99 protein-coding genes, 1 tRNA gene and 2 pseudogenes (2 of these 102 only partly in view) are annotated in these 115343 nt (G+C 34.9%); 50 read left to right on the forward strand and 52 right to left on the reverse strand.

The features are described 5' to 3' along the window. The 5 genes from cas6 to ctpA all read right to left on the reverse strand — a co-directional run. Positions 1-75: the beginning of a type I-MYXAN CRISPR-associated protein Cas6/Cmx6 gene (cas6, locus tag STA7437_RS13235; RefSeq protein ID WP_015193897.1), read on the reverse strand. 588 nt of this gene lie to the left of the window's left edge; only the first 75 of its 663 coding nucleotides appear in the window; it begins with the start codon at positions 73-75; its stop codon lies off the left edge, out of view. Positions 76-78: 3 nt separating this feature from the next. Continuing rightward, positions 79-429 carry a HepT-like ribonuclease domain-containing protein gene (locus tag STA7437_RS13240; protein ID WP_015193898.1) on the reverse strand — a complete coding sequence of 117 codons (351 nt, stop codon included), beginning with the start codon at positions 427-429 and terminating at the stop codon, positions 79-81. Next, positions 416-721 carry a nucleotidyltransferase family protein gene (locus STA7437_RS13245; protein WP_015193899.1) on the reverse strand — a complete coding sequence of 102 codons (306 nt, stop codon included), beginning with the start codon at positions 719-721 and terminating at the stop codon, positions 416-418. The genes STA7437_RS13240 and STA7437_RS13245 overlap by 14 nt, the downstream gene beginning before the upstream one ends. 17 nt (positions 722-738) lie before the next feature. Then, positions 739-1713 (reverse strand): helix-turn-helix transcriptional regulator, encoded by a 975-nt coding sequence (locus STA7437_RS13250; protein WP_015193900.1) that lies wholly within the window; start codon positions 1711-1713, stop codon positions 739-741. 143 nt (positions 1714-1856) lie between these two features. Then, positions 1857-3092 carry a carboxyl-terminal processing protease CtpA gene (ctpA, locus tag STA7437_RS13255; protein WP_015193901.1) on the reverse strand — a complete coding sequence of 412 codons (1236 nt, stop codon included), beginning with the start codon at positions 3090-3092 and terminating at the stop codon, positions 1857-1859. Positions 3093-3500: 408 nt separating this feature from the next. Between ctpA and petB the strand changes: the two genes are divergently transcribed. The 7 genes from petB (at position 3501) to STA7437_RS13290 (ending at position 10325) form a co-directional block, all read left to right on the forward strand. After that, the gene (gene petB, locus STA7437_RS13260; RefSeq protein WP_015193902.1) at positions 3501-4169 is read left to right on the forward strand and encodes a cytochrome b6; all 669 of its coding nucleotides are present in this window, start codon (positions 3501-3503) and stop codon (positions 4167-4169) included. Positions 4170-4330: 161 nt separating this feature from the next. Then, on the forward strand, positions 4331-4813 hold the full coding sequence (gene petD / locus STA7437_RS13265; protein ID WP_015193903.1) for a cytochrome b6-f complex subunit IV: 483 nt from the start codon (positions 4331-4333) through the stop codon (positions 4811-4813). A 219-nt stretch (positions 4814-5032) separates the two neighbouring features. Continuing rightward, complete coding sequence (prfC, locus tag STA7437_RS13270; RefSeq protein WP_015193904.1) at positions 5033-6655, forward strand: peptide chain release factor 3; 1623 nt, start codon at positions 5033-5035, stop codon at positions 6653-6655. Positions 6656-6868: 213 nt separating this feature from the next. Further along, on the forward strand, positions 6869-8008 hold the full coding sequence (locus STA7437_RS13275; protein ID WP_015193905.1) for a geranylgeranyl reductase family protein: 1140 nt from the start codon (positions 6869-6871) through the stop codon (positions 8006-8008). A 324-nt stretch (positions 8009-8332) separates the two neighbouring features. Next, positions 8333-9013, forward strand: coding sequence for a uracil-DNA glycosylase family protein (locus STA7437_RS13280; protein ID WP_015193906.1), 681 nt, complete (start codon positions 8333-8335; stop codon positions 9011-9013). A 173-nt stretch (positions 9014-9186) separates the two neighbouring features. After that, complete coding sequence (rpe, locus tag STA7437_RS13285) at positions 9187-9882, forward strand: ribulose-phosphate 3-epimerase (RefSeq protein WP_015193907.1); 696 nt, start codon at positions 9187-9189, stop codon at positions 9880-9882. Positions 9883-9974: 92 nt separating this feature from the next. After that, positions 9975-10325 carry a translation initiation factor gene (locus STA7437_RS13290; protein WP_015193908.1) on the forward strand — a complete coding sequence of 117 codons (351 nt, stop codon included), beginning with the start codon at positions 9975-9977 and terminating at the stop codon, positions 10323-10325. A 32-nt stretch (positions 10326-10357) separates the two neighbouring features. On the opposite strand, the gene STA7437_RS13295 is transcribed toward STA7437_RS13290, so the two are convergent. From STA7437_RS13295 to STA7437_RS13305, 3 genes are all read right to left on the reverse strand, one after another. After that, on the reverse strand, positions 10358-11137 hold the full coding sequence (locus STA7437_RS13295) for an ABC transporter permease (protein ID WP_015193909.1): 780 nt from the start codon (positions 11135-11137) through the stop codon (positions 10358-10360). Positions 11138-11148: 11 nt separating this feature from the next. Then, positions 11149-12012: a carbohydrate ABC transporter permease gene (locus STA7437_RS13300; RefSeq protein WP_015193910.1), complete on the reverse strand. Its 864-nt coding sequence runs from the start codon at positions 12010-12012 to the stop codon at positions 11149-11151. 181 nt (positions 12013-12193) lie between these two features. Further along, complete coding sequence (locus tag STA7437_RS13305) at positions 12194-13078, reverse strand: carbohydrate ABC transporter permease (protein WP_015193911.1); 885 nt, start codon at positions 13076-13078, stop codon at positions 12194-12196. Positions 13079-13792: 714 nt separating this feature from the next. Between STA7437_RS13305 and STA7437_RS13310 the strand changes: the two genes are divergently transcribed. The 4 genes from STA7437_RS13310 (at position 13793) to STA7437_RS13325 (ending at position 16022) form a co-directional block, all read left to right on the forward strand. Beyond that, complete coding sequence (locus STA7437_RS13310; RefSeq protein ID WP_041619420.1) at positions 13793-14140, forward strand: STAS domain-containing protein; 348 nt, start codon at positions 13793-13795, stop codon at positions 14138-14140. A gap of 14 nt (positions 14141-14154) precedes the next feature. Next, positions 14155-14637: a Mini-ribonuclease 3 gene (locus STA7437_RS13315; protein ID WP_015193912.1), complete on the forward strand. Its 483-nt coding sequence runs from the start codon at positions 14155-14157 to the stop codon at positions 14635-14637. Positions 14638-14699: 62 nt separating this feature from the next. Beyond that, positions 14700-15584 carry a 23S rRNA (guanosine(2251)-2'-O)-methyltransferase RlmB gene (gene rlmB, locus STA7437_RS13320; protein ID WP_015193913.1) on the forward strand — a complete coding sequence of 295 codons (885 nt, stop codon included), beginning with the start codon at positions 14700-14702 and terminating at the stop codon, positions 15582-15584. Between the two features lie 153 nt (positions 15585-15737). Continuing rightward, positions 15738-16022 (forward strand): DUF1816 domain-containing protein, encoded by a 285-nt coding sequence (locus tag STA7437_RS13325; protein ID WP_015193914.1) that lies wholly within the window; start codon positions 15738-15740, stop codon positions 16020-16022. Between the two features lie 14 nt (positions 16023-16036). On the opposite strand, the gene STA7437_RS13330 is transcribed toward STA7437_RS13325, so the two are convergent. From STA7437_RS13330 to STA7437_RS13380, 11 genes are all read right to left on the reverse strand, one after another. Next, on the reverse strand, positions 16037-16861 hold the full coding sequence (locus STA7437_RS13330) for an alpha/beta fold hydrolase (RefSeq protein WP_015193915.1): 825 nt from the start codon (positions 16859-16861) through the stop codon (positions 16037-16039). A gap of 97 nt (positions 16862-16958) precedes the next feature. Beyond that, positions 16959-17480 carry a GspH/FimT family protein gene (locus STA7437_RS13335; RefSeq protein ID WP_051036058.1) on the reverse strand — a complete coding sequence of 174 codons (522 nt, stop codon included), beginning with the start codon at positions 17478-17480 and terminating at the stop codon, positions 16959-16961. Positions 17481-17720: 240 nt separating this feature from the next. Continuing rightward, positions 17721-18956: a PulJ/GspJ family protein gene (locus STA7437_RS13340; protein WP_015193917.1), complete on the reverse strand. Its 1236-nt coding sequence runs from the start codon at positions 18954-18956 to the stop codon at positions 17721-17723. A 434-nt stretch (positions 18957-19390) separates the two neighbouring features. Continuing rightward, positions 19391-19897 (reverse strand): type II secretion system protein, encoded by a 507-nt coding sequence (locus STA7437_RS13345; RefSeq protein WP_015193918.1) that lies wholly within the window; start codon positions 19895-19897, stop codon positions 19391-19393. Beyond that, entirely contained in the window at positions 19872-20450 is a 579-nt protein-coding gene (locus STA7437_RS13350) for a type IV pilus modification PilV family protein (RefSeq protein ID WP_015193919.1), read from the reverse strand. The genes STA7437_RS13345 and STA7437_RS13350 overlap by 26 nt, the downstream gene beginning before the upstream one ends. 2 nt (positions 20451-20452) lie before the next feature. After that, complete coding sequence (locus tag STA7437_RS13355; RefSeq protein WP_015193920.1) at positions 20453-21976, reverse strand: DUF7305 domain-containing protein; 1524 nt, start codon at positions 21974-21976, stop codon at positions 20453-20455. 301 nt (positions 21977-22277) lie between these two features. Further along, the gene (gene rpmB / locus STA7437_RS13360) at positions 22278-22514 is read right to left on the reverse strand and encodes a 50S ribosomal protein L28 (RefSeq protein WP_015193921.1); all 237 of its coding nucleotides are present in this window, start codon (positions 22512-22514) and stop codon (positions 22278-22280) included. Positions 22515-22630: 116 nt separating this feature from the next. Next, positions 22631-23098: a DNA phosphorothioation-associated protein 4 gene (locus STA7437_RS13365; protein WP_015193922.1), complete on the reverse strand. Its 468-nt coding sequence runs from the start codon at positions 23096-23098 to the stop codon at positions 22631-22633. Between the two features lie 26 nt (positions 23099-23124). After that, complete coding sequence (locus tag STA7437_RS13370; protein ID WP_015193923.1) at positions 23125-25287, reverse strand: tetratricopeptide repeat protein; 2163 nt, start codon at positions 25285-25287, stop codon at positions 23125-23127. A 110-nt stretch (positions 25288-25397) separates the two neighbouring features. Then, positions 25398-26867, reverse strand: coding sequence for a tetratricopeptide repeat-containing sulfotransferase family protein (locus tag STA7437_RS13375; RefSeq protein ID WP_015193924.1), 1470 nt, complete (start codon positions 26865-26867; stop codon positions 25398-25400). A 60-nt stretch (positions 26868-26927) separates the two neighbouring features. After that, positions 26928-31157 carry a tetratricopeptide repeat protein gene (locus STA7437_RS13380; RefSeq protein WP_015193925.1) on the reverse strand — a complete coding sequence of 1410 codons (4230 nt, stop codon included), beginning with the start codon at positions 31155-31157 and terminating at the stop codon, positions 26928-26930. Positions 31158-31641: 484 nt separating this feature from the next. Here STA7437_RS13380 and STA7437_RS13385 point away from each other — a divergent pair, with 484 nt between their 5' ends. Then, positions 31642-32385 (forward strand): hypothetical protein, encoded by a 744-nt coding sequence (locus STA7437_RS13385; RefSeq protein ID WP_015193926.1) that lies wholly within the window; start codon positions 31642-31644, stop codon positions 32383-32385. A 123-nt stretch (positions 32386-32508) separates the two neighbouring features. Next, entirely contained in the window at positions 32509-32988 is a 480-nt protein-coding gene (locus STA7437_RS13390) for a DUF29 family protein (protein WP_015193927.1), read from the forward strand. Between the two features lie 16 nt (positions 32989-33004). On the opposite strand, the gene STA7437_RS13395 is transcribed toward STA7437_RS13390, so the two are convergent. The 9 genes from STA7437_RS13395 to rfbC all read right to left on the reverse strand — a co-directional run bounded on the left by STA7437_RS13395 (position 33005) and on the right by rfbC (position 46611). Then, complete coding sequence (locus STA7437_RS13395) at positions 33005-33313, reverse strand: hypothetical protein (protein ID WP_015193928.1); 309 nt, start codon at positions 33311-33313, stop codon at positions 33005-33007. Between the two features lie 182 nt (positions 33314-33495). Then, positions 33496-34338, reverse strand: coding sequence for a tetratricopeptide repeat protein (locus tag STA7437_RS13400; RefSeq protein ID WP_015193929.1), 843 nt, complete (start codon positions 34336-34338; stop codon positions 33496-33498). 37 nt (positions 34339-34375) lie between these two features. Then, positions 34376-35434, reverse strand: coding sequence for a hypothetical protein (locus tag STA7437_RS13405; RefSeq protein ID WP_015193930.1), 1059 nt, complete (start codon positions 35432-35434; stop codon positions 34376-34378). Between the two features lie 36 nt (positions 35435-35470). After that, on the reverse strand, positions 35471-38149 hold the full coding sequence (locus STA7437_RS13410) for a tetratricopeptide repeat protein (RefSeq protein ID WP_015193931.1): 2679 nt from the start codon (positions 38147-38149) through the stop codon (positions 35471-35473). 51 nt (positions 38150-38200) lie between these two features. Next, positions 38201-42262 carry a tetratricopeptide repeat protein gene (locus STA7437_RS13415; RefSeq protein ID WP_015193932.1) on the reverse strand — a complete coding sequence of 1354 codons (4062 nt, stop codon included), beginning with the start codon at positions 42260-42262 and terminating at the stop codon, positions 38201-38203. Positions 42263-42913: 651 nt separating this feature from the next. Next, the gene (rfbB, locus tag STA7437_RS13420; protein ID WP_015193933.1) at positions 42914-43981 is read right to left on the reverse strand and encodes a dTDP-glucose 4,6-dehydratase; all 1068 of its coding nucleotides are present in this window, start codon (positions 43979-43981) and stop codon (positions 42914-42916) included. An 86-nt stretch (positions 43982-44067) separates the two neighbouring features. Continuing rightward, complete coding sequence (locus tag STA7437_RS13425) at positions 44068-45141, reverse strand: glucose-1-phosphate thymidylyltransferase (RefSeq protein ID WP_015193934.1); 1074 nt, start codon at positions 45139-45141, stop codon at positions 44068-44070. A gap of 34 nt (positions 45142-45175) precedes the next feature. Beyond that, positions 45176-46069 carry a dTDP-4-dehydrorhamnose reductase gene (rfbD, locus tag STA7437_RS13430; protein WP_015193935.1) on the reverse strand — a complete coding sequence of 298 codons (894 nt, stop codon included), beginning with the start codon at positions 46067-46069 and terminating at the stop codon, positions 45176-45178. Further along, entirely contained in the window at positions 46066-46611 is a 546-nt protein-coding gene (gene rfbC, locus STA7437_RS13435) for a dTDP-4-dehydrorhamnose 3,5-epimerase (protein ID WP_015193936.1), read from the reverse strand. The genes rfbD and rfbC overlap by 4 nt, the downstream gene beginning before the upstream one ends. Positions 46612-46807: 196 nt before the next feature. On the opposite strand from rfbC, the gene hpnA reads away from it, so the two are divergent. Next, the gene (gene hpnA / locus STA7437_RS13440; protein ID WP_015193937.1) at positions 46808-47788 is read left to right on the forward strand and encodes a hopanoid-associated sugar epimerase; all 981 of its coding nucleotides are present in this window, start codon (positions 46808-46810) and stop codon (positions 47786-47788) included. Here hpnA and STA7437_RS13445 read toward each other — a convergent pair. Continuing rightward, positions 47785-49773, reverse strand: coding sequence for a right-handed parallel beta-helix repeat-containing protein (locus STA7437_RS13445; protein ID WP_051036059.1), 1989 nt, complete (start codon positions 49771-49773; stop codon positions 47785-47787). The two genes, hpnA and STA7437_RS13445, sit on opposite strands and share 4 nt — an antisense overlap. Before the next feature lie 473 nt (positions 49774-50246). Here STA7437_RS13445 and STA7437_RS13450 point away from each other — a divergent pair, with 473 nt between their 5' ends. Next, a complete protein-coding gene (locus tag STA7437_RS13450; protein WP_015193939.1) occupies positions 50247-50927 on the forward strand; it encodes a hypothetical protein in 681 nt (226 codons plus the stop codon). A gap of 19 nt (positions 50928-50946) precedes the next feature. On the opposite strand, the gene STA7437_RS13455 is transcribed toward STA7437_RS13450, so the two are convergent. Then, complete coding sequence (locus STA7437_RS13455) at positions 50947-51450, reverse strand: hypothetical protein (RefSeq protein ID WP_015193940.1); 504 nt, start codon at positions 51448-51450, stop codon at positions 50947-50949. A 79-nt stretch (positions 51451-51529) separates the two neighbouring features. Beyond that, entirely contained in the window at positions 51530-52120 is a 591-nt protein-coding gene (gene pyrE, locus STA7437_RS13460; RefSeq protein ID WP_015193941.1) for an orotate phosphoribosyltransferase, read from the reverse strand. 86 nt (positions 52121-52206) lie between these two features. Here pyrE and STA7437_RS13465 point away from each other — a divergent pair, with 86 nt between their 5' ends. Further along, on the forward strand, positions 52207-52563 hold the full coding sequence (locus STA7437_RS13465; protein WP_015193942.1) for a hypothetical protein: 357 nt from the start codon (positions 52207-52209) through the stop codon (positions 52561-52563). Positions 52564-52633: 70 nt separating this feature from the next. On the opposite strand, the gene STA7437_RS13470 is transcribed toward STA7437_RS13465, so the two are convergent. Then, positions 52634-52706 (reverse strand) — tRNA-Ile (locus STA7437_RS13470). An 89-nt stretch (positions 52707-52795) separates the two neighbouring features. Here STA7437_RS13470 and STA7437_RS13475 point away from each other — a divergent pair. Beyond that, on the forward strand, positions 52796-53479 hold the full coding sequence (locus tag STA7437_RS13475; protein ID WP_015193943.1) for a hypothetical protein: 684 nt from the start codon (positions 52796-52798) through the stop codon (positions 53477-53479). Positions 53480-53564: 85 nt separating this feature from the next. Continuing rightward, positions 53565-54971 carry a hemolysin family protein gene (locus STA7437_RS13480; RefSeq protein ID WP_015193944.1) on the forward strand — a complete coding sequence of 469 codons (1407 nt, stop codon included), beginning with the start codon at positions 53565-53567 and terminating at the stop codon, positions 54969-54971. A 549-nt stretch (positions 54972-55520) separates the two neighbouring features. On the opposite strand, the gene STA7437_RS13485 is transcribed toward STA7437_RS13480, so the two are convergent. The 3 genes from STA7437_RS13485 to STA7437_RS13495 all read right to left on the reverse strand — a co-directional run bounded on the left by STA7437_RS13485 (position 55521) and on the right by STA7437_RS13495 (position 57716). Continuing rightward, complete coding sequence (locus STA7437_RS13485) at positions 55521-56096, reverse strand: hypothetical protein (protein WP_150109071.1); 576 nt, start codon at positions 56094-56096, stop codon at positions 55521-55523. Positions 56097-56221: 125 nt separating this feature from the next. Further along, the gene (locus STA7437_RS13490; protein WP_015193946.1) at positions 56222-56629 is read right to left on the reverse strand and encodes a hypothetical protein; all 408 of its coding nucleotides are present in this window, start codon (positions 56627-56629) and stop codon (positions 56222-56224) included. 25 nt (positions 56630-56654) lie between these two features. Beyond that, positions 56655-57716 (reverse strand): hypothetical protein, encoded by a 1062-nt coding sequence (locus STA7437_RS13495; RefSeq protein ID WP_015193947.1) that lies wholly within the window; start codon positions 57714-57716, stop codon positions 56655-56657. 441 nt (positions 57717-58157) lie between these two features. On the opposite strand from STA7437_RS13495, the gene STA7437_RS13500 reads away from it, so the two are divergent. The 6 genes from STA7437_RS13500 to hpsJ-A all read left to right on the forward strand — a co-directional run bounded on the left by STA7437_RS13500 (position 58158) and on the right by hpsJ-A (position 62595). Continuing rightward, positions 58158-59087 (forward strand): trypsin-like serine peptidase, encoded by a 930-nt coding sequence (locus tag STA7437_RS13500; RefSeq protein ID WP_015193948.1) that lies wholly within the window; start codon positions 58158-58160, stop codon positions 59085-59087. 423 nt (positions 59088-59510) lie between these two features. Beyond that, entirely contained in the window at positions 59511-59852 is a 342-nt protein-coding gene (locus tag STA7437_RS13505) for a hypothetical protein (protein ID WP_015193949.1), read from the forward strand. Beyond that, positions 59852-60043: a hypothetical protein gene (locus STA7437_RS13510; RefSeq protein ID WP_015193950.1), complete on the forward strand. Its 192-nt coding sequence runs from the start codon at positions 59852-59854 to the stop codon at positions 60041-60043. Before STA7437_RS13505 ends, STA7437_RS13510 begins: the two co-directional genes overlap by 1 nt. A gap of 188 nt (positions 60044-60231) precedes the next feature. Next, the gene (gene crtA / locus STA7437_RS13515; protein WP_015193951.1) at positions 60232-61098 is read left to right on the forward strand and encodes a cyanoexosortase A; all 867 of its coding nucleotides are present in this window, start codon (positions 60232-60234) and stop codon (positions 61096-61098) included. Positions 61099-61156: 58 nt separating this feature from the next. Continuing rightward, complete coding sequence (locus tag STA7437_RS13520; protein ID WP_015193952.1) at positions 61157-61840, forward strand: cyanoexosortase A system-associated protein; 684 nt, start codon at positions 61157-61159, stop codon at positions 61838-61840. Between the two features lie 56 nt (positions 61841-61896). Next, positions 61897-62595 carry an HpsJ-like protein, cyanoexosortase A-associated gene (hpsJ-A, locus tag STA7437_RS13525; RefSeq protein WP_015193953.1) on the forward strand — a complete coding sequence of 233 codons (699 nt, stop codon included), beginning with the start codon at positions 61897-61899 and terminating at the stop codon, positions 62593-62595. Between the two features lie 27 nt (positions 62596-62622). Here the strand turns inward: hpsJ-A and STA7437_RS13530 are convergent, their stop codons facing one another. After that, the gene (locus STA7437_RS13530) at positions 62623-63177 is read right to left on the reverse strand and encodes a YdcF family protein (protein ID WP_041620019.1); all 555 of its coding nucleotides are present in this window, start codon (positions 63175-63177) and stop codon (positions 62623-62625) included. A 135-nt stretch (positions 63178-63312) separates the two neighbouring features. Continuing rightward, entirely contained in the window at positions 63313-64884 is a 1572-nt protein-coding gene (locus tag STA7437_RS13535; RefSeq protein ID WP_015193955.1) for an iron uptake porin, read from the reverse strand. Between STA7437_RS13535 and STA7437_RS13540 the strand changes: the two are divergent. Then, positions 64844-66200 (forward strand): annotated as a pseudogene (locus STA7437_RS13540) (sugar porter family MFS transporter). The gene STA7437_RS13535 and the pseudogene STA7437_RS13540 overlap by 41 nt on opposite strands. Before the next feature lie 60 nt (positions 66201-66260). Here STA7437_RS13540 and STA7437_RS13545 read toward each other — a convergent pair. Next, positions 66261-67037 (reverse strand): circadian clock KaiB family protein, encoded by a 777-nt coding sequence (locus STA7437_RS13545; protein ID WP_015193956.1) that lies wholly within the window; start codon positions 67035-67037, stop codon positions 66261-66263. Positions 67038-67107: 70 nt separating this feature from the next. Then, a complete protein-coding gene (locus STA7437_RS13550; protein WP_015193957.1) occupies positions 67108-68355 on the reverse strand; it encodes a type IV pilus twitching motility protein PilT in 1248 nt (415 codons plus the stop codon). A gap of 502 nt (positions 68356-68857) precedes the next feature. On the opposite strand from STA7437_RS13550, the gene STA7437_RS13555 reads away from it, so the two are divergent. Together STA7437_RS13555 and wecB are read left to right on the forward strand one after the other, a co-directional pair. Continuing rightward, complete coding sequence (locus tag STA7437_RS13555) at positions 68858-69241, forward strand: hypothetical protein (protein ID WP_015193958.1); 384 nt, start codon at positions 68858-68860, stop codon at positions 69239-69241. 539 nt (positions 69242-69780) lie between these two features. Further along, entirely contained in the window at positions 69781-70911 is a 1131-nt protein-coding gene (gene wecB / locus STA7437_RS13560; protein WP_015193959.1) for a non-hydrolyzing UDP-N-acetylglucosamine 2-epimerase, read from the forward strand. Between the two features lie 133 nt (positions 70912-71044). Here the strand turns inward: wecB and STA7437_RS13565 are convergent, their stop codons facing one another. Further along, positions 71045-71320, reverse strand: coding sequence for a chromosome segregation SMC protein (locus tag STA7437_RS13565; protein ID WP_015193960.1), 276 nt, complete (start codon positions 71318-71320; stop codon positions 71045-71047). Between the two features lie 473 nt (positions 71321-71793). Between STA7437_RS13565 and murG the strand changes: the two genes are divergently transcribed. Continuing rightward, positions 71794-72867 (forward strand): undecaprenyldiphospho-muramoylpentapeptide beta-N-acetylglucosaminyltransferase, encoded by a 1074-nt coding sequence (gene murG / locus STA7437_RS13570; protein ID WP_015193961.1) that lies wholly within the window; start codon positions 71794-71796, stop codon positions 72865-72867. Between the two features lie 20 nt (positions 72868-72887). On the opposite strand, the gene rsmI is transcribed toward murG, so the two are convergent. After that, complete coding sequence (rsmI, locus tag STA7437_RS13575; protein ID WP_015193962.1) at positions 72888-73757, reverse strand: 16S rRNA (cytidine(1402)-2'-O)-methyltransferase; 870 nt, start codon at positions 73755-73757, stop codon at positions 72888-72890. 127 nt (positions 73758-73884) lie between these two features. On the opposite strand from rsmI, the gene STA7437_RS13580 reads away from it, so the two are divergent. The 8 genes from STA7437_RS13580 to STA7437_RS13615 all read left to right on the forward strand — a co-directional run bounded on the left by STA7437_RS13580 (position 73885) and on the right by STA7437_RS13615 (position 87597). Next, positions 73885-74685 (forward strand): DUF4388 domain-containing protein, encoded by an 801-nt coding sequence (locus STA7437_RS13580; protein ID WP_015193963.1) that lies wholly within the window; start codon positions 73885-73887, stop codon positions 74683-74685. After that, entirely contained in the window at positions 74682-75545 is an 864-nt protein-coding gene (locus STA7437_RS13585) for a sugar kinase (RefSeq protein ID WP_015193964.1), read from the forward strand. The genes STA7437_RS13580 and STA7437_RS13585 overlap by 4 nt, the downstream gene beginning before the upstream one ends. Positions 75546-75668: 123 nt before the next feature. Beyond that, positions 75669-76859 carry a response regulator gene (locus tag STA7437_RS13590; protein ID WP_015193965.1) on the forward strand — a complete coding sequence of 397 codons (1191 nt, stop codon included), beginning with the start codon at positions 75669-75671 and terminating at the stop codon, positions 76857-76859. Positions 76860-77073: 214 nt separating this feature from the next. Further along, on the forward strand, positions 77074-77439 hold the full coding sequence (locus STA7437_RS13595) for a response regulator transcription factor (RefSeq protein WP_015193966.1): 366 nt from the start codon (positions 77074-77076) through the stop codon (positions 77437-77439). Between the two features lie 14 nt (positions 77440-77453). Further along, a complete protein-coding gene (locus STA7437_RS13600) occupies positions 77454-77999 on the forward strand; it encodes a chemotaxis protein CheW (protein ID WP_015193967.1) in 546 nt (181 codons plus the stop codon). A 99-nt stretch (positions 78000-78098) separates the two neighbouring features. Continuing rightward, complete coding sequence (locus tag STA7437_RS13605) at positions 78099-82604, forward strand: GAF domain-containing protein (protein WP_015193968.1); 4506 nt, start codon at positions 78099-78101, stop codon at positions 82602-82604. Positions 82605-82696: 92 nt separating this feature from the next. Next, positions 82697-85933 carry a hybrid sensor histidine kinase/response regulator gene (locus STA7437_RS13610; RefSeq protein WP_015193969.1) on the forward strand — a complete coding sequence of 1079 codons (3237 nt, stop codon included), beginning with the start codon at positions 82697-82699 and terminating at the stop codon, positions 85931-85933. 209 nt (positions 85934-86142) lie between these two features. Next, the gene (locus STA7437_RS13615; protein WP_015193970.1) at positions 86143-87597 is read left to right on the forward strand and encodes a GAF domain-containing protein; all 1455 of its coding nucleotides are present in this window, start codon (positions 86143-86145) and stop codon (positions 87595-87597) included. 13 nt (positions 87598-87610) lie between these two features. On the opposite strand, the gene STA7437_RS13620 is transcribed toward STA7437_RS13615, so the two are convergent. The 3 genes from STA7437_RS13620 to STA7437_RS13630 all read right to left on the reverse strand — a co-directional run bounded on the left by STA7437_RS13620 (position 87611) and on the right by STA7437_RS13630 (position 92766). Further along, positions 87611-89431: a bifunctional serine/threonine-protein kinase/formylglycine-generating enzyme family protein gene (locus STA7437_RS13620; RefSeq protein WP_015193971.1), complete on the reverse strand. Its 1821-nt coding sequence runs from the start codon at positions 89429-89431 to the stop codon at positions 87611-87613. 238 nt (positions 89432-89669) lie between these two features. After that, a complete protein-coding gene (locus STA7437_RS13625; RefSeq protein WP_015193972.1) occupies positions 89670-92165 on the reverse strand; it encodes a cation:proton antiporter domain-containing protein in 2496 nt (831 codons plus the stop codon). Between the two features lie 10 nt (positions 92166-92175). Then, complete coding sequence (locus tag STA7437_RS13630) at positions 92176-92766, reverse strand: universal stress protein (protein WP_015193973.1); 591 nt, start codon at positions 92764-92766, stop codon at positions 92176-92178. Between the two features lie 618 nt (positions 92767-93384). On the opposite strand from STA7437_RS13630, the gene STA7437_RS13635 reads away from it, so the two are divergent. Then, a complete protein-coding gene (locus tag STA7437_RS13635) occupies positions 93385-94206 on the forward strand; it encodes a DUF2092 domain-containing protein (protein WP_015193974.1) in 822 nt (273 codons plus the stop codon). A 121-nt stretch (positions 94207-94327) separates the two neighbouring features. Further along, on the forward strand, positions 94328-94753 hold the full coding sequence (locus tag STA7437_RS13640; protein ID WP_015193975.1) for a glycine zipper family protein: 426 nt from the start codon (positions 94328-94330) through the stop codon (positions 94751-94753). 39 nt (positions 94754-94792) lie between these two features. On the opposite strand, the gene STA7437_RS13645 is transcribed toward STA7437_RS13640, so the two are convergent. Continuing rightward, positions 94793-95377, reverse strand: a complete 585-nt coding sequence (locus tag STA7437_RS13645; protein ID WP_015193976.1) for a hypothetical protein — start codon at positions 95375-95377, stop codon at positions 94793-94795. 45 nt (positions 95378-95422) lie between these two features. Next, positions 95423-98035, reverse strand: a complete 2613-nt coding sequence (locus tag STA7437_RS13650) for an alpha/beta hydrolase (protein ID WP_015193977.1) — start codon at positions 98033-98035, stop codon at positions 95423-95425. Positions 98036-98188: 153 nt separating this feature from the next. Between STA7437_RS13650 and STA7437_RS13655 the strand changes: the two genes are divergently transcribed. Beyond that, on the forward strand, positions 98189-98368 hold the full coding sequence (locus tag STA7437_RS13655) for a hypothetical protein (protein WP_015193978.1): 180 nt from the start codon (positions 98189-98191) through the stop codon (positions 98366-98368). A 2-nt stretch (positions 98369-98370) separates the two neighbouring features. On the opposite strand, the gene STA7437_RS13660 is transcribed toward STA7437_RS13655, so the two are convergent. After that, positions 98371-99855, reverse strand: coding sequence for a site-2 protease family protein (locus STA7437_RS13660; RefSeq protein ID WP_015193979.1), 1485 nt, complete (start codon positions 99853-99855; stop codon positions 98371-98373). A 106-nt stretch (positions 99856-99961) separates the two neighbouring features. On the opposite strand from STA7437_RS13660, the gene STA7437_RS13665 reads away from it, so the two are divergent. The 6 genes from STA7437_RS13665 (at position 99962) to secG (ending at position 105388) form a co-directional block, all read left to right on the forward strand. Next, on the forward strand, positions 99962-100669 hold the full coding sequence (locus tag STA7437_RS13665; protein WP_015193980.1) for an MBL fold metallo-hydrolase: 708 nt from the start codon (positions 99962-99964) through the stop codon (positions 100667-100669). Positions 100670-100768: 99 nt separating this feature from the next. Next, positions 100769-101536, forward strand: coding sequence for a twin-arginine translocase subunit TatC (tatC, locus tag STA7437_RS13670; protein WP_015193981.1), 768 nt, complete (start codon positions 100769-100771; stop codon positions 101534-101536). Between the two features lies 1 nt (position 101537). Then, the gene (gene folP, locus STA7437_RS13675) at positions 101538-102386 is read left to right on the forward strand and encodes a dihydropteroate synthase (RefSeq protein ID WP_015193982.1); all 849 of its coding nucleotides are present in this window, start codon (positions 101538-101540) and stop codon (positions 102384-102386) included. A 245-nt stretch (positions 102387-102631) separates the two neighbouring features. Continuing rightward, positions 102632-103084 carry a cupin domain-containing protein gene (locus STA7437_RS13680; protein ID WP_015193983.1) on the forward strand — a complete coding sequence of 151 codons (453 nt, stop codon included), beginning with the start codon at positions 102632-102634 and terminating at the stop codon, positions 103082-103084. Positions 103085-103393: 309 nt separating this feature from the next. Next, positions 103394-104995 carry a 2,3-bisphosphoglycerate-independent phosphoglycerate mutase gene (gene gpmI / locus STA7437_RS13685; protein WP_041620027.1) on the forward strand — a complete coding sequence of 534 codons (1602 nt, stop codon included), beginning with the start codon at positions 103394-103396 and terminating at the stop codon, positions 104993-104995. Between the two features lie 162 nt (positions 104996-105157). After that, the gene (gene secG / locus STA7437_RS13690; protein WP_015193985.1) at positions 105158-105388 is read left to right on the forward strand and encodes a preprotein translocase subunit SecG; all 231 of its coding nucleotides are present in this window, start codon (positions 105158-105160) and stop codon (positions 105386-105388) included. Between the two features lie 176 nt (positions 105389-105564). Here the strand turns inward: secG and STA7437_RS24930 are convergent, their stop codons facing one another. Next, on the reverse strand, positions 105565-107760 hold the full coding sequence (locus tag STA7437_RS24930) for a methyl-accepting chemotaxis protein (RefSeq protein ID WP_015193986.1): 2196 nt from the start codon (positions 107758-107760) through the stop codon (positions 105565-105567). A gap of 312 nt (positions 107761-108072) precedes the next feature. Between STA7437_RS24930 and STA7437_RS13700 the strand changes: the two genes are divergently transcribed. The 3 genes from STA7437_RS13700 to STA7437_RS13710 all read left to right on the forward strand — a co-directional run bounded on the left by STA7437_RS13700 (position 108073) and on the right by STA7437_RS13710 (position 109682). Beyond that, positions 108073-108771: a response regulator gene (locus STA7437_RS13700; protein ID WP_015193987.1), complete on the forward strand. Its 699-nt coding sequence runs from the start codon at positions 108073-108075 to the stop codon at positions 108769-108771. A 163-nt stretch (positions 108772-108934) separates the two neighbouring features. Further along, positions 108935-109177 (forward strand): DUF4327 family protein, encoded by a 243-nt coding sequence (locus tag STA7437_RS13705; protein WP_015193988.1) that lies wholly within the window; start codon positions 108935-108937, stop codon positions 109175-109177. 256 nt (positions 109178-109433) lie between these two features. Further along, on the forward strand, positions 109434-109682 hold the full coding sequence (locus tag STA7437_RS13710; RefSeq protein WP_015193989.1) for a DUF4327 family protein: 249 nt from the start codon (positions 109434-109436) through the stop codon (positions 109680-109682). A 152-nt stretch (positions 109683-109834) separates the two neighbouring features. Here the strand turns inward: STA7437_RS13710 and STA7437_RS13715 are convergent, their stop codons facing one another. Further along, positions 109835-110221 (reverse strand): restriction endonuclease subunit S domain-containing protein, encoded by a 387-nt coding sequence (locus tag STA7437_RS13715; protein WP_015193990.1) that lies wholly within the window; start codon positions 110219-110221, stop codon positions 109835-109837. 50 nt (positions 110222-110271) lie between these two features. Next, positions 110272-110622 (reverse strand): hypothetical protein, encoded by a 351-nt coding sequence (locus STA7437_RS13720; RefSeq protein ID WP_015193991.1) that lies wholly within the window; start codon positions 110620-110622, stop codon positions 110272-110274. Between the two features lie 222 nt (positions 110623-110844). Here STA7437_RS13720 and STA7437_RS13725 point away from each other — a divergent pair, with 222 nt between their 5' ends. After that, on the forward strand, positions 110845-111771 hold the full coding sequence (locus STA7437_RS13725; RefSeq protein ID WP_015193992.1) for a cation diffusion facilitator family transporter: 927 nt from the start codon (positions 110845-110847) through the stop codon (positions 111769-111771). A gap of 121 nt (positions 111772-111892) precedes the next feature. On the opposite strand, the gene STA7437_RS13730 is transcribed toward STA7437_RS13725, so the two are convergent. Further along, a complete protein-coding gene (locus STA7437_RS13730) occupies positions 111893-112828 on the reverse strand; it encodes a LysR family transcriptional regulator (protein WP_015193993.1) in 936 nt (311 codons plus the stop codon). 417 nt (positions 112829-113245) lie between these two features. Here STA7437_RS13730 and STA7437_RS13735 point away from each other — a divergent pair, with 417 nt between their 5' ends. Then, on the forward strand, positions 113246-113704 hold the full coding sequence (locus tag STA7437_RS13735) for a phosphate-starvation-inducible PsiE family protein (RefSeq protein WP_015193994.1): 459 nt from the start codon (positions 113246-113248) through the stop codon (positions 113702-113704). A 515-nt stretch (positions 113705-114219) separates the two neighbouring features. On the opposite strand, the pseudogene STA7437_RS13740 reads toward STA7437_RS13735, so the two are convergent. Beyond that, positions 114220-115343: pseudogene (locus tag STA7437_RS13740) on the reverse strand (RNA-guided endonuclease InsQ/TnpB family protein) (it continues 106 nt past the right edge of the window).

The following is a 115343-nucleotide window of genomic DNA, read 5'->3' on the forward strand; positions in this document are numbered from 1 at the left end:
AGAATAAAGAGAATAACCATGATCTGCTGGTAATGTTTTACCTTTTAAAGCAAATTGAATTTCCAAAAAATTCATTGTTTAACTCCTTTTCAAATTATTAATAATTACTTTTAACTGCTCAATTAAAGTAGGTAAATTGTCTTGGACAACTTGCCAAACAATATCTAGATCGATATCTCCATAAGCATGAATTAAACGATTTCGCATACTTACAATTGCACTCCAGGGAATCTCTGGATATTTTTGACATTCTTCTCTGGGAATTTTATTAGCAGCTTCTCCAATAATTTCCAGAAGACGCACCACTGCAAGATTTAACAAACGCTCATTATCCAAATCCTGACGAGTTTTCCCCTTAGTGATGTCAACTGCTTCTTGGGCATAGCGCAGCATATCCTCTAATCTGGCTAGAGTTCTAGGATTTGACATATTGAACTGCTGCTTCCTGCTGTACTTTTTCGCGAATTTTGGGGCTCAAAAATCCTGGGGTATTCAAATCCACTTTTCGCCCGAAAATCTGAGTTAATTCCGCCTCCATCTCGAAAAAAGCTAATCCAGGAATTCGATCTGGTTCAAATTCGACTAAAACATCAATATCACTTTCTGCTTTAAAGTCATCCCTTAAAACAGAACCAAACAATGCCAACTTGACAATGTGATTACGTTGGCAAAATTCATCTAACTGCTTTTGAGGAATATTAATTTTTACTTGTTGACTCATGTTTAAAAACACCTTAATCAATCGTTTGCTAAATAATTACAATTCATCGCTTCTATTTCTCTCTGCACCATCTCCACCAATTCAGGGGGATTTTTAACAACTGCACCTTTGCCGTAACCCAACACCCATCGCTTGATATCGTTCAAACCGCTAACATACATCTGCAAAGTCAACGAACCGTCACCGTGTTCTGATAATTCTTGAGATGGATGCCAGCGTCGTTCGCGAATAAAGGGAGCAGTAACCCTATCGAACCAAATTTCTACAAGTTGGGGAACTCCACCAACCTCGTGCTGAAAGATCATGGATAGATGACCCCTAGCATCAAAATTTGGGTCTTGAATAAACTTTTCGTCTAATACCTTTAGACTCCGAATTCGGTCAATGCGAAACCAGCGCATCTCGTGTCTTTTATGGCAGTAGCCAATTACATAGGGATTAGTTCCTCGATAGATATGCAGTAAATAGGGATCGAGTTTACGCTCGCTCGGTGCATTACGACTGGCAGTAAAATATTCCATCCAAACCGATTTTGACTTCTTGCAAGCTCGTTCTAAATCGTGCCAGATTTCAGGGTCGAGGTTAATGGATGCTCCAGCGCGAAATAATATTCTTTCGTCGGCTACTTGTTGTAAATCTATCCAAGTTGCTTCAGGTAAACGCTCACTCAAACGAGCGATCGCTGAACGCAATTCTTCGACATAAGCACTGCCAGCATAGGCTTCTAGCATCCTCGCTCCTAAAGTCAGGGCAAATAATTCTCCCTGAGATAGAGAAATACTGGGTAATCGCCAGTTCTGGTCGCTATAGTGCCATCCCCTTTCTTTTTGATATTCGAGTGGAGCTAATAAACGATCGCGTAAAAAAGCCAGATCGTTACGAATAGTGCGATCGCTAACTTCTGTGGCGACTGCCAGACTGCGATGGGTCTGACGAATGCCAGAACGAAGCAAAGCATCAATTTGAAGTAACCTTTCTAGATGACGGGACACAGGGCAAAGAAGCAAGATGACAAAGTTCGTCCATCATAAACAAACTACCTGGCAAAAACGCTTCCACCCTGAAATCAAAATTTATTTATCTTACTCTTTTTTTTAAAATCATTAACTTTATTCTTCATACTCAAAATAAAAATTTAGCTAGCATTAGCAATTACTGTCTCACTAGTCAATAATTTAACTGCGGTTTGATATTGCACATCCACATCTGTACCAATTTGACTATAATTAATTGGTTCTTGATTAACTGTTTGGTCTGGTGTAATACCTAATTTATTAATATCTCTATGACTAGGAGTTTCGTACTTAGCTACAGTTACTGCCAAACCAGCACCATCAGGTAATTCAAACAAAGATTGAATTAATCCTTTACCAAAAGTTTTTTCTCCTACCAATAAAGCTCTACCATTATCTTGTAATGCACCTGCTAAAATTTCACTAGCACTAGCTGTGCCTTGATTAACTAAAACAATTAGCGGATCTTCAGTAAGAGCTTTGCCATTAGATTCAAAACTTCCTAGAGTGCCTTGACGATTAACAGTGTAAACAATCGTCTGATTTTCTAGCCACAAACGAGCAATTTCAACTCCAGCTTGTAATAAACCGCCAGGATTGTTTCTTAAATCTAAAATATAAGCTTGCGCTCCTTGTTGCTCTAATTGATTGATACCACGAGCAATTTCTTGAGCAGCATTGGCACTAAATTGATTGAGACGAACGTAACCAATAGGCAACTCGTGAGTAGTATCAAGAGTATAATATACAGGATTAAGAGCAATGCGATCGCGAATTAAATTAATAATTTTATGCTCGTCAGTATCTGGTGATTGAATTTTGAGAGAAACTTGAGTCCCAATTTTTCCCCGCATTTTTGCTGCTGCTTCATCTAAACTCAGAGTAGTAGTACTCACTCCATCAATTTCTAAAATATGATCTTTGGGTTTGATTCCTGCTGCTTCGGCAGGAGAACCTGCTAAAGGTGTAACTACCTCAATTAATCCTGTTTCTGAGTCTACATTGATTTGTAATCCTACTCCAGATAACTCTCCAGAAGTATTTACCTGTAAACTATGATATTGTTCTGGTCTAAGTAGACGAGTAAAAGGATCGTCTAAGCTGGCTAGCATTTCGTCAATCGCATTATAAGTTTGCTCGCGGTTTTGAAGCGGTTTTTTAATCAACTTTTGCCTTAAATACCACCAATTTTGATGATTGAAAGTTTCATCAACATAAGATTGATTGACAATTCGCCACGATTGCAGTAACAATTTTTGTTCTTCGGTAAAAGCTGCTGCTTCAGGAGTAAACCAAACTAAAGAAGATGCTGTCCACAGGACACTCAAAAGAGTAACCCAAAAAAATTTCTTGAGCATGAGATAGTTCGTAAATTCTTTTTTTGTTTGTTATTAGTTTAATTTAGACTTTATTTTACTAATTGTTACAAATGATCGTAGAAGTAAAAATAAATACGATTTAAATAAAACAAGGTTTTGCTTGGCAAGTGATAAGTTGTACCAGCAAAGATAGTAAAATCTACACTTAGCTAGCAACACCATAGCTTAAAGCTATGTTACATTTTTTAAAGGAATCATCCCCACCAGTATCTTTTACTAGGCGGGTAAGCACCAAAAAAATCCAATCTAGTGCGCCTAAATTAACCACTCAACTCTGACACTTGTCTAGCTGAAGGTTAAGAAAAAAGGACAAGACATTGCTCTCTATGAAATGTCCTTAAATAAGGTAAACCTATCCATAACTATTTTTAGCTAATTTTTGGCTTCATGTTTTCTAAACAAGTAACTGATTCAAAAGTTTATCAATGGTTTGACGAACGTCTCGAAGTTCAGGCACTTTCGGACGACGTTACCAGTAAATACGTTCCTCCTCATGTCAACATTTTTTATTGCTTAGGTGGAATTACTTTAGTTTGTTTCTTAATCCAGTTTGCGACTGGATTTTGCATGACTTTTTATTATAAACCTACTGTTACTGACGCTTTTGCTTCAGTTGAATACATCATGAACGAAGTTAACTTTGGTTGGCTCATTCGTTCTGTCCATCGCTGGTCGGCTAGCATGATGGTATTAATGATGATTCTTCATGTTTTCCGCGTCTATCTAACTGGTGGGTTTAAAAAACCCCGCGAATTAACTTGGATTGCTGGCGTAATTATGGCAGTAATTACTGTTACTTTTGGCGTTACTGGTTACTCTCTTCCTTGGGACCAAGTAGGTTACTGGGCAGTCAAAATCGTTTCTGGTGTACCTGCTGCTATTCCCGTTGTGGGAGATCAAATGGTTGAACTGTTACGCGGTGGTGCAAGCGTTGGTCAAGCAACTTTAACTCGTTTCTACAGCTTGCATACTTTTGTTTTGCCTTGGTTGATGGCAGTGTTTATGTTGCTACACTTCTTAATGATCCGTAAACAAGGTATTTCTGGTCCTTTGTAAATTAATTCTTAACTCGACGACGGGCGTTTCTGCTTGTCGTCTTAAATTATTGAAGGACAATTAACAACAATTGAGATAAGCAGTTCACAATTTCTAATCAGCAACAGCAATTATTCTGGTAATATCACCTGCTGATTCTAGTTAGATTGAAGGAGAAAATAATGTCGACATTAAAAAAACCAGACTTGAGCGATCCCGTATTACGCGCTAAGTTGGCTAAAGGCATGGGTCACAACTATTATGGTGAACCTGCTTGGCCTAACGATTTGTTATACATCTTCCCTGTAGTTATTTTGGGTACAGGAGCATTAATAGTAGGTTTGTCTGTACTCGATCCTGCTTTGATCGGTGAACCAGCAGATCCTTTTGCGACTCCTTTAGAAATTTTACCTGAATGGTATCTTTATCCCGTTTTCCAAATTCTACGCATTCTGCCTAACAAACTTTTGGGTATCGCTTGTCAAGCAGCAGTACCTTTAGGTTTAATCTTAATTCCTTTCATTGAAAACGTTAACAAGTTCCAAAATCCTTTTCGTCGTCCTGTAGCTACTACTGTATTCTTGTTTGGTACTATAGTAACTCTTTGGCTCGGAATTGGTGCTACTTTCCCAATCGACAAGTCTTTAACTTTAGGCTTGTTCTAATTTTTTTATCAGCAAATTTCATTTGAATTGGGAACGCTTGCGAATACTTTTATTTTGTTTCTTGGAATTGGAATGAGATAAAAGCGATCGCAGGCGTTTTTTGTTTTTTTATGAGAAGATTGACAAAAACAAAATCAACCAAATATTTTCTTTTTACAAACAGTCTCTTAAGCAAGCAAGATATAATAATTTTGCAAACTTCCGTAAACCAAACTTTGAATGTCCGTAGAAATTCAAACTGAAATAGAACAAGCTGTAAATAGCCGTCGTAACTTTGCTATTATTTCTCACCCAGACGCGGGCAAAACAACCCTGACAGAAAAATTGTTGCTTTACGGAGGTGCAATTCATGAAGCAGGGGCTGTTAAAGCACGACGGGCGCAGCGTAAGGCTACTTCAGACTGGATGGAAATGGAACAACAAAGAGGTATTTCGATTACCTCGACAGTGTTGCAGTTTCTCTACAAAGACTTTCAAATTAACCTCCTTGATACTCCCGGACACCAGGATTTTAGTGAAGATACCTATCGCACTTTAGCTGCTGCCGATAATGCAGTGATGTTGATTGATGCTGCTAAAGGGTTAGAACCGCAAACACGCAAATTATTTGAAGTTTGTCAAATGCGATCGCTTCCTATTTTCACTTTTGTGAATAAGTTAGACCGTCCTGGACGAGAAGGTTTAGAATTACTCGATGAAATTGAACAAGAATTAGGATTACAAACTTACCCAGTCAATTGGCCTATCGGTATGGGCGATCGCTTTAAAGGAGTGTTTGATCGTCGTCAACAACAAATCCATTTATTTGAACGGCGCGCTCATGGTTCTCAAACAGCAGGAGAGACAGTAATCGATCTAGGCGATCCTAAAATTGAAGAATTTTTAGAACAGGATTTATACTATCAACTCAAAGAAGAATTAGAAATTCTCAACGAAATTGGTTCTGAGTTTGACCTCGAAAAAGTTCATGCAGGGAAAATGACTCCCGTTTTCTTTGGTAGTGCCATGACTAATTTTGGCGTGCAATTATTCCTCAACTCTTTTTTAGAATACGCTCTCAAACCAGAAGGAAGAAAATCTTCAGTCGGAACAATCGAACCAACTTATTCAGAATTTACAGGATTTGTCTTTAAGTTACAAGCCAACATGGATCCCAAACATCGTGATCGAGTAGCTTTTATTCGAGTGTGTACGGGAAAATTTGAGAAAGACATGACAGTCAAACACGCTCGTACAGGAAAAATTGTTCGTCTATCTCGTCCCCAAAAACTTTTTGCTCAAGGCAGAGAATCCCTTGAAGTAGCTTATCCAGGAGATGTAATTGGCTTAAATAATCCTGGAGTATTCGCGATCGGTGATACCATTTATAATGGTCAAAAGCTCGAATACGAAGGCATACCTTATTTTTCTCCTGAAATCTTCGCCTATCTCAAAAATCCTAATCCTTCCAAGTTCAAACAATTTCAAAAAGGCATTACCGAATTACAAGAAGAAGGAGCAATTCAGGTAATGTATTCTACCGATGACTTTAAACGTGACCCTATTCTTGCTGCTGTAGGTCAACTTCAATTTGAAGTAGTTCAATTCCGCTTACAAAACGAATACAATGTTGAAACTACTCTAGAACCTTTACCCTATAGTGTTGCTCGTTGGGTAGCTGCCGGTTGGACAGCTTTAGAAAAAGCAGGCAGATTATTTAATACTCTAGTAGTTAAAGACAGTTTTGGCAGACCTGTACTGTTATTTAAAAACGAATGGAACTTACAACAAATTAAAGAAGACCATCCAGAATTAAAACTTAATTCTACTGCTCCTGTAGGTTCAGGAATTCAACCAGATTAAATCTTAAAAATTTACTAGTAATTCTTAAGCATCTTACGCCTAGAAACTAGTTATCGCTAGGCGTTAATTACTTTAATTTTATAACTGTAAAAACCAAAAATTGTAATTTGTTTAACACAAATAACTCATTTTTAATTTAAAGTTTACAAAAAATTAACTTGTTTTAAAGTATGCTGAAGTTCGAGCTTTTTTGTTTTTGAATTTCTAAAATCTATGTTTGACTGCATTATCGTTGGTGCTGGACCTGCCGGAGCTACAGCAGCTTATCACTTGGCAAAAAAAGGGCATTCGGTATTAGTCCTAGAAAAATCTTCTTTTCCTCGTTACAAACCTTGTGGCGGAGGTGTATCTCCCGCAGTTGCTAATTGGTTTGATTTCGATTTTGCACCCGTTATTAAAAATACTGTCTCTAAAGTCAAATATACCTGGCAATTAGACGATCCGATGGAAGTAGAACTCAAAGATGTTACTCCCATGTGGATGGTAAGACGAGATGAATTTGATAACTTTTTAATGCAAAAAGCAATTGAACAAGGAGTTCAGTTAAAAGATAATACTGAAGTCAATGGCATAAAATCTCAAGGTGATAACTGGCAAGTAAGTACTAATAATGGTGTTTTTGAAAGTACTTATCTAATTGCAGCCGATGGAGTTAATGGACCAATGACTAGTTGGTTAGGTTTTGGCGAGCAACAAAAAGTCTTGGCAGCTAGTTTAGAAGTAGAAGCAGAAGTATCAGAACGTCGTCAGGATTTAGCTTATTTTGACTTTGGTTCGCTTAAAAACGGTTTTATGTGGTGTTTTCCCAAAGATAATGGTTACTCCTTTAGCGGAGCTTATGTGCGCAACAATAAAGGAAAACCAGATGAACTCAAAAAACAACTAACTAATTACGCTAGTAAGTTTGGTTTAGATTTAAACAATAGTAAGTATACCGAATACAATTTAAACGTGTGGAAAGAAAATCAACCTCTCCACACCAATCGCGCCGTTATTACAGGAGAAGCAGCAGGAATTGTCGATCCTTTAATTGGAGAAGGTATTCGCCCTGCTATCTTTACAGGTATGAAAGCAGCCGAAGCAGTTGCTAATGCTCTGGCGGGAAATTCGGATGCTTTGGCGAGGTATACTGAAACCATTAACAAAGAATGGGGTACAGATCTGGTTTTGGCTCAACGCCTTGCTGGTCTATTTTATCAGTTCCCCAAAATTGCTTATAAAGTAGGAGTCAAACGTCCCTCTGCTGCTCAATTAATGGGTAAAATTCTTTGTGGTGAATTGCGTTATTCTGACGTAACTGAACAGGCTACTAAAAAACTAAAAGCTAGTTTTATTCCTGGATTTCGTGGTTAATTAATTGTAATAATTCCCAGAATCATGACAATTGTTTCCTCGAAAGATGAGTATTAGACTCCGTCAAAACAATATATTATGAGTGAAGTTATTCGTAATTATCTCAAAACCCTGCCCAGCAATTCATAAGGGGAGGACAAGACAGGTAGAATTAGTTTACCTGCGTGCTTCCTGGAGGGCGACGTTTCGTCGGATGTCCGTGCTGTCGCTTGGAGGTAACCCCAAGTGTTTGTACCCCCTAAACCTTCAGTAAAACTGAGGGTTTTCTTGCTGGAATACAGATCAATTTAAAATATTCCTACTTCCTCATCTTGACGAGAAATAATGTCTGATATTCAAACTTTAATTAGCCAAGTTCAACAAGAAGCTCAAAAAGAAGAATTTCCCATTGATATCCCAGTTTATAAATCTGCTCGTTTAGAACCTACCTATCCTGTGCTTTATGCAGGGAATTTACAAAGTCCTTTGTGTTTTTTTGGGCGTGATCTTGGTAGAGATGAAGTTCATGCCCGTCAACCTCTGATTGGTGCAGCAGGAAAACTAGTCAGGCAAGGTTTCTATCAAGCAATTCATCAGCAGTCGGCAGCTTCAGATCAAGAGTTACAAACAGTTTGCGATCGCATTTTACTAACTAATACTGTTCCCTATAAACCGCCTGAAAATAAGGCTTATTCAACTAAGGTTAAAGAAAGATTTCGTCCTTTTATTGAACGTCTGTTAGTAATTCATTGGCAAGGACATCAAATTATCACACTTGGTACAGAGGCTTTTAAATGGTTTGCTCCCTACGGTGAAAAAGGGGAAGTTAATAATTTTTTTCTGGATAAAGAACGACGTTATGAAACTAAATTAGCCGTTAATCTGAAGGCAACGGATGATTTGGGCATGGAATATCAAAAAATCATTCATTTACTGCCTTTACCTCATCCTTCTCCTTTAAATAAAACCTATTACGCTAAGTTTCCGCAAATGCTTCAGCAGAGGCTGACTCAAATTGATTTTTAAATTAAACATTCTGATTATGTGAGCAAATATCAATATTAATTAATTCTGATGATTAAATATTGAATTTTGTTGTTAAAATCAACCAAATAAAAGCTGGATATGTTAACCAGAAAAATCTAAAATTTTTGTTAAAATTGATACAAAAGAGGACCTTGCAGAGAGGGAATGAAATTATGACCAATAACAAAATAGTAGTAGCACCATCGATTTTATCGGCTGATTTTAGTCGTTTAGGAGAAGAGATTACTAAAGTAGACGAAGCTGGTGCTGATTGGATTCACGTTGATGTTATGGATGGTAGATTTGTTCCTAACATTACCATTGGTCCTCTGATTGTTGATGCCATTCGCCCCTATACTAAAAAACCTCTCGATGTTCACTTAATGATTGTTGAACCAGAAAAGTACGTCGAAGATTTTGCTAAAGCTGGGGCTGATCTTATTTCTGTTCACGCAGAACATAATGCTTCTCCTCATTTACACCGTACTTTGTGTCAAATTCGTGAATTAGGTAAGCAAGCGGGAGTAGTACTTAACCCCTCTACACCTTTAGAATTAATTGAATACGTTCTTCCCGTCTGCGATCTAATTCTGATCATGAGTGTTAACCCTGGTTTTGGTGGTCAAAGTTTTATCCCCGAAGTAGTTCCCAAAATCAGCAAATTGCGTCAAATGTGTGATGAAAGAGGATTAAATCCTTGGATCGAAGTCGATGGTGGACTTAAACCTAGTAATACTTGGCAAGTATTAGAAGCTGGTGCTAATGCGATCGTAGCAGGTTCTGCGGTATTTAAAGCTCCTAGTTATGCTGAAGCAATTGAAGGTATTCGCAACAGTAAGCGTCCTGAACCAGAATTAGCTACTGTATAGCTAGTGTTTTAAAGCTAAAAATATTTACAATAAGATTAAGACCGTGGTCTACTTAGACTTCGGTTTTTTTTATTTAATCATGGGATAAATTGATGTCTTCTAAACGTAAATCTACTAGCAAGGATACTACTGTGTATCGTGAGTTTGGTAATCAAACTAACAGTGATGCTTTGGAAAAAGGTGTTCCTAATTTACCTCCTCAGCAACAAAATATCAGAATTCAGGTAACAAGGGCAGGAAAAAAGGGTAAAACTGTTAGCGTAATCTCTGGTTTTCAACACAATCAAGAGTCTTTAACTCAATTACTCAAAAAATTAAAAACTCAATGTGGTACTGGCGGAACAATCAAAGATAATACAATTGAGATTCAAGGCGACCACAAACAAAAGCTATTACAAATTCTTAGTCAGTTGGGATATAAAGCTAAAGTTAGTGGTGGTTAAATAAGTTATTTAATTTACTTTTCTAATTAAAATTAACTTGAAGCACTGGTGTAATAACGTAAAGCGAATTGCCAGAAAAAGATGGAAATTATTACTAAGATAATGGCAAGAATACCAGCACCAAAAAACCAAGTCAACTCGCTACGGCCAAGCATAGCTTCAGCAGGAACGGTGGTTAAAAAAGCTACGGGTACAATAAAGGTAAAAAAGAAACGATAAATAGCAGGATAAGCAACCATTGGATACCTTCCTGCTTCTAATAAACCTCTCAAAACTTCAGTTACATTATAAATTTTGACAAACCAAATACTAGTTGCTCCCAAAATAAACCAAAGGCTATATAAAATAATTACACCAAATAAAATGGGTATCAAACTAATAAAATAATCTTGCCAATTTAAATTAATTTGTATCCCTGCATAAACAATTAAAATAACTCCAAAAAATAAATCAGGAAATCCCCAAGGAGAAACCATTCTAGTCGATAACCAGAATTGACTACTAATAGGTTTTAGTAGTACGAAGTCTAATGTTCCTTGTTCAATTTGTTCGACAATTCGATTGAGATTGGGAACTAAAAAAGTATTAGAAAAACCTTGTAATAAAGTAAACACTCCTAAAACAATTAGTGCTTCTTGCCAACTCCAGCCTTGAAAAGTATAGCCAGTCCGATAGAATAAAAATAATCCAAAAATACTACCGATTAGATTAGCAATACTAGTAAAAGTTGCGATCGCGAAATTAAGCCGATATTCTAATTCTGTGGCAATTGAGGTAGTCCAAAACAACCATAAAACTCGCCAATATCTCATAACAAATACTTCTATCCTTTAACTGCACCAGCCGTCAAACCTTGAACAATACGACGTTGGAAAAATAAAACCAGTAAAACTAATGGCAGCGTACCTAATACTGTAGCAGACGCGATCGGTCCATAAGGAATCTCAAATAAAGTTGTTCCTCCTAATTGTGCTGTAGCTACTGGAATTGTTTTCATAGTTTCTTTGGTAATAAAAGTCAACGCAAAAATATATTCATTCCAAGCAAAAATAAACGTTAATATTCCAGTAGTAACCAAAGCAGGAATCGTCATTGGTAAAACAATTTTGAACAACATGGGAATGGTTTTATAGCCATCAATTTTGGCTGCATCTTCTAAATCTTTAGGTAATTGCTGAAAAAAGCTACGCATCACCAAAATAGTCAAGGGTAAGTTTATAGCTGTATAAGGAATAATTAGAGCTAAATAATTATTTCCTAAACCAATTGCTTTGACTATTTCTAATAGTCCTAAAAATAGTAGTACATAGGGAAATAAAGTAACAATTAAAATACCTGCTAAAATAATTTGTTCTCCTGGAAGTTTTAATCTAGCTAAAGCATAAGCAGCAGGCGAACCTAATATCAGACATAAAACAGTGGAAACAATTGAAACAAAAGCACTATTCAGGATATATAAGAAAAAAGGACGACGATTAAATAATTCTAGATAATGAGTTAAAGTAATTCTTCTAGGTAAGTAAATGTTGGGAATTGCCGAGATATCTTCATTCAATTTCAAAGAAGTCAATACTTGCCAAACAATCGGTGCAAGAAAAAAAACAATTACCAAGATAACTATCAAACTAAAAACAAATTTGCCTAAATTAAAAGTAGGATTGTTATTCTCAGATTTTACACTTGTCATTTTTAAAACAAAATTAATTAAAAGTTTTTTTATTCTTATTTACAAAAAAAATATATCGATTAACCGATTTTATAGCAATTTTCTAAATCATAAGGTATACCATTATCCGTTACCAATCAACTATCAACAAAAACCAGAATGCTAATGTACTGCACGAGAATAAGAAATGCTATCAATCAACTTAAATAGTTCTTAATTTGCGGAAAAAATAACTAGTAGCTATCACAACCAAAACTAACAACAAAAAAGTTACTACAACTAAAGCTGCTCCGTAGCCAAAGTCAAGATAACGCATTACCATTGAATAAATATAAATAGAAACAGTTTCTGTCGCTCCTGCGGGACCACCACCAGTCATAACTTGAACTAAGTCAAAAATACCAAAAGCTTGAGCAAATCTAAACAATAAAGCAATTAAAATTTGTGGCATTAATAAAGGCAAAGTAATTTGATAAAAACTCTGCCAGTAATTAGCACCATCTATAGCATGAGCTTCGTATAAATCCTGAGAAATTGATTGTAATCCTGCAAGTAGAATAATACTAATAAAAGGTGTAGTTTTCCAAACATCAGCAATGATTAAAGCAACCATTGCTAAACTTGGTTCTCCTAACCAATTAATACCTGTATCAATCAATCCTAATCTTTGCAAAATATCATTAACAACGCCAAATTGATCGTTAAAAATCCATGCCCAAGCTAGTCCCATAACTGCTGTTGGCAATGCCCAAGGAATAATTGCAATAGTTCTGACAATACCTCTACCTCGAAAAGATTGATTTAGAACCAGAGCAATAGCTAGACCTAATAATAATTCTAAAATTACACTGACAACTGTAAACAGTGTAGTATTACCCATCGTTTGCCAAAATCTACCGTCTCCAAGCATTCTTTGATAATTACCAATGCCTGAAAAAACTGGATTTAATTGTGTACCAAGATTTTCGGTAAAAAAACTTAACCAAAAAGCTCTTCCGATTGGGTAAATGAATACCAATAATAAAACCAATAAAGCTGGTATTAATAAAAACCATCCTGTTAGTTTTTCTTGTGAATTAATAGACATGGTGATGTTTTATTTATTAAGCAATTTTAACAATTCGTATTTTTAGTAATAATCAAAAAAATCAGTATATTTAACAGTATTAATCAGTAAATTCTAGGACTTAGTAATTCTGACTTAAAAATAATCTTTAAAGATAAAAAACTTTTTATAAATAGAACAAAGAGTAATTTTAATCCAGAAAAATAGTTTAGCGATCGCTTTTTTTTTCGGTTAATTAAAGCAAACATTATGACTGGGTTGTAAATCTTTGAAATATTTTAATATTTTTTGAAAAAAACATGAAGAATTATAATTATTGTCTCCGTATAAACAACTAAATTAATAGAATTAAAGCTCAAAAATCAGTGTTTATACCAATGTACTCGTTAGTGATGAATAGTAACATTCAATATTAAGAAAAGCCAAATAAAGTTTTGACTATTCTTTAATTTCTATTTTATTTAATTCCTCTTGCTCCACATACCCCGCTCTTGGCAATAGTGAGTGGGGTTTTTTATTGAAGATTGCTCAACATTTTGCTGGAAACCAAAGCTTTTTGACGAAGTGCCAACAGGTTCTACGGTTGCTTCTATGTCTCGGTGGTGTACCGATGACATCAGAAATTTTTGAGTCTGGCTAGAAAAGATAAACATTACTAGTAAGAAATGGGCTATACTGTACCATTGACCAGATTCAGCTAGAGTTGAGGAGGAAACTATTCCTGAGCAACTAAACCTGACAGTTAGCTTAAGAGGCACTCGCGAAGTCAGGAAAAACTATCAAATATTTCGTCTGGCTGGATTACTTGATGCCTTTTCTGAGCCTACTTTCCGTAAGGTAATCGGTAATTTTATCGACGAAGGACCTTATCATGCAATTCTCGTTCTCTCTCAAATTGATTTTATTGACAGTTCGGGATTGGGAGCTTTGGTACAGCTAGTCAAGAAGGCACAAACTGCGGGCGGAAGTTTACAAATAGTTACCAACGCGAGGGTAACTCAAACAGTTAAACTAGTTCGTCTAGAGAAATTTCTTTCTCTTCAGCCTTCTGTTGAAGCTGCTATTGAAAATATAGAAAAATAGCGTCAGTAATAGGCGTGAGTTTACCAAAACCAGATCGAGATCAACCAGAATTAACAACTTCGGCTTCTGTTCAAGCAGAAGCTAGTTTATTGTTTAATCAAATGACAACTTCTCTTGTTTCTCAAGTAGAAAGTTTGTCACCTATTGCTTTAGCCTATATTGGGGATGCAGTTTATGAACTATACGTTCGTACTTGCTACCTCATACCGCCGAAACGGCTTGCAGACTATCATAATCAAGTTGTTGCTCAAGTAAGAGCCGAAAGTCAGGCGGATTATCTCCAATTGCTTCAACCTTATCTGACTTTCTCAGAACAGGAAATTGTACGTCGTGGCAGAAATGCAGTTGACAAGAAACCACGACGTATATCTGCCCAAATATATCAACAAGCTACCAGTTTTGAAACTTTGCTGGGCTATCTCTATCTAACCAATCCTCAACGTTTAGATGAACTATTAGCCAAATTGAAGATTAATTCTTCAAAATTGCTAACTTAAACAAAATTAATTAAGTTATTGTAATTTTTAATTAAAATTAATACTTTTCAACTTTATGATTCATGAGCGAGAAACCTTTTACTAAACGCGATAGAATTCCCAAGCATTTGAACCAAACGAAATCTCAGCCTCAAGAGCGAAAACTTAAGCCTCAATCATCTCGTAAAAGCGACCAAATTGAATTTAGCCCAAAACCAGAACAAGAAGATTCTGAGTTAGTTTATGGTCGTCATTCAGTTTTAGCAATCTTGAAAAGTGAGCGTGATATTGCTCGGATTTGGGTTACTGCTAAATTAAGACAAATTCCTCAATTTTATTCTCTTCTTCAAGAAGCTAAAGCTAATGGAGCAGTCATTGACGAAGTAGAAATGCGTCGTTTAGATTTATTAACTCAGGGAGGCAATCACCAAGGGATAGCAGTTCAAATTGCTCCTTATTCTTATTGGGAGTTAGAAGATTTACTTCAACACGCAAAAACTACCACTACAGAACCAGTAATTATTATTGCAGATGGCATAAATGATCCCCATAATTTAGGTGCAATTATTCGTACTGCTGAAGCAATGGGTGTACAAGGTTTAGTTATACCTCAAAGACGAGCGGTAGGAGTTACCTCTACAGTGATGAAGGTAGCAGCAGGTGCTTTGGCAAATTTTCCTGTTGCTAGAGTAGTCAATTTAAATCAAGCTTTAGACAAATTAAAAGAAGCGGGGTTTTGGCTTTATGGCACTACCTCTGAAAGTAGTAAACTGTTACACACAATTAATTTTCGAGGAGCGATAGGATTAGTAGTAGGTTCAGAAGGGAAAGGATTAAGTCCTTTGATTCAACGTAATTGTGATGAATTGGTAGCTATTCCTTTATCAGGAGAAACTCCTAGTCTTAATGCTTCGGTTGCAGCAGCTATTGCTATTTACGAAATTTGTCGTCAGAGATTTTCTAATTAGACTTAATTATTCTTACTACCAATCAACAGTGATCAGAGTTACAATCGGGCTGTTATAAATAAACAAAAAGTTTTGTAACTTAATATAAAGATTTAAGACACATCTGTAACAATCAACCAATTAAATTACGGTAATAGATAGAGGAAATTTAAAATGCTCAAAGAAATTTTAACTAAAGTTCTCGATAGCGTAGGTAAAGCTTATTGGGTTGAAATAACCACTGATACTCCTGCTTGCATTTATTATTTTGGTCCTTTTTTGACTGCTAGGGAAGCTCAAATTGCCCAAGGTGGTTATGTAGAAGATTTAAAAGGAGAAGGCGCACAAGGAATTTCTTTGACTATCAAACGCTGTCAACCAAGTGAATTGACAATTTTTGATGAGTTGGATGAACCTGTGGATTTTAAGCCTGTTCCTGCTTTCGGTAAATCTTACTGATATTTAACTAATAGCTAGTTTTTTTCCATAACTGTTTCGGGATAATCATTTAACCATTGCTCGATCTCTGCTTGGACTAAGTTAGGAATTTCCCAAGGAAATAAATGAGCGGTATTAGGAAAACATCGCCATTGACAACAACTTAGTGTGTTAGCAGTTTCTTGGCTAGAAATAGCGGTAATATGCCGATCTTCTGCGCCAGCTAAAGCTAAACAAGAGAGATCGAGTAATGGAAGCTCTTGAAGTCGATTGTATCCTTGATTAATCGCTTGAGATAATGATTGATGAGCAGCAGTGGAAGTTTTAAAATAAGCAGGAACACCTTCTTTAGCTAAATATTGATAAGCTTGAGCAGTGTGTTGAGCTAGAAGATAACGAAACAAAGAGTGTTTACCAAAAGTATCTATATTCCATTGCCATCCAGGTTTTAAGTAATTAACGATCCCCGCAACTCCTGTATACAATAAATCTTGCCAAGTAATAGGAGGATGATTACTACGAGGGCGGGCAGCCGAAGCAATTAAAATTAATCCTGTAAATTTTTGTGGTAATCTGAGGGCTAATTCTAACGCTAAAATACCTCCTAACGACCAGCCTAAAAGCAAACAACGTTCAATTTTTAACCTTTCTAAAAGCTCTTCAAGATCGTCAAGATGATCTTCCATTTTAAATTTATTGGTTGCTCTACTGTTTCCGTATCCTCGTAGATCTGGGGCAATGGTTTGGTATTTTTGCGAGAGAAATTTAGTAAATACCGACATACTTTGACCTGAACCAGGATGACCATGTAAACATAGAATTGGAAATCCTGTTCCTTGAATTTCAACGTGTAATTTCATTTTATTTTTAGTTTAATTAAAAGCGGTCTCAGCAAAGCTGAGGCACTACGCGATCGCCTTAGACTTCTTAGACTTTTGAAAATAGGGTAATCAGTAACTAATTAGTTTCACAATTAGTCCAACTAACTGAACTAGAGACATCTCCTGTATAATTTCCACTTCTAATAATTCCTAGTCCCAGAGAAATAGCCAAACATTGTTTAGTAGAATTATTTTGATTATGATAAACAACAATTGTACCAGCACTATTAGTATTACCTCGAGGCGAAAAAGTAATTACTGGTGTGGTGTAATTGGTTTTAATTTCTACTCCAGTTGGTAAAGAGCGATCGCTCAATAAACAGCCTTCATAACTACCATAAACATCAGGAGTTTTAACTTTGATTGTACGATTTGTTGTATCAATTTGAATTCGGCAACGTTTGCCTCGACGAATAGCTTGTCTTTGTGCCTCTTTAATTGCACCTTTAACTGTTTCAAAACCTTCTTTAACCTGAGATTGATAATATAAACCGACAAAATTAGGAATTGCGATCGCAGCTAAAATACCAATTATAATTACTACTACCAAAATTTCAATCAAACTATAACCGCGATCACGCAAAGCAGGTGTAAACACAATACGCAGTATCTCAACAAAGCTGAGATTGCTTCTGTTTGTATTGTATGATCTCATAAAAAATTAGGTAAACTTGCTTTGATTCTCTTAACAGTTCCAATAGTTTAGCCGTACAAAGAACTTACGACCACCTATTTTAAAATTAAATCAATGTATAAAAACAGTAGGAGGAGGTAAAAAGACACAGAAATGAACAAATTATAAATTATATAGCGAGGCAAAACGCCTAAGTCAGAATAATTATTCAACAGTAACTACCAATACTTGATCTTGCCAGTCAAACCCAGGATGAGTTGTATCAGTTTGCCCGATTTCAAAAGCTATAATATATTGGTTTTTAGGCAAAGTAATTTTGTTATTTTGAATATAGTTGTTAGTTTGTAGTATATTTCCAATATTTTGATATCGGTTGGGATTGGCAGTCGGATTCCAAGCAGTATTAGAAGGAGCATTGCTACCATCTCCTAGGGTTAATACTCTGGTAGAATCATTTGAAAGTACAGGATTGCTATTATTTTGTTGTTCTGGTAAAAATTTGTCTGATAAAGTTGTAGAAGGAGTAACCTCTATATAAAACTCTTCGCTAGTTGTAAAAACCAAGTTACCATTTGTATCTGGAGTTGTAGTTATTTCTGGGTTACCAGTGCTTGTCTGTCTAAATTTTATTGTCATGTTACAAGGATCACCAGCAGGATTACAACCCATAGCACTTGCCAGATTTCTAACTTTATATGTTTTCGAGGTACCGCCGGGATTGAGAGGATTAGTAGTAAGAGAACCAAAAGAGTTGTTAGAACTTGCACCAGTTAAATTTTCTGCTTGCGCTCTAGCATAAACTTGAGTATTAGCTTGATATTGTTCGTCACTGTCTCCAAATACACCACTAAGATAAACCTGAGCAGTTTTCTTATTATTATTAACGCAAGCAGCAAAACCAGTACCACTAATAGCTGTACCCGTACAAGGTGAAGGAGTGATAGTTTGATCGTCAACACGATCAACCAAAGGTTGATTTACCCAAGTACCATTAGTATAATTACCATTATTGTCTAGTGGTGGCCCGTAGCGATAGATGACTTTAGGACCGAGCCATTTATCATCAGGTTTCGATCTGACATAATAAATTACTCTATTATCTGTATTGGCTTGTCCCATATTAGGTAAATCCAATGCTAATATAGCTTGACCACTAGTAGGTATAGTTAAACCAGCAGGAACATTTGTTGTTGGATTTGTTTCAATTGCTTCAGCTTTTTTGACTTCATCAGAAATGAATTCAAGAGCGCGGTTAACTTCCGTTCTGCTTCCTGCCTGGGCTGAAGAGGTTTTATTTCCTTGTAGCATATTTATTAAACCCCAGCCAGCAGCACCTATAACCACAAAAGAAATGGATGCACCAAGAAGTATTTCTGGCAAAGTATAACCAGTAGATTTTTTATGTTTATTTTTTAGTTTAATAGGTAAGTTAACGTGCATAGTACTAATTAGATTGATTTGATTTTATTTTTAGTAAGATGATTATTTTAATTAGCCAATAAAATGTTTTAGTTTAGTTTTATGATTAATTATTATGATATTTTAATGAAATTAGTTTTACTAATAATCAAACAATGACTATAAAGATATTTCTTTTATAACAATTATTTTGTTTTACGTTAACTAGAGTAAATACGGATAATAATTAGATAAAAAATAAAAATTTAATAAATAAAATTTAATTAGTTCGATTGAAATTAGTGAGATTTTACGAATTATTCATAATAATTATTTTTTTTATTTTTGACAGTCAAAATTTAGATATTTACCGCAGTTAAATTTAATAAAATATACTAAGTTTGATAAATTTAATTGTTAGCTCAGACTTTAGTTATAGATAATTAGTATATTTTTTTATTATCGTTATTAGTTAATTAGTCAGATGTAGTGCATGAATTGGCATTAAGTGTCGTACTGATATCGCCTGTATAATCGCCAGTTCTAAGCGAACCTAACCCATCACTTACTACGACACATTTTTTTTCATTACTCGAAGAATTATAAACTACTATTGTTTTGCCAGGACTAACAATACCTTTGTGGGTAAAAGAAATAATATTAGTATTGCCATCATTAGCTGTTATTAAAACTTGATTGTTTAAAGTACGAGTACTGAGTAAACAGTTATTAGTAGAAGAAAAAGTTTTTGCAGTAGTATCAATCGTGACTGTACAATTTTTTCCTCTTCTAATTGCTTGTCTTTGAGCCTCTTTTAATGCTCCTTCTACTAGTCGTTGAGCTTCTTTAACTCGATTTTGATTGAGTAACCCTAAAAAATTAGGAGCCATAATTGCAGCTAAAATACCGACAAGAATTATTGCAACGAGCATTTCTGTCAGTGTAAAACCTTGTTCTTTATTTTGGACATTGTACCGCTGCATTAGGAATTACCTCAATATAATCTGTTGCTATAGCATCTCCAACTAATTTAGTTCCATTCCACTCCTTGACTTCATACTTAATTCTCAAAACTTTATAAGGAGAAGAAGAACTTGGAGTAGGTGTACGAGTTAATCTATAGGTTTTACCTTCATCGCCTAATAATTTTTTATCAGCAGGGACACTTGGCAGACTATCTTCCAACGCTTTAGCATAACCATCTGCAGAACCAGTTGCACTACATTTGCTATAATCAACCGTTAAATTTTTAGCTGTTAATTGAATTTGTTCAGTATCTTCTTGGATTAATTGATTAGCTCTTTGTTGTTCTTGTGCTTTAACTCGCAGCATGGTTGCTAATACTAAAGCTTGCATTGATCCTACGACAAAAAATGTAGCAATCAGCATTGCAACTAATACTTCGATTAGAGAAAAACCTGCCTCTGATTTTGATTTTTTCTTAGAAATTGTCTTGTTGATTCTGAATGAAGCAGAATAAAAAGAAGAACTTAAGAATCCAAAGGTAGTTTGAGGTGATTTTTTAAGTATTAACATAATTAATTTACCTGCTGAGTTTCCCAACGCGAAGGAATATCAATTATGGGATCGACTACTCTGGCATTAGCACTAACTAAATCATCTTTAATATAGGTGTAGCTGTAATATTGTGCTGAAACTAGTGCTTTATCTGTAGGGTCATCTGGACTAATATTGACAGCAGTGGTCAAACCAAAATCACCATCCCAATCTTTGACCCAAACAGCACCTTTAATAGTTACAGTAGGGTTGTTTCCACTTGGTATCGTTACTGTGGCATTAGGCGCATGAATTAAAGCTGCAATATTAATCGGATCATTACCTTCAAATCTGATACTAGTCGTAGCAGCAGTGCCATAAATTTCTAAGTTATAAGATTTATTATTATTTCCTGATCGAACATTTAAATCGGCATTTCTTTCTTGTGGTCCTGTACCATCAGGATCAGGTTGTCCTCTAAGAGTTATATTGCCATTAACATATAGTAAAACCTTACTACCTGCAACAATATTTATATCTTCACCATCAAGATCGATATTGCCATTGATTACATAATTATAGTAGACACTACCGTCTGGCCGAGTTTCTGGATTATCTCCAGGACGAGGTAAAGTAATATCACTATCAAGATTGCTACTAATATTATTAACAACACCAGGAAGTGGTTTATATTGTGGTTGTAAAGGAGTCAAATTTACTGATTTTTCTTTATTAGTTGCCCAATCTTGAAGATTTGCTGTAGTTGGGATTGTGTTTGTGCTGGCACAGTTTGCATCAGTTAAAATAATATTTCCATTAACTGTGAGCTTGCTTACATCTGTTACTGAAGCATCTACTGTACCACCAGGAGTGCCAGTGATCCACAAAGCGGGGTTAAAGCGATTAAAATTACCTTCTAATTGAACTATTTCTCCATTAGGAGTAGGAATTCCTGGCTGAATCGGTAAATCTACTCTAATTTGAGTAACTGCTGCTAGTGCGTCGTTGATTAAACTAGTATTACTTTGATTAACTCTGCCTTCTACTATTAATGTGCCAAATGGTTGAGCAGTGTATGCACCTCCAGAGTAGTTACTAGTATAGGTATAACTAATTAACCTATATTGATATTCATTAAAGTCGACATTGTTATTTCCATTCGCATCAACATATTGCCAACCTCTAGTAGCCATTGCTGCTACGGTTGTATCTCCATCAGTAGGACAAGAAGCTGTAATATTAGGAATATTAGCTGCTTGTTTCCAGCTTATACCAGCAGTATCACTGCAATTTTCATCTGTCCATGTGCCATTACAAGCGTTATAAACAGCAATAACTTTATATTTATCAATTAACTCTCTATATCTAGCAACGCCCAATTCTGCTGCTGCTAAGGCTTTTGATGTCGCTCTTTGACTAACAGCAGTTATTTGTTCATCACTCGACTGGAAAATACTAATTGTCCCTACCAAAGTCATAATTAATCCCAAAGCGATGACGGCAGGAATAACAAAACCCTGATGTTTAGACTGACGTAATACAAGAGTTTTGAATAAAAGATTCATATATATATAGTCAAAATAAGCACAGTCTTTGTTGATAACAATATGATGTAGTCTTGCTTAATTGACTTTAATTCAGTGTGATCTCGATCACTAATTATAATAATTTTTGTTATTAATTTTTAATTAAATAAATTTAAGTTATCTTAGAGCTTGATTAATGAGTTAAAAAATAAACAATCTTAACATTCGCATTTTTCTTAGGATGCGGTCTTTTTTTTTAGTTCAAGGTAGAAATCTTAAAGCGATCGCTCATTAATCTAACTTCAAAAGCGATCGCTCTAAAATAAATAATCTTTTCAATTTAAAATTTATTAAGATTAATGCCTGCTTCTTTTGCCATTGCATCGATGCCTTTTTTCTCAAGGGTTTTGATTGCCTTGGTAGACATACGTAATTTCACCCAACGATTACCTTCTGGCCACCATACTCTTTTGGTTTGTAGATTAGCGTGCTGTAATCTTTTAGTACGACGATGAGAGTGAGATACAGCAAAAGCATTGTTGGCTTTTTTATCTGTTAATTGACATCTGCGAGACACAGTTTTCCTCCTATTTTATCACACAATCTCTTATTATATCTTATAAAAGACTAAATTTATCATAAAAACTGTTTGTAATTACAAATAAATTGTCTTGGTGAGCAACAGGAAAATTTTTATAAAAATCTACTTAAATCGAATTCTTCTTCAATTAATTCTTCTTGAAATCTTTCAGCACTTAAAATTAATAATAATCTTTCTGTATAATCTACTGCTCCACGCAATTCGTCTTTTAATTTTTCCAAACCACCGTTAGCATATTCTTCAAAAATTTGAATTCTTTCTGCTTCTATATCACGATCGCAATTAGCTAAGGTTTGTAGTTGTTGAGTTTCAGAAATAGCAATTAATTTGATTGCCCAATCATAACCACGAGAAATAAATACTTCTAAACTAATAGGTGCTGGTTCACTATTAGAGATTTCTTGTAATGGTACTCGCTTTTGATATTTGAATCCTAAACTAGCAGCAAAAGCAACAACATCTGCATAAGTTTGAAAAGGACCAGTTCCGCTTTTATGATCTATAAGTTTTTGAATTAATTCTGCTTTGTCTTTAGCAATTTTAATTCTAGGGAGAGCCATAATAACAATTTTAATTTGCTGTTATTTTATACCCAATTGAATTTCATGCCTAGGTATTCTTCTAACTGAGTATTATGACTGATAAAAAATTGACTTAAATTTTCTCGAAGCTGCTCATCTTGATGATTGTAAGAGCCAACATTATGTTTTTTAAATTGTAAATTATGATTATCAGCTAAATTGAGAAAAATGTAAATTTGTTTCATAGTTTGTTCTGGTTCTGACAATAACTGTTCATTAGTTAAAATTAAAAGTTGTTCTTTAGCAAATATTTTTAACCATCTTTTAATAGTATGAACATATAAACCACCTAATAAATAAACTGAATTTTTTTCTCGACAGAACTGTTCAATTTGTTCTTGATGCTCTAATTGTTTAAGCATTGCCAATTCAGAATTAATTGCTATTTCTAAAGAATTGCTTTCCCAACCATGTTTAAGACGATGATAATAGTGAGAAATAGCTCTTTCTACAGGATTTCTTAAAACAAGAATTAACTTAATCTGAGGAAATAAAGCAAAAACTTGTTCTTGAACATCACTAATTAAATAAGAAGGGGTAGCTTCTCCTGTAATAAAATTTGTTTCTTCAGGAATTGTAGGAAAATGAGATAAATACCAATTGAGATTTGGTTGTAAATTATCGCTGCGATTAAAATATCCTACTTCTTTCTTTACGGCTGGTAAAATTTGAGGATGTTGCGATAAATAATGATAAAGAGAAGTTGTGCCAGCTTTTGCTGCTCCAATAATTAAAAAATTAGGTCCTTGAGACTGTTGAAAACTCCAATGTTTCTCAACAAAATTTGGTCGACTTTGACTGGTTATAGTATAACAAGCATGACGATAATAATGGGCTGCCTCATCAAACTTTTCTTGTCTAGTTAGTAAATCTCCTATCGTAATATAATATTCTGAAGGAAAAATGTTTTCTTTTTGTTGTGCTTGTTGGTAACAATTAATAATTTGATTTATTTGATTGGGATTAATTTTTTGAATATTTCTAATTTTAGTATAAATAGATTTAATGCTTGGTTGGATTGCAATTGCCTGTAAGTAAAATTCAATTGCTTTATTCCATTTTTTTTGTTTTTCAAAACTTGTACCTAAGTGATTATAAAATTGACCAATTTTATAACTTCTATTTTGTTCATAGCCTAGCCAAGTACATTGTGGATCAATTTCCAAAGCTTTTTGGTAATTCTGCTGAGCTAAAGACCAACTTTTTTGCTGAAGATAAATTTGTCCTAATTGTTCAAAAAAGAAAGCATTATCTGTACTAAAATCAATAGCTTGTTGATAAATAGCTATGGCTTGTTCCCATTTTTTTTGTTGAAGATAAAGTTGTCCTAATCGATGATAAGATTCCAGATAATTAGGTTCAATTTCAATAGCGCGAAGATAGGAATAAATTGCTTTGTCTAGATAATTTCGTTTGGTATAAGCTAATCCTTGTTCGTAATATAATTGGGCTGACTCTGGATATAATTGTGTTAGAAGAAGAGGTTTGAGGATACCAATATTTCTGAGAGTTTTAACTATATTATGCTCGTTACCATCATAGGCTTGAAGTGTTACATTGTGGCATCCTTGAAGACGGGCTGCATGAACTGTGTCTAGATGGTTTTCTCGACAAAAATAAATATAAAATTGAGTTTTAATTGTATTTTTATTTTGCCAAAGCTTCAGTAAATCAAAATATTGATTGGAAGTTTCAGGATTAAAAGATTGATATAATTTATTTAACTGAGATTGCCAACGATGATCACCAAAAATAGAGCGATTTTTAGGATCAATAAAAGTTTGGGGAGAAAAAGCGATCGCAGTATCTGCTTCTAATAAATAGCCAAATAAAATTGCTGCATATCCTCCTGCAGAGTTACCAGTAACTACTACTTTTTGAATGTCTTGTTTTTGAATAAAAGATTTTAGATAATCAACAATTTGATCGATATTATTGCCTACTAATTTGATGCCGTTTTGATACCAATTTTGCAAACAATCTTTTAAAAATATTTTTTTGACTTTAAAATCTGAAGTAATTCTAGAAAATTCGTAAGGAAGAATTCCCATTCCTTGAGAAATACCACCACAAGCTATCAATAAAATATCACTATTATACTGACAATCTATTTGGATACCCTCTGTTTGTTGTCTTGATTCGTTTTCGGCAAAACTTGCAGTAGTCATCTACAAACTTTTTCCTTTATATATATTGAATTAATAAATTATTCAGAGGAAGATTATTATTACTACTCTTCCTCTACACACTCAACAAAGATTTAAATAAATAAAATTTACTAGTCCCAGTCAAACTTCATTCCTAAAAATTCTTCTAATCGTTGATTGTGAGGTTGGAAACATTTAGCTAGAAGCTGACGCATTTCTGGATCAATATCAGAATAAGAACCAGCATTATAAGTTTTATAATCTTTAAGTTGATAATTTGGTAAGTCAATAAAATTAAAAACTTGATTGAGAGTAGCAGGTGTATTTTGATAAAAATCTTCGCTTTTTAAAATTAAAAACTTATCTTTAGGAATAATTGACATCCATTTTTCTAAAAAGTAGATATAAACACTTTCTAATAAACAACCTGAACCACCTTTGCGGTTAATTTTGCCATCAAATGAAGCCTGTGCCATTTCATTAATTAATTCAATTTCATCCGCGATCGCATCTTTGAGAGAACGAAATTCTGCTCCAACTTTACGCCAGTGATAGTATTGAGAAATAGAGCGGTCGATTGGATTTCTCAACATCACAATTAATTTTAAATCAGGAAATAATTCTAGAATTTTAGAGGCTACTTCTGGATAATAAAGATGATCGGGACTACCTTCACCAGTTACATAATTTTTGCCTTCAGCAATGGCAGGAAAATGAGCTAAATACCATTCTTTACCAGCCTCAAAATTAAAATTAAAGAATTTGACTTCTTTTTTAAGTGCAGGAACAAACTGAGGATGAAAAGTTAAATATTCATAGAGCGAAGTTGTACCACAACGCATCGAACCAATAATAACAAATTTTGGTTCTTGTCCTCTTTTTCCTGCATCCCAAGCTTGTTCAATAAATTTTGGTTTGAGTTTTAGATTCTGTCGATAACTAGCATTTTGATAACAACTAATTGCTTGATCTAAACGACCCAATTTAGTTAAAATATCTCCCAAATTAGAATAACCAAGTAGATAATCAGGACGTTTCCGAATTACTTCCTGATAAGGTTCAATCATCCTTTCTAGTAATTCAGGAGCAAGTTTTTCTCGTTGAACTTTAATCAATAAACGATCATGGGGTTGCCAAAATTCAGGAGCGATCTCAATTGCTTTTAAATATGCGTCAATAGCTGCTAAAGAATTGCCTTGGCGATTATATATATCTCCGATATAAAGATAAAACCATTTTTGATCTAAATCTAATTCTACTGCTTGCTCATAAATCGCGATCGCATCTTGAAAAAGATTTTTTTTAGCTAAGGTTTCACCAATTTTTTGATATAAATTAATTGCTTTTTCTTGATGATTTAATTTGATTAAGTATTTACCTAATTCTTGACAAGAAGGAAATAATTTTGGCTCTAATTCTACAGTCTTATGATAATAATTAATGGCTTCTTGCCAATAACCTTTTTTAGTCAAAGCTTTAGCCAAAAGATGATGTGCTTGGGCAGATTTTGGTTCAGTTTTAACAGCACGACGATAAGCAAAAACTGCTTCTTCCAAATTACCTTGTTGTTCTAAAGTAGTGCCTAATTGTAAATCTTTCATGAGTTAAATACCTTGGTTAAAATTAAATAAATTGTGAACAAATATTTGAGAACAAACTAATTATTTTGGTCTGGTTTCAATTAAAGTTAAAATTTCCTGTTCATAACGAGCAAAAATATTTTGCCAATCATAGGTTTGCTCAACTAATCGACGACCATTAACACTTAATTTAGTCTTCAATTGAAAATCGTTACTAACCTGTATCACCGCTTCGGCAAATTCTTTAGGAGTATCACGAATTAAAATGTTTTCTCCATCAGTTACTTCTAATCCTTCGCAACCAAGACTCGTAGAAATCACTGGTAAACCCATTGCCATAGCATGAAGAATTTTGATTCTTGTCCCACTACCCAAACGAATTGGTACAATTGCAATTGAGCAATTCTGAGCTACATCGCTCATATTTTTGGGACTAGCGATGATTTCAAGATCTGAATAACGAGTAGCTAAGGCTTGAATTTCAGCAGAAGGTTCGCGTCCGGCAATACAGAAAGGAAGCTTAGGATTTTGTTGACGAATTAGTGGTAAAATTTCTTCAGTAAAGTATAGTACAGCGTCAATGTTGGGATAATAGGTCATCGTTCCCATATACAACATTTTTTGTGCCTGACTATTGTTGACAGGAGTAATGTTGTGGGTGTCTATCCCATTCTTAACTACGATCGCTTTACTGTTGGGACAACGACTAAGTAATTCTTGTCGATCATCTTCACTAACTAAAGTAGTTAAAGCAAATTTTGACCAAGTTTTGTTTTCGTAGGTTTCAAGTAATTTAGATTCTCGTTCAGAATCCAAAAACACTTTTACTGCTTCTACATCTGATGCAGCCGTCGTAATATCGGACTCGGTAATCGTAGCGCATTGTTTGAGAATTCTTGACTCAATATTATGTTCATTTAAGATTGTCAGATGATTCTTAAACAGTTCATGATAAGGAGTAGCAAAAATAAAATCGAATAAAACTGCATCAAATTTAATTTGACTCAATTGTTGAAGAACTTTCCACATATTCCAAGTTCCCCATTGATATAGTTGTTTTTGTTGATCGACTCGACGTGGTGCTAAAGGTACGCCTAGTTTGACCATCATGGCGCAGTTACAATACTCTTGTAAATCTTCTTCAATTTGATAATCAGCCTCGTCAAAAATAAAAGAAACCACTGTCAGATGATGACGACTTCCTAAATACTTAATTTCTTCAAACATCCGAATTGCTCCCCCTGTATTAGGAGGATAAGCAGGATAGGGAGTAATTAGCAAAATTTTTAGCTGATCCTGACACTCAGTTTGCTTTAACTGCTCACAATAATCGATTACTTGCTGCCAACGGTGTAGTAATTGCTGAGATTGCTCTTTATTTTCGTAAAATCCTGCAAAATCGGGATTAAGTTCAATTGCTCGACTATAAGCTGAAATTGCCTCAGCTAAATCGTATCTACCTTTGAGTGCATCACCATAACCATTGTAATACCAACAGTTATTTGGTTCTAATTGTAAAGCCTGACGATAACATTTAATCGCGCGGTCAAGATCAGCTTGTTTTGTTAAGGCATTACCTAATTGAAAATAAGCTTCTGGATAATTAGGATGAAATTCCAAAGCTGCATTTAAAGCCACAATTGCCAGATCGATCTGATTTTCTCCCAAATAAGTTTTAGCTTTAGCTAGTAAAGCTTCTGCTTTTTCTGGTTGTTCTTTTAAAGATGCGGAAGGACTACTAAGTAAAAGTTTTTGATTAAAATGTGTTTGTCCTGGTAATAATTTGGCTAATTGAGTCGATATTTCTCGATTTTGAGGCTGATACTGAAGAGCTATTTGATAATAAACGACCGCTCTTTCTAACTGATTCTGTTTAACTAAAGCATTTCCTAGCTGTAAATAAAGTTTGCCATTATCAGGTTGTAGTGCGATCGCTTTATAATAATTATGGAGATTATCAGGATTCAGTTGAATCTCGCGCTGATAATAACTAAAGGCTCGATCCGAATCTATTTTCGAGCGATGTCCCAAAGCATCAGCTAATTTAATTTCTACTGTTGGTAAATCGGGTTTTAGTTCAATTGCTCGACGGTAAGCTGCCACTGCTTCATCCCATCTAGCCAAATTGCTAAAAATTTCGCCTAAATTATAATAAGACCAAGGAAAATCAGGATTTAACTCACTTGCCTTCTTAAAAGCTACTTCAGCCTCTTGCCATCGTCTTAATTGAACTAAGGCATCTCCCAAATTATTATGTGTCCAACAAAAATCATCTTTAACTTTAATTGCTGCTTGATAAGCTGCAACTGCTTCTTCCCATCGATATACTTTACTAAATGCATCACCAAGATGATGACAAGCTTCCCAATAATCAGATTCTAGTTTGATCGCTTGTTGATAACAGACAATTGCTTCTTGCCATTGTTTCTGTTGAGTAAAAACAAAGCCAAGACGATAATGATGTAAAGCAATTTGAGGATTAGATTGAACCGCTTTGCGATAATATTGAATCGCTTCTTCTAGCTTTCCTTTACTATGTAAAATTTCTCCTAAATGTAAATAAGCTTCGGCTAAATTGGGAGAAAGTTCTAAGGCACGACTGTAACAAGTTACCGCTTCCTTGAGTCGATTGTGCTTTAAGCAGGCGTTACCCAGTTGTAAATGTTCTTCCGCTTTAACACTGCCAGGTTCTAAACTATAAGCGTGATACCAATATGTAATTGCCTCAGCAGATTGATCCGCTTTTTCTAAAGCTCTAGCTAAATTACGATAAACACCTGCTAAGTGAGGATTTAACTTAATTGCTTGTTGATAGCAGTTAATTGCTTCTTGCCAATGTTGTTTTTGAGCGTATAGACTACCCAAATTTGAGTAAATAGCTGCGGAATTAGGATTATTTTGAGCTTTTTGTCGATATTTGGCAATATTTAAATCAAGAGCTTCAGTAGAAACAGAATTGGTTGATGTAGTTATTTTCTCTTGAACTTGGTTAGGAGAAGGTAAAACAATCTCACTAGTTGATAGCAATTTTTGCTCAAGAGGATGATCTCCTTCTAATCTATTTTGATAATGCGAAGTTTGCTCATAGCTAGCAGCTTCTTGCCATCGTCCTAATTGCTTCAAAACTTGAATCAATTTTTGATATTCTTCTTGTAATTTAGGCTCTAATTTAATTCCATAACGATAGTGAATTACTGCTTCTTCTAACTGATTGTTTTCTCTCAGCCAATCTGCCAGAAAAATATGATCTTTACCCTTCGCTCGCTCTGGCTCTAAACTTAAAGCTTGATGATGATAATGCCAAAATTTATTCGTTTCTCCTAACTGTTGGCAAACTTTAGCTAAATTTTCATAAGCACCTGCAAATTTGGGATTAATAATGATCGCTTTTTGATAATATTCAATTGCCTGTTGCCATTGCTTTTGCCCAGCATATAAACTACCTAAATTTGCATATACTTCAGCTAAATCTGGTTGAATAGCGATCGCTTTAGCATAATAACCCATTGCTTCAGCGGTTTTACCACTTCTTTGCAGGGCATTACCCCAAATTTTATAAGCCTCTGCCGAATGGGGTTCAATTTCTATTGCTTGCTGACAAGCAACTATTGCTTGTTGCCATTCTTGGCGATCGCAATAAGCTAAAGCCTGCTGTAGATAGATTCGGGCAGCTTCTAAGCCTGAGTGATGATTAGTTTCAGATTGAGCAGAAACTCGCTCTTGATTAGCAGACGGTTTTTCAATTAATTTAAAAGAAAAAGAAGACTTATCTGAAGAATATACCGCTGATAGCTGTCTATATTGTGTTGAATGGGAATCAAAGTCAGGAAGTTGTAATTTAGTTGAGAAGTTACGATGAGAATCTTCTCCTGTTTCACCAACGTGGAGAGCAACTGCTTCTTGCCAAGGCTCAGATAACTGTGACTGTGAAGTCTCTCCTTCCTCAGTCCAAGAGTTGTTGAGCATAATCGCCTTGCGATAGTGAATCATTGCCTCGGGAATTTTGCCAATTTTTTGCAAACCTACTGCCAATTTTTGATGAGCCAATCCTGCATTTGGTTCGATTTCTACTGCCTGACGATAAAGCTTAATTGCCTCAGTAAACTTACCCTGTTCCCAAAGTCTATCTCCTTGATAAATTTTGGTGCTGGCTAGATCTGGTAATTTTAGGTAAGAGTTAACATCTGGAGACTTTGAACTAACATTGTCATCATTTTTAACGTTAGGAGATGCTCTGTCTTCTCGAGCCTGCCCAACTATAGTGTTGACAAAAGCAGCAGAATTCAACAAATTTTTCAGACGATCAAACATAATTAAGCTGAGATAGCGAAGAGAAATGAATAAAATTCAGCTTGAAACAACAATAATGTTATTAAAACTACACTAGATTATTAGTGATCAGTACCCTGACGAGATTCTTTAGTTCCTTAGTTTTACTTAGAACTTAAAACCAGAGCTTGCGTCACTTCGTTAATAATTCGGATTAATTTCAGCTAAATATTTCCATGATCTCTGTAAAAACTTTTAAGAAGCAAAATTCAGCCCAAAATTAACAACAGATTCCCAGTCTCGTCGATAAAAAAAAATATTTCTTGAAAGAATTAAATATTAATTAATATATACTCCATGACCGCAAAGTAAAAGCTGCGTCTGTTTTTTTTCGGCAAGGTACTTTTCACTACTCAAATGCAGTCGAGGCGCGTGCGCGATCGCTATCAGACAAATCAACTAAGCTATAAGATAAAATTAGACCGACTTAACACCATTGAATGCGAGTTAAAGAAGGAGCAAAATTTTGAGTTGGCGAATAAAATTATCTAATTGGCTTTCAAATGGTATTTTAGATAAATATCAGCGAAAAATAGAATTAGCAAAAACTAAATTAAATCAAACTGAATCTGAACTAGAAAGTTTAAAAATCCAATTACAACAATCTCAGCTAGAACAAAAACAGACTCTAGCACAACTCCAAATCAATCAAGGTTTTCAAATAGAATTAGCAGAAAAACAAATTCAACTACAACAAATCAAAGCTCAACTTCACCAATGTCAATCTCAACTTCAACAGAAGCAAGAACAATTAGAAAACTCCCAAACTCAACTGCAACAAACACAAACAAAATTAGTTAATTCTCAAGATTGGCTACAACAAATTCAAACTCCCATTAAAATATTAGAAGTTAAACGTTTACCGCAAAAAGATTTTGAAGCATTATGGGGTTTTGGAATCGGTTCTCCTGTTCCACAAAGTCAAGCTATTGCAGGTTCTATTTTATTTAAAGGGTGGGTATTAGGTAAAAAATCACCAGCTAAAAAAGTTAGAATTACTTATCAAGGGCAAATGTTGATTGAAACTCCAGTTGAACAATCTCGCCCGACAATTACTGAGTATTATCCAGATATACCAGCAGCAGCAAATAGTGGTTTTGAAACACCTTTTTCAATTACAGCAATGGGTTCGGAAGCCGAATTAGAGTTACAAGCTGTTTTGGAAGATGCAAGTGTTATTCCTATAAGTATAATTAGTTTAAAAAGATAGTGTTTCCGTCATAAATTTGGGGTCATAAATTATTGCTTATTTAAATTGCCTACTCAACTTCTATTTCTGCTTTTTCTCAATCAGTAAGTATTTAGTCAATCTTAAAAAGATTGTTTAATAATTATGGAAGAAATGCTTGAGCTTAAACAATGTCTTCTCAATCACAAATATGAGCAAGCTTTGTTAATAGTAGAAGAATTAGAAGAGATGGGAAGACAAGACAAGATTAATAATTTAGAATCTTTTTTCGTAATTTTACTAATTGATTTAATTAAAATTCAAGTAGAAAACAAAGTTACTAGAAGTTGGAAGGCTTCTATTGCTAATAGTTTAATCGCAATCCAAAAGAGAAATAAACTAGGAAAAAAATCTAACTACATTAACCAAGACGAATGGTTGCAACATATATTAGACTGTCAAGTTGAAGCATTGTTAGCAGCTTCTAAAGAAATTTTTGAAGGAATTGATTATCAACAACTAAAAAAAATAATCAACTTTGAAGAAATCACAAAAATCTGTAATGAATTATTAGCTTATACCTATACACTAGATAAGCAAGAAATAATTGAAATTATTAATCAGAAGTTTCCATTTGAATATTAAGTAAAGCGATCGCTTTTTACTCTAGATTATCTTCATTCAAAAGGCGGTCTAAAATACGACGGTTTTCTACTTGTAGTCCTCTGATTTCGCTCTGCATTGTTTCAATATTAGTTTGCATGGTTCGTATTACACCCATTGAGTCAATAAATATTTCTGTAGCTCTTTCCATTTGCTCAGTAAGGCGGTCTACTCTGTTAGTTAAAGCATCAATAGCTTCAGCATTAGCATCAATTTTAGCTGTATTACTATGACTTAGTTTGATGGCTGATTGTAAAATTTTTTCGATTTGATTTAGTCTTTGTTTTGGAGTTAGTTCTTGACTCATTTTAGCTAAAGATTTTTATTTAATAATTGATTATACAGCGATCGCGCACGCGCCAGGCTTCGCCGAGACCGAATAATAAATAATAATTTTTGACTTAATCAAACTGTCTAAATTATAAAAAAAAGCGTGTTTAAATAAAATAAACACACTCTAAAAAACTTTATTTAAGATTAGATTAAAAATTATTGAGCAGCACGAGCATAATATTGTTCTGCCTCTTGTTCCCTACCTTGTTTCTTCAAAATATCGCTGAGTAAGCGTAAAATATAGGTAGCATCTGGTTTAAGTTCTATAGCTTTTTGATAACAACGAATTGCTGTATCTAAGTTATCTTTTTCCTGAAAAATATCTCCTAGTTTTTTATATGCTACTACAAAATCGGGTTGAAGCTGAATTGCTTTTTGATAGTTAGCCATTGCTTCATCAAGTTGTCCTTTTTCTAACAATGCATCACCTAAAAATAGATAAGGTTTAGCTGAGTCTGGTTTAAGTTCAATTACTTTTTGATAGTATGCGATCGCGTCATCAAAATGTTCTTTTTTCAGCAATATATTGGCATATTTAAGATAAAAACCACTATTCCATTCAGAATTAATTTTTAGTGCTTTTTGATAATAATTAATTGCAGATTCAATTTCATCTTTTTCTTGTAGAAGTAAGTCTCCTAATTGTTTGTAAATACGCGCAGGAAGCTCTGGTTTTAATTCAATTGCTTCTTGATAAGCTGCGATCGCGCCATGAATTTTGTTTTGTTTTTGTAAAACTTTAGCTAATTTTAGATAAGGAGCATAATTTGATGGATTTAAACCAATCATACGTTGATAACATTTTACTGCTTCTGACCAATTTTGCTGAGATTCATAAATTTCAGCTAACTTGGGTAAAGGTTGAGTATAGTTAGGTTTAATTTTGATTGCTTGCTGATAGCTTTGAATCGATTCTTCAAAGTTGCCTTGTTCTTTTAATGCATTACCTTTTTCAAAATTTGCTTTTGCTTTTTCTTTGAATTTATTAGTAGCGGTCATTTTTTTGTACCTCATTGTTATTAAGACTCAATAATTTTTATTTTGATTCAGCCAATTTAACCATTACAAAAGCCATTGCTTCATTTAATAATGACGGAGATAAATCCGTAATTATATTTTTTAGATCCATATAATTTTTTGAGTCTGTAGGGGCTTTTAAGAAAAGTTTAAATTTATCTCGCGAGGCAAATCTATCTATTAATTCTAGATTAGAGCCATAATAATAATCAAATACAAGTTTTTTCTGTTCCAAAGACATAAAATCAATTTTTTCTTGATTGAATCCTCTATTTTGAGCAAATTCTTGGAGATATTTAGATATTATTTCTCGTATTCTAATGTTTTCTTCTTGTTGAAATAACCATGACAACTCTTCAGTTTCTTTGATATAAGAAAATATTTGTTGACATAAAAGAATTGTTTTATAAGAAGGCGATATATTGTAGTTTTTAGATTCTTGAAATAGATCAGAAGGTATATATTCAATTCCAATCAAATCAAAAAAATTACTTAATAAACCACTACTTGAATAAACTAAATCTTCAAAAGATAAAACACGTAAATAGGAAGGTTGAAAATATTGATCCCAGAAATCGCAGATTTCATTGTATTTTAAAGCACGTAAAGACTGAGAAAACTTCTCAAACCAAGTATCAAAGCTATCAAAAGTAGTACCATTTTTTGCTAATTGAGCCCACTGAGAAGATAACCATTGATATTGATTTCTATAAATAAAAACTAAATTTAATTCTAAATTATCAGGAAGGCAATCACGTAACTGTAGTAATTGTTTTTTTTCTGTTATTTGAATAAAATTTTCTGCACTGATGATAAAATGTTCTGCATCAGAGTTATTTATTTCTTGTTTAAGGTTATCAAATACATTATTTTTTCCATTTTTAAAATTATTTGTTAATACTTCTAATGCAAGTTCATGATGAACATAGGAGTTTCCCAATTCACCTCTACCAGCTTTTAGGTATTTTATTCCCATTGTTTCTAAGTTTTTTTCATGTTTTTTTAACCAATACTGGATAGTTGTAGAACCACATTTTTGATGACCAACATGAATATAAAGTTTTTTAGTTGCAGTCATAGTTTTTATTTTTTCAAATTACAAAATTAACAATAACTAAATAGAAGCCTGAAGCACTTCAAAAAGTTTATAAAGATATTTTGCTGGTAAAAATCTTGACATATCCTCTAATAATTGAAACCATAAAATAGAGCCTTGATGTTTATTAAGAGAATCCCAAGGTTTAGGTCGGTCTAGTAAATGAATAATTAGACTTTGATCGCTTAAAAGCAATTCATCAAATGTTCTTTGGTCATAAGGAGGATAAAAATCATTAAATCGAGGAGATAAATCGGCAATTTGACCATCAAATGCTATGTTCAAAGCACACTGATCGTGATAAAGAAGTTTATGTCCTTCTTCCACAGCAATTCTCACGGCTTTATTTAATAAATCAGTTAATTGAGGATGAGTTGAATCAAAAGCAATTACTCCTGAGTTATAGTATTTTCCACTTTTTAAGTTATTAGTTTTGATTGCCTCTTCTATTTCTGATTTTGGTCTTTCTCTACGTGCTGCAATAGGATAACCATTAAAATCTAAATAATCGATTTCTTCAAGTGAATCAAGAATAATAGTATCTGAATCAATATAAAGCCACCGAGAGTTAGGAGAAATATCATTTAATACTTGACCAAAAAATAGTCTATAATAAGCTGTTCTAGAAAGAGAATCTCCTCCAGTAAAAACGCCATAACCAGTAGTGAGTTTATAATCACTAAGTCCTTTGAATAATGATTCAATATCTATAAATTCAATAATTAAATTTAAGTTGTGAGCTAAAACTTGATAAGCTTCTTTGATTAATTCTAAAGTAGGGTGATCGGCTACCACATAAATCGGATTATTTTTTAGTTTATGTTTATTATGTTTATGTAGTGAAAATATAGATACTAAAGTTGGTAGGCTATAAGCTTTGTCTGTACAATAAAATATTTTTGTTTTAATTGATTCTACTTGAGAGAGTTGCTCAGAAAAAATATTTTCTTTTAATCTTAATCTGTTTTCACAAATAACTAAATCTCGTGACAATGAATTTTCTTTTTTCATTAAAGATACGCATTGTCTGGCTTCGTTGATTGGTTCTATTAATTGTTCAAGTATGGCAGTTTTGATTAATAAAAAACTAGTTTTGATTTCTTGATTGTCAAACTCTTGTTCTATAACATTTAAAGCTTCCTTAAATTTTTTACTCTTACGAACAACTTTAATAAATAAACTGTGATTGTGTATGTTTGTAGGTTCTTTTAGAATTGCTTCTGCTGCAAAATCAAAAGCTTTTTCCCATTCTCCCAATTCACAAAATAATTTAGCTACAGCTTGATAATAAGAATGAGGAGGGGTAGTAGTTATTTTTAAGCTATTAAAATAACCTAAAGCTTTATCTAAATTTCCAGAATAACAATATAATTCTAGTAACCTCACTTTAACTTCTTCGTTATCAGGACAAATCAATAAAGCTTTTTCAAGCATTTGAGCAGATTGAGTCCAATCTCGTTTTGCCAAATATGCGTGTGCTGCTGCAAAGATGACATCAAAATCTTTTTCAAAAAGACTTATAGCTTGATTAAAAACTTCTTCTGCTTGTTCAATTTTTTTATCTTCAATGTAAGAATATCCTAGACTAATGTAAGACCATTTATTTTGTGGTTGAATTTCAATGGCTTTACACCAATAAACTTGTGCCTCTGATTTATTTCCTTGTTCTTTTGCTAATTCGGCTAAACCCAGATAACCGAGAGCATTATGAGGGTCAATTTCAACAACTTTATTAAAACAAATGTTAGCTTGTTGATATTCATTAATAGTTTGATAAGACTTTCCTAATAAATGCCAGCACCATAAATTTTTATTATCTAAATTGATTGCTTTTTCAAAAGATAAAATTGCTTCTTTAGTTTTCGATTGGTGAAAATAAACTTCTCCAAGACAAATTAAAAGCCAAAATTGATCGCCGAATTGTTGATTGACTATTAGTAATGTTTGTTCTGCCTCAGAATATTTTTTTAATCTAAATAAACATTCTCCTTTACGCAACATGGAATGATAGTGCTGAGAATGGAAAGCTAATGACACTTCATACATTGTCAAAGCTTGTTGATAATTTTGCTCATTAAAACTACTATCAGCTTTTGTAATAACCTCTTCAAATGATTCTGAGGTTAAATGTTTTTTGGCAAGTTGAAAATCTGGTTCTATTTCTATTGCTTTGAGAAAAGAATTCTTTGCTTCATCTAGTTTTAATAACCTTTCATAAACTTGACCAAGGCGATAATAAGCCCAATGAAATTTTTCATTTAATCTAATTACATTGAATAAATGTTGTTCAGCTAAATCTAGCTGATTTTGATCTAAAAAAATTTCGCCAAGCTTTTGATGAATTAAATAATCATCTGGGTTCAGAGTTAATGCTTGTTGATAAGCATCGACTGCTTCAGATAATTTACCCTGTTGTGCAAAAAAAAGTCCTAATCCATAATGACCCCAGTGAAAATCAGCTTCAAGTGCGACTGATTTATAAAAATTGTCATAAGCTTCTGATAAATTTCCTTGTTCTAAAAAAGCTATTCCTAGTTTAAAATAAATACTCGCGGAGTTAGTATGATACTGCAAACCTTGCTGGTAAATTTCAATAGCTTGTTGTATATTTCCTTCTTTTAGTAATGATGCTCCTCGATCTAAGCATTCTTGTACTGATAATTCTCGGGAATATTGACTAAGATTTTGTACGCTCATAAAAACAATTTGAATTTTAATTAATGGTTGAATTGAAATATGTATATATATTTAATTGATTAAAAACTTTTTCAACGAAGCTTTTACTACTTCACAACTATAGGGAATAAGTGCTTCTTGAGATTTTGTTGCTAGATAATTCCAAATCTTTTCATCTTGATAAAGTCTTAAAACTTGATCAGCAAATTCCTCAGTATTGTTTGCTTCTAAAATATTTTCTTCGTGAATTAAATTCATTCCTTCTATGCCAACAGAAGTAGAGATAACTGGTAAAGCATATTCCAAACTTTGTCCGATTTTTCCTTTCATTCCTGCGCCGTATCTTAACGGAGAAACAAACACTCGATGACTTAAAAAATATGAACTTACATCAGATATATAACCAGTTACAATAATGCGATCGCATTCTAATTGTTTGACTTCTGGAGTGGGATTACTTCCGAGTAAAGTTACTTTAACGTTCGGTATTTTTGCCCATACTAATGGCATGATTTCTTCACACAACCATAACACAGCATCTACGTTAGGAGGATGGGTGTAACTACCGATAAATAAAATATTTTCTCTACTATGAAAATCTTTAGTTTCACCTAAATAAGGAGTATGAAGATTAGGAATAACTGCTACATTAGAAACCCCTTGTTGTTGTAGTATGTTTTTTTCTACAGAGGTAACTGTAATAGTCACATCTGCTTGATGAGAAATTGTTAGTTCTCTAGCTTGCATATTGATCCATTCAGTTGCTGCTTGCGGATCTTTTTCTGGAAATAATTCCCAAGCGCGTTTCATTCTCAAATAATGTAAGTCGATAGTGTCGTAGATAATTTTGAGATTTGGTTGTTGTCGAATGATTGGAATGTATTTTTCGTTCAGTTCTGGTCGACAAATCCAGGCAAAATTGATTAAAGGCAATCTAGCTTTGATCTGTTCTTCAGGAATTATTCCGTAACCATCTTGAGTGTAGAGGACTTCAATTTGAAGGTTTTGTAGAATCGAGGTGTAGGGTTCGTCTTTAACGCCATTATCGGCTGCAAAGATAACGTGATAGTTAAGTTCTTTAAAGATTGCTAAAAGATGGAATAGGCGTTTTGAGCCTGATTCTTTGTCATAACAGGGCATATAAGTATCTATGACTAAAATAGTTTTTTGCCCTGAGTATTTTCTTGCCGTTTGAGGAACATTTTCAGCACCTTGATTGGGTTGATACAGTTCCGTTGCTAAAACTGATTGCCATTTTTGTTTAAATTTAGCTGCATTGATGACTTGATATTTTTTAGTACCGCTATTGGTAGAAGTTCCTGAAGTGATGCCTTCATAATGAACTACTTCTGATTTGGGCTGATACATGACTTTTAAACCTAAACGATGGCGAATGGCAAAGCATAAATCAGTATCTTCGTAATAAGCAGGAGCAAAATCTCTTTCAAAACCTTTTAAAGCTTCAAAAGTGGCTTTTTTGACCATTAAACTTGCTCCAGAACAATAATCTACCTCGCGCAAGTAATTGTATTGAGGGTCATGAGGATTATCGTTTCTGCCATAATTCCAACCAGAAGCATCTTGCCAAATAATCCCACCAGCTTCTTGAAGAGAGCCTTGAGGATAAACTAGTTTTGATCCTACTGCGCCTACGTGTTCGTCTTGAAGGAAAACATCAATCAGACTTTCAATACAGTTGGGGCGGATTTCTGTATCATTATTGAGGAAGTAAAGATATTCACCGTTAGCTACTGCTGCACCTTTGTTACAAGAATGAATAAAACCCAAATTCTGGTTATTATCAACCAAAGTTAATCCTTCAATTGAACTTAATGTTTCTTGAGTATTGTCTTGAGAACAATCGTTAATGACGATAATTTCAACTAATGTTGTTGCTTGGATATTTTGGACTAGAGCTTGTAAACACTGAAGAGTGTATTGAAGTTGGTTGTAAACAGGAATAATAATTGAAACTGTAGGACAATTACTTTTGGGTAAAACGACAACTGATTTAGTGGTAGTAGGTTGAGCAACAACGTTTACCAGAGATTCAAGAACCTTCTTAACATCAGTTTGGGGATTTTTTTTAAGTAAAGTATTGTCTAAACGAATTGAAGCTTCTAAATTACGTGGTTGAATTTGCATTGCCATTTGATAGGCGATAATTGCTTCATCTAATTTTTCTTGCTTGACTAAGGCAGTCCCAAGACTAATGTAAAGTTCCGAATTATATTTATCAATTGCTATTGCTTGATGATAGTTATGAGGTTCGTCTGGATTTTGAGCGATCGCTTGACGATAACATTGAAGTGCTAATTCGCGATCGCTTTGCATTCTTTGATAAAGAGCATTACCTAATTTATTTTGAATGTTCGGTAAATCTGAGTTGAGTGCTACTACAGACTGATAAGCAGTAATTGCTTCATTCCAGAGTTTGAGTTTACTACAAGCTTCTCCAAGGTTATAATGCGACCAAGCAAATTCAGGATTAAGTTTAACTGCCTGACGAAGAGCATCTCCTGCTGCTTGCCATTGTTCGATTTGAATTAAAGCGTAGCCTAAATTATTATGTGACCAAGAAAAATCTGAATTAATTTCAGTGGCATGACGATAAGCAGAAATTGCTTCATGCCATTTTTGTTGTTTGGTTAAAGCTTCACCCCAATAATGATAAGCTTCCCAGTAATTAGGCTCTAGTTGAATAGCTGCTTGATAGTGAGCGTTGGCTTTTTGCCATTGTTGTTGTTCGGCGTAAGTTTGAGCAATTTGATAATGTAAAGGAGCATAATTGGGACTGTTTTTCAGTCCTTGTTGATAACAATTAAGTGCTTGTTGTTTTTGTCCCGCTGAATTGAGTAACTCTCCAAGACGTAAATAAGGCTCTCCTAAAGATGGTTGCAATTGAATTGCTTGACGATAAAGTGCGAGTGCTTGATCCGATTTTCTTTGTTTTAAGAATTGATTACCTAATTGTAAATATTCTTCTGCTTTAATTTTTTGAGGTTCTAACTGAATTGCTCGCAACCAAAAGGAAATGGCTTTGTCTTCTTTTCCTGACTGAGTTAAAGCTCTAGCTAAATTACGATAAGCTCCAGCAAAATTAGGATTTAGTTGAATTGCTTTTTGATAATGCGCGACCGCTTTTTGCCATTGTTTTTCTTTTGCATAGATACTAGCTACATTAGCTTGGGCTTCAGCCGAATTAGGATTTTGAGCAGCTTTTTGTAAATATTGTTGTAATTTTGAATCTGGGTTATTTGCTGGAGAAATTTGTAATTGTTCTGGACTATGGTGAGGAGTTAAAAATTTTTGTTCAATAGGATTATTTTTAAGTTCTAAAACTCGCTGATAATATTTGCTAGCTTGTTGCCATTCTCCCATTTGTTCTAAGGTAATAGCTAATTTTTGATGAGCTTCAATAGAAGTAGGAACTAACTCAATCGCACGGAAATACTGGTGAAGAGCCTCTTGAAATTTACCTATTTTAAGTAATTGTTCACCCAACTGAAAATGTTGTTGAAAAGCTAAGTCGGGTTTAGCCTGTAATTGAATTGCTAATTGATTATATTCTTTAACTTTATCTGGATTACCTAAATTTTGCCAAACTTTAGCTAAATGCTTATAAACTCCAGGAAAGTCTGGTTTAAAAACTAAAGCTTTTTGATAATAATTAAGTGCTGATTCCCATTGTTGTGTACCCGCATAAAGAGTACCCAAATTCGCATAAATTTCCGCTAAATCAGGACGTAGTTCTAGAGCTTTAGCATAACAACCAATTGCCTCAGTTATATTGCCAATTCTTTGATAAGCATTACCTAAAAGTTTATAAGCTTCAACTATAGTTGGATTAATTTTAAGTGCATTTTCGCAAGCTTTAATTACTTGATCCCATTGCTGATTTTCCCAGTAAATTATTGCTTGTTCTAGATAAATCTGTGCTACTTCCAATTTAGGCATCAAAATCTGTGTATTAGCAGTTATAGCTAGTTGAGCCAAAGCAGTTTGAGAAGATTGATAGGCAGCTATTTGCTGATATGGAGGAGTAAAATGTTGCCAACTAAAACTAGGCGTAGGTAACTGAATAAATTCAGGTTGTTTATCTTCGTTTGGGGATTCTATTTGTTGAGATTTCATTGCAGAAAATATTTGTATAAACGTAAACTTAGCTGGATTTACTTTAAATTAATAGCATTTATATCAAGGGGCGATCGCTTCAGTAAAATTACCTTTTTGTCTGAAATTTATGGCTAATTTTTCATGATTTTCGAGCAAATTTAGTCAAGATTTCTAACTTAGTAGATAATCATCAAATACTAATTTTAGATAAAGTCATGAACTGTTTTAAACTTGCTCCTAGGTAATTCAAATTTGAAAATTTAAAAAAGTATTGAGCGAATCTTCATAAAAGAAACGATTAAATAATTAAAGATTAATAAAATTTATTTATTCAAAGTCTTAACAATACTAAAATATCAAGTGTTTCAATAATATTCAAGTATTTTTTTTTTGTGTTTTTTATTTAATTAATTTCACGTAAATAGTGTTTATACTAATAATTTAAAATTACTGAACAAATTTTAATAATGAAGCTTAACTTTAATAAAATTTTTGATTATCAATGGTTATTAAAACTAAAGAAGCTTAATTTAATTACGTTTTAACCTTCTAGTTAACCAAAATAATTAACTGAATATAAAATAAGCTAGCTTGGAATTTAGCTAGCTGACTTAAGTAAAAATATTTAATTTTAGTTGTTAACTAATCACAACTTAATTTAGTTATAAATTAGGAATAAACTTGTTGATAATAACTTTGATATTCTGGAGACAGTAAAGGTTGCCACCAAGAACGATTGTTTAAATACCAAATTACTGTTTGACGTAATCCTTCTTGTACAGTGACTTGAGGAGTCCAACCTAATTCAGTTTTAATTTTAGTAGCATTGATCGCATATCTACGGTCGTGTCCTGGTCGGTCTTTAACAAAACTTATTAATTGTCGCGCAGGAATAACGGGTAATTCAGAAGCAAGTTCATCCATCAAATCGCAAATTTGCTGAACTAGTTCAATATTTTTGACTTCGTTGTTTCCACCAATATTGTAGGTTTCTCCTGGTGTACCACGATTGATGACAACATCTAAAGCACGACAATGATCTTCAACATACAACCAATCTCGAATATTTTGACCATCTCCGTACACTGGTAGAGGTTTACCAAGTAAGATATTAATGCACATTAAAGGAATAAGTTTTTCAGGAAAGTGATAGGGTCCATAATTATTTGAGCAATTGGTAATTATGGTAGGCAGATTATAAGTATGATAGTAAGCACGGGCAAGATGATCGCTACCTGCTTTCGATGCCGAATAAGGACTGTTTGGTGCATAGGGAGTAGTTTCAGAAAAAGCGGGGTCTTTTGGTGCAAGACTTCCATAAACTTCATCTGTAGAAACATGAAGAAAACGATAATCTAAGGGTTTGTCCTGATTTTCCCATCTCTGCCGAAAAGATTCGAGTAAAGTAAATGTACCAACTACATTGGTTTCTATAAAAGCACCAGGTCCTAAAATTGAACGATCTACATGAGATTCCGCAGCAAAATGGGCAATCGTATCAATTTGTTCTTCTTGAAGTAGTCGGTCAATTAAATCGCGATCGCAGATATTACCATGAACAAAACGTAGGTTAGCTTTACCTTCTAGAGTAGCAAGGTTTTGGCGATTTCCAGCATAGGTAAGAGCATCTAAAACCACAACGCGGTCGCTGTGATAAGTTTTACACCAATGATGAACAAAATTAGAACCAATAAAACCAGCACCACCAGTTATCAGTATGTTTCGAGATTGATTCATTATTTAATAGTTATTCAGTTATCAATTACCAGTAGAGACGTAATCTGTCGCGTCTATACATCAGTTATCAGTTGCATAAGAACAATTTAAGCTAATTCAATCTGAGAATCGTCTCCAATCATAAATCTTAGGGCTTTAGGACGTTGGGGTGTAACTTTTAATTGCACCCTAGCACCAATTAAACTATCAACAATTCGTTGCTGAATACCAATTACCTTAGCTTCAGTTAAAATTACACTATGTTCAATTTCGGTATCGATGATAGTAGCGCGATCGGCAATACTACTGTAAGGCCCAATAAAACAGTTTTCAATTTGACAGTTTTCACCAATAGTGACAGGACCGCGAATCGTACTATTAATGATCCGAGAACCCTTACCGATATGAACCCTACCACTGATTTTGCTATTGGCATCGACTTCTCCAGCCATAGTTGAGTCAAGACAAGTATCCAAAATAACTTGATTGGCTGCGAGTAGGTCATCTTTTTTCCCTGTATCAAGCCACCAACCTTTTAACTGGAAAGATTCAACATTTTTCTGAGTTTCGATCAGATACTGAATGGCATCAGTAATTTCTAATTCTCCTCTAGCAGAAGGTACAATATTTGCGATCGCTTCATGAATGGCAGGAGAAAATAAATATATCCCTACTAAGGCAAGATTAGAAGGAGGAACTTGTGGTTTTTCAATTAGTTCTAAGACTTTACCATCTTGATCAACTCTAGCCACCCCAAAAGCGGTAGGATTTTCTACTTCACAGAGTAAAGTTAAGGCATCTAGATGTTTGGATTTAAATTTATCTAAAAATAAATCTAACTGACTTTGAACCAAGTTATCCCCCAGATACATGACAAAAGGAGAATCTTGAAGAAAAGGTCGGGCAATCTTAACCGCGTGAGCTAAACCTAGAGGTTGGTCTTGTAAGATATAGGTAATTTTAGCTCCAAAGCGATCGCCATTACCTGTTTTTGCTTGAACTTCTGCACCTGTTTCTGGGCTAATAATAATACCAATATCGGTGATGCCAGCAGCAATAATTGACTCAATGCCATACCAAAGAATAGGTTTGTTAGCTACAGGGACAAGTTGTTTAGCACCAGTGTACGTCAAAGGACGTAAACGAGTACCTTTACCACCAGAGAGAATGAGTGCTTTCATGATTTGTTCTTAAATAGTAATGAGTGAGATCGATTTAGATTAGCGATTGCCACTGAACCAACATTTTTTGTAAAGACTGTCGCCAATAAGGAGGATACACACCCAAAGCTTTAGTGATTTTGGTTTTGTTCAGTACTGAATAAGCTGGACGTTGGGCAGGAGTGGGATACTCAGCAGTACTAATTGGCACAATCTGCTTAACCTTAAGCGAAAATCCTAATTGTTGTGCCTCGGCAAAAATTGCTACAGCAAAGTCGTACCAACTAGCTACACCACTATTGGTAAAGTGATAAATTCCCGTTGGTAAAACTGAATTTCCAGCTATTTCTCTAGCAAGCATTTGAGTAATAGTTACCGCAATATCATAAGACCAAGTTGGACTGCCGATTTGATCGGCAACTACCCGAATTTCTTCTCGTTCTGCTCCTAGTCTCAGCATTGTTTTAACAAAGTTACCATGTCCGCGACAACCATATACCCAGGCAGTACGGAGAATGAGATAACGAGAACAATTATTAATAATGCCTTCTTCTCCTAATAGTTTTGATTTGCCATACACTCCAATGGGATTAGTATCATCTTCTTCTTGATAGGGAGTATGGTTACAACCATCAAAGACATAATCTGTCGAGATATGCACCAAAGTTGCCCCAATTTTTTCCGCTACTTCTGCCATTGCAGTAGGTGCAATAGCGTTAATTTTATTAGCTAGTTTTACCTCGGTTTCAGCTTGATCTACTGCGGTATAGGCTGCTGCATTGACAATAATACTAGGTTTGATTTGGCTGATTACTTCTTCAATCGACAGAGGATCAGTTAAATCTAACTGGTGACGTTTTAAGCCAATCACTTCTCCCAAAGAACTTAGAGTTTGTTGCAACTCTTGACCTACTTGCCCTGTAACTCCTGTAAGAACAATTTTACTCATAAAAATACCTCGGCTGTTTGTAAAGGTTGGGCTGCTTGATCTTTTGCCGAAAGGAGAGGAGTAGTTTGTAGTGGCCAATCAATATTAAGATCAGGATCATTCCAAAGAATAGCTCTTTCGTATTCAGGAGCGTAGTAGTCAGTAGTTTTATAGAGAAAATCTGCGTTTTCGGACAAAACTAAAAATCCATGAGCGAATCCTGGAGGAATCCAAAATAATCTTTTATTTTCTGCACTCAAGATACAACCAACCCACTCACCAAAAGTAGGAGAATTTTTTCTGATATCAACTGCTACATCAAACACTTCTCCAATGACGACTCGAACTAATTTTCCTTGAGGTTGTTGAATTTGATAGTGTAATCCTCTGAGAACGTTTTTAGCAGAGCGAGAGTGATTATCTTGGACAAATTTCGCGTTAATACCTGTTTTTTGAGCAAAAGTTTTCTCATTGTAACTTTCTAAGAAAAAACCGCGATCGTCACCAAACACTTGTGGTTCGATCATGATAACGTCAGGGATTTTAGTGCTAATTACCTTCATGATTTACTTGAGTACTATTTTAAAAATTAGAACTTACAGAAGTGAAAATTTAGATGGTTTAATTGTTGAAGTGGGGAAATATAACCACCGACTTCTCAAACAACCGATGTTAGAAAACTATAACTATTAATTATTAACGGACAAGTCTGGACTTAAGTTTATAATTGCGAAATAGTTGATCAATCAATAACTATTAATGCGTGCTTTTGTAACAGGTGGGACTGGTTTTATTGGTTCTAATTTAGTTCGGCTATTGCTACAACAAGGATATGAAGTAAAGGTTTTAGTACGTTCTAGCAGTCGTTTAGATAATCTAGACTCTTTAAACATCGAAACCATTGAAGGAAATTTAAACGACTCTAATTTATCCCAACAAATGCAGGGATGCCAGGTGTTATTTCACGTTGCTGCTCATTATTCGTTGTGGCAGGCTAGTAAAAAACAATTGTACCAAGATAATGTTTTAGGTACGCGTAATATTTTGCAAGCAGCCCATCAAGCAGGTATTGAGCGTGTTGTTTATACAAGTTCGGTGGCAGCAATTGGTGTAGGCAAAAATGGTACTCCAGTTAATGAAGCTCATCAAAGTCCTGTTAATCAATTGGTAGGTGATTACAAAAAATCAAAATATTATGCTGAACAAGAGGCTGTTAAAGCATTTCAATTAGGTTTAGACTTAGTTATTGTTAATCCTAGTACTCCGATTGGTGCATGGGATCTCAAACCTACTCCCACGGGAGAAATAATTGTGCGTTTTTTACATCGAAAAATGCCTTTTTATGTCGATACTGGTTTGAATATTATTGATGTTAAGGATGTAGCTTGGGGACATTTATTAGCTTTAGAAAAAGGTAACTCAGGCGATCGCTATATTTTAGGTAATCAAAATATTACTCTTAAAGCATTATTAGAAAAACTTTCTCTGATTACAGGTTTACCAGCACCTCAAAAAACTATTCCCTATTGGATACCTTATACTGTTGCTTGGCTTGATGAAAAAGTTTTAAGTCTGTTTGGAAAACAACCATCAATTCCTGTAGATGGAGTAAAAATGTCGAGACAAAAAATGTATTACGATGCAACTAAAGCAATCACAGAGTTGGGTTTACCTCAATCTTCGATTGATTTAGCTTTAGAAGATGCTGTCAATTGGTTTTCTAGCAATAGCGATCGCTAGTTATGATCGTTGTTAAAGAAATTTCTCAATTTTTGTAAGAAGTTACCCGAAGAATTATTGATTGGTTTATTCTGAACCCACGCTAAATACTGTCTCATTTCTATAATAGTATCACTATCTATCTGTTGAGTAGGTAAATTACTTTCTATTTGTTTAATAGGACTATCTGCTTTCAAACGAAAATCATAATTTTCTGAATCAACAAAATAAGGTTCTCGCCAGATATAATTTGTTTCTTTTGTATAATTTGCCCATTGATTAAGATTAGTCATGTTAGTTCTTTGAAAATCTATGCCAAAAGTTTTTTTCAAAGGAGCCCAATAATAATTTTTTCTACCTGTATATTCCTGCTGAAGAAATTGTTGATAAAGTTTTGGATCGCCCGTTTTTTGAACTATCAAAGCTTGTTTTTGTTGATTAGCAACAATCAAATTATTTTGAAATTTAGTAGAACCTAAATAAATTGGTACTTCTTGACCATCATTTTGTCCTAAAATTTGACCTAAACTATCAGTATAAGTTCGAGAACTTGCCGAAGTAAACTGAACCGAATCACCTCCATTAACCGCACAAATAATTGAATTAGATACAACAATATTATGAGCATTTTCAACTAAAAAATTGACTTCTTGATCATCAGCCAATAGTGAATTATGAACGATAAAAGGACCTGGAGAAATTTCTAAAGCTAAACCGCGAATATTGTGAAGTGCAATTAGACGCTCAATCATAATATTGCGATTTCCAATATCAAACCATAATCCTACCGTCATATTTCCAATCGTACGATGATTGTGAAAGACACCATTCCAAGTGTTATGAATTTTTGCTCCTGCTAATGCCCATTGCACTATTTTTCCTTGATGCCCACGCCAATTATTAAAGTTAGTTTCATTGTTATCCCAAACAGTATTGAGAAGGGTATGAGCATCTACACCCATAAAACCGTTATAGTTAAATTTATTACCCCGTAAAGTAACATTTTGCTGATGAAGTAAACTTAAACCTCTGCCATTATTCCAACTAAAATTACAGTTTTCGATCAGAATATTGTTACCCCGAAACTCATTATTACCGTACCAAGGACCAAACATAACTGCTGCCCCTGTAATTTCAATTTCATTAGCACTATGCTGAAAATTTAATCGACGCAGTACGACATTTTCCATCTTGAAAAATCGCAACAAAAATCTTTTTGTAGCAACTTCTATTTCTGCTTGAGAAAAATCAATTTCTTCTGAAGGACAAAGATAAATTTTATTACCATTTTCATCTAGTTCGGCTATACCAAAAGTTCCTGGTTCAATAACATGGTCGGGTTGTTCATAACCAAGATAATTATAAGTACCTTTACCTTGATAATCATTTGGTGTAGTGTAACTATACTTTTCTAGTAAAACTTGTTTTAAGGGTTGTCCATTAACAAACACCATTTCACTACGATGAGCTATCACATCTGGAGGATTGTATTCACCCCAAGCACCACCATTATTACCAAAATCGTATAACCAGTCTTTTTCGTAATAAACAATTCCATTGCGTTTAACGGTTTTCCAACTAGAAGGATGCCACGTTTCAGCACCACTAATAATTACTTCTTCATTTCTACCTTCAATAACCAAAACTGCATCTTTAGCTTGAGGAGTTAATTGTTCTCCATCAATGACTAATTCTCCTTCCCGATACAGGCCAGGATCAAGAATAATTTTGGTGCTTTCTCCTCTATTTAAATATTGTTTGGCTTTTTCAAGGGCTGCACTCAGAGATTTTAAAGGCTGAGTTGAAGAGGCTGAATTATGATCTGAAGCGTTAGGATCATTTATATTTACATGAATAATTTGACTAATTTTATTTTCATCGATTTGAGCAGCAGTAATATTTTGAGCAGCGAGATTAGTTACTTCTGATAATTCTTCTGCTTGAGAGTTATTATTAACTGAATTTTTCGCAAAAGTTCCAATCCCAACAGCAGTTGCTAACCCCAAGCTCAACTTAAAAGTCTGTCTTCTCGTTAGCAATCTCTTGTGAAACATAAGAAAGTTTAAATTTATTTTGCAAGTTAAATATTAACTATTTAACGGCTAATTATCTCTAAGTCTTATAAAAATATGGATAAAGCTCAAATTAAAAGTTTAAAGCAGTCATTTCAGTGACCAGTTACCAAACATTAAGTAAAAAGTAACAAGTAGCAAGTAGCAATTAACTATCAGTTATAGCGTTGCTTAAATTCATGAGGTACAACTAATACCTGCCTTCTGGAGGGGCTGTGACTCGAATTCGATTCGAGTCCGAGAACAACCCCCGTCCTCTTGCCCCCTGCCTCAAAACGACTAACTTTGTACCTCACCAATATCAGAACTGCTATATCAACAATCAAACATTAACAATATTGTTGTTTGCTGTTTTTTTTAAGAAAATATTAGGATAGCTTTGGAATATTTTTGCGCACAAGAACTTCATGAAACAAAAAATCTCTAGCTGGCAACCAAAACAACTTTTTTTGCAGATAGGAAAGCAACATTTTAGCCGTATTCGCCTTTTAATTTGGTTAAATCTTTTAGTCATAACTATTCTTAGTAGTCTTAGTATTTATGCCAAACTAAGAAGCAAAGGACAAGGAGTTGAAAATTTATTTAGCGATCCTTTTACGATTAATACTTATTATTGGGGTTGGTTAACCAGTATTTCAGAAATTCTTTGGTGTAGTGCGATCGCAGTATGTTTATTTACTAGTACTTTATCTGCTCAACTCAATCGTCGTTCTCAAGTTTTTTTATTAGTTAGTTCTTTATTAATGACTTTATTATATATTGACGATCGCTTTCGTCTTACTTTAATTTTGACTGTATTTTTTGGTAGTTATATTAAAGTTAAAACTGTAGTTTATTCTTTTTATGGTGTAATTTTAATTTTATATGGTCGTTTATTTTGGCAAAAAATCAAGCTTACACCTTATTTTCCTTTATTAATTGCTTTCTTTTTATTTGCTTTTTCAACAGTTATCGATCTTACCCCAGTTTCTAGTCCTGGAGCTCATGCCATGCTTGAAGATGGCACGAAACTCCTGGGTTTGATTAATCTGACTTCGTATTTTTGGTACGTTTGTCGCTCAGAAATTACTCACTATTTAAAACCCTAACTTTTCTACAAAATTAGTCTTAAACTAAAGTGCAACTGCTGCGATAAAACCAGCGCAACAAAATACTACCTATGATTAGTTTACTAATTTCTAGTACCCAATAAATTCCATGCATGAGTCTCATCGTAGAAAAATCTTGTGCTATAGGATTGGTTACATCTAAAGATAATCCTAAGCTACTCATTTCTGGAGTCAAAATATAGGTATAAGCCAAGGGAATAACTAGTAAAATTGTGCCTAAAACTAACGACCACATTTCCTGGCGATGAGGAAAATTGTGTTGATAACGAAATACCAAACAACCAGTTAAAGCTGTCGCAGCAGCTAATAATTCCAGACGGTTAAAAGTACCAAAAATTAGATAACCAGCACTAGCAAATCCTGGTTGAGTCATCATGCCTGCTGCCAACAAACCAGGAATCACTAAACAATCCAACAGTAAACTACTACTCAGCCAAAATCCTAAGACAAACAGAATAATAGTAGACCAGTTAATTGGGTTGCGAACGGAAATACTATTCATAATATATTTTATGATTGCTCTACTATTTTCAGCTTAACCGATAGTTTCTGAGCAAAACATAACAAAAGATAAAGTATTTTTAAGCTTCATATTGTTGAATTTCTTTAATAGAAAATAAAGCTTTAAATTCAATACCTTGGGATTGATATAACTCTGCGCCTCCTTGCTCTCTGTCTACTAAGGCGATAATTTGAGTTACTTGGTAACCGCACGCGGTTAGACGTTCTACTGCTTGTAGAGCAGATTTACCAGTAGTGACTACATCTTCTAAAACTACTACTTTTGCACCTGGGTTTAAATTAGGACCTTCAATATAAGCTTTAGTTCCGTGTCCTTTTGATTCTTTACGAATAATTAAAGCAGGAATGGGTTGATTATTGTAAGCAGAAACTATACTAACAGCACTGACAATGGGATCTGCACCTAGAGTTAAACCTGCTACTGCATCTGTATCTTGAGGCAAAAGAGCAAAGAGCAAACGACCAATAACTAAAGCTCCTTCTGCTCTTAAAGTTACTTGTTTGCCATTAATATAATAACTACTTTTTGCTCCCGAAGATAGAACAAAATCACCTTCGACATAAGCATATTTGACTAATAACTCTAAGAGAATTTGACGAAGTTGAGCGGAATTTGCTGTAGTTAATTCAGACAAGATAGTTTGATTCATTATTGATCAAGAAAATTTATTGCAATACTGTTGGTTCGATAAATCTTCAGTTAGGATTGAGCAGAAGTTACCGAGGATTAGGCACAATGTCCATTAAGTTTACAGTAGTCAGTTCAATTTTGTTAACAACTGCGGTTGCTAGTTTATTTAATGTTAAAGCAATGGCACAGTCTGAATTTGCAGAAACTTTTGAAGAAGCTTATTTTACTAAATCTGGAGATGCTTTCGAGAGCGATGATTGGAGTAGACAACTAAATACTATTTTTGGTTTTAATCGTTTTCCAGAATTACAGATTGCCACCGAAGGAGAGTTAGTTAATACTATTTATCATGATGGTCTAAAACAGCAAGCTGGTAGTGCTGCTTTAATTAGAACGAGAGATTTAAACAATCCTTTTAATACTTCTTTAGGAGAAAATCCTAATTATAGTTTTGGCGAATAAATAATTACAGTTTTTGACTATGATTAAGTAATCAGCTTTGATTAATTATTGTTAATTTTAGCGATTTTGATCCAGGGTGCAGGAGTTGAACCTGCCTAGCACGAATTATGAGTTCGTTGCCTAAACCGCTCGGCCAACCCTGGTAGTTTACTTTTCCCTATAATTTATCATCAATTTAGCATTATATTAGTAAATTTAGGAAATTTAGTTATCTTAACTCAAAAGCGATCGCATGAAAACCAAATCCACAGTAATACTCATCTTGACTTTATTTGTCATGATGTTGGCTGCTGGTAGTACCAGTGCTTTTATTAGCTATCTGATGGGACAACAAGCACTGAGAGTGGTGACGCAACCAGAAGTAAAAACAGACAATAAATTAAGAAAAAAACCCTTAACAGGTCCTCATAAAGGATTACAGTTAGTTGATGAAAAGGCAGTTTTGGTTGAAGTTTATAACTTAATTCATACAGAAGATGATTCAGAAAGTTCAAATGAACAATCGCAATTACCAAAATCTAATCATTTAGTTACTCATACCATCCAAGAAGAATTAGAATCAAGCTCTACTATCTTGCCGATTAAAAATAGTTCCCAAGGAGTTACTTTAGAATTAGTCACCGCTAAAACTGATGGTAGCTCTTTTTTACTAGATTTAAACTTAAAAAATGAAGGCTCTGAGACAAGACGTTTTCTCTACAGTTTTATTGATGTCAGAGACGAACAAGGAAGATTAATTAGTGCAATTCCTGAAAATTTACCAGGAGAATTACCTGCTAACGGTCAAAATTTTCGTGGTAGCTTGAAAATTCCTTTAGCTTTACTCGACCAGAGCAATAATATTTCCCTTACTTTAACTGATTATCCCGATCAAAAACTAGAACTTAAATTAACGGAAATTCCAGTGGCAAGATAGCTACGATCAGTTTAAAAAAATAATGGTATGAGTTGACTGAAGGGAAGCAAATACCAAATTATAGTTTATCTTTTTTAGTTAATTAATGACTGGTCGACAGTTTTTTCCTCTTTTATCTATATTTGTGTTGATTGCTATTAATGCTTTTTTTGTTACGGCAGAATTTTCGATTGTCTCTGTTCGGCGTAGTCGCATCAGCCAGTTAGTTAAAGCAGGCGATTTGCAAGCACAAACTGTTCAATCTTTGCAAAGAAGTATTGATCGTCTTTTATCTACTACTCAGTTAGGAATTACTCTTTCTAGTCTAGCTTTGGGTTGGATTGGTGAAGAAGTGATGGCAGGTTTTGTCATTCAAACCATTGCTAAATTACCCTTACCAACAATGGTAACAGAAGCGATCGCTCATTCTTTGGCAATTCCCATTTCTTTTTTTACTCTAGTTTATTTACAAATAGTTTTGGGAGAACTTTGTCCCAAATCAGTTGCACTAATTTATTCAGAACAATTAGCTAAGTTTTTTGGTCCCCCGAGTCTGGTAATCGCAAGAATTTTTCGTCCTTTTATTTGGATTTTAAATCAATCAACTCGTTTAATACTCAGATTAGCAGGGATTGAATATACTGGTCAGGGATGGTACAACCAAGTAACCTCAGAAGAATTACAATTGATGATTGCCACCGAAAGAGAATCAATTGGTTTAGAAGCAGAGGAACGAGAATTACTAAATAATGTATTTGAATTTGGGGAAGTTACGGCGATAGAAGTGATGATTCCCCGCACTAGAATCGAATTTTTACCTATAAATGCTACTTTTGCCGAATTACTACTCAAAGTTGCCGATACTGAATATTCTCGTTATCCGATTATTGGCGAATCTTTAGACGATATCCAAGGTATTATCGATTATAAAGATTTAGCTGCTCCTTTAGCCGAAGGAAAATTACTCAATGACTCTTCAATTCAACCTTGGGTAAAACCAGTACGCTTCATTGCTGAATCTACTCCTTTAAATGAATTGTTACCCTTAATGCAGCGATCGCAACAAAAAATGGTGATTGTGGTTGATGATTTTGGTGGTACATCAGGATTAGTAACGCTTCAAGATTTGATTGCAGAAATCATTGGTGATAGTAATGATGCCACAGAAATTGAAACTGAATTAATGCAAATGCTTAATGAGCAAACTTTTGTAGTTTCTGCTCAAATGAATTTAGAAGAAGTAAATGAATTATTGGGATTAGACTTGCCTTTAGGAGAAGATTATTACACCCTAGGAGGATTTTTACTCGATCAATGGCAAAAAATTCCCACTTTAGGAGAAACTTTACACTATCAAAATTTAGATTTTACTGTGACTAAAGTAGAAGAAAATCGACTTTATTTAGTACAAATCTATCGTCATGAATCTTCTGATGAGGGTCACAACCATCATGATGATCAAAGCAATTCTAATGATGAAAATGGTTTATCTTCTAAATTAATTGACAATTAAAAATCGGCGTTGGTGAATCAAGATCTGATAAACTTGGTGAGAGCGATCGCTCTTCAAGCGAGGAATTTTTTGGCAGACAAAACAAGGACATCCCAAAATTTAAGATAATGAATTAAGAGCCTAATCGAGTACCGTCTGCCCGACGGAATCTTTAAAGCTTGGGGAGTCCGACCCTCTAGTATCGTTGGGGCAACTCTGCGGTGTTCTGGTTGGTCTGTGAACCAACAATCTTCTGCGTTCTACGCATAATGATATTAATAAAGTAGAAACAATTCATGAATTGTTCCTACAACAGAAAAAAAATAATTAAGTCTATAAAGTTATCACGACTAATTAGACGGATTTGAGATCAGAACTTACGCAAACTTCCAATCAAGGGTAGAGCTTGCCAATTTTATCTATAAATTCAAACTTTTAATTTGCGTAAGTCCTAGCGAAAGGAAAATAGCATTTATTTCGATACGTCTTGGTTAAGACGAGTAATAAACGATATTTCTGGTTTGATTAATTCGATCAGCACGAAAACTCAAGCATCTCTGAGAATGTAACTTAGGGAGTAGAACTAGAATCGGAATTGACATCAGAATCTTCATCGTAAGGACATTTGATCTCTCCACCAACACCTACAATAAAATCATCGAAGTCAACATCTTGTAGATTTTCTCGTACAAGCATAGACCCCGTATCATCCCAGCGCAACATTACACCACCATTAGCTAATTCAGTTAAACCACCAGCAAATTGAGCTTGTTTGTTTTGACCAAGATTATCGAGATTAGTCGAGTAAACAATACCCGCAGGCTGATTGTTAAAAGTAGATTCTAAATAAAAAGCATAGCGATTTCCTGCTATAAAAGTAAAACTATTCAAAAATTCAGGAACCGTATCACCAGCAGTACCTATGAAATCACTGACTTGGTCTGATTCAAAGTCATCTTGATAGTTAGATTCACGATAAATCGTATCTTCAGTGTCAGCCGATTTGACTTCAACTAGTAGTGGAGTTTTTTCTCCAGTATCTAGATTAATCACACCAAAGGTCGATTGATATGCTCCGTGAGATTTGATAAATTGAAAATCTATGATCGTATCTTCATCAAATTTAATACCCTGGTTGTCAAACATTTCGGTTGCTAATGTCGGACGAACCCCAACACAAAAAAGAGTCGTAAAAACAATAGTTGCAATCTTGACGAAGCCAAGGTGCGAATGAAGTCTGGACTTAGTTAGTTTCATCATTTTTTTCCTCATCACCATGAACTGGGATTGACATTGTCGGGTTGTTGTGTATTAACTTGCTCGACAAAGTTTTTGACTTCTTGTATTGTCTGACTGAGTTCTTCGACTGCTGGATTGACGCATTCTTTGTTTGATTTTCTGGCAAAGTGACGAGGACCTTTTGGTGCTGCTTCAGAAGCAGCCAATTGCTCAATAGCTTGATTTAAGTCTTGTGAAAGACTGCTAGCTTGATTAGACATTTGGGTAAAACTGGAACCTCCACCACTACTAAAACCAAAATTAGGAGGCGCGCTATAAGTATGAGTTCCAGTGACGTCTGAATGATTGGGCTTAGATTGAACTAAATCAGCTTTAACTAAAGGAATTCCTGCTAGTATAGTCACTGCCAAAAGCCTTAAAATCCACTTTCTTTCGTACATACGTTCTTACTTAAAAATTTTCAGGTTAAAATCTACCGCCAAAACCAAAACCAATCGCTGTGCCAAACACAAAGCGTGCGCCATCACCTGCACCTGCAATATCACGCAGTGCGGGAGTAAAAGTAATTGGTAAATTGGGGAAAGGAGAAATTGACATTCCAATTGCTAAATCTTGTCCTGTCCATTCGGTAATCACACTGACAGGTCTAGCTACTCGCAATGCTAAAGAACCAAAGACATTAACCGTATCTTTATCTTCGATCATGTCATCTTCGCTACGATATTGTCCGTTGCCAATACCTCCAGAAATAGCCAGGCGACTGAAGGGAGAATTAGTATTTTCTCTCAAACGAACAATTTGTGTAGCAACGCCATAAATAGAGTCTTGAAAATCATTACCGCCACCAATATTCAAAAATCCATTCCAGCCAAAAGCTACTGCTGTATTTTCGGCTAGGCGACGATGTACTTTCATATTAAAGCCACCAGAGCCAAAATCACGACTACCCCCAAAACTAGCCATGCCGTAGCTTAGTTCTGCACCGACAGTTTTACGAGCATTACCAAAAGCAACTCCCATACCGAGAGTTCCATCTGAATCATCGCTATTACCATAACGGGTATCTGATTGAAAACTGGGGCTGATGTAAAATCTACCACCATCTCCACCAAAACCATAGGGATTAGCAATAGTTATAGCTGGTGACCCCGAATTTCTTCTGAGTGGTTTACGGTTTTTGATTTCATCCAATTCCGACTGTAATTTTTGAATTTCTTCATTATCGACGGAATTAACTTCAGAGTTGGAATTTTCAGCAGATAGTAAATCATCTACATCGGCTTGATTCTCTTCAATGGACTCGTCAAGTTGGGCAAAAAGACGAGTTGGAGAAATTGAAAATTGAGATTTTTGCGCTTCACTATCTAAAAGAGAACTTGCTTGTGTAGAAACTCGATTAGATAAAATTTCAACTGAATTATTGCTTGATTGTTCAGAAACAAGACCGCTTGTTGGATTAGCTAAAGAACTCGTAGCAGAAATTGGTACTAAGACCAAAGTAAGCCAAGTAATATTTAGTTTATACATAAATTTATTGCAGTAGTTTTACATATTTGCTGCAAAGAGTTTAGATGATACTTTGCTGTTATATCTCGATTTAATTCGACCATCAACTATTAATAATAAATTTCGTTATTTTCACGTACTAACTTGATAAAATTACAATATTTTTTGTTTATTTTTCTTAAACAAATAGCGATCGCATAAAGCATTTTTGATAATTTTTATTTAATCAATTACTACTTAAGTAATCGACCTTTTGATTTACATAAACTTTATTGACAATTCATATTAACTTTAAAATCTTATTATTGTTTTAGCTCAAAAATTATCGAAATTGTATCTAAAAGATATTTTCAGCGAAGATTTTGTAAAAAATAGGTAATATCAACGATATTCTCTAGTATTTTTCAGAGTAATTACTTAAACTAAAAATAACTTAAGAGTTATTACTTAAAAGTAATTATTGTGAATAAAATATTTTTTAAATCAACTTTATTCTTATTGTTATCATCTATTGATTATTTTTATTTTGTTAATTTGGCTTCGGCAAATATCAAATCAAATTTTAAGTCTGCTGATTTGTCTTTTAAAAGTATTAATCAATTCGATGTTGAACGCACAAACAACTTAATAGCTGCTATCTACGGACAAGATGACCGAGTTGCTGTTTTAAATACAACTCAAACACCTTGGAATAATATTGCTAAACTTAAAATCAAATTTCCTGATGGTAAAGAATTCGTGAGTTCTGGGGCTGCCATAGATAGTATCCATATCATTACGGCTGCTCATAATGTTTTTTTAAAAGATCATGGCGGAAAAGCTGATTTAAATTCAATCAGTGTAAGTTTTGACCAAGATAATGCAGTCAATGTAACTAAAATAAGAATTTTAGAAGGATGGACTAACGACGACAATTGGGAATTTAAAAATAACCAGTGGCAACCTATCAGTCATAAAGATGATATTGCTTTACTTACTTTAGACCGTCCGTTGCAAGACTTTAATCAAGTTTTTAACTTAAAAACATTAGACCATTCTTCATTTTCTAAAATTAAAATTAATATTTCTGGATATCCAGATAACCCCAAAACTGCTTGGAAAAATCTTCCACTGAAGACTGCTTCTGGAAAAATTAGTTTTATTGATAATTATCAGTTTTTTTACAATGAAACTCTTGATACTCAAAGAGGTCAAAGCGGTAGTCCCGTATGGTATTTTGACCCCAATACAGAAGCATATAATATTGTTGGCATTCACGTTCAAGGAAATAAATGGTTCAATGGAAATTTTTATAATGTAGCAACACAAATTACTGAGGAAAAACTAACTTTAATTCAAACTTGGATTCAAGAAGATTTACAAAATTATAAACAAGAAGAAGAATTAGTTTGACTTATTTTAGTATTTTTTTCATAAAAAAAATATATAGCGGTTCTCAGATTAATGAGAGACATTTCATTTTTGTGGTTGAGCGTTGATAGTTGAGACCTACAGTAGTGCGCTTCGCTTATGTTAATGGTTGATTATTAATTCCTAATAATTAGTAATTAGTAATTAGTAATGGTGTACCTCACCAAGAGCGAGAAAGGCTATATCTACAATCAAAATTTTTTATGAAATACTCAGTATTTATACCAGTTGTTTAATACTTAATTGTTATTTATAACTGAATCATCAGTATAGTTTCGACTGTAAATTTCTCAATTGATAAAGTTTAGTCGCAAATTGATCTATTAATTAGACTCTTCTTTTTTTATGAAGCGATCGCTCTTGTTATAGTCTAAGATATAGACAAAATTGGCTTAAAAGTTAGAAATGGCTCGTTTATCTCCAGAAATTCAACTAAAAATCACTAATCTGACCGAACAAATTTTAGATGTTATTGATGAAGCGAGAAAAGCAGAATTTTTGTTAATAGAACGTTTTGGAGAAAACGAAACAACGATAATCGCTTTAGATGAATTAGCAGAAATAGCACAACAAGCAGCCGATTTATATTCTCAACTATCTACGCTAAGGATTAGAATTGCCGAAGCTCAACCTTCGATTAGCTCTGATATGCTAAAGTTATTGAAAGATAGAATCGCAATAATTCAAAATCGAATACCTGCATTGCAAAGAAGTACTCAAGAAATTAATTTAGATTGGGGTATATAATGAGTGAGTTCACCAAGATGCCATCTTTGGGACAAGTAAAACAAACAGTGGTTAACTCTCGTCGTCGTCGTCAGGAATTAGAATTAGCTTGTTTAGAGTTAGAAGACTTAATTTTAAAAATAGAAGTTGAGAATATTCAACAACGCCAGCAGCAGTTAAACAAAGTATTAAATCTTTCTAATCCAATCTGAAAGCTTTTCCAAGTATTTAAAGCAAGGATCAATACAAAACATTCATCTCAAAGCGATCGCATCGATTCTGATAAAATTATTACTATTATTAAATATCATCTTGACACTTTGGACATTTTATTGTCTAAGAGTTAAAATTTTGTTCGTTTCGTAGCGAGTTTATTTCTTAATTAGACTCTTCTTTTTTTATGAGGCGATCGCTCAAAACTAATCAATTTTGGTTTTATGCTAGTCTGATTAGCTTGGCAGTTTTTTATCTAACTTTAACCTGGAAAAATACCCAGAATGTTGACTTTATAGTAACTAACTCCTTGTTTTGGGGAGCAATTTTTTTATTATTATGGCGAAAGCGCAAGCAATTTAGTTTTGGTAGTGATTTTTTTTCGACTACTTTTGGATTATTTTTATTAACAATTGTCCTGATTAAAAGTGTTTCTCTTGTTTGGTTTGAATCATTATTTTTTTTACCTCTAACTCCTTTTTTCGGATTTTTAGGTCTAATTGCGATCGCTTTTGGCTTGAAAGAATTAAGAAAATATTGGTGGGAGTTATTACTATCAGGGGTACTATTTTTTCCATCAGATACTCTAGGATGGTGGTTCAATAGATTGTTTCAAATTCAGATAATGACGGCAAAACTTGCTAATTATCTGCTCTACTATTTTGGATTTAATACAATTAGTCAAAACTATAATATTGTGCTGCACTTGCCTGAGCAAGGATATTTTACTGCTTCAGTAAATTATTCTTGTACGGGAGTTTCAATGATTATCTTGATGTTTAAACTTGCTTTATTGTTAGAGAGTTTGGTTATGATGAAGCAGTTACAACGCTTTCTTTTTCCAACTGCTGCTGTGATGATTGGATTTTTTCTTGGTACGATTAGAGTTACTATTATGACTGTATTGTTACCAGAACCAGACAAATTTACTTATTGGCACGGTACAGAAGGAGCGCAAATTTTTTCCACATTGGCAATTGTAATTTTTTCAAGTTTTTGTTACTTACAACTTAAAGAACAAAAATTCAATTCTCTCACTCGAACTCGGAATTAACTTCATTTTCTCCTCAAACTTAATGTAGTTAATACTTAATACAAATAATTAATTTCTTATGCTTGCTCGAATTCAATGGCAAACTAGTTTACTAGCTACCACTTGTCTTACCATTACTCTACTAACAATTTATTCATGGTTTAGCCCAACTGCAGGCAAACGTGAAGTTAAAGGTTTTACATTTCCCAATCAAATTAATCTTAAATCTTGGCAGTTAATTAAAACTGAATCTTTGCCTTTAAATCATGTTAAAACATTCCAGCCAAGCGATCGCATTAGGGCGGAAAAACATTACATTTATTTTAAAAATGGTGTTCCTTTAGAGATTAAGATGCGTTATGTAGTCGGTACTAAAGGCAACATAATCGAACTAATCAACCAACAAACATCTATACCAAAACAACTTCTAGAAAATGCAGATTTAGAAAAAATTCCAGGAGTTGGTTATCACATCTTATTTAGTCATGACGAGCGTGCTTATCTCAGTACTTGTATTAACTCTCGTGGTTATACAACTGTTACTCCTCAACAATTTTCCCATAATCGTTATAGTCAGGATCTAAAGTTTAGTTTGCTCTTGCCTTGGCTGCAAGGAAAAGATAGTTTCAGAGATTTAAGATGTCTTTGGGTGCAATTATCAATTCCTATGAAAGAATCTACTGCTTCAGAAGCTTATCAAACTCTTACAAACGTCTGGATCAATTGGTATGATTGGTGGCAGCTTCGCTTTCCTAAGCTCTAAATTTTTTTTTGCGAGTATACTTTGGTTGATTGTTGCCGTATTTACTTTAAATAATTATGCAGTCACCTAATCAAGAATTTTTTACATTTTCGTTAATTAGACTTGTAGGCTATGGACTATTAGGACTAACTTTTATTGATTTTATTAGTATTATTCTACCTTTACAGTTAATGAATTCTGTTTGGGAATTGCAAACGATGGGAGCTTTTATTGAGCGTATTCCCGTTCCTTTGTTGGGTATAGCTTTTATCTATTACGGAGAAAGAAATTATCGAGCGCCGATTGAAAATTTACTCCTGCGATGGCTTTCTTATTTTTCTTTAATCTTAGCTATTTTCTTTTTGTTAATGGTTCCTTTGGGAATTAATAATACTGTTCGTATCGAGCTTACCAATAACGCAGTTATTAACCGAGAGCTAGTTGCCAAAGTCGAACAAATCGACAAGTTTAGAAACAAAATGACAGCAGCTAACTCATCAGCAGAAATTCAAGCTATCCTTCAAAAACAGTCTTATCAAGGTAAACTTCCTGATAAAATCAATGCTCAAGAAATCAAAGAGCAGATTATTTTAGAGCTTAATAACACTGAAAAAGATTTAAGAAAAGAAATAGAAGCAGTTCGTTCTAAAAAACGTTGGGATTTACTCAAAAAGTCAATTAAATGGAATTTAGGCGCTTTAGTTGCTAGTTGTTTATTTTTTGTCATCTGGAAAGATACTCTGTGGGCTAGATTGGAACGACGTGAAGACGATTGAGCATCAGTAATTTTGATTTAAATTGATTTACTTTACTTTGAAACTAGCACCTGTGTAACCAGTCATCATCCACAATAATGCACGACAAGCATCCCGCATCACAACTAACCTAGATTCAGGCAATTCTTTGGAAGGTAATGAAATTGAGGTAAAAGTAATACCATGACTTCCTAACACAAAAAAAGCGATCGCTCTAGCTCTACTCATGTGAAAATCAGAAGTAATTAAATATAGGTGTTTGATCTGATGTTTTTGAAAGTCTTTGACTAAACTTGTAAAATTGGTGACAGTATCAACTGCTCGTCTATCTAAATAAAACCTAGTTTCAGCAATACCAGCCTCACGAAAGATTTGACGAACAACAGAATTAGGACTACCTGTAGAAACCCAAATCAGTAAATTGGGGTGAGTTTGAGCCAAGTTGGCAGTAAATTCTTCTCTGTCTCTTCCTCCGCCCAGAGTAAGAATAGCTTGAGGTTGAGGAAATCGATAGCGAGCGATCGCAAGTCGAACAGGAATTGAACCTAATATAATTATGATGATAGTAATTCCCACAAGACTGAGAAAAAGCCATGACTTCATTTTGATTGACTTAGGTTTCATGAGCGAGCTTTTTCTTGAAATTGTATTGGTTTTATTTTTAATTATGGTTGAACCAAATCACAATTGTAGAATGATGGTAACTACTAAGGTAAAGTTTAAATTTGTTTAACTGAATCAAAAGTTAAAGCTAGTCCGAATGTGTCCTACCCATTGAGTAGCGTTGTCGCTGTCGTTTTCAGGATTAATTACGGCCCAAACACCGGGAGTAATCGCAATATTATCGTTGAGTCGGAAACGATAAAATGTTTCGAGATGATAGGCATGATCCGATTCATCCTGAACATCACTTTCAGTTATGAAGGGTGGTAATCCTACTAAAATTCCTCCCAAATTTCCCTCACCACCTAGATCGGGAAAAGTCAAACCAACTGCTCCATACCAGATATCTGCGCTATCATCGTCATTGACAAATTGAGTGTTTACCACTTCTGTACCATCAACAAAATTGCTTAACCCCGCTCCATGCGCTCGCGCTTGAACATAACCACCCCATCCATGAATCTGAAACTTCGGCGTAATTTGATAGAAACCTTGTACAGTATAGAAATCTCCAGAAGTAGCAATATTGTCTCCAAAGGGTTGAATTGCCAAAAAACTTCCCGTATCACTCATTAAATTAGTTTTTCCTTGAGGATAGTAAGAATGAGAATAGGCAAAACCAATTGCTGCATTTTCACCTTTCCAAGCTAATTGAGCTAAAGCGTGATAAGTCCCATTGAATAAGCCATTGCCTTCTTCTGGGTTGTTGGCATCACCAGCTACATATCCAACAGACAATTCAAGATTATCGATAATTTGCCAGTTAATTCCTGCACCACCACCACCTCGACGATAGAGGGGGTTATATTCTCCAAATTTGGAAGGAATACCTAAACCATCATCAGCAATACCTGGTGGAGTAAGTGTATCTACCAAATCTGTATAACCAATGCCTACAGGGCCTCCTCTAAGAGCTATGTTGTCAGTAAGGGGAGTAAAGTACCACAGGTGAGGGATTTGTACTTGATTATCAGAATCATCGTCATAGTTAAGCCTCACCATATTAGTTCCCGTTAGAGGAGCGATCGCATCAAAATTGCCAACCTGAAGTCTGGTTCTCAAAACATCGCTGCCTGTAAAGCTACTTTCGAGATTGAGGCGAATTCTGTAAGCTAAACGAGTTTGAGTATCATCATTATCACCATCTACGGCATCGCCAAAAGTGTCATCAACTGACCAGATTACCTGACCTAGTAGTTTAGTTGTAGTAGAAAACTGATGATCTTCGAGGAAAGCAGTACGCTCTTCAATATCATCGACTCTTCCTCTCAAGGTTGCTAATTCCGCTTCAAAATCTTGTGTCAGTCGTTTGATTGCATCAAGGTCTTCCCGTGCTACTGTTTCAGAAGACGCAATTAAACGCTCGATTTGATTTAAACAAGCATTTAAGCCTGCTGCAAATTCATAACGAGTTATTGCTCGGTTACCTCGATAGGTCTGATTTGGATAACCGACAATACAGCCATAGCGTTCTACTAAAGTTTGTAAAGCTTGATAAGCCCAATCAGTTGGCTCAACATCTCTTAATTGAGAAACCGATGTTAATTGGGACATTGAAGCGTTAGATTCAAGCAAATAAATTTGCTGATTTTGTTCAACTAATTGATTGTCATCTGGTGCTGCTAGAGCAGGTGTAATTTCTCCCAAAATACAACCAGAACACGTTATTAATGGTGCGGTTATAGCTTTGGGCAATTACTTTAATGCAAGTAGTTTAGCGATCGGTCTAGCAGTATCCTTAGCATTACTAGGCTCTGCGATCGGTGCGTTTTTCGCAGGTCAAATTGCCGATCGCTATGGTCGTTTAAAGACTATGATTATTGCTTCAATTTTGTTTACCATCAGTGCAATTGGTTCGGGCATTCCTGTAAATATTGAATTTTTTATCTTTTGGCGGATCTTAGGTGGAATAGGAGTTGGTGCTGCTAGCGTGATTGCTCCTGCTTATATTGCCGAAGTATCTCCTGCCAAATATAGAGGACGCTTAGGTTCACTACAACAGTTGGCAATTGTCGTAGGAATTTTTATTGCTTTACTAAGTAACTATGTTATTGCGCTGATGGCTGGTTCAGCAGACAATCCTTGGTTATTTGGTTTAGAAGCTTGGCGTTGGATGTTTTGGACAGAAATTCCGCCTGCCATTCTCTATGGAGTTTTTGCCTTAGTCATTCCTGAATCACCTCGATACTTAGTAGCTCAAGGTAAAGAACAAGAAGCAGCTCGTATTTTAGCTAAAGTTGAAGGCGGAGATGTAAATACAAGAATTGGAGAAATTCGCTCTACGGTATTACGGGAACGCAAACCCCAACTATCAGATCTTTTAACCAGAAAAGGTGGACTTTTACCTATCGTTTGGTTAGGAATGGGACTATCGGTGCTGCAACAGTTTGTTGGTATTAATGTCATTTTCTATTACAGCAGCGTTCTTTGGAGAGCAGTCGGATTTACTGAACAAGATGCTCTTTGGGTCACAGTGATTACTGGTTTAATTAATATCTTGACCACCTTTATCGCGATCGCGACAGTAGACAAATTTGGTCGCAAACCACTGCTATTACTTGGTTCAATTGGCATGACTATTACATTAGGAACAATGTCAGGTATTTTTGGTTCTGCACCCATCGTTAATGGACAACCAAATTTAACTGGTTCAGGCGGTTTGAGTGATTGCATTAATAGCTGCTAACTTATACGTTGTTTGTTTTGGATTCTCTTGGGGGCCATTAGTTTGGGTTCTCTTAGGAGAAATGTTTAATAATAAGATTCGTGGGGCTGCTTTAGCAGTTGCAGCATCAGTTCAATGGATTGCTAATTTCATAGTTTCGACAACCTTTCCTCCACTCTTAGGTACGGTTGGTTTAGGTTTCGCTTACGGTTTGTACGCAACTGCTGCTGCCATCTCAATCTTTTTTGTAATCTTTTTAGTTAAAGAAACTAAAGGCAAAACCCTTGAACAAATGTAGAAAAAAAATAGGGGTAATTCATCAATTGCCCCTACCCAAAAACCTTTGATTTGTTTACAGTTATAAGCTTGAGATAATTTTTACAACACGCTGAAAATCATTTAATTCTCCTACAATTCGCCTAATTGGTTCTGGCCAAACTCTTACCAAAGTAGGAGTAGCAGAAACGTGATACTTTTCCGCTTGTTCTGGATATTTAGATATATCAATTACTTTGAGAGTATAAGGACAAGTTAAACCTTGTTCCAAAATTTGATGGATGCTAGCTAAAGTTTTTTCTGTGGTGAAATTATCATTAGAAATAAACAACTGTAAAATACAACCATCTGCTTTTTGATGATTAATTAACAAAGCTGAATTTTGGTTGTCAGAATTAAGCGATTTAACTTGAGTCTGTTTAGACGCTTGAGAATCTAACCGAATAACTAAATCATGATCTTGCCAAAGCTGAGGAAATTGATCACGATAAGTTTCTAAGATTAAAGAACTACAATATTCTTCTTGCCACGGTGCTATTTGCCAAACTGTATCTTCTGTTTCAAATAAAACTTTCAATAAAGGTTGATAACATTGCACGGCAGGATAAATTTCTGCAATTGTCTCGATCGCTTGAGTCCGAGGATTAAGCCATCGTTCTACAGTAGCAGTATATCCAGGAATTAAAAAATGGGGAGGTTCAGTTAAACTCAAAATTTCTTGCAATCCCATACATAAATGAACGTGCCATTGAGATTGCTTATTTGGGTTAATTCCGTAAATTAAATCTCCCCCTGGTGTAAATAGAGCAATGCCTTTAAATAATTTTGGTAAATTAGTTTGAGAACAAATCAAGGTCACTAATAGGTGATAAAAAAAGACTACCTATGTTCAATTGGTTATTTTTTATCCTATTACCAATTGTTAGTTATTAAAATCTACCTCGAAGCATCATTGCCATTTCGTTAGCAGTAGGCGATCGCTCTAGGGCAGTTTCTTCGGTAATTCTACCTTCTTCGTATAATCTAAACAAAGATTGATTAGTAGTTACCATCCCATCAAATTCTCCATCTTGCATTAAAGCATGAATTTCGTCGTATTTGCTTTGCTTAATGTAATCTTTGACGGTTTCTGTATTAACTAGAATATCGTGATAAGCTGCTCTTTTACCATCTGTAGTTCGGCATAAACCTTGAGAAATAATTGCTACTAAAGATTCAGAAATAGCAACTCGCATGGCATCTTGTTCTTCAGCACTGTAAAGAGTTAAAATCCGCTCAATAGTTTTAATCGCACTATTAGTATGGAGAGTTCCCATGACTAAGTGACCAGTTTGAGCAGCTTTAAGAGCGGTGTTAACAGTTTCTTTGTCACGCATTTCCCCCACTAAGATTAGATCGGGGTCTTCCCGTAAGGCAGCTTTGAGGGCATTATCAAACTTGAGCGTATTAATTCCAACTTCTCTCTGCTTAATCAATGATTTCTGACTTTGGTGAACAAATTCAATCGGGTCTTCAATCGTAATAATATGTTTAGCGTGTTCTTTATTAACATAATCTACCATGGCAGCCATAGTGGTAGATTTACCCGAACCCGTTGGTCCTGTAACCAAAATTAAACCTTTATGAGCGTCTGAAACATCACGAAATACAGAAGGTAAACCTAAATCGTCGATGGTCAATATCTTGAGAGGAATTAAACGCATTACCATTGCTGGTCCTCTAAGTGTATCAAAGATATTAATCCGCACTCGTGCAAAATCATATTGAGTTGCACCATCAAATTCTAAATCTCTTTTAAATCTTTGTACTTCTTCTTCAGTTAAGACTTCATACAACCAACTCATAAAAGTGTTGTAGTCGGTTTTAGGGTATTCTGTCAAAGCCATCTCACCGCGATCGCGCATTCTGGGGATTTCTTCAACTCCTAAATGAATGTCAGAATAGCCCAATTCATGAGCATGCTCAACTAAAAACTTTAAAGAAGGTTGCCCAGAAGACCTTTTTGGTCGTACAGGAGCTTCTTGAGCAACCGTTTTGGATGTGTTCAGAGCAGTTTTTTGTGTTGGTTGAGTTCCATCAAGGTTAGATTGTGGTTGATTAGAATTGCCATGATTACGATGAGCAAATTGAGGTGGTGGTGGTGGCGGTGGTAAAGGTTTTCCTATGGGTTGGGTCATTTATAAAATCCTAATTAATATTTTTGCCATTACAGCGTTATTGTTGTATCGATATTGTTCCCCAAAAGTGAAAGTTTTCTGACAAAAGTCAGTTGTTATTTATCTGGGTTTGGTTCTAAAAGATTTTATTCAAATTAGCTCTTGATAAATTTTTAGGAATAATTACTTAGTGGAATTGACTTAGTAGGGGTGAAATACTCAATTTTGTTAAATTAATGAGTTTTTATACTTAAAGTTTTCCTGGAAGTAAACATAATTTCATTAATCAAACTTTGTGAGTTTTTTGTATTGTCTTTTAAGAGATTGCAGCTTTAAACCTTGGGGATCGACATTTATAGAGGGATAATTAAGACTTACCTTTAATCGATAATGTTAAATTTTATTTAAAAAAGCTTCGTATTTTCTTAGCTTTTATATACTTAAATTTAACGAGGCTGTTCGGGTTGATAACCGAAACTTAATCTTCTTTTGTTGTTGTTGTCGTTAATATCCTGGTAATAAAATGCAATTAGTACAAAAAAATTATTGGCGTAATAACGCTTATTTAGCAGTTGTTAAAAGTTTTTTACTTTGGAGTTTTACTTTGACAGTTTGCCTCCTAGTAGTAGGGTTTCCTGTCGGAGTTCTTATTGTTACAGTTGGAACGCTTTTAACAATTATTTTACAAACAGTTTTACCTACTACTGCTGTTTTATTAGTAACAGGAAGTATATGTGCAATTAACGTTTTAATAGTTGCGATCGGTGCAGCAGTTCTTACTGCGAAAGGAATTCATCCCGAACAAGTAAGTTGGTTAAATTGGTTACATGGAGAAGCAAAATCAAGTAACAATTCGGTTTATGCTTCTTGTCCTTTAACCTGTGCTTTGACTTCTCTATCCGAGTAGATTACGTAATTTTAAGTCAGAAAAGTTGTGAATTAAAGGCTTTAGTTCAATTGCTGACAATTTGAAATTTTTTTTCAATTTGCTCAAGTTTATCGATATTTAATTCATTAAACCCAGTACATACTGGGTTTTTTTGTTTGATGATTTTCCGAAGAATTGATCTAGCGGTTCTCAATTTTTAGAGATACAGTTCATTTGATTTCCTTGATTGAGCGTTGAGTGTTGATAGTTGGTCGCTACACGTACGGTGAGGTTAATTATTCATCCCTCATCATTCATAACGGGTAACTGATAACTGATAACTGTCTTAGGTGTACTTCACCAATTTAAAAATTGATATACCATTTTTCAAAACATAGAGTAAAATGTCGAAGTCAAAGTAAGCAAGTTTGCGGTATGGGAAAAAATTCTCGTCTTTCCTGGTCAAGGAAATTTCGGGCCCTAGTAATATTTGTCCCGAAGTACGTTCGGGGACTCTTCTCTTGCCGTGGGGAAATTGTTTCGCCCTTTAGATAAAATCCAAACTGTACATTATTGTAATGACTGTCTCAACCTTCTCACTGTGCGTGACTTTAGGAACTCGTCCAGAAGCAATCAAACTAGCTCCAGTAATTCAACAACTTCGCAATTTACCTCAAGTCAAAACTCATTTGATTTTGACAGGACAACATCAAGAGATGGTTGAACAAGTCATGAAACTATTTGAGTTGGAAGCAGAGCAAAACTTAAATATCATGAAACCTAAGCAAACTTTAACCGAAATTACAATTAATAGTTTGCAAGGATTAGAACAAATTTTTACACAAATTAAACCTCAATTAGTTCTAGTACAAGGAGATACAACTACAGCTTTTGCAGCGAGTTTAGCTGCCTTTTATCAAAAAATTCCTGTGGGTCATGTTGAAGCTGGTTTACGCACTAATGATTTATTTAATCCTTATCCAGAAGAGGCTAATCGTCGTTTAATTTCACAATTAACTCAACTACATTTTGCCCCTACCCAATTAGCAGTTAAATATTTACATAATTCTGGAGTTACTGGAGAAATTTATCATACTGGTAATACAGTTATTGATGCTTTATTAACAGTGGCAAAAAAACAACCAGAATGTAATATTCCTGGCTTAAACTGGGAAAAATATCGGGTGCTTTTAACCACTGTACATCGTCGAGAAAATTGGGGAAAACCTCTGAAAGATATTGTGGAAGGGTTTCGTTTAATTTTAGAAAACTTTCCTGATGTAGCTTTATTATTACCTCTACATCGCAATCCTGTAGTTAGAGAACCAATTCAAACTCTACTAGGTAATCATCCACGAGTATTTTTAACTGAACCGCTTGATTATGGTCAATTAGTAGCTGCTATTTCTAAATGCTATTTATTATTAACTGATTCTGGAGGTTTACAAGAAGAAGCACCTAGTTTAGGTAAACCTGTATTGGTTTTAAGAGAAACGACAGAACGACCAGAAGCTATTGAAGCAGGTACAGCTAAATTAATTGGCACAACTTCTCAAGCAATTTTTGGGTCGGCTAGGGAATTATTAACTAATAAAAATATTTATCAAAATATGGCAACAGCAATTAATCCTTTTGGCGATGGTACAGCAGCAGAAAAAATTGTTAAAATTATTGATAATTTTTTATTAAAGATTGAAAATAAAAAATAATTTCATCAAAAAATTTTTAAGTTAAAAAATGTATACTTTTTCTCGGTTTTAGGATTATAATCAAAAATCAAAAATCAGCCTAATTAGACTGATTCTTTGTCTTAAAAACATTTTTACATTTAAAAAGAAAGAATTAAATAAAATAATAATTTAAATTCAATCTAGCTTTACGAATTTTTGCTAAAAGTTGCTCAACTGTTTCAAGTTTTTGCTCAATTTGTTCGGCTAAAGGAGAATCTTGTTTGTAGTTTTTTTGATGCAATTGAAGTTTAGTCAAAGTTGATTTAACTGTATTTAATTCTTTTTCTATTTTAGTTAATAGAATTATTAATCGGGCAACTTTAACAGTTTTTTCTTCAGCAATTATTTCTTGTTGAATAGCGTTTAAATAATTATTAATATCTTCCATGAATTTAATGATTTAATTAACCGAGCGTTTAATAATTGAGAAATTGTTTAATTTTCTTAATCTCAGTATATAAGTGAAAATCTCTAAATACTGTAAAGTTTATGTAATTGTTCGTAGAGATTATGTAAATAATATGTGAATTACCAGAGTAAATTTACGATTGAGGTCTTGTGTATAACTAATGAGTAAAGTTTACTAAGGAGTAATTGAGAATTAGAAATTTTTGTAATTTTTGCAGTAAATTTTTTCTTATTAATTTTCTTGAAAATAACAAGAATAATTTATATAAAATCAAATTTTTAAATAATAATTACTTTAAATTTGAGCAATTTTACGGAAGACAAAACGCAATCAACTAGTCTTCGACGCTTTTCGAGTACGCTGGCGCAACAAGCGATCGCTTTAAAAATGTAAACTTAAAACTGTTATAAATAGGCTTGATTTGCTTGCGTAAATTTTCATCCTTGATAACCGTGTCTAGAAAATCTACTTGCTTACTGATTGCAGCTAGTGGTACAGGAGGACATTTATTTCCTGCCTTAGCTGTAGCCGAACAATTATCTGATTATCAAATCGAATGGTTAGGAGTTGCTAATCGTCTAGAAAAAACGTTAGTTCCTGACTGCTACACTCGACACACTATTAATATTGAAGGATTTCAACAAGGGTTTGGCTTGAAAACTCTTCCCATCCTTGTTCGTTTTGTGATGGCAGTTTTTCAAGTGCGACAACTAATTAAAAAGTACCAAATTGATGCCGTATTTACTACAGGAGGTTATATTGCTGCTCCTGCTATCTTAGCTGCTCGTTTACAGAATATTCCAGCGATTCTTCATGAATCAAATTATATTCCTGGAAAAGTTACTCGTTGGTTGAGTCGTTGGTGTGATGTTGTGGCTTTAGGTTTTGCAGGCACTGCTCAGTATTTACCCAACATTGAAACTGTTTATGTTAGTACTCCTGTGCGATCGCAGTTTTTTAGCAGTCAAAATTTAGATTTAGCGATTCCTCCTGGCGTACCTTTAATTGTGGTTGTAGGAGGTTCTCAAGGTGCAGTAGCAGTCAATCAATTAGTAAGACAAGCTGCTGCTGCTTGGTTAGATCTGGGAGCGTACATCGTTCATCTCACAGGAGAAAAAGACCTAGATGTGCAGAGTTTTCAACATCCCCATTATATTTGTTTGCCTTTTTATGAAAACATGGCAGGATTATTACAAAGAGCGAATTTAGTCATTAGTCGTGCTGGCGCAGGAACTTTAACTGAACTAGCGGTTACCAGTACTCCAGCTATTTTAATTCCCTATCCTTATGCAGCCGAAGATCATCAAACTTATAATGCTCAAGTCTTTGCTAATGCTGGTGCAGGATTAGTTTTGACTCAATCAGAATTAACCGCTCAAATTTTGCAAGAAACCGTCTTAGAATTACTGCATTCTCCTTCTCAATTGAAGGCAATGGCAACCAAAGCTAAAAATTTAGCCATGATTGATAGTGCTAAACGTTTAGCTAATTTAGTAGACAACTTGCTGACAAAATCAACTCAATAGAAAGGAGTAAAAAAAAACGATCAACTTTCAGAATTTTGTTTGCTCATTGCTATAGCAATTTGATAAATTTCTTGGCGAGATTGAGTAGTTAAACTAGCTAAATGACGACTAGCTTGAGACTTATTCATCCCTTGTTGCAACAATTGTTCTAACTGATGCTTTAATTCGGTTTCTGATAAAGTTACGTTCGTTGCTACTGGTTTACCTGCAATTACTAAGGTATATTCTCCTTTAGGTTGACGTACTTCAGTATACAAAGCGATCGCATCGGCAATTGTGCCTCGCCAAAATTCTTCATAAAGTTTGGTTAATTCTCTTGCTAGTACTATTTTTCTTTCTGAACCTAACACCTGTTCTAAATCTTTTAAAGTTGATAATAAACGATGGGGTGCTTCATAAAAAATCATTGTTCGACTTTGATCTTTAATTTCATCGAGGCGAGTAGTTCTTTCTTTATTTTTATAGGGCAGAAAACCTTCAAAAACAAATCTTGCTGTGGCTAAACCAGAAGCAGCTAAAGCAGTAATTGCTGCTGTTATACCAGGAATTGGAATTACTTCTATTCCCAATTCCACAGCAGCTTTAACCAATTGATAACCAGGATCGGAAATACTAGGCATTCCGGCATCACTAACTACCGCAATGTCTTTCCCCTCCTGTAATCTAGTTAACAATTCTGGAATACGAGTAGCTTGATTATGTTCGTGATAACTAATTTGAGATGTATTAATCTGCAAATGTTGTAATAATTTTCCAGTATGACGAGTATCTTCTGCTGCAATCAAATCTACTTCTTGTAGAATGCGAATTGCTCTTAAAGTAATATCCTCTACATTACCTATCGGTGTTCCTACTAAATAAAGTTTTCCTAAAACCAAATTTTTGCTCATTTTAAATCTAGGATAATATTCGGAAGTCTTATGGTCATTAACTGTGCTAAGACAGAGTAAAGAAAATTGAGCTTCAATTTTTCTATTGATATTGTTGCTTAAATATAATTAACTTTTAGACTTAATAATGATCAACAAAAGCGAATTGTTAGAAAAGTTGGCTTTACTTGGAGAACAACAGTTTACTGGAATTGTTGCTTTAGATGCCCATAACAAAAAGCATTGGCAAATTTATTATGTTTTAGGGAAACTAGTTTGGGTTCAAAGTGACTTTCATATTTATCGTTCTTGGCGAAGAAGTTTCTTGAAATATTGTCCTGAAATATCAGTAGAAAAGATACCTTTTAGCAAAATTGCTTTATTATCTCAACAATATTACTTAATTAGTTACCTTCACGAATATCAGTTAGTTAAACGAGAGCAAATTAAAGCTTTAATTGAAAAACAAACCAGTGAACTTCTTTTTGATCTGGTACAACAGGAATATAAACAATCTCTTCAGTATACTTGTGAACCCAAATCTTCTCATGCTTTACTGAAAGAAGGATTTATTATATCTATTGCTCCTGATAATCTAGAAGAAACTTTAACGCAAGTTAAGCAAACATGGTTACAGTGGTCAGGAAAAGGTCTTGCTTCTTGTTCTCCTAATCTTAGTCCTTGCCTCAAAAATAATGAAGACTTAAGCCAAACTATTCCAGGTCTAATTTACCGCAATATGGCAAGATTATTAAATGGGCAAAATACCTTACGAGATTTATCTTTAATCATGAATCAAAATGTCTTTGATCTCACTTGTGCTTTGATGCCCTATTTTTTCAAAGGTTATTTACGATTATTAGAAGTTTCCGATTTACCAGAATTAAATCTCAGTCAAGTTTCTTCTCGATTTCAAAGTGCTGATTTATCCTATTCTTCTCGATCATGAAGTTTCAAGGACTGTTTGTTGGTTTAACTACTTTAGATTTAATTTATTTAGTTACTAAGTTACCTCAAAGTAATCAAAAAATTGTTGCTTTAGAACAAACTATTGCTTCTGGCGGTCCCGCTACGAATGCTGCCATAACTTTTAGTTGTTTGGGTAATCAAGCTAAATTAATCAGCGTTATAGGTAACCATCCTCTCAGTCAGCTTATTTATCAAGATTTAAACAATTATTCTGTTGAAATTAATGATTTAGCTCCATCAATATTATCTTCTCCTCCTTTATCTTCAATTTGTGTGTCACAATCTACAGGAGAAAGAGCAGTAGTCTCGATCAATGCTACTAAAATACAAGCCACCGTTGAACAAATACCAGAAAATACTCTCCAGGAAATTGACGTAGTTTTAATTGATGGGCATCAAATTAATCTCAGTGAAATAATTGCACAACAAGCAAAACAAAAAAACATTCCCATTGTTATCGATGGTGGTAGTTGGAAACCAGGTTTAGAAAACATTTTACCTTACGCTGATTATGTCATCTGTTCGGCGGATTTTTATCCTCCCAACTGTTACAATATCGCCGATGTCTTTACTTACTTAAAAACACTACATATTCCTTATATTGCTATTACTAACGGGGCAGAACAAATTCAATATTGTAGTCAAGAAAATAGTGGTGAAATACAAGTCAAACCAGTAAAAGTTCTAGACACTTTAGGAGCGGGAGATATTTTTCATGGTGCTTTTTGTCATTATATTCTTCAACAAGAATTTCTTTCTGCTTTAACTAATGCAGCCACCATAGCTTCTGATTCTTGTCAGTTTTTTGGTACTCGTCAGTTTCAGCAATTTATTCCCTAAAAATACTTACATTGCTAATTATTGTTGAATGTTTTTAAGGTAATCTTTTGCTAAAAATACGGTAGCCTTATTTGTTAAAAAAACTTAAAATTTATTAAAATCTCTCAAAAAAGACATTAATTTATGATTTCTGGTTTTTTTACCCAGTTAAAAGCGGAAAAATTTACAGGTATTGCTAAAATAAGAACTAAAGCTATTAATCGTCGTAATCAATGGAAAATTTATTTTTACCTTGGTCAAATAACTTGGGTAGATGGAGGCTATCATCCTCAGCGTTCTTGGCGAAGACAGTTTAAAAAATATTGTCCTCAAATTGACTTTAATGCAATTAATGTTAATTCTTTAAATTCAATAGAACATCAAGAATATTTCTTATTAAAAACTTTACTGGAACGTCAAATAGTTGAATTAGAACAAATCAGAAAACTAATTATTAATAAAATCCAAGAAGTTCTCTTTGATATTTTACAGCAAAGTCATGGAGAATCTTTGTGTTTTGAAGTTCAATCTTCATCTGTTGCTAATTTAACTAAAAATAATTTTCCGATGTCGATTACTTTAGTTGAAATCGAGTCTGTAATTCAACCCTCAACAGTGCTGTGGTTAGAGTGGTTACGGCAGGGATTAGGTGATTGCTTGGCTAATAGTGCGCCGATTATTAAAAATCCTTACCAATTATCTCAAGAAGTTCCTGAAGTTGTTTATCAAAACTTTGTTCGGCTGCTTAATGGTACTAATACTATTAGAGATATAGCTATGAAAATGGATAAAGATTTACTTAAAATAGCTTTGTCTCTAACACTTTATCAAAAGAAAGGTTTACTAGATTTTATTGACGTTCCCGATTTAATGTTACCCAAATCAAAAAGTGAGCCTTCTGCCAATTCTTTTCAAGCTAAAAAAATCTTATCTGGCAATCAGCCTCTCATTGTTTGTATTGATGATAGTCCACAAGTCTGTCAAATTATGGAACAGGTTATTACCCAGGTAAACTATCGTTTTTTGGGAATTCAAAAAGCCTTAGATGCAATTCCTACTTTAATTGATACTAATCCTAATTTGATTTTTTTAGATATTGGAATGCCAATTTTAAATGGTTATGAAGTTTGCGCTCAAATTAAAAAAGTTTCTAAATTAAAAGATATACCAGTAATTATGTTAACTGGAAGTGATGGAGTTTTAGATCGAGTCAAAGCAAAAGTTGTGGGAAGTGTTGATTTTATTAATAAACCGATCAATTCGGAGGAAATTCTCAAGACTATTAATAAATTTACCAAAGAAAAACAGCCACAAGTAAGTTTAAGTATTAATTAAAATTTTTATTGTTTTCAAAGCTTAATAGAGCAATCAGCTAGTCTTCAACGCTCAAAGAAGTCCGCTGGCGCATACGCGAGAGGTTCACTCCCTTCGGTCGCGGTCGCAATGTTAACCCCATTATTTATTTTGAAGCAGTTTTGTTAATTAAAAAACATTTTGGGGAATTCTATTAATAAATATATTTTATGTTCTGGTTGCGGAGTAAATCACGATGAACAAAGTCTTGGTAGTCGATGACAGTTTAACTGACAGAAAAGTTGTGAGTGCTTATCTTGAACAAGCTGGTTTAACGGTACTAGATGCGAGTAGTGCCGAAGAGGCAATGGACAAACTAACTCAATATCAACCTAGTTTAATTGTCCTCGATGTCGTGATGGGAGGAAAAAGTGGTTTTGAGATGTGTCGCACTCTTAAAGCTGAACAAAGTACTAAACCAATTCCAATTATTCTTTGCTCTTCTAAATCAACTGAAGCTGACAAAATGTGGGGTAATGTTGTCGGTGCAGACGCTTATTTAACTAAACCTGTTAATCGTGATGAACTTATTAACAAAGTTAAGCAACTGATTAACCGTTAGAACGATAAATAATTATGTTAAGTCTGTCTCAATCTAATTCTTTAGCTTTGAATTTAGGTATCAAGACAAATAATTCATCTAATCGCCAACGACTCCGCAAATTTTTACAATTTCAACTAGCTGAATCAAAAGTAAATCGAGCTTTACTAGAAGCAGAGTTAGTTACTGAAATTATTACCATTTCTTCTACCGAAATTTTACCTGTTCCCCAGATGCTTTATTGTGTTTTGGGGATTTATAGTTGGCGCAGTGAAATGCTGTGGATTGTAGATTTGGAAAATCTTTTAGGCTATCCTTCTGTTTTATTTTCCGACGCAGCAGTCACAGAAGCAAAAAGTTTAATGACAATGATTGTACAGTTTCAAGGACAAGCATTAGGTTTAGTTGTTTCTGCTGTCGATAATATTGTTCAGTTAGATTTGGAAGAATTTAAATCACCTTCTCCAGAGTTGTTTTCTAATGATGTGCTGCCATTTTTAAGCAGTTATTTTAATAGCAGCCACAATGAAATTATGATGCTCCTCGATACGGCGGAAATATTTCATTTTTTCAATTTATGAATTATGAAAATTCTTTTCTGGAGATTGTTCTGAGGCTCAGAATTTTCTCTTGAGCGCAAATTTAAGACAAGAGATCTTTACTAAGACAAAGCAAGAATTATGAATACAGCAAATACTACCGCTAATAGTAATCCAGCAAATTCCACCTCTCAACAAGATACTCTTGAAAAAATTAAGAATAATGTTTTAAAGCAAACTAGAGAACGACTTCGCCAAGTTATTCAAACTATTCGTCAATCTTCAAATAGTCGCGAAAGTCTTTTAAATCAGACAACAACTGCGATTTGTGAAGAATTAGCAGCTAGTCGGGTACTGATTTATCAATTTGAGGATGAGAACAACGGGAAAGTTATTATGGAGTCAGGGAAGATTGATTGGACTCCAATGCAAAATGAAACTTTACCCTGTCTTTGTTTTGGAGTCGGCAGTGCAGCAGATTATCAACAAAAAGAAATTGTAGCTATTTCTCATGTCAAACAAACTAGACTAACTCCTTATCAGCAACAGTTATTAGAAAAGTTTCAAGTTCAAGCTTCTCTTGCTTTGCCTATTTGTCTGAATCATCAGGTTTGGGGATTGGTAGTAATTCATCAATGCGATCGCCCTAGAAAATGGCAAGAAGAAGAAATTAATTTGCTTTGCCAATGGACAAATGAATTAACTATTGCTCTACAACCACTAGAATTACGCTGGGAACTGCAACAACAACTAGAACGGGAAAAAACTACTGCTAAAGTAATTGAAAAGATTCAGCAGTCTCAAGATTTACCAGATATTTTTCGTACTGCTACCCAAGAAGTCAAAAAACTCTTAAGATGCGATCGCGTCATCGTCTATCAATTTAATCCCGACTGGACTGGATTGGTTGTTGCCGAATCAGTAGGTAGTGGTTGGGTTTCTTTGTTAGTCGAGCAAAATAATGATGACGTTCTTAGTGGCGATCGCATTCAGTTAGATCGTTGTCTGCTCAGAAATTGGTCGAAAGAAACCAAAGCGGATATTGTTGAACCTGATAGTTTTCTCAAGCAAACTCAGGGAGGAAGATATACTCGCGGACAAAAGTTTACAGCAGTAGATAACATCTATACCAAAGACTTTCCTGACTGTTATATTCAATCTCTTGAAAAATATCAAGCTAAAGCCTATTTAATCGTACCGATTTTTCAAAAAAACACACTTTGGGGGTTACTGGGAGCATATCAAAATGATGGTATGCGAGTCTGGCAACAATCTGAAATTAATTTCATGTTACAAATAGCTACTCCTTTAGCAGTGGCAATCCAAAGAGCAGAATTTATCAGCGATCTTGAAGCAAAAAATCAACAAGATCAAGCCGTTAATCAAATTGTGGATCGTATCCGTCACTCTCTTAAGCTCACGGATATTTTCCGTAATGCCACTCAAGAAGTAAAGAAAATCCTCAAGAGCGATCGCGTGGTAGTATATCGTTTTAATCCTGACTGGAGTGGGGAAGTAGTAGCTGAATCATTTAATTCTCAATGGGTTTCTGTAATGGAAATTCAAGAAACTGATGAAACTCTCTACAGTACCGAAATGAGTGCAGATGACCGATGTACGTTGAAATATCTCGAATCTGGTTCTGCTCTTGATAGCGATACTTATTTTATGGAAACCCAAGGAGGCAAGTATACGAAAGGAAAGAAATTCCAAGTAGTAAATGATGTCTATCAAGCGGGATTTTCTGCTTGTTATTTACAATCTCTCGAAAAATATCAGGCAAAAGCTTATATTATTGTACCTTTGTTTCAAGAAGGACAACTATGGGGTTTACTCGCTACTTATCAAAATGACGCTCCTCGTACTTGGAAAAAATCGGAAGTAGATTTAATGCTCAAAATTGCTCCTCAATTGAGTATTGCCTTACAACAAGCACAAAAATCAGAACAACTAGCCAAAACTGTGGTTAGACAAAAAACGATCGCACGAATGGTTGATCGGATGCAACAAGCAACGACAGTAGACGAAGTTGTTAATATTGCTACCAAAGAAACTCGCAAACTTTTAGCAGTTGAACTAACCACCATCTATCGTTTTAACTCCGACTGGAGTGGAGAAACTATTGTTGAAATTGCTGCGAATGCTGATGTCAAATCGATCAAAGCAGCAATTAATAACGACCCCTATTTACAAAAAAATCAGGGTGGCAGATATCGACGCAATGAGTATCGAGTAGTTCATAATACCGCTCAAGCTGGTTTGGAAGAATGTCGGCTCGAAATTTTAGAACAATTAGGGATTAAAGCTTATATCTCCATGCCGATTTTTGTCGATCAGCAACTGTGGGGAATTATTAGTGTTTATCAATCCCTAACTAGGGTGTGGGACGAAGAAGAAATCGAAACCCTCAAACAAATTGGAACTCAAACAGGATTAGCGATTCAACAAACCGAATACGTTAATGAATTACAAACCCAAACTCAGCAAGAAAAAACCATCTCTGCCATTGTAGATCGCATTCGTGGCTCTCTTAAACTCAAAGAAATTTTCCGTAACGCCACTCAAGAAGTGAGAAAATTACTCAAATGCGATCGCGTGATTGTTTATCGTTTTCTTCCTGATTGGAGTGGGGAAGTTTTAGCCGAATCGGTTGGTTCGCAATGGGTTTCGGTGATGGAAATCCAAGAAACTGACGAAACTCTCTACAGTGCCGAAATGAGTAATGATGACCGCTGTACTCTAAAGTATTTAGAAGCAGGTTCGGCTCTTGATAACGATACCTATTTTATCGATACCAAAGGCGGAGATTATGCCAAAGGTAAAAAATTCCAAGTAGTTAATGATGTTTCTACTGCGGGTTTTTCTTCTTGTTATCTGCAATCTTTAGAAAAGTATCAAGCTAAAGCTTACATCATCGTTCCCATCTTTCAAGACAATAAACTATGGGGTTTATTTGCTGTCTATCAAAATTCTGGTGTGCGTAACTGGAAGGCTTCAGAAGTTACTTTAATGCTCAAAATTGCCCCACAACTAAGTATTGCGATTCAACAAGCAGAAAAATCAGAAAAATTAGAAAAAACGGCTAAAAGAGAGCGAGGTTTAACTAAACTACTTGAAAAAATCCAAGAAGTTCAAACTCAAGTCAAAATTTACCAAATTACTACCCAAGAAGCTCGTCAGTTACTCAATTTAGACCGCGTTACCATCTATCGTTTTAATGCTGATGGCAGTGGAAAATTTGTCGGCGAATCTCTGCTTGGGAATGGGTTAATTTGTCTTGACAATCCTTCTTTTCTCAAAGATATCTATACCTATTTACAAGAAAGCGAAGGAATCATTTATCAAAACAATCAATCTTTGGCAGTGGCTGATATTTACAAAGCTGGTTATGACTCCTACTACCTAGAGTTACTTCAGCAACTAGAAGCTAAAGCCTACATGATTGCTCCGATTTTTGTCGAACAAAAACTTTGGGGTTTATTGGGAGCTTATCAAAACACTAATACTCGTCAATGGGAAGAAGATGAAATTAACGCTCTCAAACAAGTAGGTTTACAAATTGGGGTTGCGCTGCAAAAAATTGCTTACCTAGAACAAGTCAAGATTCAATCAGACAACCTTGCCCAAACTTTAGCACGGGAAAAAGCAGCCAAAGAGCGATTACAACAACAAGCAGTAGAAATGCTCCGTACCGTTCGACCAGCTTTTAGTGGTGACTTAACTGTTAGAGCGATCGTTACAGAAGATGAAATCGGTACAATTGCTGGAGCTTACAACACTACTCTTGATTCTCTCAAAGATATTGTGATCCAAGTCCAAAAAGCTGTAGAACAAGTAGTTTATACAACTGGGGATAGTAGCGTTGCTGTTGAAGGTTTATCCAAACAAGCCCAACAACAATTACAAGAGCTACAACAAGCCTTAGAACGAATTCAAGCCATGATCGAAGCTTCTACTATTACCACTCAAAATGCCCAAAAAGTAGAAGTTGCCATTGAGCAAGCCAATCAAACAGTTCAATCGGGCGATCGCGCTATGAATAATACGGTTGAAAGTATTCTTGGTATTCGTCAAACTGTTGCTGATGCTGGTAAACGAGTTAAACGTCTCAGTGAGTCTTCACAAAAAATCTCGAAAGTAGTTAGTTTAATTAGTTCTTTTGCTACTCAAACCAATCTTTTAGCTCTTAATGCTGCTTTAGAAGCGACTCGTGCAGGAGAATATGGTAAGGGATTTGCCGTAGTAGCCGATGAAGTCCGCAATCTTTCCTTGCAATCATCGGAAGCGACTACCGAAATTGAAAAGCTAGTCAGAGAAATTCAGGAAGAAACTCAAGAAGTTGCTGCTGCTATGGATGCAGGAGTTCAACAGGTTGCTGAAGGAACGAGTCTCGTCAATGAAACTCGCAATAGTTTAAATGCTATTGTGGTAGCCACTGCCGAAATTCGGGAATTAGTTCAGGGAATTACCTCAGCAGCTAATGCTCAAACCCAACAAGCAGAATCTGTTACCAAAGTAATGGGACAAGTAGCAGAAATTGCTAGCGGTACTTCTAATGATTCTCGCAAAATTTCTAGTTCTTTCCATCAACTACAACAACTAGCTCAAAATCTCCAAGCTAGAGTTGCTCAATTCAAAGTTAATTAATTTTTCTATTCTGAATTTTGAAATGGACAACCTACTATCTGTTTCAAAGTTCAGATTTTTTTCTTGTTTATCAGCAATTTACTAAAAAAAAGATGATTACTGACCCTGATATTCGCGATCGAGCTTATCAGTATTTCCTTGAAGAAGCTCCTGCATTACTAGAAACTATTGAAGAAGAAATTTTTGCTCTCAATAGTGACTCCATAGACGCTAAAACCAGACCTTTAAGAGTAAATACCTTAATGCGAGCAACTCATACTCTCAAAGGAGGTGCAGCCAATGTAGGGTTAGAAACCATCAAAACTGTAGCTCATTCAATGGAGGATGTCTTTAAAGCTCTTTATAATCCTGATTTAGTTATTGATGCTGAAATCAAAAAACTTTTATACGAAAGCTATGAGTGCCTTCGGATTCCTTTGACCGCAGAATTAAGTAAAACTTCAATTGATCGCAGTGAAATTTTAGACCGTACTGCTACTGTTTTTGCTCAATTACAAGAGAAATTTGGTGATTATCTAGTCGATCAAGATGCCTTTCCTACTTCAGCAGAATTAGGTTTAGATGTAGTTGAATCTTTCTTTCAAGCAGTTATTCCTGAACGAATTCAAGAACTGTCTATCGCTTTAGCTGCTGCTAATCCTCAACACATTGCTGAAACATTACAACTGCAAGCCGATATTTTTCTAGGTTTAGCGGAATCTTTAGAATTACCTGGTTTTGGTGAAATAGCTAAAACAATTTTAACTGCCCTACAACAGTACCCTCAACGTGCAGAAGAAATCGCTGAACTAGCGATCGCGAATCTACGCCAAGCTCAACAACAAGTTTTAAATGGCGATCGCGCTTTGGGGGGACAACCTTCCGAAGCTCTTTTACAACTACTCAATCATTCTGTTTCACCTAAATTAGAAGAACTTTGGTTGCCACGATCTGAGCAAGATGAACCATTTATTGAAATTAATGCTGAAGAGGCTGAAGATTTTTCCAATGATTTTGAAACTGACACAGAATTAACGATTATTCAACTCAACATTGCTACTGAGTCTTCTGAAGAAAATCATCCTAGTGAATTATTGAGTGAAATTTGGGGTGAAGAAATAGTTTCAGAGCCTGAATCTATCGATGATACCATTATCCAAACTGATGAAATTATTACTTCTCAAGCTCAACAATCAGAATCAGAACCATCTTTAGATAAAGAAATTAATCATAACCAAGCAGAAGAAACCATTGCTCAAGTTACTTTAGAATCTGATCAAATTCAACCAGAAACTATTGAGGTAGATTCCCTACCTACCACCATAGCTAAAATTGGTAATATCAGTAAACAATCTTCTACTAATAAAACTCCAAATAATCAAACCGTCAGAGTTCATTTAGAATCTTTAGAAAAGTTAAACGATTTAATTGGAGAATTATTAATTAATCAAAATCAAAATGTCTCCAAAGACGAAGAAATTTATAATGCTATTCAAAAATTAGTTGAACAAATTAATCATAACGAACAAATAATTAATCAATTAATCGATCTGGCTGATGAAATTTCTTTATCAGAACAACAACAAAAAATCTTACAAGAATTACCAGAAAAATTAACTCAAATTACTAATCAATCTAATTTTCTGATTCAATCTTCTCAAAAAATTGAGCGGAATAAACAATTAAATCAATTACTACAACAGGCAACAGATAGTAATTCTCACTTAGCTCGTATCGCCGATCATCTCAAAAACTTTAACAAACAATCGAGAAATAACGTTCAAAAACAACAACGTATGTTGTTAAACATGAGAGATGAATTAATCGAAACCAGAATGTCTCCTCTGGGTAGAATTTTCAATCGTTTTCCTCGTTTAATTGAACAGTTATTAACTTCTTACGATAAACAAGTAGACTTAAAAATTAGTGGTAGTCATGTTCTAGTTGATAAAGCAGTCGAAGAAAAACTCTACGATCCTTTATTACATCTCATTCGTAATGCTTTTGATCATGGCATTGAATCTCCCGCAGCACGTTCTCAGAGTGGTAAACCATCCAAAGGAACTATCGAACTTAGAGCTTATTATCAAGGTAATCAAACTATCATTGAAGTAAAAGATGATGGACAAGGATTAAACCTGGAAAAAATCAAACAACGTGGAATTGAAAGAAATTTAATCACACCTCAACAAGCAAATAGTTCTAATCCTAGTCAACTCTTAGAACTGCTATTTGAACCAGGATTTTCCACTGCGGATCGAGTTAGTGATCTTTCTGGTAGAGGTGTTGGATTAGATGTAGTTCGTTCTCAAATTGAAGCTATTAACGGTGCGATCGCGATTGAATCTACTCCCAATCAGGGGACAATTTTTGCTTTACAAATACCATTGACTTTAACTATTGCTAAGTTAATGTTAACCCAAGCCAAGGGAATGACTTATGCCCTCTTAATTGATTCGATTGAAAGAATTGTGATTCCTACTTCTAATCAAGTCAAAATCTTTGAAGGACAAAAAGTATTACATTGGGAACACAATGGTAACAATGAAATTATTCCTGTGCGTAGTTTAGCTAGTTTGATGGAATACTGCCGAACTACTCAACAACAAACTGATTTATCCCAAGAAAATGAATACAAACCAATTTTACTACTTCATCGTCAAGGAGGCTTGCTCGGTTTAGAAGTAGATCGAGTTTTAGGAGAACAAGAATTAGTCATTCGTCCTTTGGGTAGTGCGATCGCACCCCCTCGATATGTTTATGGTTGTAGTATTTTAAAAGACAGTAGTTTAACTTTAGTTATTGATGGCGCAGCTTTACACAGAGAATTTGAATATCGTAGTTTGTCCCTCAATCAACGCTCTTTTTTAGGCACTCAAACTCAACGAGCTTTGCCTTCTGAATCTGAGCAATCCCAACCACTTTTAGAAAGTTCCTCAGCTTCGGAGATAATTTCACAAACTTTACTAGTGGTAGATGATTCTTCTAGTTTGAGGCAAACTATTGCTATGTCTCTGCAAAAAATTAGTAATCAAGTAATTCAAGCTGAAAATGGACTGAATGCGCTAGAAAAGTTACATCAATCTGAAGAGATTGGTTTAGTAGTCTGCGATCTAGAAATGCCCTTTATGAATGGCTTTCAGTTTTTAAAAGCGATTCGACAACATCATAATTTCAGTAATATTCCTGTGATTATTCTTACTTCCAGAGACAGCGCAAAGCATCGGAAATTAGCTTTAGAATTGGGTGCTGCTGCTTATTTAATCAAACCTTATCGAGAAGAAGAATTACTTGATACTATTGTCAAAATTTTGAATGCTAGTAATTTGAAAGCACAAGCTTTCATTTAACTCTTGATCGTGATTAGCTCTTGGTGAGATCATAAATTGTTGCTTAATATCTTACCTAAGTTAGATTTAAAGATCACGGAAGTTTACTTTTTGTAAATGCAGTACAATTTCAGTAATTTCACTGATTTAGTTTGTTAACCAACTCAAGAATTAAAACTGAATCGCATGAAAAGACAATTGCAAGTTAACAAGAGTAAACTTATAAATTTATGGCTATAGAGCATATTTTTACTGAAATCACCGAAAATAAAGCTGAAAAAAAGAATTTAATTAGTGAGATTATCAAAAAAATTCGCACTACTCCTACAGAAGAAGATATTTTAAATATTGCAGTAGAAGCACTTCATCAAGCTTTAGAATGCGACCGCGTAATAGTTTATAATTTACAGCCAGAATCAAGAGGAAAAATTGTTGCTGAATTAGTTAATTCAGACTTTCCGAAAACTATAGATAGTGTCATTGTTGATCCTTGTTTCGAGCATAGATATATTAACAAGTATCAACAAGGTCGAGTTATTGCAGTAGCTAATATTTATGAAGCAGGCATGACTCCTTGCTATATTGAAAACTTAGAAAAAATCGCAGTTAAAGCCAATTTAGTTACTCCCATACTCATTCCTGACGAATCATTGTATGGACTGTTGGTAGTTCATCAATGTTCTCAACCTCGTCAGTGGACACCATCGGAAATAGAGCTTGCTACTCAGATTGCTTCAGAAATAGGTTGGGCTTTAGAAAATGTTCGTCGTAAGCAACAATATCAGAAATTAACACAACAATGGCAGAGAAATTACCAATGGCAACAATCTTTACAAGCAGTTATGAAAAAGATGAATTCTGGTTGTAATTGTGCTGAAGTTTTACAAATAGCTGTTGAGCAAGTTAAAGAAATTTTACAATGTGACCGCGTAATAATCTACGGTCTTCAAAAACCTAATCAAGGAACTATTGTAGCTGAATCTACTTTTGCTGCTTTAGCTCCGATCTTAGGACAAACTATTCTCGATCCTTGTTTTGAGTATAGATATCTTGATCAATATCGCCAAGGTCGAGTTATTGCAGTAGCTAATATTTATGAAGCAGGTATGACTCCTTGCTATATGGAAAACTTAGAAAAAATAGCCGTCAAAGCCAATTTAGTTGTGCCAATTAATTGTGAAGATGAAGCAATTTATGGTTTATTAGTAGCTCATCAATGTTTTAATTTTCGAGAATGGCAAACCGAAGAAATTGAATGGCTCAAGCAAGTAGGAATACAAACTGGATTTGCCCTATCAAAAGCTAAATTAAAAGAACAAGTAGAATCGTTCAATTCAGTTTTTACAAACTTACAAAACACTAAACAGGAAATAGCGGTCGCAAAAACTCAAATTCGAGAAATTCGGCTAAAAGTTCAAGATACAAGCGATATTTTAGGAGAAATTAATAATTTATACAAAATGTTAGACAGAGAAGTAACCTTGATTAATCAAGCTAATTTGATTCAAGATGACAAGAAAAGTCAATTAATTAAAATTATTTTCAAAAAAATCAGGCAAAACTCTCAGAAAATTGGAGAAAATATTCATTTATTTGCTGGACAAACTTATCAAACTGAAGAATTACTTCAAAATCTCAAGACTAATCTTGATCACAATATCCTCAATCATCACAAAACAAAATAAATTAAATCTACTTTTAAACACTAGCAGCTATCCGAAAACCAAAAGCATCAGACTTAATATTAGGAGCAGCACTCAAACGATGAGAAGAACGACAACAACCAGGAAGATGAAGCCAAGAGCCACCTCGTAAAATACGATTATCTTTTTCTTGATTACTAGTCCAAGCACTACCATCAATAGAAGCATTATCATAGCTAGGGTGCCAGCTATCAAAACACCATTCAGCTAAATTACCGTGCATATCGTATAAACCAAAGCTATTAGAGGAAAAACTACCTACTTCAGTCGTTTCATGACGATATTTGCCTTGAATCTCAATTTCATAGCTATACTCGCCGTTATAATTAGCTAAATCAGTAGTAATAGTCGTACCAAAATGAAAAGGCGTGTTAGTTTTACCACGACAAGCATATTCCCATTCCGATTCTGTTGGTAAGCGAAACTCTCTACCGATTAAATTCGATAATTTTTGGCAAAATTCTAAACAATCATACCAAGATACTTTTTCTACAGGTCTATTGGGATGAATAAATCGAGCAGGATTCTTTTTCATCACTGCTTGCCATTGAGCTTGAGTCACTAAATATTTACCCAACAAAAAAGGACGAATATTTACCGAATGTTGGGGACTTTCATCATTGCCTCTTTCTGGTTCATTTTCTGGAGAACCCATTAAAAATTGACCACCAGGAATTCCCACCAAATCCATAGTTATGTCTTGAGACAATTTGAGAGTTATATACTTAGCTTTGCCTCGAAAGTGACGAGTTTGCAGTTTAGGTTTCTTAGCAACAACTATAGATTGATCTAAAGCGATCGTAACAAAATTAAATTGAAAAATTTTTAAATCTAACTTGTGAACTGATAAAGGAGTTGGTTGGGTTTTGGCAATCGAAGCTTGATGATAAGCACGATGAGAAGATGCAGAAGCTACCTGACGTATTCCTGGTAATGGTGCTTGATGATCAAGTGCGTGTAAAACTTCTTCGACTGATTGAAAACGCCTTTTTGTTGCACCTTCAACTAATTTATCTAAGACACGGCTAAGTTCATATCTAATCTCGTTGTCTCTTAAATATTCGCGCCAAATCCATTCTCCTTCAGCAACATCAAATAATTCTGTTGGTTCGATATTAGTAAGTAAATGAAGGCAAGTTGCTCCTAAACTATACAAATCACTAGCAAATTTTGGTTTACCGACAGCTTGTTCGGGAGCTATATATGCTGCTGAACCAATTATTGTTCCCGTGACGGATAAATCGGCTGCTTCTGTATCTTTGGCTGCACCAAAATCTACTAAAACTAGTTTGCCATCTCTTTTGCGACGAATAATATTTTCTGGTTTGATGTCACGATGAATGACGTTATTAACATGAACAAACTTTAATACTGTTAATAAATCTTTTAGTAATTCTTGTATTTGTTGTTCGCTAAAAACTCCTTTCTGCGCTAATTCTTTAGCAAGATCATCACCATCAATAAATTCTTGAATTAAATACTGACGCTCTTCTTGACTAAAATAAGCAAATAATTCGGGAATTTGTTCGTGTTTGCCTAATTCATCAAGACGCATTGCTTCTCTTTCAAAAAGTTCTGCTGCTTTTTTTAAGCTTTTTTCTCCTTTAACATCAGGAAGAAATTGTTTAATTACACAACGAGGTTTAGAAGGTTTAAATTCATCAATAGCTAAAAAAGTTCTACCAAAACCACCTTTACCTAAAATTTTTATAGCACGATAGCGATCAACTAGTAGTAATTTTGCTCCACATTGTTCACAAATTTGTGTAGACTGCGGATTAAGATGCAAACAATTTGGATTCAGGCATTGACTCATTGTGTTAATTGATCGCTTCTTGATATCCGACTTTTATAACAACAATTAACTACAAACGACAAGATAGCAGAATAGTTTGCTGTGAAGTTTTTTAAAATGTATTAAAATTTTTTAGAATTGCAAGCAATCGCTATTCTAAGGAAATTAAGTAAAAAACAAAGATAGTTTTTCTTAGTTTCAAATTAAATCTAATATTCTGTAGACAGGTTAAAATCTACTGAATATTCATGAGATTTGATTACATTGTTTTCTGCCGCTCAAACCAGTCTTGCACTTGGAGAGTATTATCACAAGCAATTAGCTGATCTAAATTTTCGACATGACCAAAATACTGAGCAACTTCTGCTAATTGAGCTAAATGATCTTGGGTAGTTCGCTGTGCTGGACTCAACAAAAGTACGACTACATGAACGGGTTGGGCTGCTCGCTCGTGACGTACTCCTTGAGGATGAATTCCCAAAAACATTTTGGTTTCTTTTAATTCTTGCACCCGTGCGTGAGATATAATTACTCCTGGTAGAATCTCACTGGCATAGCCGACATCGTCGTAAACCAGAGCTTTTAACACCCTATTGTGACGGGGATCTTGTTGGTCAATTGCAGTGCTTAGTAAAGCATTAACAGTTTGTTCATAGGATAAGGTATTTAGATTTAACAGCACTCGTTCTTCAGTCAAAATATCTGGTAAGTATTGTGGTTGAAAAGCACCAAAACTTCGGGCTTCTTTCTCAGAAGGGTATAGCACCAGGAAACTAGATTGGAGATCTGCTAACATTTGCGGTAAATGCTCTAACGCTCGTTCATGAGCTACAGTTCCCTCTCTAGCACTGACTAAAATGATTAAGTTGGTATCATTAGAAGTTTTTTGGAGATAAGAACGAAGTTCTTGCCAGGTGGCAACCTGCATAAAGCTAGTTGTAACTTCAATGGCTACCTCATTAAAATGCTGCTGAAGTCGATCAGCTTGATCATTAACCACTAACACTTGCAGCGACGCTCCTAATTGTGATGCTAAATGTTTGAGCGATCGCACTGCTTCGTAAAAACCTGGATTATGATCAATCAATGTAGGTAAGACAACAATTAGACACTGAAAGGTGTTCACAGGATGATTGATCTTACAAACCCACACCTGTTGGGTCGATTTTTCTAACATCTGGTCAATCACTGTGCCAAAAATGCGCTGCTGAGGAGAGCTTGCTCCGTTCCAGCCGATCACAATATCGCTGACTCGTCGCTCTGTTGCAGCCTCCACAATTCCTGATGCTGGATTTCGGGCAACACGAGTTACTGGATTAACAGGCAGATCTATTTCTGCTGCATGAACCACTGCATGAGCTAACAATCGCTCCGCAGCAGCCACATTAACTTCTGTATTTTCGCTATCCGTTTCTTCTGCTACAACTGTAAGAGGGAATACCGTTTCCTCAGATTTATTTTCCCGTAGCATAGCTGCAATATTCACGAGGATTTCACTGGTGGATGGGTTTGCTAAGGGAACAAGAATTCTTTGCGGAGCTTTACCTGGTTCGTAAGGTTGTTCTTCTTGCTGTCGTGCCACTTCCCGACCAAATCGATTGACTATCGACGGACCTAAAATACAAGTAGCAAAGATCATCAGCACCACACCATTTAAGACATCATCTCCAATAATGCCTAGCTCATAACCTACTAATGTTGCTGCTAGGGTTGCAGCAGCTTCACAAGTAGACAAACCAAAAATAACCCACCCTTCAGCGTTGGAATAATTGTAGATACGGCGAGTAATATTTGCAGCAATCCATTTAGTTATCACATTAGTCGATAACATAGAAATCATCACAATCCAAGCAGTGAAGCCACTTGCTAAGACTGAGACATCTACCAATAAACCAATAAAGATTAAGAAAAAAGGAATAATAAAAGTCTCGCCAAAAAACTGAATACGATTCATCAAGCGACTACGCTCAGGAATTAAACCATTCAGTGTTAGTCCAACTAAAAACGCGCCAAGAATAGCCTCAGTACCAACAGCACGAGCTAAATAAGATAAAATAAAGACGACTGCGAGAACAAAAATAAACTCACTTTTACCACCATCTGATACATTGCGAAAAAACCAGCGAGCCAGTAGAGGAAGTAGATAAATTACGGCTGCTATATAAATTATCATCGACAGTGCCAGAGTGATCCAGAATGTTGTAGTCAGTTCTCCTTCATATCCTCGTGCTACCACAACCAGTACCAATAAAGCAACGGTATCGGTGAGGATAGTACCACCAACTGTCGTTACGACAGCATCATTTTTCATAATGCCTAGTCGACTAATAATCGGATAAGGCACAAGAGTATGAGAAGCAAACATACTGGCAATCAAAATTGAGGCTGCCCAATCGAATCCAAGCAGATATCGAAAGATGATAGTACCTAATACTTGAGGAATAGTAAATGTGATCAGACCAAAAACGAGACTGCGATCGCGATTTTTACGGAACTGAGACATATTAATCTCTAACCCCGATAAAAACATGATGTAAAGCAGTCCTACATTACCAAGCAATTCAATCGCTTGTCCTCGTTCTAAAATATTTAGGACACTAGAACCTAGAACAACCCCTGCCACAATTGGACCAATTAGCCCAGGAAGTCGCAACCGTTCAAAGAGTAGCGGTGTTGCCAAAATGACAACCATGCAAATTCCGAAAATGAGAATTGGGTCTTTAAAGGGAAGGGATAGCCCTAGAATTGATTCCATTTATTACTCCTTATGGTTTATATGCCACTGGAACTTGCAAATTCCACATTGATTGCTGTGCAATTTTGTTTGGCTCTCGTATACTTTTTGATGTTTTAAAATGAGACAAGTTTTGGGTTTTACTTTCAGGTTGTACAACAATGACAGAACAAGGGGCATGAAGAACCACCTGATTGGTTATGTTGCCAAATAGTTTTTCCTTCAGACTTGGTTTTCCACCATGCCCAACAACGATGAGATCTGCTTCCCATTGCTGCACTAAGGTGCAAATTTGAACTCTTGCCTCTCCCGTTTCACATTTAACTTCTGCATTAATACCGTATGCTTGTGCTTGTAAGGCATAGTCACATAACCACAGCCAAGATTCTTTTACCTCATTCAAATGTTCATCTTGAAATTTTCGTAACTTTGCCGAACTCACCAACCCACAGCCTGCATCAATCAATAGACTTAATTGTTCTAGAGTTTTCAATTTGATCCAACTGGTGAGAATAAGATTACTGTCATTTTGCTTGGCTAGGGTGAGTGCCTGTTCAAATACTTGAACTGCTGAATCATTGCGCTCAAGTGCCACTAAAATCCTTTTAAAAGAGATTTTCATGAAACTTTTTCCTTAGTCTAGTCACGTAAACCAAGCAAGCTCTTTTAATATCAACCAAGAACACCAAATAGATCGACAAATTTAAAATGTTGAAATTTAGTCTTCTTTCAATGCCGACGAAGTTAGCTGACGGGCTAGGACTGAAAGATGTCCTTCTGAATTGATAAACAAATGATATTTCACTTTTTATCTACTTCAAGATATGCCGCTCTAATATTTGCTCTTGCCAAAAACTAGCAAGCTCAAGATTTAGATTAGGCTGACTTGCTTAAAGATACAGATAATTTTATCACATGATTATTTTTAATTTTTAACAGCTAAAAAAAGCTTGATGGACAAATTTAATGATCAGTTTATTTATAGCAGTTTATTTGTTTTAATTTGTTAAATTTAGATAAATTTGGGCTAAGAAATTAGAATTTTAGAGAGATGATTATGGTGAAATAATTATTATTTAGACTCTACAGCAACCAAATTAACGATTATGTAGCTGAGCAAACATTGAAGCGGGCTTTAGAACACGTAATTGTGTTTCGTTGCTTTAGGATTAGTGTGTTCACTTTTCCAATCAAGTCTACAATCAGTTGATTTTTTTGAATCCATTGAGGAGAGTATTTCGTGAGTAAATTTAAAACTTGCTGTAGGATAGCTGCACTTTTTACAGGATTAATAGTTAATTCACAGATGACTACGTTTGCAGAAACACCAACGCCTCAAAAACAAAATACTAGCATTATTATTGCTCAGACAGATGAATCAATTCTCAATCCTGCGATTGAAGAGAAAGCAGCCGAAATTCTGCGTCAGATGTCTGATTTTATCGAATCTCAAGAGCAATTCTCTTTTTCTGCTGAGAGTGAAAGAGATGTGCTGACTTCTACAGGTGTTTTTGTTCAGGTTACTCATTCGGGTGAGATGATTGTTAATCGTCCCAATCAATTTCGGTCAAATGCAACTGGAGATTTGGTACAAAGAGAGTTTTGGTATGATGGCAAACAAATAACTGTGGTAGACAAGCAACGTAACATCTATGCAACCGAAAATGCTTCTGCCAATATGGATCAAGCTTTAGATACCCTGATTCAAAAATTAAACGTCAGTATGCCTCTAGCTGAACTACTCTACAGTGACATATATGAAGGTTTGCTCGAAAATGTACAAGCTGGTTTCTACTTTGGCATGGGTAAGGTTGAGGATGTTCCTTGTCACCATTTAGTCTTTGTTCAAGAAGGTATAGACTGGCAAGTATGGATTGAAGACAGCGAAACTCCTTTGTTGCGGAAAGTATCTATTGCTTATAAAAATCGAGAAGGCGTACCAAGATATACAGCGACTCTCTCAGATTGGAATTTAAAACCAGAAATAGCGACCGAGCAGTTTACTTTCTCGCCTCCTGCTAATGCTAAAAAGGTGGAGTTTGTCCAGGCAACACCTTATTAAAGTTAATATTCTTTGATGGATGCTAAGTAGAAAAAAGTGGCAACTGGTAACTCTTATAAACGCTCATGAATTGGATTTTGGTAAAAGTTAAACAAGCTACAGAATTTGGTGTTAGAAGATAATGAACGAGAAAAAAAGAAATCAACAATCAATAGTAACCACAATCGCGATCGCAATAGCAATAGTAACCATCAATGCTGATTCGGCAATGACACAGCAAGTATATCCTCAAAGCGGACAAAGTCCTCAACAGCAACAAAGAGACGAAAATCAGTGTAGCAGTTGGGCAACTCAACAAACAGGATATCAACCTCCTCTTAGTAGTAAATCAGGTGGTGGCAGAGTTTTACGAGATGCTGCTCGTGGTGCCGGTATAGGTGCAGTCGCTGGACTTCTAGGTGGTGATATTGGCACTGGTGCAGCTATTGGTGGAGCCGTTGGAGGCATTAGTGGTGGTATACGCGATCATGATGAGAAAGAACAACGAAAAGATTTTGATCGTGCTTTTGCTGCCTGCATGGAAGGTAGAGGATACAGTGTCAAATAATAAATAATAGTAATTAAAAAATGTAATTTAATGAATGTCTCATTTTGTATTTGACGGTTTAACGCGAATGATGACCTCATTTTCACCTTGACGACTCATCTGAATAAAATTTTTCGGCGTGTTCCACTCAAGTAGTATTGCAATGTTCTTTTCAGAGGTTTCAGGTTGATTACGCAAAGTTGTTTCTGTTTCTGGTACAGCATAGTTATCTCTGTTAACTAATCTAAAACCTCGAATCTCAGAATCTTTTTTAGATAAACCACCTTGCGCTCTACTAGGAAGACCAAATTCTTCAATCATGGCAAGTCCTAAATCCTCATTCTTACCAATAGACTTGAAGATTATTTCTGATAATTGGGAATCACCGATGTTAAAGTTGAAAAAGACATCAAATGAGTAGCCTTCTTTTGTCCACTGACTTTTAAGTAAGGTTTGTTGATGATCATCTTTAAATAAATCTTGCTCATCAGGATTGACAGGTATTGCTTCACCTTTCGACGCTGTCATCACTTCATCTACACTCATACCCCAGCGAGTGTACTGCCACTCTGCTTGAGCGGGTAAATTAATCATCATGACGACAATTATTGTGATGACTAAAGTTAAAAAAAATTTTTTGCTCATAGTTGATAGTTGATACTTGATTGCTTGATATTACCAACTAAAAGTCTAGTTTTTTCGTTTATTCAGACAATAATCTAAATCAGCAACTGCTTGAGGAAAGTATTGTCCTAACCACTTCTTTTGAAGTTGTTTAGCTTGTTCATGGATAAAAATGTTAACTGTATTGTGCCATTGAAGATCTTCTTGAGGCAAAATCAATCCATAAAAATTACAAGTTAAGGGTTCTTTTGGTACTAACTGATAATTTTCTAGCACTAAATTTTGTTGTTTAAGTTCTCCCCTCAACAAAATATCATCACTGAAAAAAGCATCAATTGTTCCATTGGTAGCTGCTTTGACTCCTTCGCTTCTGCCTGTTTCTTCCTGAAAATAGATTATTTCTGCTTGGGGATAAGTTTCTTGGATGAATTGGGCAGTAGTAGTATTTTGGAGAACTCCGATCGCAACTTCTTCTAAATCTTTTTTTAAATTAACTTGAGCTACATTGTTATTGCTCACTAACAAACGACTACCACTGAAAAAAAAGGGATTAGAAAAGCTAATATCTTTTAGATCTGTCGCGATTGTATTAGGACCACATTCCAAATGAACTGCTTCTTGCTGAACGAGTTCAAAACGATTTTCCAGATTAGAAGGTAATTTGATTACCTCAATTTCAGAAATAAGATTGAGTTTTTTAGTCAAATATTTGCCCAAAGAATCGGCAAGATCTGCACAGTAACCTGTCCAAACGTCTTGTTCACCATCTATATACCCAAAAGGAGCAGCATCACTTCTCATTGCTACTTTGAGAGTTTTAGTTCTTTTAATTTCAGCTAAGATATTTTTTTCTTGACGAGGGGAAATAGCAACTAATGGTTCGGGAATAGGCGGAGTAGGAGGTTTATTACCGTAGGCTTGTTCTAGTTCCGTTGGAGTCAAAGATTTAATCAAATGCAAAGGTAATTCTTGATTACTAATAGTTTGGCTATAAGCATTAGTGAGATAAGATTGGTAATTGCTGCGATCGCGCAAATAAACTTCAAAAAAAGCTAAACTTAATGCTTTAAGATAGCTTCTACCCAAATCAGGACGAGGTCCTTTCAATAGAGTTGGCAAGTTAGCAATTCCCTTTTCATCACTAATAGAACTATGAGTGCCACCAACCATTACACCTAAATATTTATTTTTATTTGTCAACCAAAGAAAAGGATGAGCTTGTTCTTCAATAAAAGGAGTAATAATGTCTTCACTTCCTGCCAAAATCATGGTTGGAATGTCTATTTTTCCTATCCCTTCTGGTCCTAAAATTGAACTGGTCATAGGATTAACTGCTACTGCTGCTTTGATGCGAGGCTCTTTGAGATTGTATTCTGCTGGAGGCAAATAACTAGCACGACATTGTAGCAACATTGAAGTGTTGAGAGTGGGCTGATTTCGTTGACATATTTGATTAATTCTGGCTTGGTTAAGAGTTGCACCAGAGGTTAGTAAAGCAGTAGTACCACCAAACGAGTGACCAAGAATACCCACTTGTTGCCAATTAATTAGTCCCTGAAACTCCGAATTCTCTTCTATGGCGTTGAGGAGATGGGTGACATCTTGGGGACGACTATAAAATTCTGAGGGACTAACATCGACACTAAGTTCTCCCCGTAAAAAAGCTTCTTTGTATTTACTACTACTACCAATGTGTTCGGGAATTAGGACAATGTAACCATGAGAAGCTAAATGTTCTGCCAAATAATCAAAATGAGAGGGGTCTGAACCAAAACCATGAGAGATTACGATTAGGGGAGTTGGTTGCGAAATATCTTGAGGTAGATAAATCTCTGCATCGAGACTATAAGCTCTAGACAAACCTAATTGAGTTTGACGTAGCCTCTTAATCTCAAAGGTCATTGTTTTTTTCTGAACTGAATAAATTCCTTGCTGACGTAAATCTGGTGACTGCTCAAAATTGATGTGTGACTGAGAAAAAACTTCTTGATTTGCTATTGATGCGATCGCGTCTACTGTAGTTTGATTATAAGATAAAAAGTTGGCTGTCTCTTTGATCAGCGAGAAAATCAATTTGGTGTTGACTTGAATTTCTTGAGTGGGGAAGTGACGCATGACATCGATGGCATTTAAACTTCCTGAGTCTGCTGCTGCTAAAATAAGAGCGGAGCGAATCGCGTAAAGACCGTTTCTTTCTGGGTGAGTATATATTACTTCTCCTATATCCTTGAGAAACTTCTCTCCCATCGGCATAGTCGTCATTCGATAAACAGTAGTAGGACTAACCTCAAACTGTTTTTGTAATGCCTGACGCAATTGAGTCAATGTGTGCTGGTCTAGGCGACTGGTATAAAGTTTAAGATCGTTAGCAATTTTTCCTTCTTTGGCAAACAATTCTAAAGAATCAACTGAGACATGAAATTCCCCTAAAATAGGAAGTGAAAAACTTACTTGTTCTGCTCCTAAAACTGGTTTGGGTCTTAGTGCCATAGATATTCCCAAACTAGCTAGAAAACCTGTAAAAATTACTTTTAATAGTTTTTTTTTGGTTATTTGAGTATTTAACTTAACCAGATGCGTTAGGTTGCGATTACGATCTGAAATGGAGATTGCTTTTTGTAATTGAGCTAAAGTTTTTTCTTGTGGCGGATTGAGTTTAATCCTTAATGGTGCTGGCATTTTTTCTTTATTGTCTCACCTTTTTATCTTATATTTAATTTCACAGAAAATAGGCTTTAGCCCTCGGAAGCACGCCTGTTTTAAAGGGGTGAAGAAGAGTCCGAGGCTTCAGCCCTCCTCCTGTTTGGTTTCATAGGTGATATAATCTTCCCTATGAAACAAGTACTGACTATTGTTTGCCAACTCAAACCCGACAAAGATGTTGCTCAAGAAATTGAAGCGACACTGAAAGCTTTTGCCCATGCTTGTAACTATGCCAACGAGCAAGTTAAGCCAAACATAACCAGCAAAACCACCATTCAAAACCTGGTTTATCAAACAATTAATCATTAACTTTAAATATTTAACCATTCAGCTATAGTTATTGGTAAAGGCAACAAAATAATTACTAATAAACCTAAAGCTAATAATCCTAAAAAATCTCGACCATTATTTAAATCAGTAACATCATTTAAGGCTGGTTGATCTAGTAGGGGAATTAACCATAAAATAATCGCCCAAATCCAAAAATAATTATTAGCTAAAGCAAATAAAACAGCTAAAATACGAGTTATTTGACCGATCGCAACGGCAGTTTTTTGCCCAAACACAGCATGAACAATATGTCCACCATCTAATTGTCCAACAGGCATTAATTTTAAGGCAACTATTAACAAGCCAATATAGCCTGCGATCGCTACTGGATGAAGCGCGATTCCCATTCCTGGTTCTAATTGATTGCCAAGAGCTATTTTACTGAGAATAGCGAATAAAAAAGAAAAACGTGGATTTAAAGCCTCAAAATTAAAAACATTGGTTTCAGAAAGAGGAACTACTTGTGATTGAGACAATCCCCACCATAAAGTTGGGATGGTAACTACAAAACCAGCAATCGGCCCTGCGATCGCAATATCAAATAAAGCTTGACGATTAGGAATTGGCTCTTTTCTCTGCACAAAAGCACCGAGTGTACCCAGAAAAAATGGAAAAGGAATAAAATAAGGTAAAGTGGCGCGAATCCGATAGTAAGAAGCAGCAAAATAATGACCTAATTCATGAATTCCCAAAATGGTTATCAAGGTCAAACTATAAGGTAATCCTTGCCAAAATAAATTAGGGTTATTCTGAAATTGTTCTGGTGAAATTCCCTTAAATTCTATGCCAACAATCGTAGTTGTTAATAAAGTAATCAATAATAATCCCAAAGCTAAATCTGGTCTAGTTACCGAAGAGCGATCGCTCTGGGGTAAACTTGAACTAGCTTGAGGATTAGGCACAAGAGCGAAAAAAGGTTGACCGCGAAAACTTTCTTGAAAAATCAAAAAAAAGCGATCGCCAAAAACCTGTTCAATATTAAGTTTAATTTTCTCATAGGCTTCTTCAGGAATAGTCTTTAATTTGCCTCGACACAAAATTGCTTGCGGACGATAATCAATATGCTGAAGATAATAAACATTCCAAGGAAAACAGTTGCGTAAAGCAGTTTCTTCGACTTGATTAATAGGTCGAACAGGTGATATTTTTTGAGGAGGCTCAGGTGTAGTTGAATTGAGTTCGGAATCCAAATTTTCGTGAGCAGTTTCTTCTTTTGGTCTACCTCTCTGAATCAGCCAGCCATATAAAATTGGACAAGCAACAAAAGGTATAACTACTAAAACAATCGGGATCGGTTGATTCTCGCCAGCAAAATAAGTCCAAGCAGTCCAAATAAAGGCAGGAAACATCATGACTAGCCAACATAACCAGACTGGTGTTGTAGTAATATTTTTTACATTCCGTTGAACGAGAAAGTAAGTGATTAAACTCAGTACAATTAAAATTACAATTAACCAAAGTTTCATTTCAGTTATTCCGAACTGCTGCTGGAGACTATAGCGTTTAAGATTTCAAATCGAGGTAACGTTTTACCAATTTTCAATACAGATTCCTAAGTACCACAATTTTAGAATGCCCGAAAATCCTAGAGAAATTACTTTATCTACTACAACCACTGTTAAAACTCCCCGCTCTGTTTTGCCAGGAGTATTTGCTTTTTCACCTAATCGGGATACTTTAGGAGCTACTGCCTATTTTATTGTAGATAAAACTGGCAATATTCTCTTGGATTGTCCCACTTGGAACGAAATCAATCAAGAGTTTATTTTAACGCATGGTGGAGTTAGCTGGCTGGTTATCTCTCACAGAGGAGGCATTGGCAAAGGAGTTGGTCAAATCCAACAGGCATTAAATTGTGAAGTAATAATTCAAGAACAAGAGGCTTATTTATTACCAGAAATTAAAATTCAGTCTTTTGCCACAAATCTCAATTTAAGTCCTAGCTTTGAGTTAATTTGGACTCCTGGACATTCTCCTGGTTCAACTTGTCTTTATTGGCAAGAAAATCAGGGAGTATTGTTTTCTGGAAGACATTTATTACCAGATGCAACTGGAGCAATTGTACCTCTACGTACAGCTAAAACCTTTCATTGGTGGAGACAGTTAAAAAGTATCCAAACCTTACGCGATCGCTTTTCTTCAGATAATCTTAATTATATCTGTCCTGGTGCTAATACGGGATTTTTGCGAGGCAAAGGTTTCGTAGATCATGCTTATCAGCGTTTAACTGAATTGGATTTAGTAGCTTTAAAATCTGTAACAACTTGGGATAACACTTAATTAAATTAATTATTTGCGAGCAATCATATTCTTGTTTAGGATCAGCCTAAATTCTTAAGATAGTTAAACAACTATCTATTTTTCTTGCCTCACTCGTCTATGTCATCAACCAATCTAGAAACCCCCAACACAGAAACAGACCAAGACGCTTATTTAGATGAACTGCCTGATGAAGTAGAAATGTCTCTCTTCGATCATCTTGAAGAGTTAAGAATGCGCATTTTCTACGCTCTCATTGCGGTGGCAGTAGGCGCAATTGGCTGTTTTATTTTTGTTAAACCTATCGTTCAACTTTTAGAAGTTCCTGCTCAAGGAGTGAAATTTCTGCAACTAGCTCCAGGTGAATTCTTTTTTGTCTCGATTAAAGTTGCTGGTTACACTGGTATCCTCGTCTCAAGTCCTTTTATTCTTTATCAGATTATTCAATTTGTTTTACCAGGTTTGACTCGTCGCGAACGTCGTTTACTTGGTCCTGTGGTTTTTGGTTCAAGTATCCTCTTTTTTGCGGGATTGGGTTTTGCTTATATCGCTTTAATTCCTGCTGCACTGAACTTTTTCATCAATTATGGCGGGGATGTGGTCGAACAAGCTTGGTCAATTGACCGCTATTTTGAATTCGTTTTGTTATTGATGTTTAGTACTGGTTTAGCCTTTCAAATTCCTATTATTCAATTAATTTTAGGATTTTTAGGCATTGTTTCTGCCAAACAGATGCTGGCTGGCTGGCGTTTGGTAGTTTTAGGTGCAGTGGTAATGGGAGCAGTTTTGACTCCTTCTACAGATCCACTAACCCAGTCTCTTTTAGCTGGCGCAGTTTTAGGGCTTTATTTTAGTGGCATTGGTTTGGTGAAATTAATTGGCAAATAAAATGAATCAACTAAAACCACTCCAAATCCGAGAACATCGCTTTAATTGGGGAGAAAAAACCTATTTGATGGGAATTCTTAATGTTACTCCCGATAGTTTTAGTGATGGAGGACAATTTAATAATTTAGAATCTGCGCTGACTCAAGCACAACAAATGATTGCCCAAGGCGCAGATCTGATTGATATTGGCGGTCAATCTACCCGTCCAGGTGCAGAAGAAATTACTTTAGATCAAGAATTAAATCGAGTTATTCCTGTTATTAAACAACTGCGTCAAATAACTTCTATTCCTATTTCCATTGACACTACCAGAGCAGCCGTAGCTCAAGTAGCCATTACAGCAGGCGCAGATCTGGTTAATGATATTTCTGGCGGTACTTTTGATCGAGAAATGTTTGCTACTGTAGCTCAGTTAAACGTTCCCATTATTTTGATGCATCTGCGGGGAACTCCTAAAACTATGCAGCAGTTAACCGATTATCAAGATTTACTCGGAGAAATGTCCAGGTTTCTTGACAATCAAATCGATAAAGCGATCGCAGCAGGAATATCTCATACTCAAATCATTATCGATCCTGGAATTGGTTTTGCCAAAACTTATGCTCAAAATATCAAAATATTACAAAACTTATCCCAATTTCAAACTTTAAATGTACCAATTTTAGTAGGAGTTTCTCGTAAAAGTTTTATTGGTCATATTCTTAACCAAAAAAATCCTCAAGCAAGAGTATGGGGAACTGCTACTGCTTGTTGTGCTGCCATTGCCCAAGGTGCAGATATTTTGAGGGTTCACGATGTAGCTGAAATGTACGATGTTTGTCGTGTTGCTGACCAAATTTGGCGGAATTAAATAAGCTGTTACCCATCTAATTTCCTGGTTGAGAAAATGCAGAAGGCAGAAGCAGAGATTGAATATGCAATTTAAAGGAACAAAAGTTTACTTAAAAATCTAGTTCTCAAAAATTAAATTTAATTGAGGGATTACTTAAAAAATAAAAACTGTTTTATCTTAAAAATAAAATCAAGTAATTTAGATTTAATTATCTAAGAATTTAACATCAAAGTCGGGATTGAAACAAAATTCAAACTAGAACAATGAATCAACGTTGCATGATCCCAGTTATTAAAACTCCCAAAGACTATCGAGCTTATCGCATTAGTCCTGATGATACCAATCGCCTAGCAATTATTTTTGATTCAACGAGCGCAGGCGATTCTTTGACTGTTTGTGTAGAAATCTTCGATCCTGGAGGAAAAACACCTCCCCACCGCCATAATTTTGCCGTAGAAATGTTTTTTATCTTAAAAGGGCAAGGAATTGCAGTTTGTGATGGCAAAGAAGTTCCCTTAAACCCAGGGGATAGTATTTTAATGCCCAAAACAGGAATACATTTTATTAAAAACACAGGTACTGAAAGATTATATGCCCTTTGTATGATGGTACCGAACGAAGATTTTTCTGAACTAATTCTAAGTGGTATGCCAACGGAATTAGACGAACAAGACTTACAAGTCATTACTCGCATAGACTCTTTAATTCCTTGTTGAAAATCTAATTGAGACTTGAGATTAAATAAACCTTAAAAATACTAGACTTGATTGTCTAGGTAAAAGATACTAGGGATGTTATTAAAAGTTGAAAAAAAATCTAAGCTAAAAATTTTTCCTGATTCTAGATAACTGCCTTCAAATAACCTCCAGAAAAGATAAAACAGCAACCTAACCAACTGCAAAAATTAATTCATTGACGCTAAAGCGACCCGAAAAAACAAAAATCAAAACAAAGATACTCGAACAAAACTCAGTCTCGATGCTATTATCAATGTGCGTAGCAATTAATATATAGGGCAGTTAATGATGGTTCAAGCACCTGTAGCTCCAGTGGTGCTAGCGATCCTAGATGGTTGGGGTTATCGCGAGTCCAAGGAAGCAAACGCCATTGCCACGGCTCAAACGCCAATATTCAGCAGCTTACAAGCAGCTTATCCCAGTACGCTAATTCGTACTTCGGGTAAAGATGTAGGTTTGCCAGATGGTCAAATGGGTAATTCTGAAGTCGGACACCTTAATCTAGGAGCAGGAAGAATTGTTCCTCAAGAGCTAGTGAGGATCTCAGATGCAGTAGAAGATGGATCGCTGTTTAGCAATTCAGTTTTAGTTAAAATCTGTGAACAGGTTCGTTCTCGGGGAGGCAAGTTACACCTAATTGGTTTATGCTCCGAAGGAGGCGTACATTCCCATCTCGATCATTTATTGGGACTATTAGATTTAGCCAAATTAAATGCGATCGCAGATGTTTGTGTTCATGCAATCACCGATGGTCGAGACACTAACACCACCGAAGGAATCAACGTCATTGGTACAATTCAAGCTTATCTTGATAAACTTGGGATCGGAAAGATTGTCACGGTTAGTGGTCGTTACTTTGCGATGGATCGCGACCGCCGTTGGGATAGAGTCAAAAAAGCTTATGACGTAATGACTCAAGATGATCAGATCGACGACCGTTCAGCTACAGAAGTATTAAAAAGTTTTTACGCTCAAGACATTACAGACGAATTTATTCCCCCAACTAGAATTGCTCCTGGAGCAGTAGAATCAGGAGATGGAATAATTTTTTATAATTTCCGTCCAGACCGAGCTAGACAACTAACCTATGCGTTTGTACAGCCTGATTTTAATGGTTTTGAACGGGAATTATTGATTCAACCTCTTAGTTTTGCAACTTTTACTCAGTATGACCCCAACTTATCAGTAGAAGTAGCTTTTAAACCTCAAAACCTCACTAATATTTTGGGTGAAGTGATTGCCAATCATGGATTAAAACAGTTTCGTACCGCAGAAACGGAAAAATATCCTCATGTAACCTATTTTTTCAATGGAGGTTTAGAAATACCTTTTGAAGGTGAAGAGAGAGAATTAATTCAAAGTCCAATGGTGTCTACCTACGATCAAGCACCAGCTATGTCAGCAGATTTAGTAACTGATGCTGTTTGTCAAGCAATTGAGAAAGAAATTTATTCTCTAATTGTAGTTAACTATGCCAATCCTGATATGGTAGGACATACAGGTAATCTAAATGCAGCAGTTGAAGCGATCGAAACTGTAGACCGATGTTTGGGAAGAGTGTTTGAAAGCACGATTAAAGTAGGTGGTACAATCCTGATTACTGCAGATCATGGTAATGCCGAATATATGAGAGACGAAGCAGGTAATCCCTGGACGGCTCATACTACCAATCCTGTACCTTTTATTCTGATAGAAGGAGAAAAACGTAAAATTCCAGGACACGGCGCAGAAGTACCGTTAAGAACAGATGGAAAATTAGCTGATATTGCACCGACAATTCTAGAGATTTTACAATTACCTCAACCAAAAGAAATGACTGGTCGCTCTTTGATTGAATCGGCAGAATATCAAGTTAAACAAAATCGTACTCCAGTGCGGATTTCTTTGTAAAAACTAAAGCTAATTATTGTTGAGGATTAGGGATAAACTTAGACGAACTTAGCTGTTAACTAAAACTATCCTTTTTTCCTCGGTTCTGTCATCAAATCAGAGCCTTACTAGCTTACAATAACTAACAGTTAATTTATTAAGAGTAAAATTTAAAATCTTATTATGCAAGTAGATCGCTTAGTTGAAATTATTTGGTTAGTTTCTGCAAGTTTATTAGTAGTACTTGTTTTACTTCACTCTCCTAAAGGCGATGGTTTAGGAGGTATTGGTGGACAAGCACAATTGTTTACCAGTACTAAAAGTGCAGAAAAAACTTTAAACCGTATTACTTGGGCATTAAGTCTTACTTTTATTGCCTTAACTATCGTTTTGAGTGCTGGTTGGTTAGGTTAATTAATTAAAAAACTAGTAGTTTAATTTCTTTTTGAAAATTATAGATTCAAGAATTAAAGATTGTTTTTGATAAATTATTGACGCTATTGAATTAATTAGCGTCTTTTTTTATTTTTTGGATTTAATATAATTTGAGTAGGGATAATTCAGTAATTATCCTAGATCAAGCTTCAAAATTAATTGACTCTAAACTTGCCAACACTGTTTTGTAACTGCTGAGAAATAGACAGAAGTTCTTGAAATGAGCCAGAAACATCGGTAGCAGAAGAAGAAGTTTCCGAAACAATAGCTGCTACTTGTTGAATAGTTTTCGTAACAGTTTGACTAGTTTGAGATTGTTCTCTTAGTGCTAGAGCGATCGCTTCAACTAACTGATTAACTTCTTCACTAGTAGTAGTCAACTGTTGTAAAGAACTACGAGTTTGTTTCATTAATTGACTTCCAGCTAGTACTTCCTTACTACTTTCTTCCATTGCTCTAACAACTTTATCAGTTTCGGCTTGAATTTCTAACACTAATGCTTCGATATCGGTAGCAGTTTGAGCAGAGCGTGATGCTAGAGATTGTACTTCATCAGCAACCACGTTAAAACCTAAACCTTCTTCCCCTGCACGTGCTGCTTCAATAGAGGCGTTAACAGCTAAAACGTTGGTTTGGAGGGCAATTTTACGAATTAATTCAACTGCTTTAGAAATTTTCCGAGAAGCTTTACCCAATCGTTTAACTTGTTCTTTGGTGGCGGAAGTAGTTTCTCCTAAAGCTAAAATTCTCTCTACTGTTTCGTTAATTGCTTGGTCACCTTTTTGAACTTTTTCGTTGGTTTGTTTAATAATGATTTCAGCTTTAGCTGCTCTACTCGCTAATGTATCCATTGATTTAACCATCATTTCAATTCGATTGAGAACGAATGAAATTTCTTCTTTTTGATAAGAAGTTCCTGTTGCTAATTTCGCGATCGCATTTTCATTACGATTAGTAGTTTCTGCTACAGTTTGTGTCGCTGCTTTGACTTGAGCAACAATTTTTTCTAGATTTTCAATAATCGAGTTATAAGAATTTGCTAGTAAACCTAGTTCATCATCAGTAACGGTAGCGCGGATGGTTAAATCTCCTTGATTAACTGGCTTCAATTGTTCTTGTAATTGTTGTACTCGTTGCTGGAGTTGTTCTTTAGCAATTTGTTGTTGGTTTAAAAGTTTGTTAAGTTCCGCAGTTCGTTGTTCGACTTTGGTTTCCAAATTGTCAAAATAATTTTGTAATTGACGTGCCATTTGATTAAAAGAACTTGCTAAAGCTCCAATTTCGTCTTGACTAGAGACATAAGCTTGATAATTGAAATTTCCATTAGCTATCTCTTTGGCTGCTTGAGTCAGTGATAAAATCGGTGAAGTAATCCGACGAGAAAACCAATAAACACTTAATAATAATAAAACTGAAGAACCTAAGCTAATTATAAAAATTTGACTAGCGATAATTCTAGCAGGGACAAAAGCTTCTTTTTGCTCGATTTCTGTTACTAAAGCTAAATCTTGCTCATCAATCCAACGATAAATACCAAGAACTGATTTGCCATCATGATTTTTATACAATCCTTGACCATCTTGTTGAGCAATAGCAGCATCGATAGCAATGCTAGTTAAACCTTGAGAATATCGGTTATTTTCTGAAGCAGTTGCGGAAACAAGAGTATTTTTTTGATTTAATTGACTGATTAAATAAGTTTTTCCGCTTTCTCCTAAGTGAGTTTGTTTTTCAACAAAATAATTAATTGTATCTAAATTAAGATTAACTGCCAAAATACCAATACGTTGTTTTGCCTGATTAAAAATTGGTGTAGCTAAAGTAACTGTAAATTTTCCTGTGGTAGGAGATTGGTAGAAAATTGGCTTAACTTTAGTTTTTTCAGCTTTAAAATAAGTAATATTATTATCTAGAGGTTGAGATTTACCTTCTAAACTTTGATTAGTAGAAAAAGCAACCAGACCATTATTAGTAAGCAAAGAAATTTCTTGTAAATTTGGTTTGATTTTAGTTAAATTTTTAAAATATTGAGTCAGATTTTGATAAGCAACCTGAGTTTCTGGATTGGAATTTTTGGCAGTAGGATTTTTAAATAATAATTCTGCTTGTTTGCTTATTTCTGGTAATTGTGCCGATAAAAGAACATCTTGACGCTGAATTGTGAACCAATTGTCGATTTCTTCCTCTTGAATTGACGCTGTAGCACTCAAGCGCTCAAAAACTGATTTTTCAATTGCTAGTTTAGCTTGGTAATAAGCATTTAAAGCAACTACACCTACTGTAGTTAAAGACAAGAGCGAAAAAGAAATAACCAGTTTAGATAACAAAGATTTTTGCACAGGACTAATCATAGATTTTCTTTTAAGACTGAGAGCAACAGAGATTTAAAACAATTCAAAAGGGTTGATTTTGCTAAGATAGAGTAAATATTAGCTTTTTTTTGGGAAATTTTATCAATCTTTTTTTATCCTTTAAAATAAAGCAGTATAACCATAAGTATCTGTCTACACTGCTAATAATTCCCGAAAAACTCAGCAAACTATCATAAGACTTCGGTATCTTTCGGTGTTGCATGGGGTTGACTCAAAGAAATAACCCCACGTAAGCTAAAAAAAATTCTCTTGGCAATTGCCAAGAGCGATCGCTAATTAACTGTTGAAAACATGAACATCCTTGTGGTGGAAGACGAACTAGAAATTGCTCAACTAATTAAACAAACTTTAGAACAAGAATCTTTTTCCTGCGAGCTTGCTCACAATGGGTTAGTTGCGTTAGAAAAGTTTCAGCAGCAACAACCAGATTTAATTATTTTAGATTTAATGCTTCCTGGTTTAGATGGTTTGGAATTATGCACTAGAATTCGTCAACAATCTCATCACAAAGATCCTTACATTTTGATGCTAACTGCTAGAGGAGAGGAAATTGATCGCGTTATTGGTCTTTCTACAGGTGCAGATGATTATTTAGTTAAACCTTTTAGTCCCAGAGAGTTAGTCGCTAGAGTAAGAGCTTTATTAAGACGTAGTTTGCGTCATGGTAATTCGACATCTCAGATTTATCAAAGCAAGCATTTTACCCTAGATTTAGACCAGCATCTGGCAACTCGGCAACTGAATCAAAATTCAGAAACTTTGGATTTAACTACTTTAGAATTTAATCTCCTCGCTACTTTTATGAGTTATCCAGGTCGCGTTTGGAGTCGTACCCAACTAATCGATCAATTATGGGGAAATGATTTTTTTGGTGATGAACGAGTAGTAGATACTCATATCCGACGTTTACGGAAAAAGATTGAACCTGATGCTGCTCATCCTACTTTTATTAAAACTGTGATTGGTGTTGGTTATAAGTTTGAGGACTAATTTTTGATTTGTTATCTGAAGGCAAGATTAAGTATATTACTATATTTTTTAAGATTTGTAGTGCTTGATACAGCGAAATTTCTAGCAATTCTCTTGATTTTTGTTCTATAGTTATAGATAAGAGCTTTAAATTTCTAATCATAGATTATTCCGGTGACAATTCATGAGCCTTGCAACCTTATCTCCATCCCCTTCTATTAACTACTCACTCGACATGATTAAAGACGAAGCACGTCAGTTGGTAGAACAAGGGATTATCAGTCGTCAACAACCTATTTACGTACTTTGTCAGTATATTCCCGCGCGCGAATGGGTTTGTGTTGAGTGCGAATTAGAAAAGTGTGATTATCTTTTAAGAGATCCAATCGGTGAATTAATTGCTTACGAAGACTGGGATAATGATTGATATTTAAACAACAGAAGATTAAGTTTTGGAAATTAATTTTATTAAACAAATATAACATCAACATAATCGTAGAGAACCTGGACACCCAGGTTTTTTTTAGGAGGGAATAATATTTAAAAAAACATAAAAATATTATTGTTTATTTACAAAATTGCGACAAAAAGTAACTTACAATACGGAAAAATATAGATTTTATTGGTAACCCTTTTGCCTTAATATCTAATATTAGGGTGTTTGATTAATAGGTTTAACCCTTATGAGTATTAATGCAACTTTGACGGCTTCGGCTTCACCGTTTCGCTATTCGATCGAGACGATTAAAGATGAAGTAAGGCAACTGGTAGAGAGGGGGATCATCAAAAAAAACCAACCTCTCTACGCTCTTTGCCAGTATTTACCTGCTCGTGAATGGTTGGGGATAGAATCTGAATTGGAAAGATGTGACTATCTTTTACGCGATCGCATTAGCGATCTATTAAGTACAGAAAGATGGGACAATGATTAATCTGGCTGTTTAGCAAGAAAAGTAATTTTACCTAATCATTTATATCAAGTCCGTTAACCCGTCTCAATAAATTTACTTGCTTCTAACTTGTCTTTTTCTCCTGCCTCCTGTCTTCACCCACCAATAACATAATTATTCAACAGAACATGATATTAGTTTGGTTTTTCTGATTGACGCAGCTTTTCTAGTTCATTTCTCAGAGCTATAATTTGTTCGGTAAGTTCTTGTAATTCAGATTGAACTTTATTGTCAGTTGGACTGGGGTTAGATACGGTTTCAGTAGTGCTTTGAGAAGTTGTTGCAGTTTTTTGCCATCCACGTTGACTAAGAAAGGTTTCGAGGTTTCTTCTAGCTTCTTGTTCAGTAATTTGACCTTTTTCAGCCCATTTGCCAGTTTTTTCGCTCAACTCTGTTTGTAAATTAGAAATAGTTTCAGTGCGTTTTTGAGGATCGGCAAAAGTTTCACATAAATCTGTTGCTGCTCCTACAGCTACATGGAAGCCTTGTTGCACAAATTGAAAAAGATTATTGTTGTTCATGATGATTTAGATTAATCAGAAATCTAGGGAGCTAGTCAAAAATATTTTATCTATCCTAGTTGTTCTAAATACAGATTTACATCTTCAATTAATTGAGTCAATTCAGCTTCACTGGTGAGCCGAATGCGATCGTCACGAACAGTTAATAAGACTTTAGCAGCAAAAGGACTGGGATAAATATTAGGATTACAAAACACTTCTAAAAACACTTCCCCAGTGTAACGATACTCCATTGAAGGTTGAGGTTGAGGTTTACCACCGCTACCAGCAGCAGCATGAGAGGCAACTGTTTTGAGACTCTGCATTAAAATAGTAATCTCTTGTTGTAAGTTTTTAGCTGCTTCCCCATCAAAACTAAAGCTGATCGAACCCTGAATTAAATTGAGTGTTAATCGTGTCATTGTCATAGATTTTAATAATTGAGGTTAATGCTAAAAAATTTCATCGATTCACCGTCAAAATTTACCAGAGAATCAGCCAAACTAAGACAATCTTTGAAAAAGATCTCAATAAATTAACATATTTATTTTGATTAAAGAGAAATCAAACTATTAGCTGACCGAGGCTGACAAGATTTTTATTTTACGATTTAAAGTATTAATTTGTTTCATTTTATTATTGTCATGCCAGATCATCGTGCTAAAATTCGCCAAGTTCTTTGGATTACTTTGTTACTTAATTTATTTGTAATGGGTTTAAAAGCAGTAGTAGGTTTTGCTACGGGTTCTCTTAGTTTACAAGCAGATGCTTTACATAGCGTCACTGATAGCCTTAATAATGTTTTAGGTTTAGTAACTAATCGTTTTTCGTCTCCTATTCCAGATAGAGAGCATCCTTATGGACATCAAAAGTTTGAGGCAATTGGTGCTTTAGGTATTGCTGCTTTTTTAGGTATTGCTTGTTTTGAAATTCTTAAAGGTTCAATAGAGCGCATTTTTATAGGTATTACTCCCATTCAAATCTCAATTGCTGAATTATGGTTGTTATTGATAGTTTTAGGGATAAATATTTTTGTCGCTTTTTATGAACGTAACGTAGGGAAAAGGATTGGCAGTCCAATCTTAATTGCTGATGCCAAACATACCATGAGTGATATTTGGGTAACTATATTAGTATTAGCTGGTTTGCTTGGAGTTTCTCAAGCTAAGACTTTGAATTTACCTCAATTACAATGGTTAGACGTGATTTTAGCTTTTCCTGTGGCAATCTTGGTTTTTTATAGCGGTTGGACAGTTTTAAAAGATAACTTACCTTGGCTAGTAGATCAAATTGCGATCGCGCCTGAAGCAATTCACCACATTGTCATGGAAGTACCTGGGGTGATCAATTGTCATGATATTGCTTCTCGTGGATTGTTGGGAAGACAGGTTTTTATCGAGATGCATCTAATAGTCGATGCGTCTGATGTAGAAACTGCTCATCAAATCACTGAAAAAGTTGAAACTCGATTACAAGAACGTTTTAACCCCGTTAGAGTTTTAATTCATGTCGAGCCACCAAATTATCAATCAAATCAAATTAGCTTTGGGATTGAAAATCAATCACTATAAACTGATATTTCATTATAAATCTTTTTCCCCAAAAAAATTGACTTTTCCACAGATTTAACCAAGTTTTCCACAGGAATTAACCAAAAAATTCATTTATTTAATTAAGAATTTCTAGATTAAGTTATTTTGCTAATTGAGCCAAAAGACTAGAAGAAGGAAAAGACATTTTAGGACTTTCTTGAAGTAGATAATCAAGAAAAGTTTGAGCGATCACAGATAGCTTTTTACCTGCTAAATAAGAGACATACCAATTACGTTTGATTGGGAAATGCTCTACATCAAGAACAGTTAACTCTCCACTCATTCCTTCTGAGATTAAACAATGTTCAGATAAAACTGAAATACCTAAACCACCAGCGATCGCTTGTTTAATTGCTTCGTTACTACCAAGCTCTAATCTAACATTAACTGAAACTTTATATTTAGCAAATAAATTTAAAACTGCTGCTCTTGTACCAGAACCTTTTTCACGCATAATAAAAGGTTGAGCATTTAAGGCATCAATAGAAATATGATGTTGTTTACTTAAGGGATGATCAGCTTTGGCTACTACGACTAAAGGATTATCCAAAAATTGTTTGTTATGAAGATCGATATCTTCGGGAGGATTACTAACAATATAAAGATCATCCTCATTTTCTAACATCCGTCTTTGAATTTCTTGGTGATTAGTTACTTTGAGAGTGACATCGATTCCTGGATAATGCTGACAGAAAGAACCCAACAATCGCGGTACAAAATATTTAGCAGTCGTAATTACTGCCAATCTTAACTGTCCTTGCTTAGTACCTTTTAAATCAGCTATTTTCATTTCAAAGTTATCTAGTCTTTCAAAAATATCTTGACAAGTTGCTAATAACTCTTTTCCTGCATCAGTCAAATAGAGACTTTTGCCAATTTGTTCAAATAAAGGCAAACCTACTGCCTTAGTTAATTGTTTGACTTGACTAGAAACAGTAGGTTGAGTAATAAATAATTCTTCAGCAGCACGAGTAAAGCTACCATGTCGAGCAACTGTTTCAAATACTTTTAACTGATGTAAGGTTGCCTGAATCAAAATTAAAATCTCCTTTGTTTTTTTATTAGTAAATAAATACTAATTTGACGAGGTACTACTGAGAAAGCTCTGAAATCTCTTGTTCATCATTTACTGTAAAACTCAAGCATAGTATTTAATCTATTTTTTTTGGAATTAATATTCGATTGTTTCTATATACATATTACTATAGTTCAGAGAGGAGATGGTATTCCATCACAATAGGAAGTATGCGGTTGAAATTTCAAATCAGCAGTATAACCTTTTTCAGTCGGTCAAAAACTCTGCGAGAGCTTGGGTAGTAAGGATTGTTTCAGCTTCTAAATAGCTCTACGCCGACTACCTTTTGAAGTAACAAATTCTCGCAGTTGTACATTTATACCTAATCTTTTCTCTAACCAGCAACTACCAAAACTATAGGTTCGAGTCTCACTAGATATGATTAGACAAGGGAAGAAAATAATTAACCTAGTAACACAGTTAAAAAAAGATGAGAGTTTTCTCAAATTAATTCATTGGTCGGAAAATGTCATTTCTAAAGTACTGTCCATTGCCTTACTAGTCGTCATTTTTGTAGCTTTAGTTGACTTAATTTTTTTTCTTGCTGAAGATATTTGGAAAGATCCTTTAGGATTTTATAATAAAGGTTTGATTGAGTTATTTGGATTATTTTTAAATATTTTGATTGCCTTAGAGTTATTAGAAAATATTACCGCTTATCTAAAAAAACATATAGTTCAAGTAGAATTGGTTATTGTTACTTCTTTAATTGCTGTAGCCAGAAAAATTATTATATTCGATCTTAAAGTATATAATAGTGAAGATTTAATGGCTTTGGGAGTAGCTATTTTGAGTCTTTCTATTAGTTATTGGTTGATTAAAAAAAGTAATAATTAATAGTAAATTAAAAGACTTTTCTTTAAAAAATAGCAGTTCTCACGCTCTACGAAGTACACTATTAACAGTTATCAGTGATACCGAAGGCACAGGCTTCGCCTGACCAGTGGTCAGTTACTAATTAGTAATTACTAATTATGAGGGATGAATAATCAACAATTAACAAAAACCAGGGTATTAATCTACCTCACGAGAATAAGAAACGCTATAGTTTACCAGTAGAGCTAAATCTAAATTAAACTAATAATAAAAAAATTAGTCTTGCGGAGTTAATCAACTCTAGTGACAATTTCAAGAGAAAGCACGGCAAGACCGTTTCATTTTAGTAAAAGATATAGCAGTTATTACTTTAATAAAGTACACTTCAATCAACAATTAACAAAAATCAAGATGTTGATTGTATTTTATCAAAGTATTGAAACAGCCCTACGAGAAGGTCGGGCCTTTTCTCGACCCGCAAAGTAGATGTTGATTAGCTTAGTGAAGTACCCTGAGCCTAAAGGCATAAGGGCTTCCTACCCAGAAACAAGCGCAGTAGTAGATTTCTTTCGTCCTCTATTACTACGTCTTACAGTTTGGCGACAGGCTTGATCCCCGCTTCCCAAGGTCTTTATTATCCGCAGTGCTTCATCTCTGATGTTTCTAGCTGCATTTACATCTCTATCTATGTTTTTATTATTACAGCTAGGACAGTCCCAAAACCTTATTTCAAGACTCAGCTCGCTTACTTGAAATAGACAATTATTGCAAGTTTTACTAGAGGCAAAGAAACGGTCAACCTCTATATACACTTTGCCCTCGTTTTCGGCTTTATACTTCAATATGGTACAAAATTGACCCCAACCTACTTGGCTGATAGCTTTTGCTAAGCTGCGGTTTCTTACCATGTTACTAACTGCCAGACTTTCTACTCCAATAACTTGATTTTCGTTAACTATCCTGCGTGATAGCTTGTGGTGAAAGTCTTCTCTACAACGAGATATTTTATTATGAATGCGCGCGACTTTAATTCTAGCTTTATTGCGGTTATTAGAACCCTTTTGTTTTCTAGATAGTTGTTGTTGTTTTCGTTTAAGATTTAACTCATGCTTTTTCAACCAACCAGGATGATTAAACTTACTTCCTTCGCTGGTAATGCAAAAATGTGTTAAACCAAGGTCTAACCCTATCGCTTTACCTTCAGAAGATTGAGCAGGTTTTTCTAACCCGTCCTCAAACAAAATAGAAGCATAATACTGACCAGAAGGATTTTTACTGATTGTGACAGTTTTAATTTTCCCTTCGATTGGTCTATGTACTCTAGCTACAATCGAACCTATTTTCGGAACTATTAGATACTCTTCTTGAAGCTTGACGTTGCTTGGATATTGTAAAGACTGCTTGCCGTGTTTAGATTTGAATCTAGGATACATAGCACGTCTTTCAAAGAAATTATTGAAAGCTATGCCCAAGTTCAAACATACTTGTTGTAAGCACATTGAGTAAGTCTCAGACAACCAAGCTGTGCGGACATATCAAGCGTCTGAACCAAGTTCAGACGGCTTGTCCTCTTCTTCTTGCTTCTTAAGAGTGGGTAACATCTTTTTGATATCATAACCAGAAAGACCTTTACCTGTATCTTGATAGGTTTCGTTCATCA

The organism is Stanieria cyanosphaera PCC 7437 (genome assembly GCF_000317575.1).
GTDB lineage: Bacteria > Cyanobacteriota > Cyanobacteriia > Cyanobacteriales > Xenococcaceae > Stanieria > Stanieria cyanosphaera.

Bases quoted from the DNA above. Each gene is read 5' to 3' on its own strand.
- STA7437_RS13475 (WP_015193943.1), top strand. From the start codon at position 52,796: ATGAAAACCAAATCCACAGTAATACTCATCTTGACTTTATTTGTCATG.
- rfbD (WP_015193935.1), bottom strand. From the start codon at position 46,069: ATGAGTAAAATTGTTCTTACAGGAGTTACAGGGCAAGTAGGTCAAGAG.
- STA7437_RS13305 (WP_015193911.1), bottom strand. From the start codon at position 13,078: ATGTCTATTAATTCACAAGAAAAACTAACAGGATGGTTTTTATTAATA.
- STA7437_RS24930 (WP_015193986.1), bottom strand. From the start codon at position 107,760: ATGATTAGTCCTGTGCAAAAATCTTTGTTATCTAAACTGGTTATTTCT.
- STA7437_RS13300 (WP_015193910.1), bottom strand. From the start codon at position 12,012: ATGACAAGTGTAAAATCTGAGAATAACAATCCTACTTTTAATTTAGGC.
- rfbC (WP_015193936.1), bottom strand. From the start codon at position 46,611: ATGAAGGTAATTAGCACTAAAATCCCTGACGTTATCATGATCGAACCA.
- petB (WP_015193902.1), top strand. From the start codon at position 3,501: ATGTTTTCTAAACAAGTAACTGATTCAAAAGTTTATCAATGGTTTGAC.
- STA7437_RS13600 (WP_015193967.1), top strand. From the start codon at position 77,454: ATGTTAAGTCTGTCTCAATCTAATTCTTTAGCTTTGAATTTAGGTATC.
- STA7437_RS13275 (WP_015193905.1), top strand. From the start codon at position 6,869: ATGTTTGACTGCATTATCGTTGGTGCTGGACCTGCCGGAGCTACAGCA.
- STA7437_RS13580 (WP_015193963.1), top strand. From the start codon at position 73,885: ATGATCAACAAAAGCGAATTGTTAGAAAAGTTGGCTTTACTTGGAGAA.
- STA7437_RS13705 (WP_015193988.1), top strand. From the start codon at position 108,935: ATGAGCCTTGCAACCTTATCTCCATCCCCTTCTATTAACTACTCACTC.
- STA7437_RS13485 (WP_150109071.1), bottom strand. From the start codon at position 56,096: ATGTTTGACAACCAGGGTATTAAATTTGATGAAGATACGATCATAGAT.
- STA7437_RS13680 (WP_015193983.1), top strand. From the start codon at position 102,632: ATGAATCAACGTTGCATGATCCCAGTTATTAAAACTCCCAAAGACTAT.
- STA7437_RS13615 (WP_015193970.1), top strand. From the start codon at position 86,143: ATGGCTATAGAGCATATTTTTACTGAAATCACCGAAAATAAAGCTGAA.
- STA7437_RS13345 (WP_015193918.1), bottom strand. From the start codon at position 19,897: ATGCAGCGGTACAATGTCCAAAATAAAGAACAAGGTTTTACACTGACA.
- STA7437_RS13465 (WP_015193942.1), top strand. From the start codon at position 52,207: ATGTCCATTAAGTTTACAGTAGTCAGTTCAATTTTGTTAACAACTGCG.
- STA7437_RS13650 (WP_015193977.1), bottom strand. From the start codon at position 98,035: ATGCCAGCACCATTAAGGATTAAACTCAATCCGCCACAAGAAAAAACT.
- STA7437_RS13710 (WP_015193989.1), top strand. From the start codon at position 109,434: ATGAGTATTAATGCAACTTTGACGGCTTCGGCTTCACCGTTTCGCTAT.
- STA7437_RS13620 (WP_015193971.1), bottom strand. From the start codon at position 89,431: ATGAGTCAATGCCTGAATCCAAATTGTTTGCATCTTAATCCGCAGTCT.
- hpsJ-A (WP_015193953.1), top strand. From the start codon at position 61,897: ATGCAGTCACCTAATCAAGAATTTTTTACATTTTCGTTAATTAGACTT.
- rpe (WP_015193907.1), top strand. From the start codon at position 9,187: ATGACCAATAACAAAATAGTAGTAGCACCATCGATTTTATCGGCTGAT.
- STA7437_RS13415 (WP_015193932.1), bottom strand. From the start codon at position 42,262: ATGAAATCTCAACAAATAGAATCCCCAAACGAAGATAAACAACCTGAA.
- rfbB (WP_015193933.1), bottom strand. From the start codon at position 43,981: ATGAATCAATCTCGAAACATACTGATAACTGGTGGTGCTGGTTTTATT.
- STA7437_RS13655 (WP_015193978.1), top strand. From the start codon at position 98,189: ATGAAACAAGTACTGACTATTGTTTGCCAACTCAAACCCGACAAAGAT.
- ctpA (WP_015193901.1), bottom strand. From the start codon at position 3,092: ATGCTCAAGAAATTTTTTTGGGTTACTCTTTTGAGTGTCCTGTGGACA.
- STA7437_RS13605 (WP_015193968.1), top strand. From the start codon at position 78,099: ATGAATACAGCAAATACTACCGCTAATAGTAATCCAGCAAATTCCACC.
- STA7437_RS13610 (WP_015193969.1), top strand. From the start codon at position 82,697: ATGATTACTGACCCTGATATTCGCGATCGAGCTTATCAGTATTTCCTT.
- hpnA (WP_015193937.1), top strand. From the start codon at position 46,808: ATGCGTGCTTTTGTAACAGGTGGGACTGGTTTTATTGGTTCTAATTTA.
- STA7437_RS13585 (WP_015193964.1), top strand. From the start codon at position 74,682: ATGAAGTTTCAAGGACTGTTTGTTGGTTTAACTACTTTAGATTTAATT.
- STA7437_RS13645 (WP_015193976.1), bottom strand. From the start codon at position 95,377: ATGAGCAAAAAATTTTTTTTAACTTTAGTCATCACAATAATTGTCGTC.
- STA7437_RS13350 (WP_015193919.1), bottom strand. From the start codon at position 20,450: ATGTTAATACTTAAAAAATCACCTCAAACTACCTTTGGATTCTTAAGT.
- STA7437_RS13405 (WP_015193930.1), bottom strand. From the start codon at position 35,434: ATGACTGCAACTAAAAAACTTTATATTCATGTTGGTCATCAAAAATGT.
- STA7437_RS13550 (WP_015193957.1), bottom strand. From the start codon at position 68,355: ATGACCCAACCCATAGGAAAACCTTTACCACCGCCACCACCACCACCT.
- STA7437_RS13325 (WP_015193914.1), top strand. From the start codon at position 15,738: ATGCTCAAAGAAATTTTAACTAAAGTTCTCGATAGCGTAGGTAAAGCT.
- STA7437_RS13665 (WP_015193980.1), top strand. From the start codon at position 99,962: ATGCCCGAAAATCCTAGAGAAATTACTTTATCTACTACAACCACTGTT.
- STA7437_RS13590 (WP_015193965.1), top strand. From the start codon at position 75,669: ATGATTTCTGGTTTTTTTACCCAGTTAAAAGCGGAAAAATTTACAGGT.
- prfC (WP_015193904.1), top strand. From the start codon at position 5,033: ATGTCCGTAGAAATTCAAACTGAAATAGAACAAGCTGTAAATAGCCGT.
- STA7437_RS13425 (WP_015193934.1), bottom strand. From the start codon at position 45,141: ATGAAAGCACTCATTCTCTCTGGTGGTAAAGGTACTCGTTTACGTCCT.
- STA7437_RS13380 (WP_015193925.1), bottom strand. From the start codon at position 31,157: ATGTTTGATCGTCTGAAAAATTTGTTGAATTCTGCTGCTTTTGTCAAC.
- STA7437_RS13595 (WP_015193966.1), top strand. From the start codon at position 77,074: ATGAACAAAGTCTTGGTAGTCGATGACAGTTTAACTGACAGAAAAGTT.
- STA7437_RS13390 (WP_015193927.1), top strand. From the start codon at position 32,509: ATGGAAGAAATGCTTGAGCTTAAACAATGTCTTCTCAATCACAAATAT.
- secG (WP_015193985.1), top strand. From the start codon at position 105,158: ATGCAAGTAGATCGCTTAGTTGAAATTATTTGGTTAGTTTCTGCAAGT.
- STA7437_RS13555 (WP_015193958.1), top strand. From the start codon at position 68,858: ATGCAATTAGTACAAAAAAATTATTGGCGTAATAACGCTTATTTAGCA.
- STA7437_RS13365 (WP_015193922.1), bottom strand. From the start codon at position 23,098: ATGGCTCTCCCTAGAATTAAAATTGCTAAAGACAAAGCAGAATTAATT.
- STA7437_RS13450 (WP_015193939.1), top strand. From the start codon at position 50,247: ATGAAACAAAAAATCTCTAGCTGGCAACCAAAACAACTTTTTTTGCAG.
- STA7437_RS13455 (WP_015193940.1), bottom strand. From the start codon at position 51,450: ATGAATAGTATTTCCGTTCGCAACCCAATTAACTGGTCTACTATTATT.
- STA7437_RS13290 (WP_015193908.1), top strand. From the start codon at position 9,975: ATGTCTTCTAAACGTAAATCTACTAGCAAGGATACTACTGTGTATCGT.
- STA7437_RS13340 (WP_015193917.1), bottom strand. From the start codon at position 18,956: ATGCACGTTAACTTACCTATTAAACTAAAAAATAAACATAAAAAATCT.
- STA7437_RS13530 (WP_041620019.1), bottom strand. From the start codon at position 63,177: ATGAAGTCATGGCTTTTTCTCAGTCTTGTGGGAATTACTATCATCATA.
- gpmI (WP_041620027.1), top strand. From the start codon at position 103,394: ATGGTTCAAGCACCTGTAGCTCCAGTGGTGCTAGCGATCCTAGATGGT.
- STA7437_RS13700 (WP_015193987.1), top strand. From the start codon at position 108,073: ATGAACATCCTTGTGGTGGAAGACGAACTAGAAATTGCTCAACTAATT.
- STA7437_RS13410 (WP_015193931.1), bottom strand. From the start codon at position 38,149: ATGAGCGTACAAAATCTTAGTCAATATTCCCGAGAATTATCAGTACAA.
- rlmB (WP_015193913.1), top strand. From the start codon at position 14,700: ATGAGCGAGAAACCTTTTACTAAACGCGATAGAATTCCCAAGCATTTG.
- crtA (WP_015193951.1), top strand. From the start codon at position 60,232: ATGAGGCGATCGCTCAAAACTAATCAATTTTGGTTTTATGCTAGTCTG.
- STA7437_RS13660 (WP_015193979.1), bottom strand. From the start codon at position 99,855: ATGAAACTTTGGTTAATTGTAATTTTAATTGTACTGAGTTTAATCACT.
- STA7437_RS13565 (WP_015193960.1), bottom strand. From the start codon at position 71,320: ATGGAAGATATTAATAATTATTTAAACGCTATTCAACAAGAAATAATT.
- folP (WP_015193982.1), top strand. From the start codon at position 101,538: ATGAATCAACTAAAACCACTCCAAATCCGAGAACATCGCTTTAATTGG.
- STA7437_RS13370 (WP_015193923.1), bottom strand. From the start codon at position 25,287: ATGACTACTGCAAGTTTTGCCGAAAACGAATCAAGACAACAAACAGAG.
- STA7437_RS13395 (WP_015193928.1), bottom strand. From the start codon at position 33,313: ATGAGTCAAGAACTAACTCCAAAACAAAGACTAAATCAAATCGAAAAA.
- rsmI (WP_015193962.1), bottom strand. From the start codon at position 73,757: ATGAGCAAAAATTTGGTTTTAGGAAAACTTTATTTAGTAGGAACACCG.
- tatC (WP_015193981.1), top strand. From the start codon at position 100,769: ATGTCATCAACCAATCTAGAAACCCCCAACACAGAAACAGACCAAGAC.
- STA7437_RS13630 (WP_015193973.1), bottom strand. From the start codon at position 92,766: ATGAAAATCTCTTTTAAAAGGATTTTAGTGGCACTTGAGCGCAATGAT.
- pyrE (WP_015193941.1), bottom strand. From the start codon at position 52,120: ATGAATCAAACTATCTTGTCTGAATTAACTACAGCAAATTCCGCTCAA.
- petD (WP_015193903.1), top strand. From the start codon at position 4,331: ATGTCGACATTAAAAAAACCAGACTTGAGCGATCCCGTATTACGCGCT.
- STA7437_RS13715 (WP_015193990.1), bottom strand. From the start codon at position 110,221: ATGAACAACAATAATCTTTTTCAATTTGTGCAACAAGGCTTCCATGTA.
- STA7437_RS13520 (WP_015193952.1), top strand. From the start codon at position 61,157: ATGCTTGCTCGAATTCAATGGCAAACTAGTTTACTAGCTACCACTTGT.
- STA7437_RS13280 (WP_015193906.1), top strand. From the start codon at position 8,333: ATGTCTGATATTCAAACTTTAATTAGCCAAGTTCAACAAGAAGCTCAA.
- STA7437_RS13735 (WP_015193994.1), top strand. From the start codon at position 113,246: ATGATTAGACAAGGGAAGAAAATAATTAACCTAGTAACACAGTTAAAA.
- STA7437_RS13505 (WP_015193949.1), top strand. From the start codon at position 59,511: ATGGCTCGTTTATCTCCAGAAATTCAACTAAAAATCACTAATCTGACC.
- STA7437_RS13640 (WP_015193975.1), top strand. From the start codon at position 94,328: ATGAACGAGAAAAAAAGAAATCAACAATCAATAGTAACCACAATCGCG.
- wecB (WP_015193959.1), top strand. From the start codon at position 69,781: ATGACTGTCTCAACCTTCTCACTGTGCGTGACTTTAGGAACTCGTCCA.
- STA7437_RS13355 (WP_015193920.1), bottom strand. From the start codon at position 21,976: ATGAATCTTTTATTCAAAACTCTTGTATTACGTCAGTCTAAACATCAG.
- STA7437_RS13490 (WP_015193946.1), bottom strand. From the start codon at position 56,629: ATGTACGAAAGAAAGTGGATTTTAAGGCTTTTGGCAGTGACTATACTA.
- STA7437_RS13725 (WP_015193992.1), top strand. From the start codon at position 110,845: ATGCCAGATCATCGTGCTAAAATTCGCCAAGTTCTTTGGATTACTTTG.
- STA7437_RS13720 (WP_015193991.1), bottom strand. From the start codon at position 110,622: ATGACACGATTAACACTCAATTTAATTCAGGGTTCGATCAGCTTTAGT.
- STA7437_RS13495 (WP_015193947.1), bottom strand. From the start codon at position 57,716: ATGTATAAACTAAATATTACTTGGCTTACTTTGGTCTTAGTACCAATT.
- STA7437_RS13625 (WP_015193972.1), bottom strand. From the start codon at position 92,165: ATGGAATCAATTCTAGGGCTATCCCTTCCCTTTAAAGACCCAATTCTC.
- STA7437_RS13400 (WP_015193929.1), bottom strand. From the start codon at position 34,338: ATGACCGCTACTAATAAATTCAAAGAAAAAGCAAAAGCAAATTTTGAA.
- STA7437_RS13510 (WP_015193950.1), top strand. From the start codon at position 59,852: ATGAGTGAGTTCACCAAGATGCCATCTTTGGGACAAGTAAAACAAACA.
- STA7437_RS13480 (WP_015193944.1), top strand. From the start codon at position 53,565: ATGACTGGTCGACAGTTTTTTCCTCTTTTATCTATATTTGTGTTGATT.
- STA7437_RS13240 (WP_015193898.1), bottom strand. From the start codon at position 429: ATGTCAAATCCTAGAACTCTAGCCAGATTAGAGGATATGCTGCGCTAT.
- STA7437_RS13245 (WP_015193899.1), bottom strand. From the start codon at position 721: ATGAGTCAACAAGTAAAAATTAATATTCCTCAAAAGCAGTTAGATGAA.
- STA7437_RS13330 (WP_015193915.1), bottom strand. From the start codon at position 16,861: ATGAAATTACACGTTGAAATTCAAGGAACAGGATTTCCAATTCTATGT.
- STA7437_RS13295 (WP_015193909.1), bottom strand. From the start codon at position 11,137: ATGAGATATTGGCGAGTTTTATGGTTGTTTTGGACTACCTCAATTGCC.
- STA7437_RS13375 (WP_015193924.1), bottom strand. From the start codon at position 26,867: ATGAAAGATTTACAATTAGGCACTACTTTAGAACAACAAGGTAATTTG.